The organism is Bacillus sp. FSL M8-0049 (assembly GCF_038593355.1).
Lineage (GTDB): Bacteria > Bacillota > Bacilli > Bacillales > Bacillaceae > Bacillus > Bacillus safensis.
The window spans coordinates 2,701,930-2,816,248 of sequence record NZ_CP151986.1; the positions used below are offsets into that span (position 1 = coordinate 2,701,930).

The 114,319-nt window shown below is 41.9% G+C and carries 123 protein-coding genes, 22 tRNA genes, 3 rRNA genes, 1 pseudogene and 1 riboswitch (2 of these 150 running past the window's edge); of the genes and pseudogenes, 40 read left to right on the forward strand and 109 right to left on the reverse strand.

Annotation, left to right across the window (positions count from 1 at the left end; genetic code table 11):
• On the forward strand, positions 1-715 hold the 3' portion of the coding sequence (locus NSU13_RS13890) for an ABC transporter permease (RefSeq protein WP_024424919.1). It extends 80 nt beyond the left edge of the window; only the last 715 of its 795 coding nucleotides appear in the window; its start codon lies beyond the left edge, outside the window; its stop codon occupies positions 713-715.
• Positions 716-746: 31 nt separating this feature from the next.
• On the opposite strand, the gene ytkD is transcribed toward NSU13_RS13890, so the two are convergent.
• Positions 747-1,223: an RNA deprotection pyrophosphohydrolase gene (ytkD, locus tag NSU13_RS13895; protein WP_034279403.1), complete on the reverse strand. Its 477-nt coding sequence runs from the start codon at positions 1,221-1,223 to the stop codon at positions 747-749.
• 248 nt (positions 1,224-1,471) lie between these two features.
• Here ytkD and NSU13_RS13900 point away from each other — a divergent pair, with 248 nt between their 5' ends.
• Both NSU13_RS13900 and NSU13_RS13905 read left to right on the forward strand, forming a co-directional pair.
• Positions 1,472-2,083 (forward strand): TerD family protein, encoded by a 612-nt coding sequence (locus NSU13_RS13900; protein ID WP_046312174.1) that lies wholly within the window; start codon positions 1,472-1,474, stop codon positions 2,081-2,083.
• A gap of 22 nt (positions 2,084-2,105) precedes the next feature.
• Entirely contained in the window at positions 2,106-2,891 is a 786-nt protein-coding gene (locus tag NSU13_RS13905) for an AIM24 family protein (RefSeq protein WP_024424922.1), read from the forward strand.
• Positions 2,892-2,919: 28 nt separating this feature from the next.
• Here the strand turns inward: NSU13_RS13905 and NSU13_RS13910 are convergent, their stop codons facing one another.
• The 4 genes from NSU13_RS13910 to NSU13_RS13925 all read right to left on the reverse strand — a co-directional run bounded on the left by NSU13_RS13910 (position 2,920) and on the right by NSU13_RS13925 (position 4,587).
• Positions 2,920-3,228, reverse strand: coding sequence for a hypothetical protein (locus tag NSU13_RS13910; protein ID WP_024425787.1), 309 nt, complete (start codon positions 3,226-3,228; stop codon positions 2,920-2,922).
• A gap of 43 nt (positions 3,229-3,271) precedes the next feature.
• Positions 3,272-3,676: a phage holin family protein gene (locus tag NSU13_RS13915; protein WP_034279395.1), complete on the reverse strand. Its 405-nt coding sequence runs from the start codon at positions 3,674-3,676 to the stop codon at positions 3,272-3,274.
• Between the two features lie 155 nt (positions 3,677-3,831).
• The gene (locus NSU13_RS13920; RefSeq protein WP_024424925.1) at positions 3,832-4,023 is read right to left on the reverse strand and encodes a hypothetical protein; all 192 of its coding nucleotides are present in this window, start codon (positions 4,021-4,023) and stop codon (positions 3,832-3,834) included.
• A gap of 126 nt (positions 4,024-4,149) precedes the next feature.
• Positions 4,150-4,587 carry a Dps family protein gene (locus NSU13_RS13925; RefSeq protein WP_024424926.1) on the reverse strand — a complete coding sequence of 146 codons (438 nt, stop codon included), beginning with the start codon at positions 4,585-4,587 and terminating at the stop codon, positions 4,150-4,152.
• Positions 4,588-4,718: 131 nt separating this feature from the next.
• On the opposite strand from NSU13_RS13925, the gene ytzI reads away from it, so the two are divergent.
• Complete coding sequence (gene ytzI / locus NSU13_RS13930) at positions 4,719-4,865, forward strand: YtzI protein (protein ID WP_003217544.1); 147 nt, start codon at positions 4,719-4,721, stop codon at positions 4,863-4,865.
• Positions 4,866-4,873: 8 nt separating this feature from the next.
• On the opposite strand, the gene NSU13_RS13935 is transcribed toward ytzI, so the two are convergent.
• Together NSU13_RS13935 and NSU13_RS13940 are read right to left on the reverse strand one after the other, a co-directional pair.
• A complete protein-coding gene (locus NSU13_RS13935; RefSeq protein ID WP_061109515.1) occupies positions 4,874-5,311 on the reverse strand; it encodes a FixH family protein in 438 nt (145 codons plus the stop codon).
• 118 nt (positions 5,312-5,429) lie between these two features.
• A complete protein-coding gene (locus NSU13_RS13940; protein ID WP_003217624.1) occupies positions 5,430-5,903 on the reverse strand; it encodes an S-ribosylhomocysteine lyase in 474 nt (157 codons plus the stop codon).
• A 126-nt stretch (positions 5,904-6,029) separates the two neighbouring features.
• Here NSU13_RS13940 and yidD point away from each other — a divergent pair, with 126 nt between their 5' ends.
• On the forward strand, positions 6,030-6,254 hold the full coding sequence (gene yidD, locus NSU13_RS13945; protein ID WP_024425785.1) for a membrane protein insertion efficiency factor YidD: 225 nt from the start codon (positions 6,030-6,032) through the stop codon (positions 6,252-6,254).
• Between the two features lies 1 nt (position 6,255).
• Here yidD and NSU13_RS13950 read toward each other — a convergent pair whose 3' ends face one another.
• A complete protein-coding gene (locus NSU13_RS13950) occupies positions 6,256-6,822 on the reverse strand; it encodes a carbonic anhydrase (protein WP_024424929.1) in 567 nt (188 codons plus the stop codon).
• 214 nt (positions 6,823-7,036) lie between these two features.
• Between NSU13_RS13950 and NSU13_RS13955 the strand changes: the two genes are divergently transcribed.
• Entirely contained in the window at positions 7,037-8,020 is a 984-nt protein-coding gene (locus NSU13_RS13955; protein ID WP_254001415.1) for a zinc ABC transporter substrate-binding protein, read from the forward strand.
• A 77-nt stretch (positions 8,021-8,097) separates the two neighbouring features.
• Here NSU13_RS13955 and NSU13_RS13960 read toward each other — a convergent pair whose 3' ends face one another.
• Positions 8,098-8,340, reverse strand: coding sequence for a type B 50S ribosomal protein L31 (locus NSU13_RS13960; protein WP_024424931.1), 243 nt, complete (start codon positions 8,338-8,340; stop codon positions 8,098-8,100).
• Positions 8,341-8,516: 176 nt separating this feature from the next.
• Between NSU13_RS13960 and NSU13_RS13965 the strand changes: the two genes are divergently transcribed.
• From NSU13_RS13965 to NSU13_RS13980, 4 genes are all read left to right on the forward strand, one after another.
• Entirely contained in the window at positions 8,517-9,848 is a 1,332-nt protein-coding gene (locus NSU13_RS13965) for a cytochrome ubiquinol oxidase subunit I (RefSeq protein WP_041116879.1), read from the forward strand.
• 22 nt (positions 9,849-9,870) lie between these two features.
• Positions 9,871-10,917, forward strand: coding sequence for a cytochrome d ubiquinol oxidase subunit II (locus NSU13_RS13970; RefSeq protein WP_176967069.1), 1,047 nt, complete (start codon positions 9,871-9,873; stop codon positions 10,915-10,917).
• Between the two features lie 68 nt (positions 10,918-10,985).
• Positions 10,986-11,144, forward strand: coding sequence for a DUF1540 domain-containing protein (locus NSU13_RS13975; RefSeq protein ID WP_008360682.1), 159 nt, complete (start codon positions 10,986-10,988; stop codon positions 11,142-11,144).
• Positions 11,145-11,169: 25 nt separating this feature from the next.
• Complete coding sequence (locus tag NSU13_RS13980) at positions 11,170-11,361, forward strand: hypothetical protein (protein ID WP_034279382.1); 192 nt, start codon at positions 11,170-11,172, stop codon at positions 11,359-11,361.
• A 105-nt stretch (positions 11,362-11,466) separates the two neighbouring features.
• Here NSU13_RS13980 and menC read toward each other — a convergent pair whose 3' ends face one another.
• From menC to NSU13_RS14010, 6 genes are all read right to left on the reverse strand, one after another.
• A complete protein-coding gene (gene menC, locus NSU13_RS13985; RefSeq protein ID WP_342489576.1) occupies positions 11,467-12,591 on the reverse strand; it encodes an o-succinylbenzoate synthase in 1,125 nt (374 codons plus the stop codon).
• Positions 12,578-14,038, reverse strand: coding sequence for an o-succinylbenzoate--CoA ligase (locus NSU13_RS13990; RefSeq protein WP_342489577.1), 1,461 nt, complete (start codon positions 14,036-14,038; stop codon positions 12,578-12,580). The genes menC and NSU13_RS13990 overlap by 14 nt, the downstream gene beginning before the upstream one ends.
• 71 nt (positions 14,039-14,109) lie before the next feature.
• A complete protein-coding gene (menB, locus tag NSU13_RS13995) occupies positions 14,110-14,928 on the reverse strand; it encodes a 1,4-dihydroxy-2-naphthoyl-CoA synthase (protein ID WP_024424937.1) in 819 nt (272 codons plus the stop codon).
• A 14-nt stretch (positions 14,929-14,942) separates the two neighbouring features.
• On the reverse strand, positions 14,943-15,770 hold the full coding sequence (menH, locus tag NSU13_RS14000) for a 2-succinyl-6-hydroxy-2,4-cyclohexadiene-1-carboxylate synthase (RefSeq protein WP_342489578.1): 828 nt from the start codon (positions 15,768-15,770) through the stop codon (positions 14,943-14,945).
• Positions 15,752-17,497, reverse strand: coding sequence for a 2-succinyl-5-enolpyruvyl-6-hydroxy-3-cyclohexene-1-carboxylic-acid synthase (gene menD, locus NSU13_RS14005; RefSeq protein ID WP_342489579.1), 1,746 nt, complete (start codon positions 17,495-17,497; stop codon positions 15,752-15,754). The genes menH and menD overlap by 19 nt, the downstream gene beginning before the upstream one ends.
• Complete coding sequence (locus NSU13_RS14010) at positions 17,490-18,908, reverse strand: isochorismate synthase (protein ID WP_041116869.1); 1,419 nt, start codon at positions 18,906-18,908, stop codon at positions 17,490-17,492. Before NSU13_RS14010 ends, menD begins: the two co-directional genes overlap by 8 nt.
• Before the next feature lie 382 nt (positions 18,909-19,290).
• Between NSU13_RS14010 and NSU13_RS14015 the strand changes: the two genes are divergently transcribed.
• The 3 genes from NSU13_RS14015 to NSU13_RS14025 all read left to right on the forward strand — a co-directional run bounded on the left by NSU13_RS14015 (position 19,291) and on the right by NSU13_RS14025 (position 21,645).
• Positions 19,291-20,229 carry a 1,4-dihydroxy-2-naphthoate polyprenyltransferase gene (locus NSU13_RS14015; protein WP_342489580.1) on the forward strand — a complete coding sequence of 313 codons (939 nt, stop codon included), beginning with the start codon at positions 19,291-19,293 and terminating at the stop codon, positions 20,227-20,229.
• Between the two features lie 118 nt (positions 20,230-20,347).
• Positions 20,348-21,082 carry a TraR/DksA C4-type zinc finger protein gene (locus NSU13_RS14020; protein WP_041107397.1) on the forward strand — a complete coding sequence of 245 codons (735 nt, stop codon included), beginning with the start codon at positions 20,348-20,350 and terminating at the stop codon, positions 21,080-21,082.
• Positions 21,083-21,168: 86 nt separating this feature from the next.
• Positions 21,169-21,645 (forward strand): tryptophan-rich sensory protein, encoded by a 477-nt coding sequence (locus tag NSU13_RS14025; RefSeq protein ID WP_061109521.1) that lies wholly within the window; start codon positions 21,169-21,171, stop codon positions 21,643-21,645.
• 77 nt (positions 21,646-21,722) lie between these two features.
• On the opposite strand, the gene NSU13_RS14030 is transcribed toward NSU13_RS14025, so the two are convergent.
• The 24 genes from NSU13_RS14030 to NSU13_RS14145 all read right to left on the reverse strand — a co-directional run bounded on the left by NSU13_RS14030 (position 21,723) and on the right by NSU13_RS14145 (position 29,003).
• A tRNA-Glu gene (locus NSU13_RS14030) sits at positions 21,723-21,794 on the reverse strand.
• A 7-nt stretch (positions 21,795-21,801) separates the two neighbouring features.
• Positions 21,802-21,892, reverse strand: a tRNA-Ser gene (locus NSU13_RS14035).
• 3 nt (positions 21,893-21,895) lie between these two features.
• Positions 21,896-21,970, reverse strand: a tRNA-Asn gene (locus NSU13_RS14040).
• A 6-nt stretch (positions 21,971-21,976) separates the two neighbouring features.
• Positions 21,977-22,053 (reverse strand) — tRNA-Ile (locus tag NSU13_RS14045).
• A gap of 17 nt (positions 22,054-22,070) precedes the next feature.
• Positions 22,071-22,144: transfer RNA gene (locus tag NSU13_RS14050), tRNA-Gly, on the reverse strand.
• Between the two features lie 11 nt (positions 22,145-22,155).
• Positions 22,156-22,231 (reverse strand) — tRNA-His (locus NSU13_RS14055).
• Between the two features lie 25 nt (positions 22,232-22,256).
• Positions 22,257-22,329 (reverse strand) — tRNA-Phe (locus NSU13_RS14060).
• Between the two features lie 17 nt (positions 22,330-22,346).
• Positions 22,347-22,423: transfer RNA gene (locus NSU13_RS14065), tRNA-Asp, on the reverse strand.
• 4 nt (positions 22,424-22,427) lie between these two features.
• Positions 22,428-22,504, reverse strand: a tRNA-Met gene (locus tag NSU13_RS14070).
• Between the two features lie 22 nt (positions 22,505-22,526).
• Positions 22,527-22,619, reverse strand: a tRNA-Ser gene (locus tag NSU13_RS14075).
• A 7-nt stretch (positions 22,620-22,626) separates the two neighbouring features.
• Positions 22,627-22,703: transfer RNA gene (locus tag NSU13_RS14080), tRNA-Ile, on the reverse strand.
• Positions 22,704-22,707: 4 nt separating this feature from the next.
• Positions 22,708-22,781, reverse strand: a tRNA-Met gene (locus tag NSU13_RS14085).
• A 25-nt stretch (positions 22,782-22,806) separates the two neighbouring features.
• Positions 22,807-22,879, reverse strand: a tRNA-Ala gene (locus NSU13_RS14090).
• 8 nt (positions 22,880-22,887) lie between these two features.
• Positions 22,888-22,964, reverse strand: a tRNA-Pro gene (locus NSU13_RS14095).
• Between the two features lie 7 nt (positions 22,965-22,971).
• Positions 22,972-23,048 (reverse strand) — tRNA-Arg (locus NSU13_RS14100).
• A 10-nt stretch (positions 23,049-23,058) separates the two neighbouring features.
• Positions 23,059-23,144, reverse strand: a tRNA-Leu gene (locus NSU13_RS14105).
• Between the two features lie 12 nt (positions 23,145-23,156).
• Positions 23,157-23,228: transfer RNA gene (locus tag NSU13_RS14110), tRNA-Gly, on the reverse strand.
• 30 nt (positions 23,229-23,258) lie between these two features.
• Positions 23,259-23,341, reverse strand: a tRNA-Leu gene (locus NSU13_RS14115).
• Between the two features lie 8 nt (positions 23,342-23,349).
• Positions 23,350-23,425: transfer RNA gene (locus NSU13_RS14120), tRNA-Lys, on the reverse strand.
• 37 nt (positions 23,426-23,462) lie between these two features.
• Positions 23,463-23,538: transfer RNA gene (locus NSU13_RS14125), tRNA-Thr, on the reverse strand.
• Between the two features lie 33 nt (positions 23,539-23,571).
• Positions 23,572-23,647: transfer RNA gene (locus tag NSU13_RS14130), tRNA-Val, on the reverse strand.
• A gap of 517 nt (positions 23,648-24,164) precedes the next feature.
• Positions 24,165-24,280 (reverse strand): 5S ribosomal RNA (gene rrf, locus NSU13_RS14135).
• Positions 24,281-24,341: 61 nt separating this feature from the next.
• A 23S ribosomal RNA gene (locus NSU13_RS14140) occupies positions 24,342-27,272 on the reverse strand.
• A 182-nt stretch (positions 27,273-27,454) separates the two neighbouring features.
• Positions 27,455-29,003 (reverse strand): 16S ribosomal RNA (locus NSU13_RS14145).
• Together the 16S, 23S and 5S rRNA genes form the textbook arrangement of a ribosomal RNA operon.
• 390 nt (positions 29,004-29,393) lie before the next feature.
• Positions 29,394-29,495, forward strand: a riboswitch (TPP riboswitch).
• Positions 29,496-29,593: 98 nt separating this feature from the next.
• On the opposite strand from NSU13_RS14145, the gene thiT reads away from it, so the two are divergent.
• Together thiT and NSU13_RS14155 are read left to right on the forward strand one after the other, a co-directional pair.
• Positions 29,594-30,169: an energy-coupled thiamine transporter ThiT gene (thiT, locus tag NSU13_RS14150; protein WP_034284310.1), complete on the forward strand. Its 576-nt coding sequence runs from the start codon at positions 29,594-29,596 to the stop codon at positions 30,167-30,169.
• A 92-nt stretch (positions 30,170-30,261) separates the two neighbouring features.
• On the forward strand, positions 30,262-30,450 hold the full coding sequence (locus NSU13_RS14155) for a hypothetical protein (protein ID WP_024423229.1): 189 nt from the start codon (positions 30,262-30,264) through the stop codon (positions 30,448-30,450).
• Here NSU13_RS14155 and NSU13_RS14160 read toward each other — a convergent pair.
• The 3 genes from NSU13_RS14160 to NSU13_RS14170 form a co-directional block, all read right to left on the reverse strand.
• Entirely contained in the window at positions 30,410-30,964 is a 555-nt protein-coding gene (locus tag NSU13_RS14160; RefSeq protein ID WP_034284309.1) for a GNAT family N-acetyltransferase, read from the reverse strand. The genes NSU13_RS14155 and NSU13_RS14160 overlap by 41 nt on opposite strands.
• Positions 30,965-31,106: 142 nt before the next feature.
• Entirely contained in the window at positions 31,107-32,654 is a 1,548-nt protein-coding gene (locus NSU13_RS14165) for a flotillin family protein (protein WP_034284308.1), read from the reverse strand.
• 11 nt (positions 32,655-32,665) lie between these two features.
• Entirely contained in the window at positions 32,666-33,196 is a 531-nt protein-coding gene (locus NSU13_RS14170; protein WP_034284306.1) for a hypothetical protein, read from the reverse strand.
• Positions 33,197-33,402: 206 nt separating this feature from the next.
• Between NSU13_RS14170 and NSU13_RS14175 the strand changes: the two genes are divergently transcribed.
• Positions 33,403-33,882: a DinB family protein gene (locus tag NSU13_RS14175; protein ID WP_024425883.1), complete on the forward strand. Its 480-nt coding sequence runs from the start codon at positions 33,403-33,405 to the stop codon at positions 33,880-33,882.
• 39 nt (positions 33,883-33,921) lie between these two features.
• Here NSU13_RS14175 and NSU13_RS14180 read toward each other — a convergent pair whose 3' ends face one another.
• The gene (locus tag NSU13_RS14180) at positions 33,922-35,130 is read right to left on the reverse strand and encodes an iron-containing alcohol dehydrogenase (protein ID WP_025094230.1); all 1,209 of its coding nucleotides are present in this window, start codon (positions 35,128-35,130) and stop codon (positions 33,922-33,924) included.
• A gap of 27 nt (positions 35,131-35,157) precedes the next feature.
• On the reverse strand, positions 35,158-36,627 hold the full coding sequence (gene betB, locus NSU13_RS14185) for a betaine-aldehyde dehydrogenase (RefSeq protein WP_342489581.1): 1,470 nt from the start codon (positions 36,625-36,627) through the stop codon (positions 35,158-35,160).
• 206 nt (positions 36,628-36,833) lie between these two features.
• Here betB and NSU13_RS14190 point away from each other — a divergent pair, with 206 nt between their 5' ends.
• Both NSU13_RS14190 and NSU13_RS14195 read left to right on the forward strand, forming a co-directional pair.
• Positions 36,834-37,391, forward strand: coding sequence for a GbsR/MarR family transcriptional regulator (locus NSU13_RS14190; protein WP_034284303.1), 558 nt, complete (start codon positions 36,834-36,836; stop codon positions 37,389-37,391).
• Positions 37,392-37,463: 72 nt separating this feature from the next.
• Positions 37,464-37,536, forward strand: a tRNA-Ala gene (locus tag NSU13_RS14195).
• A gap of 83 nt (positions 37,537-37,619) precedes the next feature.
• On the opposite strand, the gene NSU13_RS14200 is transcribed toward NSU13_RS14195, so the two are convergent.
• The 37 genes and pseudogenes from NSU13_RS14200 to NSU13_RS14380 form a co-directional block, all read right to left on the reverse strand.
• Positions 37,620-37,772, reverse strand: coding sequence for a hypothetical protein (locus NSU13_RS14200; RefSeq protein WP_252049749.1), 153 nt, complete (start codon positions 37,770-37,772; stop codon positions 37,620-37,622).
• Positions 37,773-37,877: 105 nt separating this feature from the next.
• The gene (locus tag NSU13_RS14205) at positions 37,878-38,681 is read right to left on the reverse strand and encodes an N-acetylmuramoyl-L-alanine amidase (RefSeq protein ID WP_252049750.1); all 804 of its coding nucleotides are present in this window, start codon (positions 38,679-38,681) and stop codon (positions 37,878-37,880) included.
• A 19-nt stretch (positions 38,682-38,700) separates the two neighbouring features.
• Complete coding sequence (locus tag NSU13_RS14210; protein ID WP_046313431.1) at positions 38,701-38,964, reverse strand: phage holin; 264 nt, start codon at positions 38,962-38,964, stop codon at positions 38,701-38,703.
• Between the two features lie 12 nt (positions 38,965-38,976).
• Complete coding sequence (locus NSU13_RS14215; RefSeq protein WP_017367922.1) at positions 38,977-39,189, reverse strand: BhlA/UviB family holin-like peptide; 213 nt, start codon at positions 39,187-39,189, stop codon at positions 38,977-38,979.
• A 36-nt stretch (positions 39,190-39,225) separates the two neighbouring features.
• A complete protein-coding gene (locus NSU13_RS14220) occupies positions 39,226-39,369 on the reverse strand; it encodes an XkdX family protein (RefSeq protein ID WP_180951396.1) in 144 nt (47 codons plus the stop codon).
• Positions 39,366-39,686: a hypothetical protein gene (locus tag NSU13_RS14225; RefSeq protein ID WP_101676415.1), complete on the reverse strand. Its 321-nt coding sequence runs from the start codon at positions 39,684-39,686 to the stop codon at positions 39,366-39,368. Before NSU13_RS14225 ends, NSU13_RS14220 begins: the two co-directional genes overlap by 4 nt.
• 15 nt (positions 39,687-39,701) lie before the next feature.
• The gene (locus NSU13_RS14230; RefSeq protein ID WP_252049752.1) at positions 39,702-41,018 is read right to left on the reverse strand and encodes a hypothetical protein; all 1,317 of its coding nucleotides are present in this window, start codon (positions 41,016-41,018) and stop codon (positions 39,702-39,704) included.
• A 123-nt stretch (positions 41,019-41,141) separates the two neighbouring features.
• Positions 41,142-41,252, reverse strand: a pseudogene (locus tag NSU13_RS14235) (BhlA/UviB family holin-like peptide); the annotation flags it as partial.
• Between the two features lie 22 nt (positions 41,253-41,274).
• Positions 41,275-42,486 (reverse strand): hypothetical protein, encoded by a 1,212-nt coding sequence (locus NSU13_RS14240; RefSeq protein WP_252049753.1) that lies wholly within the window; start codon positions 42,484-42,486, stop codon positions 41,275-41,277.
• Between the two features lie 13 nt (positions 42,487-42,499).
• The gene (locus NSU13_RS14245; RefSeq protein WP_024423249.1) at positions 42,500-42,883 is read right to left on the reverse strand and encodes a phage tail protein; all 384 of its coding nucleotides are present in this window, start codon (positions 42,881-42,883) and stop codon (positions 42,500-42,502) included.
• Positions 42,884-42,894: 11 nt separating this feature from the next.
• The gene (locus tag NSU13_RS14250) at positions 42,895-43,818 is read right to left on the reverse strand and encodes a YmfQ family protein (RefSeq protein WP_268412772.1); all 924 of its coding nucleotides are present in this window, start codon (positions 43,816-43,818) and stop codon (positions 42,895-42,897) included.
• Positions 43,802-44,851 (reverse strand): baseplate J/gp47 family protein, encoded by a 1,050-nt coding sequence (locus NSU13_RS14255; protein ID WP_144496348.1) that lies wholly within the window; start codon positions 44,849-44,851, stop codon positions 43,802-43,804. The genes NSU13_RS14250 and NSU13_RS14255 overlap by 17 nt, the downstream gene beginning before the upstream one ends.
• Positions 44,844-45,266, reverse strand: a complete 423-nt coding sequence (locus NSU13_RS14260; protein ID WP_041115871.1) for a DUF2634 domain-containing protein — start codon at positions 45,264-45,266, stop codon at positions 44,844-44,846. Before NSU13_RS14260 ends, NSU13_RS14255 begins: the two co-directional genes overlap by 8 nt.
• Positions 45,267-45,280: 14 nt before the next feature.
• Positions 45,281-45,547 carry a DUF2577 family protein gene (locus NSU13_RS14265; protein WP_024423253.1) on the reverse strand — a complete coding sequence of 89 codons (267 nt, stop codon included), beginning with the start codon at positions 45,545-45,547 and terminating at the stop codon, positions 45,281-45,283.
• Positions 45,544-46,554 carry a phage portal protein gene (locus tag NSU13_RS14270; protein ID WP_101676420.1) on the reverse strand — a complete coding sequence of 337 codons (1,011 nt, stop codon included), beginning with the start codon at positions 46,552-46,554 and terminating at the stop codon, positions 45,544-45,546. The genes NSU13_RS14265 and NSU13_RS14270 overlap by 4 nt, the downstream gene beginning before the upstream one ends.
• An 11-nt stretch (positions 46,555-46,565) precedes the next feature.
• Positions 46,566-47,234: a LysM peptidoglycan-binding domain-containing protein gene (locus tag NSU13_RS14275; RefSeq protein WP_034282467.1), complete on the reverse strand. Its 669-nt coding sequence runs from the start codon at positions 47,232-47,234 to the stop codon at positions 46,566-46,568.
• Entirely contained in the window at positions 47,227-51,495 is a 4,269-nt protein-coding gene (locus NSU13_RS14280) for a transglycosylase SLT domain-containing protein (protein WP_342489583.1), read from the reverse strand. Before NSU13_RS14280 ends, NSU13_RS14275 begins: the two co-directional genes overlap by 8 nt.
• A complete protein-coding gene (locus NSU13_RS14285) occupies positions 51,496-51,633 on the reverse strand; it encodes a hypothetical protein (protein WP_095357030.1) in 138 nt (45 codons plus the stop codon).
• Between the two features lie 41 nt (positions 51,634-51,674).
• Positions 51,675-52,115, reverse strand: a complete 441-nt coding sequence (locus NSU13_RS14290; protein ID WP_012011040.1) for a phage portal protein — start codon at positions 52,113-52,115, stop codon at positions 51,675-51,677.
• A gap of 525 nt (positions 52,116-52,640) precedes the next feature.
• A complete protein-coding gene (locus tag NSU13_RS14295) occupies positions 52,641-53,084 on the reverse strand; it encodes a phage tail tube protein (protein ID WP_024423257.1) in 444 nt (147 codons plus the stop codon).
• 1 nt (position 53,085) lies between these two features.
• A complete protein-coding gene (locus NSU13_RS14300) occupies positions 53,086-54,432 on the reverse strand; it encodes a phage tail sheath family protein (RefSeq protein ID WP_034282473.1) in 1,347 nt (448 codons plus the stop codon).
• Positions 54,433-54,435: 3 nt separating this feature from the next.
• On the reverse strand, positions 54,436-54,648 hold the full coding sequence (locus NSU13_RS14305; protein ID WP_034282476.1) for a hypothetical protein: 213 nt from the start codon (positions 54,646-54,648) through the stop codon (positions 54,436-54,438).
• Positions 54,635-55,090: a hypothetical protein gene (locus NSU13_RS14310; protein ID WP_034282479.1), complete on the reverse strand. Its 456-nt coding sequence runs from the start codon at positions 55,088-55,090 to the stop codon at positions 54,635-54,637. Before NSU13_RS14310 ends, NSU13_RS14305 begins: the two co-directional genes overlap by 14 nt.
• Before the next feature lie 4 nt (positions 55,091-55,094).
• Complete coding sequence (locus tag NSU13_RS14315) at positions 55,095-55,592, reverse strand: HK97 gp10 family phage protein (protein WP_081124727.1); 498 nt, start codon at positions 55,590-55,592, stop codon at positions 55,095-55,097.
• Positions 55,589-55,945, reverse strand: a complete 357-nt coding sequence (locus NSU13_RS14320) for a YqbH/XkdH family protein (protein ID WP_081124728.1) — start codon at positions 55,943-55,945, stop codon at positions 55,589-55,591. Before NSU13_RS14320 ends, NSU13_RS14315 begins: the two co-directional genes overlap by 4 nt.
• A complete protein-coding gene (locus NSU13_RS14325) occupies positions 55,942-56,325 on the reverse strand; it encodes a DUF3199 family protein (protein ID WP_024423261.1) in 384 nt (127 codons plus the stop codon). Before NSU13_RS14325 ends, NSU13_RS14320 begins: the two co-directional genes overlap by 4 nt.
• 13 nt (positions 56,326-56,338) lie before the next feature.
• On the reverse strand, positions 56,339-57,262 hold the full coding sequence (locus NSU13_RS14330; RefSeq protein WP_340719335.1) for a phage major capsid protein: 924 nt from the start codon (positions 57,260-57,262) through the stop codon (positions 56,339-56,341).
• 22 nt (positions 57,263-57,284) lie between these two features.
• Positions 57,285-58,373, reverse strand: a complete 1,089-nt coding sequence (locus NSU13_RS14335; RefSeq protein WP_081124730.1) for an XkdF-like putative serine protease domain-containing protein — start codon at positions 58,371-58,373, stop codon at positions 57,285-57,287.
• Between the two features lie 38 nt (positions 58,374-58,411).
• Positions 58,412-59,869, reverse strand: coding sequence for a phage portal protein (locus tag NSU13_RS14340; RefSeq protein WP_081124731.1), 1,458 nt, complete (start codon positions 59,867-59,869; stop codon positions 58,412-58,414).
• Positions 59,866-61,167 carry a PBSX family phage terminase large subunit gene (locus tag NSU13_RS14345; RefSeq protein ID WP_162176180.1) on the reverse strand — a complete coding sequence of 434 codons (1,302 nt, stop codon included), beginning with the start codon at positions 61,165-61,167 and terminating at the stop codon, positions 59,866-59,868. Before NSU13_RS14345 ends, NSU13_RS14340 begins: the two co-directional genes overlap by 4 nt.
• Before the next feature lie 8 nt (positions 61,168-61,175).
• Entirely contained in the window at positions 61,176-61,820 is a 645-nt protein-coding gene (gene terS / locus NSU13_RS14350) for a phage terminase small subunit (protein WP_252049759.1), read from the reverse strand.
• Positions 61,821-61,972: 152 nt separating this feature from the next.
• Positions 61,973-62,491: a sigma-70 family RNA polymerase sigma factor gene (locus tag NSU13_RS14355; protein ID WP_034282498.1), complete on the reverse strand. Its 519-nt coding sequence runs from the start codon at positions 62,489-62,491 to the stop codon at positions 61,973-61,975.
• A 126-nt stretch (positions 62,492-62,617) separates the two neighbouring features.
• On the reverse strand, positions 62,618-62,824 hold the full coding sequence (locus tag NSU13_RS14360) for an XtrA/YqaO family protein (protein WP_024423268.1): 207 nt from the start codon (positions 62,822-62,824) through the stop codon (positions 62,618-62,620).
• Positions 62,821-63,222, reverse strand: coding sequence for a hypothetical protein (locus NSU13_RS14365; RefSeq protein ID WP_034282500.1), 402 nt, complete (start codon positions 63,220-63,222; stop codon positions 62,821-62,823). Before NSU13_RS14365 ends, NSU13_RS14360 begins: the two co-directional genes overlap by 4 nt.
• Positions 63,223-63,272: 50 nt before the next feature.
• A complete protein-coding gene (locus NSU13_RS14370) occupies positions 63,273-63,515 on the reverse strand; it encodes a hypothetical protein (protein ID WP_342489584.1) in 243 nt (80 codons plus the stop codon).
• Positions 63,493-63,645, reverse strand: coding sequence for a hypothetical protein (locus tag NSU13_RS14375; RefSeq protein ID WP_162860191.1), 153 nt, complete (start codon positions 63,643-63,645; stop codon positions 63,493-63,495). Before NSU13_RS14375 ends, NSU13_RS14370 begins: the two co-directional genes overlap by 23 nt.
• 37 nt (positions 63,646-63,682) lie before the next feature.
• Positions 63,683-63,904: a helix-turn-helix transcriptional regulator gene (locus NSU13_RS14380; protein WP_342489585.1), complete on the reverse strand. Its 222-nt coding sequence runs from the start codon at positions 63,902-63,904 to the stop codon at positions 63,683-63,685.
• A 159-nt stretch (positions 63,905-64,063) separates the two neighbouring features.
• Between NSU13_RS14380 and NSU13_RS14385 the strand changes: the two genes are divergently transcribed.
• From NSU13_RS14385 to bioB, 3 genes are all read left to right on the forward strand, one after another.
• Positions 64,064-64,441 (forward strand): helix-turn-helix transcriptional regulator, encoded by a 378-nt coding sequence (locus tag NSU13_RS14385; protein WP_065215243.1) that lies wholly within the window; start codon positions 64,064-64,066, stop codon positions 64,439-64,441.
• Positions 64,442-64,658: 217 nt separating this feature from the next.
• A complete protein-coding gene (locus tag NSU13_RS14390; protein ID WP_024425911.1) occupies positions 64,659-65,009 on the forward strand; it encodes a hypothetical protein in 351 nt (116 codons plus the stop codon).
• A gap of 151 nt (positions 65,010-65,160) precedes the next feature.
• Positions 65,161-66,156 carry a biotin synthase BioB gene (gene bioB / locus NSU13_RS14395; protein ID WP_024425912.1) on the forward strand — a complete coding sequence of 332 codons (996 nt, stop codon included), beginning with the start codon at positions 65,161-65,163 and terminating at the stop codon, positions 66,154-66,156.
• A 35-nt stretch (positions 66,157-66,191) separates the two neighbouring features.
• On the opposite strand, the gene NSU13_RS14400 is transcribed toward bioB, so the two are convergent.
• From NSU13_RS14400 to NSU13_RS14415, 4 genes are all read right to left on the reverse strand, one after another.
• Positions 66,192-66,665, reverse strand: coding sequence for a hypothetical protein (locus tag NSU13_RS14400; protein WP_024423274.1), 474 nt, complete (start codon positions 66,663-66,665; stop codon positions 66,192-66,194).
• 170 nt (positions 66,666-66,835) lie between these two features.
• A complete protein-coding gene (locus tag NSU13_RS14405; protein WP_025094210.1) occupies positions 66,836-67,669 on the reverse strand; it encodes an undecaprenyl-diphosphate phosphatase in 834 nt (277 codons plus the stop codon).
• A gap of 127 nt (positions 67,670-67,796) precedes the next feature.
• Positions 67,797-68,939, reverse strand: coding sequence for an AI-2E family transporter (locus tag NSU13_RS14410; protein ID WP_024423275.1), 1,143 nt, complete (start codon positions 68,937-68,939; stop codon positions 67,797-67,799).
• A 66-nt stretch (positions 68,940-69,005) separates the two neighbouring features.
• Positions 69,006-69,398 (reverse strand): DoxX family protein, encoded by a 393-nt coding sequence (locus NSU13_RS14415; protein WP_034282508.1) that lies wholly within the window; start codon positions 69,396-69,398, stop codon positions 69,006-69,008.
• Positions 69,399-69,595: 197 nt separating this feature from the next.
• Between NSU13_RS14415 and NSU13_RS14420 the strand changes: the two genes are divergently transcribed.
• Positions 69,596-70,588 (forward strand): Gfo/Idh/MocA family oxidoreductase, encoded by a 993-nt coding sequence (locus NSU13_RS14420; RefSeq protein ID WP_034282511.1) that lies wholly within the window; start codon positions 69,596-69,598, stop codon positions 70,586-70,588.
• Positions 70,589-70,650: 62 nt separating this feature from the next.
• Here the strand turns inward: NSU13_RS14420 and NSU13_RS14425 are convergent, their stop codons facing one another.
• From NSU13_RS14425 to NSU13_RS14445, 5 genes are all read right to left on the reverse strand, one after another.
• Positions 70,651-71,175, reverse strand: a complete 525-nt coding sequence (locus NSU13_RS14425) for a type 1 glutamine amidotransferase domain-containing protein (protein ID WP_024423278.1) — start codon at positions 71,173-71,175, stop codon at positions 70,651-70,653.
• A 90-nt stretch (positions 71,176-71,265) separates the two neighbouring features.
• Positions 71,266-73,254 (reverse strand): methyl-accepting chemotaxis protein, encoded by a 1,989-nt coding sequence (locus tag NSU13_RS14430; RefSeq protein WP_081124732.1) that lies wholly within the window; start codon positions 73,252-73,254, stop codon positions 71,266-71,268.
• 365 nt (positions 73,255-73,619) lie between these two features.
• On the reverse strand, positions 73,620-75,596 hold the full coding sequence (locus tag NSU13_RS14435; RefSeq protein WP_034282518.1) for a methyl-accepting chemotaxis protein: 1,977 nt from the start codon (positions 75,594-75,596) through the stop codon (positions 73,620-73,622).
• A 173-nt stretch (positions 75,597-75,769) separates the two neighbouring features.
• Complete coding sequence (locus NSU13_RS14440) at positions 75,770-77,761, reverse strand: methyl-accepting chemotaxis protein (RefSeq protein WP_041115843.1); 1,992 nt, start codon at positions 77,759-77,761, stop codon at positions 75,770-75,772.
• Between the two features lie 125 nt (positions 77,762-77,886).
• On the reverse strand, positions 77,887-79,878 hold the full coding sequence (locus NSU13_RS14445) for a methyl-accepting chemotaxis protein (protein WP_041115841.1): 1,992 nt from the start codon (positions 79,876-79,878) through the stop codon (positions 77,887-77,889).
• 156 nt (positions 79,879-80,034) lie between these two features.
• Between NSU13_RS14445 and NSU13_RS14450 the strand changes: the two genes are divergently transcribed.
• Positions 80,035-80,775 (forward strand): protein-glutamine gamma-glutamyltransferase, encoded by a 741-nt coding sequence (locus NSU13_RS14450; protein ID WP_041115839.1) that lies wholly within the window; start codon positions 80,035-80,037, stop codon positions 80,773-80,775.
• Between the two features lie 21 nt (positions 80,776-80,796).
• Here the strand turns inward: NSU13_RS14450 and NSU13_RS14455 are convergent, their stop codons facing one another.
• The 6 genes from NSU13_RS14455 to NSU13_RS14480 form a co-directional block, all read right to left on the reverse strand.
• Positions 80,797-81,045: a hypothetical protein gene (locus tag NSU13_RS14455; RefSeq protein ID WP_065215238.1), complete on the reverse strand. Its 249-nt coding sequence runs from the start codon at positions 81,043-81,045 to the stop codon at positions 80,797-80,799.
• 24 nt (positions 81,046-81,069) lie between these two features.
• Positions 81,070-82,101: a nitronate monooxygenase gene (locus NSU13_RS14460; RefSeq protein WP_070325957.1), complete on the reverse strand. Its 1,032-nt coding sequence runs from the start codon at positions 82,099-82,101 to the stop codon at positions 81,070-81,072.
• A 16-nt stretch (positions 82,102-82,117) separates the two neighbouring features.
• On the reverse strand, positions 82,118-82,519 hold the full coding sequence (locus tag NSU13_RS14465; RefSeq protein ID WP_070325958.1) for a secondary thiamine-phosphate synthase enzyme YjbQ: 402 nt from the start codon (positions 82,517-82,519) through the stop codon (positions 82,118-82,120).
• A gap of 113 nt (positions 82,520-82,632) precedes the next feature.
• The gene (locus tag NSU13_RS14470; RefSeq protein ID WP_024423287.1) at positions 82,633-83,925 is read right to left on the reverse strand and encodes a hemolysin family protein; all 1,293 of its coding nucleotides are present in this window, start codon (positions 83,923-83,925) and stop codon (positions 82,633-82,635) included.
• A gap of 48 nt (positions 83,926-83,973) precedes the next feature.
• Positions 83,974-84,648: a zinc metallopeptidase gene (locus tag NSU13_RS14475; RefSeq protein WP_024423288.1), complete on the reverse strand. Its 675-nt coding sequence runs from the start codon at positions 84,646-84,648 to the stop codon at positions 83,974-83,976.
• Between the two features lie 80 nt (positions 84,649-84,728).
• Entirely contained in the window at positions 84,729-84,953 is a 225-nt protein-coding gene (locus tag NSU13_RS14480; protein WP_070325959.1) for a hypothetical protein, read from the reverse strand.
• Positions 84,954-85,079: 126 nt separating this feature from the next.
• On the opposite strand from NSU13_RS14480, the gene NSU13_RS14485 reads away from it, so the two are divergent.
• Positions 85,080-86,066 carry a potassium channel family protein gene (locus tag NSU13_RS14485; protein WP_046313373.1) on the forward strand — a complete coding sequence of 329 codons (987 nt, stop codon included), beginning with the start codon at positions 85,080-85,082 and terminating at the stop codon, positions 86,064-86,066.
• On the opposite strand, the gene NSU13_RS14490 is transcribed toward NSU13_RS14485, so the two are convergent.
• From NSU13_RS14490 to NSU13_RS14510, 5 genes are all read right to left on the reverse strand, one after another.
• Positions 86,063-86,464, reverse strand: a complete 402-nt coding sequence (locus tag NSU13_RS14490; protein ID WP_024423291.1) for a YugN-like family protein — start codon at positions 86,462-86,464, stop codon at positions 86,063-86,065. The two genes, NSU13_RS14485 and NSU13_RS14490, sit on opposite strands and share 4 nt — an antisense overlap.
• A 29-nt stretch (positions 86,465-86,493) precedes the next feature.
• Positions 86,494-86,712 (reverse strand): spore germination protein, encoded by a 219-nt coding sequence (locus NSU13_RS14495; protein WP_046313371.1) that lies wholly within the window; start codon positions 86,710-86,712, stop codon positions 86,494-86,496.
• Between the two features lie 111 nt (positions 86,713-86,823).
• Positions 86,824-88,179: a glucose-6-phosphate isomerase gene (locus NSU13_RS14500; protein WP_081124733.1), complete on the reverse strand. Its 1,356-nt coding sequence runs from the start codon at positions 88,177-88,179 to the stop codon at positions 86,824-86,826.
• 126 nt (positions 88,180-88,305) lie between these two features.
• Positions 88,306-89,478 (reverse strand): iron-containing alcohol dehydrogenase, encoded by a 1,173-nt coding sequence (locus tag NSU13_RS14505; RefSeq protein ID WP_034282532.1) that lies wholly within the window; start codon positions 89,476-89,478, stop codon positions 88,306-88,308.
• Between the two features lie 121 nt (positions 89,479-89,599).
• Entirely contained in the window at positions 89,600-90,763 is a 1,164-nt protein-coding gene (locus NSU13_RS14510) for an iron-containing alcohol dehydrogenase (protein WP_328699237.1), read from the reverse strand.
• A 144-nt stretch (positions 90,764-90,907) separates the two neighbouring features.
• Here NSU13_RS14510 and NSU13_RS14515 point away from each other — a divergent pair, with 144 nt between their 5' ends.
• Entirely contained in the window at positions 90,908-91,144 is a 237-nt protein-coding gene (locus NSU13_RS14515; protein WP_003212952.1) for a DUF378 domain-containing protein, read from the forward strand.
• A gap of 234 nt (positions 91,145-91,378) precedes the next feature.
• Here the strand turns inward: NSU13_RS14515 and yugI are convergent, their stop codons facing one another.
• The 3 genes from yugI to NSU13_RS14530 all read right to left on the reverse strand — a co-directional run bounded on the left by yugI (position 91,379) and on the right by NSU13_RS14530 (position 93,664).
• Positions 91,379-91,771, reverse strand: a complete 393-nt coding sequence (gene yugI, locus NSU13_RS14520) for a S1 domain-containing post-transcriptional regulator GSP13 (protein ID WP_007500519.1) — start codon at positions 91,769-91,771, stop codon at positions 91,379-91,381.
• A 198-nt stretch (positions 91,772-91,969) separates the two neighbouring features.
• Positions 91,970-93,163 (reverse strand): aminotransferase, encoded by a 1,194-nt coding sequence (locus NSU13_RS14525; protein ID WP_034282537.1) that lies wholly within the window; start codon positions 93,161-93,163, stop codon positions 91,970-91,972.
• Entirely contained in the window at positions 93,164-93,664 is a 501-nt protein-coding gene (locus NSU13_RS14530; RefSeq protein WP_003213765.1) for an Lrp/AsnC family transcriptional regulator, read from the reverse strand.
• A 175-nt stretch (positions 93,665-93,839) separates the two neighbouring features.
• Here NSU13_RS14530 and NSU13_RS14535 point away from each other — a divergent pair, with 175 nt between their 5' ends.
• Positions 93,840-94,664, forward strand: a complete 825-nt coding sequence (locus NSU13_RS14535) for an alpha/beta hydrolase (protein WP_041107616.1) — start codon at positions 93,840-93,842, stop codon at positions 94,662-94,664.
• Here NSU13_RS14535 and NSU13_RS14540 read toward each other — a convergent pair.
• Complete coding sequence (locus NSU13_RS14540) at positions 94,661-94,921, reverse strand: DUF1871 family protein (protein WP_034282542.1); 261 nt, start codon at positions 94,919-94,921, stop codon at positions 94,661-94,663. The two genes, NSU13_RS14535 and NSU13_RS14540, sit on opposite strands and share 4 nt — an antisense overlap.
• A gap of 83 nt (positions 94,922-95,004) precedes the next feature.
• On the opposite strand from NSU13_RS14540, the gene NSU13_RS14545 reads away from it, so the two are divergent.
• Both NSU13_RS14545 and NSU13_RS14550 read left to right on the forward strand, forming a co-directional pair.
• The gene (locus NSU13_RS14545; RefSeq protein WP_342489586.1) at positions 95,005-96,180 is read left to right on the forward strand and encodes a MalY/PatB family protein; all 1,176 of its coding nucleotides are present in this window, start codon (positions 95,005-95,007) and stop codon (positions 96,178-96,180) included.
• Positions 96,181-96,313: 133 nt separating this feature from the next.
• The gene (locus NSU13_RS14550) at positions 96,314-97,606 is read left to right on the forward strand and encodes a HAMP domain-containing sensor histidine kinase (protein ID WP_034282546.1); all 1,293 of its coding nucleotides are present in this window, start codon (positions 96,314-96,316) and stop codon (positions 97,604-97,606) included.
• On the opposite strand, the gene NSU13_RS14555 is transcribed toward NSU13_RS14550, so the two are convergent.
• The gene (locus tag NSU13_RS14555) at positions 97,607-97,786 is read right to left on the reverse strand and encodes a hypothetical protein (protein WP_034282549.1); all 180 of its coding nucleotides are present in this window, start codon (positions 97,784-97,786) and stop codon (positions 97,607-97,609) included.
• Positions 97,787-97,877: 91 nt separating this feature from the next.
• On the opposite strand from NSU13_RS14555, the gene NSU13_RS14560 reads away from it, so the two are divergent.
• Positions 97,878-98,270, forward strand: a complete 393-nt coding sequence (locus NSU13_RS14560; RefSeq protein WP_061110010.1) for a kinase-associated lipoprotein B — start codon at positions 97,878-97,880, stop codon at positions 98,268-98,270.
• Here NSU13_RS14560 and kapD read toward each other — a convergent pair.
• Positions 98,267-98,884: a 3'-5' exonuclease KapD gene (kapD, locus tag NSU13_RS14565; RefSeq protein WP_061110011.1), complete on the reverse strand. Its 618-nt coding sequence runs from the start codon at positions 98,882-98,884 to the stop codon at positions 98,267-98,269. The genes NSU13_RS14560 and kapD overlap by 4 nt on opposite strands.
• A gap of 218 nt (positions 98,885-99,102) precedes the next feature.
• Between kapD and NSU13_RS14570 the strand changes: the two genes are divergently transcribed.
• The 3 genes from NSU13_RS14570 (at position 99,103) to NSU13_RS14580 (ending at position 102,719) form a co-directional block, all read left to right on the forward strand.
• Entirely contained in the window at positions 99,103-100,281 is a 1,179-nt protein-coding gene (locus tag NSU13_RS14570; protein ID WP_251027195.1) for an MFS transporter, read from the forward strand.
• A 107-nt stretch (positions 100,282-100,388) separates the two neighbouring features.
• Positions 100,389-102,290 carry a transglycosylase domain-containing protein gene (locus tag NSU13_RS14575; RefSeq protein WP_046313357.1) on the forward strand — a complete coding sequence of 634 codons (1,902 nt, stop codon included), beginning with the start codon at positions 100,389-100,391 and terminating at the stop codon, positions 102,288-102,290.
• Between the two features lie 18 nt (positions 102,291-102,308).
• Positions 102,309-102,719, forward strand: a complete 411-nt coding sequence (locus tag NSU13_RS14580; protein ID WP_024425932.1) for a thiol-disulfide oxidoreductase DCC family protein — start codon at positions 102,309-102,311, stop codon at positions 102,717-102,719.
• A gap of 42 nt (positions 102,720-102,761) precedes the next feature.
• Here NSU13_RS14580 and NSU13_RS14585 read toward each other — a convergent pair whose 3' ends face one another.
• Positions 102,762-103,319, reverse strand: a complete 558-nt coding sequence (locus tag NSU13_RS14585) for a YufK family protein (protein WP_024423305.1) — start codon at positions 103,317-103,319, stop codon at positions 102,762-102,764.
• Between the two features lie 186 nt (positions 103,320-103,505).
• Here NSU13_RS14585 and malK point away from each other — a divergent pair, with 186 nt between their 5' ends.
• From malK to NSU13_RS14620, 7 genes are all read left to right on the forward strand, one after another.
• Positions 103,506-105,104 carry a malate sensor histidine kinase MalK gene (gene malK / locus NSU13_RS14590; protein ID WP_024425933.1) on the forward strand — a complete coding sequence of 533 codons (1,599 nt, stop codon included), beginning with the start codon at positions 103,506-103,508 and terminating at the stop codon, positions 105,102-105,104.
• On the forward strand, positions 105,097-105,804 hold the full coding sequence (locus tag NSU13_RS14595; protein ID WP_024423307.1) for a response regulator: 708 nt from the start codon (positions 105,097-105,099) through the stop codon (positions 105,802-105,804). The genes malK and NSU13_RS14595 overlap by 8 nt, the downstream gene beginning before the upstream one ends.
• A 394-nt stretch (positions 105,805-106,198) precedes the next feature.
• Positions 106,199-107,281, forward strand: coding sequence for a BMP family protein (locus NSU13_RS14600; protein WP_342489587.1), 1,083 nt, complete (start codon positions 106,199-106,201; stop codon positions 107,279-107,281).
• Between the two features lie 159 nt (positions 107,282-107,440).
• Positions 107,441-108,976: an ABC transporter ATP-binding protein gene (locus tag NSU13_RS14605; protein WP_024425936.1), complete on the forward strand. Its 1,536-nt coding sequence runs from the start codon at positions 107,441-107,443 to the stop codon at positions 108,974-108,976.
• Positions 108,969-110,015, forward strand: coding sequence for an ABC transporter permease (locus NSU13_RS14610; RefSeq protein ID WP_061110016.1), 1,047 nt, complete (start codon positions 108,969-108,971; stop codon positions 110,013-110,015). Before NSU13_RS14605 ends, NSU13_RS14610 begins: the two co-directional genes overlap by 8 nt.
• On the forward strand, positions 110,016-110,975 hold the full coding sequence (locus NSU13_RS14615) for an ABC transporter permease (RefSeq protein WP_024423311.1): 960 nt from the start codon (positions 110,016-110,018) through the stop codon (positions 110,973-110,975).
• Positions 110,976-111,151: 176 nt separating this feature from the next.
• Positions 111,152-112,489, forward strand: a complete 1,338-nt coding sequence (locus NSU13_RS14620; protein ID WP_046313348.1) for a 2-hydroxycarboxylate transporter family protein — start codon at positions 111,152-111,154, stop codon at positions 112,487-112,489.
• A gap of 74 nt (positions 112,490-112,563) precedes the next feature.
• Here the strand turns inward: NSU13_RS14620 and NSU13_RS14625 are convergent, their stop codons facing one another.
• Complete coding sequence (locus NSU13_RS14625) at positions 112,564-112,773, reverse strand: hypothetical protein (protein ID WP_024423313.1); 210 nt, start codon at positions 112,771-112,773, stop codon at positions 112,564-112,566.
• A gap of 218 nt (positions 112,774-112,991) precedes the next feature.
• Between NSU13_RS14625 and NSU13_RS14630 the strand changes: the two genes are divergently transcribed.
• Positions 112,992-114,319 carry the 5' portion of a Na+/H+ antiporter subunit A gene (locus NSU13_RS14630; RefSeq protein ID WP_034282561.1) on the forward strand. It continues 1,078 nt past the right edge of the window, so the window shows 1,328 of its 2,406 coding nt (coding positions 1-1,328); its start codon is at positions 112,992-112,994; its stop codon lies off the right edge, out of view.

The window sequence follows — 114,319 nt, forward strand, 5'->3', positions numbered from 1 at the left end:
CATTATTTTCGCCAGCTTCTTTTCGCTTTGGGAGCTTGCCAGTCATTTTCGTCTTATCGATCCACTGATATTTAGTTCACCATCAGCAGTCTGCCAATTGTTTGTACAAAAAATATCCGATGGATCTTTAATGAATCATATGAGTATTACATTATTTGAAACGGTGCTCGGATTTCTACTCGGTACCTTTTGCGGCATTTTGCTCGCTGCCGCCTTATGGTGGTCCACCCGCCTGGCAAACGTTCTTGATCCTTATTTAGTCATTTTAAATGCCATGCCAAAAGTTGCCCTCGCCCCGATTTTAATTGTTGCCCTTGGGCCTGGCATGATCAGCATCGTTGCCATGGGCGCAATCATTAGTGTAATCATTACGACGATCGTCATATATACAGCCTTTCAAGAGGTCGATGAGAATTATTTAAAGGTGATGAAAACCTTTGGTGCGAAAAAAAGCGTCGTCTTTCGCGAGGTCATTTTGCCAGCTAGTATTCCAACGATGATTTCTGCGATCAAAGTCAATGTCGGCCTTTCTTGGGTTGGGGTTATCGTAGGGGAATTTCTTGTTTCCTCAAAAGGGCTCGGCTACATGATCATTTACGGTTTTCAAGTCTTCAACTTTACACTCGTGTTCTTAAGTCTTTTCATTATTGCCGTATTTGCGACCATCATGTACCAGCTTGTGGAATGGCTCGAACGCCGTTTTCTTCAAAAATAAAAAGCACAGGGATTGTCACCCTGCGCTTTTTTTAACGAATCAAACCGTTCTTTTCTAAATAAGCAAGACTTCGTCTTAACACATCATCTTTCATAATAAAACTGAAATTCTTATTTTTTGCGATGGATCTTGGCAAGTCTGCGAAAAGAACGGGTCCTTTCGTTTCAAAATACGTGTCTTGCTTCACTAGCTTTTCAATATCAGCGAAATAAATATTCTTGACAATGACCTTTTCTCTGCCCAGCACCTGATATTGACCAATATACGTTAATTCACGAACAACAGCACCCGTCTCTTCTTGAATCTCCCGTATAGCGGCTTGGTCTGCTTCTTCATCCGGCTCAACTTTCCCTCCTGGAAACTCATAGCCCCGATCCTCATGTTCAGTGAGCAGCCATTTCCCTTGGTAGCGGCAGATGGCCCAAACATGCTTAGGATGACTTGAAAAAGGCTTCTCCTCAAAAGAGAGCTTGACCGTATTATGATAATAGTCTTTAAATACATGCATGTGAAATCCCTCATATCCTGTCCTTGCTTCTTGTAAAACATCATACCACAGATCACATTTATCTGAAGAATTTTTATCAAAAGTGAAACAAACGAGTGGTTCCAACTCGTCTTTATCTAAAATGAGGTATTGTTTCTAAAACCTTTTTATCATCTCCAACTTCACCCAATTTTAATCATGAAACCTTTTATCCCTATATGACGTAAATGAATCAGTGTTTGTCCTATGACAACGAGGAGGAAATCAGCATGAGTATAAAAAATGGGTCAAAACAAAACGCACCCCATGAGGTGATCAAGAAACACCTCGTGAAAGGGCAAAAGTTAGATTTAACAAAAGACAATCCAGCGGTCGACCAAATTCATATCGGGCTTGGCTGGGACCTTGCTGGTCAGCCAATTGATTTAGATACGCAAGTGTTTCTTTTAAATGAAGAGGACAAGCTGTTGTCTCCTAAGCATCTGATCTATTATCACCAGCAGCAAAGCTTAGATGGAGCTGTGCGTCATCTTGGTGATCATCAATTTGGCGGAGGGTATCGAGACAATGAAATGATTATTATGCAATTAAGCAGAGTCTCACCTGATATTCATAAAATTGTCGTCACAGCCACGATACATGATGCACACGAACGCCAGCATCATTTTGGACAAGTCACCAATGCCTACGTGCGACTTACGGATCAAATCTCGCAGCAAGAGATTTGTACCTTTCAGTTAACAGAGGATTATTCGTATTGTACATCCATTATATGCGCTGAACTCACAAGAGATCAGGAGGAATGGAAAATCACCGCGACCGGGCAAGGGACTACTCTAGATTTAAATGATTTATGCCGCATCTACGGATTTACATCTTGACGCAGGAAAGGAGCCGGCACCTATGGGATTTCATTTCAACACAATAGAAGAACTTACCTTACAAGCAGAAGGCAGCGGAATCTTTTTTGCCAAAAAAGGCGCCATGATTGCGGATCAAGGAAGTTTCCAATACCGCAAGCGATTACTTGGAACGAATAAAGGAAATATGGTCAGCCAAGTATTTAACCATATCAGCAGGAAATTCACAGGGGAGAACCTTGAGATGATGGAAGTGAGTGGACAAGGTACTTGCTACTTGGCGGATGCAAGCGAGCATGTAACAGTGATTAACCTTGAGCCAAGCGGTCCTTGGCAGCATGTAAGTGTAGAAAGTGAAGATTTACTTGCCTTTACTGAGGAATGCCATTACGGCGTCACACCAGTAGGCGTTGGTATTTTATCACAGAAAGGACTGTTTACATCAAAACTCTCTTATCAAGGGCACGGAGCGCAAGTCGCCATCAAAACGAATGGAAATCCGCTCATTTTAAAAGCCCCCTGCCGTGTAGACCCTGACGCAATTGTTGCTTGGACAGGCAAAGCACCGAAGGTCAAACTAGATGTGAACTGGAAGACTTTCATTGGACAAACATCTGGCGAATCCTACTTATTTGAGTTCCAGGAACAAGATCAAATCGTCATTATCCAGCCATCTGAGCGCACATCTGGGTTACGGGTGGGCTTAGATGATAATCGCTACAAACCTCAGAGCCAGAGCTCCTCTCATGAGTTCACCAATTCACAGCAAGAAAATAGAGGCGGCGGGATCAGCGATTTGATCGGAGGCATTTTACAACCGCGAAAATAAAGCATGTAGAGAATCTCTACATGCTTTTTCAATTCATCAAACCATTTGTCTCAATAAAGCTCCTTGTCTCTTCATTGCCGAGCTCATAAATCATTGTGTAAATCTCTTTTCTTTTTCTATCCATTTCATCATTTGGACTATCATAATGATATTCAAGAAACGGAACATGCGCCCGAAAGAAGCCTTTCCAATCTGTCATATACTGTTCATCGAAATAGTCTCTCAGCTGCAAAATTTGATCATCATCTGCTTCTATTTGAAATTGCCAAGCCGCTGCATCTCTATGCTGCGATATCGATCCATCTTGTACGGATACATAGTACGTGTGTCTCGCCATCTGAATCATCCTTTTTCCTTTAGTATGACCAGATATGAGGAAATTACGGCTTTTTGCGCAATTTATTTTTCAACATGTCCAATACATCAATAAACAACTGTGGAATGGGAACTCCAAGGGCTCTGGCTGTCGAGACGATTTGGTAAGATTCATAAATAATATAAAAGATGATCGCTAAATCCTTAATCGTCCCATTTGTCTTCAGCATGACATCGAAGAAATGCGCCATCGATATTAAGGAGACTGTCACGATCTTTCGAACAAGCCGCGTAAAAAACCGCTTCATTGTGAGCTGCCCAGTCAAAGATTCTCTTAGGCTTGAACAAATTAATTCAATAGCCATCAACGTCACTAAAATCATCAGTAAATATCCTGCTCCACCAAACAGAAAGCCCATCGCCGACAAACTCACTGTAACCAACGAAAAGATGCCTAAATCCTTGCTCACTTGGCATCAACATCCTTTCAAAGTGGAACTCCTTACCTCAATAGTATATGCCGAATTCTCGCAATAGCTTGGACGACAAAAAATAAAGGCGCTGTTATGTCCTCAGGGAGACGAATGAAACCAAAAAAAGCCGCCCCATGAGGCGGCTTCTCTTTTTAGACTCTGACATCAATAAATGAAGCATCTGAATCCTTTGGCTGAACAGCTTGAGGCTGCTGCTGCACTTGATCCAGCATCACCATAGCTTGTGCTGTATTCGTAGCAAGCTGTGAATTCAACAAACTAATATTGAGTGTCTTTTGAATGCTCGCTACTTGCTGACTCATCATTCCTGCAATAGAAGACATCTTCTTCCCTCCCTTCTCTTTTCTCTTCGGCTGAAAGCCCTATGATTTCAATGGGCTGTCTGTCCCGATTCCAATAAAAAAGAATGTCGGTCTATTTATGACCGACATTCTTTTCACATACGTGTATTATCCTAAATATGCTTTAAGCATCCAGTTGTGTTTTTCAATGGATTGATGAATCGCAAGCAGCATATCACCTGTAGTTTCATCGCCAACCTCTGCAGCCAGCTCCATTCCTTGCTTTAATTCCTCAGCGATATTGGAGAAATCATCATATAGATTTTTCACCATTTGCTCCGCTGATTCTTTGCCCTCTGCTTCTTGAATGCTGGAAATTTCTAAGCACTCTTTCATTGTCGCAACAGGCTGTCCATTTAAAGCAAGCATACGCTCAGCCAAATCATCAATATATGTAGCTGTTTCTGTATATAGTTCCTCAAATTTCTCATGGAGTGTAAAGAAATCTTTCCCCTTTACATACCAATGATAGTTATGTAATTTCACGTAAAGCACAGTCCAATCAGCTACTTGTTTATTGACGACGTTTAATAATTGTTCAGACATATTTATTCCTCCTTATGTAATTGCGTTTAGTATGAGAATACCCTTTTCTTATTATACTGAAACCTGCCGTCAATTTCTTCTATTTTGACTGCATGAAATATATGTTAATATGGAAATAAGGAGGGAGTTAGATGCTGTTACTTGGGATTATCAGCTTTATCATTATCTCAATCGTTGTCTTTTTATCATTGTGGACGACATCGAAGGCTTATGAATATAAGCATAAAGTCGATTCACCACAGGATGCAGAACCAAATCAACGTCCTAATCCAAAATAAATCCGCTTTTAATGATGTGAGGTTTCTTCTTCTTCAGTAGATGAACTCTCTTTTTTCACCTCACCTACGTGGATGTTCGTTTTCGGCATATTATGCTGCTGTTTAGCTGTCACATGGACTTGTATGATATAAAGGCCATCTTTTTTGAAGGCTGTGTGCAATTCGTATACACCCTTGTTTTCTTTCTTTGGCTGAATCATCTTGCTGTTATCCTTGTCGCCATCTTTCCACACTTCAAATTGAACATCATCTGCATCATCAACAGGCGTATCACCGTATGTGACAGCTGCTTTTACTATAACGCTTTCATTTTTCTCCACTTGCTCAGGTCCTGTGAGCTTTACTTTTAATAACTCAGGCACTTCCCCTTTGCCGCTATTTGCTGCAGAGTTTCCACATGCACTTAATAACGTGAGCATCAGAATCATTCCCAACATTTTTCGCATCCTGCGTTTCCCCCTTCTTTTACTGACATGTCCATTTTAACAAATATCCCCTATTTTGACATCTCTGTTTAAATTCAAATAAAAAACCGGACATCTAAATGTCCGGTTCATCCTTTTATTAACCAAATACTTTTAAAAGCTCTTCTTGATCCTGAGAAAGCCAGAAACGCATTAAACGTTTTGCCCCTTCAAGATCATGAAGCTTCGCTTGTCCGCATTGCTCTTCGTTTGCAGCAGGAATTTCTGTTACTTCAACCGCATCCTTGAATGTTGCATCAAGAAGTTCAACGATCTCTTTTGGAGTTGGTGCACCACTGACAACTAAATAGTAGCCTGTCTGGCAGCCCATTGGAGAAATATCAATGATATCAAAATGATCATATTTCTCTGAGTGTGTTCTAATATTAAACGCAAGCAAATGCTCTAATGTATGAATCGTATCAGGTTTCATCGCCTGCTTGTTGGGCTGACAAAAACGAATATCGAATTTATTTACTTCCCCATCTGATCCCACTTTATGAACGCCGCAATGACGAACATATGGCGCTTTTACAGCATTATGATCAAGTTCAAAGCTTTCGACTGAAGGCATAATCACCACTCCTATAATTGCAATTTCCTATATTATAACATATTTCTCCGACCAGTTTAGTTTATAAAACTTTCCTTCCTTGTTCTTTTTTCTTATACTGTGGAAGACAGACAAGGAGGAACCTCTATGAAACAAATTTTTATCGGCATAATACGCTTTTATCAAAAATGTATTTCCCCTCTTACACCGCCAAGCTGCCGGTTTTATCCAACATGCTCAAACTATGGACTAGAGGCGATCAAAACGCATGGCGCGGTCAAGGGCGGCTGGCTCACCATAAAACGGATTTTGAAATGTCATCCGCTTCATCCTGGCGGCATCGATCCTGTTCCGCCTAAAAAGGAAAAATAACTTACTTTTCTTCATATCCGTTGACAACTAAGTCAAGCTTCCCTGTTCCAGGGTCAATGACAAGCCCGTGTACAGGTACATCTGATGGAAGAAGCGGGTGATTTTTCACTACGGACACACTGTCCTTCACGCTCTCTTCGACTGAACTAAAGCTTTTGAGCCACTGTTTAAAATCAATTCCTGAGTATTCCAGTACTTCAATACGTTTTTCTGGAATACCGCGCTCAACGGCTTTATTTAAAAGTGTCTGGCTGTCTATTTTGCTCATCCCGCAATCATGGTGCCCAATGACATATACCTCGTCAGCATTTAATTCGTAAACAGCAACTAAAATGCTTCGCATAATACTTCCAAATGGATGAGAAACAAGCGCCCCAGCACTTTTGACAATCTTAATATCACCATTTTTCATGTTCATGGCACGCGGAAGCAGTTCAACAAGTCTTGTATCCATACACGATAGAATGACAGCTTTTTTCTGTGGAAACTTTGTTGTTGTAAATTCTTCGTATTTCTTTTCTTCAATAAATTGTTGATTATATTCGATGATTTCATCTAAAAGTTTCATACGTTTGTCCATTCCTTTATCTTTTTTTAAAAATAAATATAGCACAATGTAAGAAATTTCGTCACGTTTTGCAGCTTATTTTTTTAGAGGAAACATCTGCTGACGAAATTTTTTTATTTTCCTCTTTTCAAATCGTAATTATTACGATACAATAACTCAGGACATTAAATCGTAATCATTTCTATCTATTAGATTGAGAGGAGACATTTTCTACATGAAAAAAATCTTTTTTATTTTAACAGCTGCTTTATTCGCGATCGGTCTTGCCGCTTGCTCAAGCAGTGCGGGCACTAATGCTTCAAAAGGTAAGGCAGACGGGAAACTAATCATTTACACCACGATCTTCCCAATCCAAGATTTTACTGAAAAAATTGGCGGCTCTCACGTTCATGCTCAAAGCGTGTATCCTGCAAATGCAGATGCACACAGCTTTGAACCAAGTTCAAAAACAATGGTTGAAATGGCTGAAGGTGATGCCTTTATCTACAGCGGCACAGGAGCTGAAGCATTCGCAGACAAAACTGCTGCCACTTTAAAAGACCAAGGTGTGAAAACAGTCAAAGCAGCCGAAGGCATCAAATTGTTATCGACAAATGAAGAACATGCACATGAAGAAGGCGAAGATCATGACCATGAAGGTGAAGACCATGATCATGACGGGCACGATCACGGAGATAAAGACCCTCATGCATGGTTAGACCCGGTTTATGCACAGCAAATGGCGAAAAACATTAAAGACACACTCGTCTCTTTAGATCCAGATCATAAAGACGAATACACAAAAAACTATGAACATCTAAAAAAAGATTTGCAATCGTTAAATCAAGAATTTAAAACAACGTTATCTAAAGCGAAACATAAAGAAATTCTTGTTTCTCACGCAGCTTATGGTTATTGGGAAAAGCGCTATGGCATTGAGCAAATCAGTGTTTTAGGGTTATCCGCTTCTGAAGAGCCATCACAAAAACAGCTCGAAAACATTGTACAAAAAGCGGAAAAGCATCACATTCAATACGTTATTTTTGAAAACAACGTCAGCAGCAAAGTATCAGATACAATCCGTAGTGAAATTGGGGCAAAAAGCTTGACCCTTAAAAATCTGGAATCCATTACTGAAGATGATGCCAAAAACGGCGAAAGCTACGTCAGCTTAATGAAACAAAACTTAAAGACCTTAAACACCGCTTTAAATGATTAATGCTTTGAACCCCGGCTGATCACCCGGGGTTTTTTACTGTCAAAAAAAGCACACCTTTATCAGGCGTGCTTTTTTGATTACATTTGATATTTTTTCTTAAACTGCTCGGCTCTTCCGCCTTTTTCTCCGAATTTTTGGCGCCCTGTATAAAAAGGATGCGTATCAGAGCTTGTTTCTACTTTAATGACAGGATACGTTTTCCCATCTTCCCACTCTACTGTCTCGTTTGATGTCTTTGTTGATCTACTCAAGAAACGGTAACCGCTGTTTACGTCCATAAATACAACTTCATGTGAGGTTGGATGAATATCTCTTTTCAATGTCAAAACTCCTTTCGTTAATAAAACGTAACGATTACGTTTTATATTTATATTCTACTCCCTCTTTTACAACTTGTCAAAAAACAAGCTTTCTTAGTCAGGAAGAATAATCTAAAAATGGTGGAGAATAATAAGCATCATGAAAAAGAGAAGCGATAAGAAAGGCGGAGAAAAAATTGACTGATCTCGTTTTAGCTAGAAGCCTGTTCGGCACAACCATGGGCTTTCATATTATTTATGCCTCGCTTGGCGTTGGCATCCCGCTAATGATTTTGTTAGCCGAACTCATCTTTCAAAAAACGAAGGACCCTCATTATGCCATCATGGCCAAGCGGTGGACAAAAGCACAGGCTGTTCTGTTAGGGGTCGCCATTCCAACAGGTACAATTGCTGGTACGCAGCTTGCCCTTTTATGGCCAGGTTTTATGGAGGTCATCGGAAAGGTCATGTCACTGCCATTCCAGATTGAAATTTATGCGTTCTTTATAGAAGCATTATTTATGTCTATTTATGTGTACGCAGCGGATCGCCTATCAAATGCAATGCGCATCATTACCGTTATTTTTATCGTTATTGGTGCAGCTGCATCAGCGATTCTAATTACAAACGTACATGCTTTTGAAGGGACACCTGCTGGCTTTCAGATGGTGAATGGAGAAATCACAAATATCGAGCCTTGGAAGGCCTTTTTCAATCCAAGCTTTGCTGTAACTGCTACACATGTTGTGCTGTCTGCTTTTACAACAGGTGCTTTTGTGATTGCTTCAGTTGCAGCCTTTAAAATGCTCAAAACGAGAAAAAATGAGAAGCTCTATACATTTCATCGAAAAGCCCTTTTTCTTGGACTCATTGTAGGAGGACTTTTCTCCTTTCTAACAGCCTTAAATGGCCACGAATCCGCTCAGCTTCTGTATGAATATCAGCCTGAAAAGCTGGCTGGAGCTGAAGGTTTATTTGAAACGCAATCACATGCGCCTCTTGCAATAGGTGGTTTTACGGATGCTGATTCGCAGGAAATTAAAGGTGCGATCGAAATTCCTTGGGCGCTCAGTTTTCTGGCAGGAAATAGCTTTGATACAGTGGTCAAAGGCTTAAATGATTTTCCTCGTGACGAGTGGCCGCCTTTATTTATACACACATTATTTAACGGCATGGTCATTATTGGATCGGTGCTCATTCTATTTGCGGTATTAGCCCTGCTTTACCGTAAAATTTTAAAACGGGACAAATTTCCGAAGTGGCTTCTTTTTCTTTACTTATTCGGCGGGCCTCTTAGTCTTTTGGCTATTGAATTTGGCTGGATCTTTGCTTGTACAGGCCGCCAGCCATGGGTCATTTATCGAATGCTCAAAACCTCCGAGGTTGTCACATCATCTGGCTCGATCGGGACACTTTTTATCCTTTTTGCCATTGTCTATCTCATCTTAGGCATAGCAACCGTTATTGTGCTGACGTACTACTTTAGGAAAAATACGATTGAAGAAGACCTACGGTTAACAGAATCTTAAAAAAGGAGCGATCTTGATGCAAATGGATGTTACAACTGATGCGCTCATTGCAATCACCATCTTATGGGGATTCGTTTTTATCTATGCAGTGATGGCATCAATGGATTTCGGCGCAGGATTTTGGTCGATGATTTATATGAATAAAGAACAAACAAAAGCCGCTAATATCGCAAATAAGTACCTTTCTCCAACATGGGAAGTGACAAACGTCTTTATTGTCGCCATCGTTGTCGCATTGTTCAGCCTGTTTCCAGGTGCGACCTTTGTACTTGGCACCGTTTTATTAATACCCGGCAGCATCATATTATTACTTCTTGCACTGCGAAGCGGGTTTCTCGTGTTTTCTCATTCACTGCCTAAGAAATATCGAAAAGCGGTGACGTATATTTCAGGGATCAGCGGCTTTATCATTCCGTCCATCCTGATCATGGTTCTCCCAATCACCCATGGTGGCTTTATCTTTCAGGAGAACAACGTCTACTCATTAGATCTTGGACTGGTCTTTACAAGTGCAAATGTCTATTCTTTTGTCGGCTTTGCCATTTTCAGCACCCTTTTTCTTTCGTCCTTGCTTTTAGCTGATTTCTCTAATGTAGCTGATGAAGATGAAGCTTACAGCATTTATAGAAGAGGAGCGCTCATTACGGGTCCACTTTCACTTATGATGGCCTTTTTTATCATGCTGACATTACGAAGCGAGGCCAATTGGCTGTTCACAAAAATGATGCAGAACATCCCTATTCTTCTTGTATCTCTCCTAATGTTTCTGCTCGCAGGACTGGCTCTATTTTTACCAAACAGCCGGTTTAAGCACCGGAAAGGAAGACCACGCCTTGCCGTCATTGCGATTACCATTCAATATTTCTTAGCAAGCTATGTGTATGGACGTGCCCATTTGCCTTACATGGCTTATCCAGATATTACAATCATGTCTGGATTTACAGACCCTGTCACATTTAGGGCATTATTTATCACCTATATTGTAGGTTTTATCATCTTGTTTCCCGGATTTTATTTCTTCTGGAAATTATTTATGAAGGATAAGCGCTATATTCGTCAGGAAGATTAACATGAATGGACGAGCTTCATTTCGGTTACATTATAGATGAAAGACATACTCAAAAGGAGGTCATTTGTATGAGTCAAAAAATCCTTTGTGAAGTCAATAACTGTTCCTATTGGAATGCTGGAAACCGCTGTGGTGCAGATGCAATCTATGTCGTCAGCCACACAGGAAATACGGCTGAGAAAAGCGAAGAAACGGATTGTAAAACGTTTAAACCACAAGACCTTTAAGTCTCATTAAAGGAGGCGCTTCATTTTGAAACATGATCGGCTGCTTCAAACGTTTTTTGACGAAATTCATGACGCGGATGAAGACGCATTCCACCAAGCCGCTCACTCCTTTTTAAATCTTTGGGATTATGAATATGGACATGCATCAAACATGCCAAATGAAATTCATCAGTATATCGGACAGCTTGCTTATGACAGCGAGCTGGTTGAAGAGTAGAAAGAGCGGATCACCGCTCTTTCTTTTTTGTTCAGACAGGAAGGAAAAACTTTCTCTCACTATACCTAGATTCTATTGTAGATGCAAAAGGTGATTCCTTCGTTTTTATCTAACAAAATCATGTTTTGTAAACACGTCGATTTTATCTGAAAACGAACGGAGCGCTTGGTAATCTACTTCCACGCCCATTCCTGGGGAGCGAGGCACCTCAATAAACCCATTTTCAACCTTAATTTCAGGAAAAATGATATCCTGCTCCCAAAATTTTGACGAAGCTGAAATATCACCGGGAATCGTAAATTGAGGAAGCGAAGCAAGTGCCACGTTCTGCGCTCGGGAAATACCTGTTTCAATCATCCCTCCGCACCATAACGGAATTTGATTCTCCTTACTGAACGTATGAATTTTAAGAGCCTCTGTCAGTCCCCCAACTCGTGAAGGCTTCACATTAATAATTTGACAGCTGCCAAGCTCTACAGCTTTTCTAGCATCATCTAAAGAACAAATACTTTCATCTAAACAAATCGGCGTTTTTAAATGCTTTTGCAAATGGCGGTGGTCCACAATATCATCTGCAGCTAGAGGCTGTTCAATCATTAATAAACGAATATCATCGAGCTGCTTAAGCTTGCTAATATCTTTTAATTCATAAGCAGAGTTTGCATCTGCCATTAATGGCAGATCAGGAAAAGACTCTCTGATCTTTTGAAGAAGTCCAATATCTTGTCCCGGTTTAATTTTCACCTTCACCCGCTGATAGCCTTGGTCAACAAATTGCTGAATTTGCTCAAGCATATCGTCAATAGGGCCTAACCCCGCCACAACACCAGATGGTATTCTATCTTTTGTACCGCCTAATACATCGCGTAAAGACTTATTCTCACGCTTCGCATAAATATCCCAAACAGCCGCTTCAATGCCTGCTTTCGCCATCCTATTGCCTTTAAAATGATACAGACTGTCAGGGATTTCTGAAGGATGTGTAAAGGTGCGTGTCAGCACGTTCGGGATAAAGAAAGCCCTCAGCATATGATAGCAAGTCTCAATTGTTTCTTCTGTATACCACGGAGAAGAAAAAGCAGATACTTCTCCCCATCCAGTCAATCCTGTCTGATCTTTGACTTCAACAATAATAAACTCACGCTCTGAAATGGTTCCAAGACTTGTTGTAAATGGCTGTTTAAGCTTCATCGTGACATGATATAAAATTACTCGTTCAATTTGAATCATTTGAAAACCCCTTTGATCTGAGTCTGTGCCTTTGCAATTTATTCGACGCATTTCTTGGCAGCTCGTCCACAAAGTGAAAAGCGGCGGGCCATTTATATTTGGCTAAATGCGACCCACATAAAGCATAGAGCTCATTCTCCGGTATCTTAACATCTGTTACAAGGAAAGCAGCAGGTACCTCTCCCCATCTATCATCATACATACCCGATACTCCGGCTTCCTTTACATGCGGATGTGTTAGCAGAACCGCTTCAATTTCCGCAGGATAAATATTTTCTCCGCCAGAAATAATTAAATCTGAACGGCGGTCAAGCACAAATAAGAACCCTTCCTCATCCACATAGCCAATATCACCCGTTTTCAGCCAGCCCTCATCAAAGGCAGCCGCGGTCGCTTCTTCACGGTAAAGGTATCCTTTCATCACATTTGCACCTTTCACCATAATTTCGCCATGCTCAAAAGGACGGCAAATGCGATCACCATCTTGAATTTTCAGCTCACACCCAAAAAGAGGTTTTCCCGCTGAACCAAGCTTCTCTACACTAAATTCGGGCGCAAGGGTCACAATTTGTGAACAGGTTTCCGTCATCCCGTACGATTGAAAGACAGGAAAGCCCTTCTCTTTGCTTTCTTGGAGCATCGCATAAGGCGCAGGGCCTCCTCCTAATAAAAGACAGCGCAAAGAAGATGGACATTCTGCCAATCTGCTTAATAAACGAGATAACATCGTCTGCACAACGGAAATCATCGTCACACGATGTTGTTCAATAGAATCCTTTACTTCATCGACGTCAAACTTCTGATGAAGCACGACTGTCATTCCATATATCACAGACTTAAATAAAGCAGATAAGCCGCTAATATGAAAAAGAGGCAGGGCAATGAGCCAGCGGTCATCCTCTCTGAGACCCAGATTCAGTGCAGAAGAAACAGCACTATGAAAATGATTGCCATACGTTTGCTCTACCCCTTTTGGACGTCCTGTTGTCCCAGATGTATACATGATGGTCGCTGTTTCATTCAAATCAAATTCACTCTCGATCTTGTTGATATGGCCTTGCCCTGGTTCAGGTAAAGTTTCCATTGTATAAACGGGTAAATCACCCTCATGATCGCTTGCATAACTAGATTCTGTTAATAACGCCGCGGCTTTTGCATCTTCTAGCTGATAGCGCCTTTCAGCTTTTGTCAGCTTATTATTCAATAGCACAATTTTTAACCCTAATAAAAAACAGGCATGTACAAGCATCACCATATGAGGATGATTGTTCATCAAAAGCGCAACCGTTTCCCCTTTTTTCAATGATGCCTGAGCAAGTCTATTTGAGAGCACTTCCGCTTCTTGAGCTAATTCGTGAAATGTCCACTCCTTCTCTTGATAAATGAGTGCGACTCGATCTGGCGTTAAATAGGCACGGTGCAGCAGCCAATTAGGTTGCTTCATCATGACACCTCCTTTTTGTAAAAGAAAACAGCTTAGTCTGATGCACTAAGCTGTTGTTCATTGATATCATTGAATCAAGGGAAACGCGGGAACTGGCCGAAGTCCGGCTTGCGTTTTTCCTTAAAGGAATCGCGTCCTTCTTTTGCTTCATCTGTTGTGTAATAAAGAAGTGTCGCATCTCCTGCAAATTGTTGAATTCCAGCTAATCCATCCGTATCTGCGTTAAATGCAGCCTTCAAGAATCGTAAAGCAGTCGGGCTCTTTTCTAGCATCTCCTCACACCACTTCACCGTTTCCTCTTCAAGCTGATCTAATGGGACAACTGTGTTAACAAGTCCCATATCAAGCGCTTCTTGTGCATTGTATTGACGGCATAAGTACCAGATTTCTCTTGCTTTCTTATGACCAACAATACGTGCAAGGTAGCCTGAACCATAACCAGCATCAAAGCTGCCTACTTTTGGACCTGTTTGTCCAAAAATCGCATTATCTGCTGCAATCGTCAGGTCACACACAACGTGAAGAACGTGTCCTCCGCCAATCGCGTAACCTGCTACCATTGCGATAACTGGTTTTGGAATGACACGAATCAAACGCTGCAAGTCTAATACATTTAGACGTGGAATTTGATCGTCTCCTACATAACCGCCATGGCCGCGAACTTTTTGGTCTCCACCAGAACAGAATGCTTTTCCGCCAGCACCTGCAAGAACAATTACACCAACTTCTGAATTATCACGAGCCCGTGAAAATGCATCAATTAATTCACTAACAGTCTTTGGGGTAAACGCGTTATGTACGTGTGGACGATTAATCGTAATCTTTGCGATCCCATTGTACGTTTCATATAAAATTTCGTCATACTGACGCTCTGTTTGCCATTCAATAGCCATCAATATTTCCTCCTCTAATCTTGCTCTAAAATAAACTCACTTACTATTTTACCAAAAAAATGTGGTTGTTCCACATGAACTGTATGCCCGGCATGCTCAGCCAAAATGAATTGACTTCCTTTCAGCTCCTGCTGCATACGTTTGCCGATATGGCAGAACTTTTCATCAAACGTTCCGCAAATGAACAAAGCAGGCAAATGAATATGCTTTAACGCCTTCCAAACAGACGGCTGTGAACCTGTTCCAATTCCTTCTAAGCTGCGAGCCAGTCCAAGAGGATTGGCTTTGAGTCTTCCCTCTCTCAGCTCAGTCTGCCTTTCAGCTGATAAAGTTTTCTGAGATGCAAACAAAGGAATGCTTTCCCAAAAATCCACAAACTTCACTAAGCCTTCATGTCTAATCTTTTGAGCAAGCTGATGATCATGCTTTAGTCTTGCCATCCGCTCTTTAAAAGTGCGAAGCCCAGGAGACGTACTCTCAAGGATCAATTTATTGACACGATCTGGATAACGAGCGGCAAATGATAAAGCAATACGTCCTCCCATAGAATATCCGAGAATATTCACTTTGTGAAGCTTTAATTGGTTTAAAATCTCTACAAGATCTGCCAGCTGCTGAGACATTGCATATCTTCTCACACTTTCTGGCGAGTCCGTACGCCCATGTCCGAGCAAGCTGACCTGAATCAGTCTTGTATTCTCCAAATAAGCATTCAAGAACGTCCAAGACGCTGCACTTCCAGTGAATCCGTGTAAGCATAGTGTAGCATTTGCTGCCGAAGGGTTCTGGTCCACCACTTCGTACGCTACCCCATCACGCATTCTTATGATGAGAGAAGGCATTCTTTTTTCACTTCTTCCAATATGTCATCCATCATTTGACGATGCTTGTCTACACGGGAATGACGATCTGTTTCAATTTCAATTAAATGAAGACCAGGTTCATCGATATGCGCCATGTACACATCATGTAACTCTTGTTTCGTTGCCGGTTTCGAATAGGTTCCCCCATATAACTTCGATGCATACTCAAAATTCAGTCCTGTCGGCGTACCGAAGAGCTTTTCATAATACGGTTCATCAGACGCCTGCGGAAGGAAAGAAAAGATACCTCCCCCATCATTGTTTATCAAAACAACTGTCAGCGGAATGTCCATCAGCTTAGCTGCAAGCAGACCGTTCATATCATGGTAAAATGATAAATCTCCAATGACTAAAGTGACTGGCTGCTTCAATGCTGCATACGTGCCAAGTGCTGTGGACACAACGCCGTCAATGCCATTTGCTCCGCGATTGGCCATCATTCGAAAAGGCTTGGACTGAGTTTCAAAAAATGTATCTACATCACGTATCGGCATACTATTTCCGATAAAAAGGATACTCTCCTTTGGCAAGAGGTGCTGAAGCTGACGGTACACATTCCCTTCGAAGGACAAATCCTCATCTGAATAGCGGGCTGCATGCGTTCTGAATGAAGAATTAGCATTCTGCCAGCAGTTTAAGAAGCTTGTCTCTTTACGTTGCACTGCTTGAGTTAATGCTGCTTCTACAAAAGCAGACACAGTACTTTCAATGACGTATGAAGCACTTAACCCAGGATCACGAAAACCTCCGGCTGCATCTACAACAATCTGCTTCACTTCCGCATGTTTTTCCAGCCACTTGAATAAGGGCTTAGATACAGGCATCGGTCCAAAACGAATGACCATTTCCGGCAATAGGTGCTGCTGTAATGCTTCATCTTTTAATAAAGAATCATACGCATCGATAATCAGATCTTCATTTACATGTCCGTTGCGCAAAAGAGACAGCGGGTCAGCTAAAATAGGTAAATGAAGAGCTTTCGAAAGGCGTAAAACTGCCTCTTTTTCTTCCTGTGTATGAAGTTCACCAGCCACAATCAGTCCCTTTTTGGAATGGTTCATGACGGTTACGATTTCAGACATCACTCGATCATTTGGGAATGTCTGACCTGATGCTAATACCTTTTTCGTGTCTGATTCTTCTCTCGCGAAAGGATCAATAGACAGATCAGGAAGCAATGGTTCTCTCAGAGGTACATTAATCTGAACAGGCCCCTTTGGCTCCTGCATCGACATGTGATTTGCTCTCGCAGCTGCTGTCTGAACATATCGTAGCATTGTTTGACTTTCCTCTGGCAATGCTAAGTCTGTGAACCATTTAACAAACTTACCGAATAAGAATTGCTGATCAATCGCTTGAGGTGCTCCAACTTCCCTCAATTCGTGCGGCCGATCAGCAGTTAAAACAATAAGAGGTACACGAGAATAATGCGCCTCTACAATGGCTGGATAAAAGTTAACAGCTGCTGTACCTGATGTACAAATAAGCAGCACTGGTGATTGACTTGCTTTTGCAAGACCAAGCGCATAAAAAGCAGCAGACCGTTCGTCCACTAAAACATGGACATGGATGTCTTGATGAGCAAGAGCCAGCATCGCAAGCGGAGTTGAACGAGAACCTGGACAGACAACTGCCTCTTTCACACCACCTTGGACGAATTCATCCATCAATCTGCCTATATATGTTGTCATGATGTGATTATTCAATAGGATGACCTCCAAGAGCAGACAGCATTGGTCTTAACTTCACTTGTGTTTCCTCATACTCCTGCTTTGCAAGGGAATCCTCTACAATTCCGCAGCCAGCGAATAAACGAACATGATCTTCCTCAATAAGACCTGACCGAATGGCTACAGCAAATTCTCCATTATCCTGAGAATCAATCCAGCCTACCGGCGCTGCATACCAGCCGCGCTTAAGCGGTTCGATTTCACGAATCACTTCTATAGCCTTTTCCTTCGGATATCCGCCTAGTGCCGGCGTCGGATGAAGCTGCTCAATTAATGAAAAAAGGGAACAGCTGCTTTTAATTTCTCCCACAATCGGTGTAAACAAATGCTGAATGTTTTTTGTTTTATAAAGACTTGGTTGATTTGGTTTATGCACATGAAGGCAATTCGCTTTAAATGCTTGCTCAATCATATTGACGACAATTTGATGTTCAATCAAATTCTTCTCATCATGCAGCAGTTCCTCGCCTAATGCGTGATCCTCCGCTTCATCTTTTCCGCGAACAATGGAACCTGCTAAACAGGATGAAAAGACCTCTCCGCCGCTTTTTTTCACTAAGCGTTCCGGCGTTGCTCCGACAAATGCTTGTCTTCCCTGTTCAACTGCAAATACATAACTCGTTGTTTGATGCTTTAATAATTCTGCTAATAGTGGAGCAAGTTCAATTTGATTTTTATAGTGAAGCAAGACTTCTCTTGCTAAAACAACCTTTTCATATTCGTTTGCACGAATGTGGTCTGTCGCTTCTTGGATCGCCTTCATCCATTCGTTCACATCCAGCTCTTCCATATGAACAAGTTCAGCTTGTCCACCAGTCCGTACTGGTAATGTCTCGAAACGAGAGGCCTTTTGTTCTAATTCTTGAATAAGCTGATGAACATTCCCGTCCACCTGCTTCCACTCATTGATCGTAAGAAAGCTACCTTCTTTTGAAACAGTCAGCATGATCGATGGCACAAAAAAATGAGCCTCGCCAAATGCTTCCCAATGACGCGCCTTCTCTTCGTGCGGATCAAACGAGAATCCTCCAAATAAAAGCGGACCAACAGCCGCTTGCTTTAACTCCTTCTCATCATGAAAATGGAACATGTGCTGCTTTAGCTGTTCCCATTCTTGATGGACTATATCGAATCGTTCCTTGCCTTGCTCAGATGATTTAATGACGGCCGCTCTGCCAAGTCCAGAAAATATCATTTGGCTTTCTGGATCAGACCAAAAAAACCGCTCGCCTAAAAAATCCGCTTCGCCGCTTTGGAAAAAGGCAAGAGGATCCAGATCGTCAACTCTTCTGGAGTAGCTTATCAAAACAGCATGGTTGACGTTATTCGCTTCTTCTAATGTCGCGAGCGCTTCCTGCCGGAAAGTACTTTGCACTGTTGTCACCATGATACATTCCTCCAAAATCCATGAAATAACATAAAAAAATAAAACCCATAATGAAAAAATACATGAACATTCGAATATGTCGAATGACCTGCTTTTCTATTATAAACCTTAACAGATGAACTTAGTAAAGAAAACAGCTTTTAAAACCTCGAATCCTTATTATATCACGCTTTCAAGATTTTTTCGCTCCTGCTTATTGAAACGAGAGCATCAAAGGTAAAATGGCAGAACCTGTTCTAAAATCAAGCTTTCCTTCGATATGGCAACGATTAGCAAACATCTTTTTCCCGATTCATCGCATCAATATATTGACACCTTTTTGAACTTTGCTAAACTGGAATTTGGACGTGTACGTATTTTTTTATTTAAAGGAGTATATTTTATGCAGCATCAATCGATATCAGATCAGCTTTCACCAATAAAGCCTGATAAAAACTGGCGAATTTGGTGGAATTTACTACGACCGCATACACTAACAGCGGCATTTATTCCCGTTACTTTAGGAACTGTTTTAGCACTTCCAAGTGGTCAAATACATGGTGGACTATTTTTAGCCATGCTGTTCGCATCTATGTTTATCCAAATCGCAACAAACATGTTTAATGAGTACTTTGATTATGTTCGCGGGCTGGACAACGAGAAATCTGTCGGCATCGGCGGAGCCATTGTAAGAAACGGTGTGAAGCCAAAGACAGTCCTCACCCTCGCTTATGCACTATTTGCGGTTTCTTTATTACTTGGGGTATATATTTGCATGATGTCTAGCTGGTGGATTGCACTAATAGGTCTTATTTGTATGGCAGCAGGCTATTTCTATACTGGCGGCCCTGTACCAATTGCATATACACCGTTTGGAGAACTTGTTTCAGGTGCTTTTATGGGATTAGGAATCATCCTGATTAGTTTCTATATCCAAACAGGCACACTGACGTCTAAAGCTGTTCTCGTCTCACTACCAATTTCTATTTTAGTTGGTGCCATCTTACTGTCGAACAATATCCGTGATTTAGACGGGGACATGGAAAATGGACGAAAAACACTTGCCATTCTTGCTGGACGCAAAGCTGCAGTGAACATTTTACTTTCCATGTTTTTGGTATCATATGTACTCATTTTTGTTTATATCTTCACAGATATCGTCGGTCTTTGGAGTCTTCTTGTTTTACTGAGTGTGCCAAAAGCCTATACAGCCATTAAAGAGTTTAAACAAAAAGAAAAACCGATTGAATTAATGAATGCCATGAAATCTACAGCTCAAACCAATACATTTTTTGGTTTTCTGCTGACGATCGCTTTGATCTTACAATACTATATCGCGTAACAAAAAACGCCTGCAGCCGCAGGCGTTTTTTTAATAAGGAATTGCTTCAAATTGGAACTAGTCTTACATACAAAATTGCTCATACTAACAATATGTTTGATATGAAAGGATGATCGCTTTGTTGTCTAAAGACGAATTACATCATTTGAAGCAGCGCCTTCTCGATGAAAAGAAAGAACTTGAAGCCAAAAGCCATGACGATGAACAGAAAGTATCCTTTCCTTACGATTCGATCGGTGAATTGTCTGCCTATGATAACCACCCGGGTGATCAAGGGACAGAGCTGTTCGAGCGGGGGAAAGATATTGCTTTAAACAGCTTGGAACATGAACATATGTTAGACATCAATGAAGCACTCCAAGCCATTGCTGACGGCTCTTATGGTCTGTGCAAGGTCTGTAAAGCCCCTATTCCAAAGGAACGCTTAGAAGCCCTGCCTACTGCCGTCACTTGCACAGAGCATTCAAAAGAACAGACCGTTTCACAAAACCGTCCGATTGAAGAGGATTTATTAAGTCCTCCCGCGGGACAATTTGAAAATGAAGAAAGTGCTGCGTACGATGGAGAGGATGCCTACCAAGACGTAGAACGCTACGGAAACTCTGAGACCCCGTCTGATATGGAATTCCCTCCTCTAACGTACGATGATGTGTATACACAATCAGAAGATGAAGATTATGTGGAGGATTACGAAGGATTCGCAGCTGCTGATATTGAAGGAAAAGCCAGCAAGGTGTATCCGAACAAAGCACACGAGGCCTATGAAGAAGCATTAGACGAAGAAGGTGTCATGACGGTATTTGGTGACTTGAAACCGTACGAGGAAGAACCTTATACAGAAGAAAATCATTAGTCCCCTCATATTGGGGGCTTTATGTTTATATCATGTAATTATTGGGAAATCATTTTAAGAGTGAATTTGATTGGAGGAGATTCTTGATGGCTAGAAAAAGTATCATTTGGGCAATTGTCGTCTTCTTTATTACATACGCACTATTCTCTATTGCCGGATTCTTGTTCCCCATCGACAGAGAATGGTATGACGCATTGAATAAACCAGAATGGACGCCTGGTGGCGGTGTCATTGCTGCTGTGTGGGCTGTCTTATTTGCACTCATCTCATTGTCCGCAGCGATCATTTATGGAAAATATGGGTTCCAAAAAATCACTTTACCATTTTGGATTCTTTTCCTTTTAAATTATGTTTTCAATCAAGCCTTTAGCTTTTTTCAATTTACACAAAAGGATTTGTTTGCAGCTACAATCGACTGCCTGCTCGTCGCACTGACAGCACTTGCACTTGTCATCGTCTCACGTAAACTAAGCAAAGTCGTTCCAATTTTACTGATTCCTTATGTCTTATGGGGCTTCTTTGCCACATACTTGTCTTATACGATCTATTCCATGAATATGTAAAAAAAAGACCGCCATGATGCGGTCTTTCGTTTTGGAGAAAATAAAAAAGAGATCTTTGACAAGATCTCTTTTAAAAATGACCCGTACGGGATTCGAACCCGTGTTACCGCCGTGAAAGGGCGGTGTCTTAACCGCTTGACCAACGGGCCAGATCAATGGCGGAGAAGGAGGGATTTGAACCCTCGCGCCGCTTACGCGACCTACACCCTTAGCAGGGGCGCCTCTTCAGCCACTTGAGTACTTCTCCATTTGGCTCCGCAGGTAGGATTCGAACCTACGACCGATCGGTTAACAGCCGATAGCTCTACCACTGAGCTACTGCGGAAGATCATGGTGGGCCTGAGTGGACTCGAACCACCGACCTCACGCTTATCAGGCGTGCGCTCTAACCAGCTGAGCTACAGGCCCATGAACAGATATACAAATGGAGCGGGTGATGGGAATCGAACCCACGACATCAGCTTGGAAGGCTGAGGTTTTACCACTAAACTACACCCGCAAAAATATGTATGGGGCGATTGATGGGAATCGAACCCACGAGTGCCAGAGCCACAATCTGGTGCGTTAACCACTTCGCCACAACCGCCATACTATGAATATTTTTATAAAAGTGGCTCGGGACGGAATCGAACCGCCGACACACGGATTTTCAGTCCGTTGCTCTACCAACTGAGCTACCGAGCCAAGTATCTATTGAAAAATGGCGGTCCGGACGGGACTCGAACCCGCGACCTCCTGCGTGACAGGCAGGCATTCTAACCAACTGAACTACCGGACCATTTTGGTTGCGGGGGCAGGATTTGAACCTGCGACCTTCGGGTTATGAGCCCGACGAGCTACCGAACTGCTCCACCCCGCGATGATATGGGTTTTAAAAAATATGGCGGAGGAAGAGGGATTCGAACCCCCGCGGGCTTTGACACCCCTGTCGGTTTTCAAGACCGATCCCTTCAGCCGGACTTGGGTATTCCTCCGTATAGATGGTGGACCTTGTAGGACTCGAACCTACGACCGGACGGTTATGAGCCGTCTGCTCTAACCAACTGAGCTAAAGGTCCTTTATAGCGGCGGAGGGGATCGAACCCCCGACCTCACGGGTATGAACCGTACGCTCTAGCCAGCTGAGCTACACCGCCATGATCAAAATAATCTTTTAAAAAGTGGAGCCTAGCGGGATCGAACCGCTGACCTCCTGCGTGCAAGGCAGGCGCTCTCCCAGCTGAGCTAAGGCCCCATAAAAGATGGTCGGGAAGACAGGATTCGAACCTGCGACCCCTTGGTCCCAAACCAAGTGCTCTACCAAGCTGAGCTACTTCCCGATCTTAATGGCGCGCCCGAGAGGAGTCGAACCCCTAACCTTTTGATCCGTAGTCAAACGCTCTATCCAATTGAGCTACGGGCGCTTATTTATAATGCCGAGGGCCGGACTTGAACCGGCACGGTAGTCACCTACCGCAGGATTTTAAGTCCTGTGTGTCTGCCAATTCCACCACCCCGGCGTGGATGGTATAAGCGGAAGACGGGATTCGAACCCGCGACCCCCACCTTGGCAAGGTGGTGTTCTACCACTGAACTACTTCCGCATTACAGGATTTCTTTATTTTATTTGGCAATGCGGGTGAAGGGACTTGAACCCCCACGTCATAAAGACACTAGATCCTAAGTCTAGCGCGTCTGCCAATTCCGCCACACCCGCATGAAACATGGTGAGCCATGAAGGACTCGAACCTTCGACCCTCTGATTAAAAGTCAGATGCTCTACCAACTGAGCTAATGGCTCGCTTTAAAAGCGACTTGTCTATCTTACCATATGAAAGTGGTGCCGGCAAGAGGACTTGAACCCCCAACCTACTGATTACAAGTCAGTTGCTCTACCAGTTGAGCTACACCGGCTTTATCTATCCTAACATTATGTAAGAATAAATATGGTGGAGGATGACGGGCTCGAACCGCCGACCCTCTGCTTGTAAGGCAGATGCTCTCCCAGCTGAGCTAATCCTCCACTATGTAGGAATCTCTCGATCCGACAAAGATTATTATATACAGGTTTTAATCATTTGTAAAGGCTATATTAAAAAAATTTTATTTCAATTTTCATTGCGTATTTCTTTTAACAAATGATCGTCATTTCTCCTATTCAAACAGCTGCTGTTCCACGTTCTGCAGCTGAACTTCTCTCTTCTATATTCTCTTTTAAAACGTTCGATTCCTTCAGAAATATTAGCAGTCCCTCATTTTTATACTTTAATGATATATGTATCTCTTTAGCCGTAAGCATTTATAAAAAATCATAGACGCTTACACATCTTTAATTTCCCTATATAAGCTGATACTCTGTCTCTCTATTGTTTTTTTATAGATAATGGTTTATGCGATAGACTCTTTTTCTCTTTATATCCAAGTATTTCACACGCTGCTTGTGGACATAAAATGAAGCCACGATCTTTTATCAAACAAGTGAATGTACCCTCAACTTGCACAAAAAAGACCAGTTCCGACTGGAACTGATCCTTATAGAAGCTTGGCGGCGTCCTACTCTCACAGGGGGAAACCCCCAACTACCATCGGCGCTGAAGAGCTTAACTTCCGTGTTCGGTATGGGAACGGGTGTGACCTCTTCGCTATCGCCACCAAACCTGATGGAGAGAATGTTCTCTCAAAACTAGATAACAATGTTCAAACTTCACATTAGAATATAGGTTAAGTCCTCGATCTATTAGTATCTGTCAGCTCCACGTGTCACCACGCTTCCACCTCAGACCTATCAACCTGATCATCTTTCAGGGATCTTACTTCCTTGCGGAATGGGAAATCTCATCTTGAGGGGGGCTTCATGCTTAGATGCTTTCAGCACTTATCCCGTCCGCACATAGCTACCCAGCGATGCCCTTGGCAGAACAACTGGTACACCAGCGGTGCGTCCATCCCGGTCCTCTCGTACTAAGGACAGCTCCTCTCAAATTTCCTGCGCCCGCGACGGATAGGGACCGAACTGTCTCACGACGTTCTGAACCCAGCTCGCGTACCGCTTTAATGGGCGAACAGCCCAACCCTTGGGACCGACTACAGCCCCAGGATGCGATGAGCCGACATCGAGGTGCCAAACCTCCCCGTCGATGTGGACTCTTGGGGGAGATAAGCCTGTTATCCCCGGGGTAGCTTTTATCCGTTGAGCGATGGCCCTTCCATGCGGAACCACCGGATCACTAAGCCCGACTTTCGTCCCTGCTCGACTTGTAGGTCTCGCAGTCAAGCTCCCTTGTGCCTTTACACTCTGCGAATGATTTCCAACCATTCTGAGGGAACCTTTGGGCGCCTCCGTTACATTTTAGGAGGCGACCGCCCCAGTCAAACTGCCCACCTGACACTGTCTCCCTGCCCGATAAGGGCAGCGGGTTAGAAGGTCAATACAGCCAGGGTAGTATCCCACCGATGCCTCCACCGAAGCTAGCGCTCCGGTTTCCAAGGCTCCTACCTATCCTGTACAAGCTGTACCAACATTCAATATCAGGCTGCAGTAAAGCTCCACGGGGTCTTTCCGTCCTGTCGCGGGTAACCTGCATCTTCACAGGTACTATAATTTCACCGAGTCTCTCGTTGAGACAGTGCCCAGATCGTTGCGCCTTTCGTGCGGGTCGGAACTTACCCGACAAGGAATTTCGCTACCTTAGGACCGTTATAGTTACGGCCGCCGTTTACTGGGGCTTCAATTCGCACCTTCGCTTACGCTAAGCGCTCCTCTTAACCTTCCAGCACCGGGCAGGCGTCAGCCCCTATACTTCGCCTTACGGCTTCGCAGAGACCTGTGTTTTTGCTAAACAGTCGCCTGGGCCTATTCACTGCGGCTTCTCGGGGCTTTAACACCCTAAGAAGCACCCCTTCTCCCGAAGTTACGGGGTCATTTTGCCGAGTTCCTTAACGAGAGTTCTCTCGATCACCTTAGGATTCTCTCCTCGCCTACCTGTGTCGGTTTGCGGTACGGGCACCTCTCACCTCGCTAGAGGCTTTTCTTGGCAGTGTGGAATCAGGAACTTCGCTACTAAATTTCGCTCGCCATCACAGCTCAGCCTTTACGGGAAACGGATTTGCCTATTTCCCAGCCTAACTGCTTGGACGCGGATATCCAATACCGCGCTTACCCTATCCTCCTGCGTCCCCCCATTGCTCAAATGGTGAGGAGGTGGTACAGGAATATCAACCTGTTGTCCATCGCCTACGCCTTTCGGCCTCGGCTTAGGTCCCGACTAACCCTGAGCGGACGAGCCTTCCTCAGGAAACCTTAGGCATTCGGTGGACGGGATTCTCACCCGTCTTTCGCTACTCATACCGGCATTCTCACTTCTAAGCGCTCCACCAGTCCTTCCGGTCTGGCTTCACAGCCCTTAGAACGCTCTCCTACCACTGTTCGTAAGAACAGTCCGCAGCTTCGGTGATACGTTTAGCCCCGGTACATTTTCGGCGCAGAGTCACTCGACCAGTGAGCTATTACGCACTCTTTAAATGGTGGCTGCTTCTAAGCCAACATCCTGGTTGTCTAAGCAACTCCACATCCTTTTCCACTTAACGTATACTTTGGGACCTTAGCTGGCGGTCTGGGCTGTTTCCCTTTCGACTACGGATCTTATCACTCGCAGTCTGACTCCCAAGGATAAGTCATCGGCATTCGGAGTTTGACTGAATTCGGTAACCCGGTAGGGGCCCCTAGTCCAATCAGTGCTCTACCTCCGAGACTCTTACCTTGAGGCTAGCCCTAAAGCTATTTCGGAGAGAACCAGCTATCTCCAGGTTCGATTGGCATTTCACCCCTACCCACACCTCATCCCCGCACTTTTCAACGTGCGTGGGTTCGGGCCTCCATTCAGTGTTACCTGAACTTCACCCTGGACATGGGTAGATCACCTGGTTTCGGGTCTACGACCACGTACTCATGCGCCCTATTCAGACTCGCTTTCGCTGCGGCTCCGCATCTTCTGCTTAACCTTGCACGGGATCGTAACTCGCCGGTTCATTCTACAAAAGGCACGCCATCACCCGTTAACGGGCTCTGACTACTTGTAGGCACACGGTTTCAGGATCTATTTCACTCCCCTTCCGGGGTGCTTTTCACCTTTCCCTCACGGTACTGGTTCACTATCGGTCACTAGGGAGTATTTAGCCTTGGGAGATGGTCCTCCCGGATTCCGACGGAATTTCACGTGTTCCGCCGTACTCAGGATCCACTCTGGAGAGAACGACATTTCAGTTACAGGGCTGTTACCTTCTTTGGCGGGCCTTTCCAGACCTCTTCGCTTATATCGTTCCTTTGTAACTCCGTATAGAGTGTCCTACAACCCCAAGAGGCAAGCCTCTTGGTTTGGGCTGTTCCCGTTTCGCTCGCCGCTACTCAGGGAATCGCATTTGCTTTCTCTTCCTCCGGGTACTTAGATGTTTCAGTTCCCCGGGTATGCCTTCTCATACTCTATGTATTCAAGTATGGATACTACTCCATTACGAGCAGTGGGTTTCCCCATTCGGAAATCTCCGGATCAAAGCTTGCTTACAGCTCCCCGAAGCATATCGGTGTTCGTCCCGTCCTTCATCGGCTCCTAGTGCCAAGGCATCCACCGTGCGCCCTTTCTAACTTAACCATTTCTTACTTTAGAAAGAATCACTATGTGTGATGAACTTTGCATTGCATTCAATGTGAATGTATTACTTATTGTTATCTAGTTTTCAAAGAACAATCCTGTCTCGCTAGAGACATGTTTTGAAGGAATGATCCTTCAAAACTAAACAAGACGAAAACGTACGCTGCTCCATATATCCTTAGAAAGGAGGTGATCCAGCCGCACCTTCCGATACGGCTACCTTGTTACGACTTCACCCCAATCATCTGCCCCACCTTCGGCGGCTGGCTCCATAAAGGTTACCTCACCGACTTCGGGTGTTGCAAACTCTCGTGGTGTGACGGGCGGTGTGTACAAGGCCCGGGAACGTATTCACCGCGGCATGCTGATCCGCGATTACTAGCGATTCCAGCTTCACGCAGTCGAGTTGCAGACTGCGATCCGAACTGAGAACAGATTTATGGGATTGGCTAAACCTTGCGGTCTTGCAGCCCTTTGTTCTGTCCATTGTAGCACGTGTGTAGCCCAGGTCATAAGGGGCATGATGATTTGACGTCATCCCCACCTTCCTCCGGTTTGTCACCGGCAGTCACCTTAGAGTGCCCAACTGAATGCTGGCAACTAAGATCAAGGGTTGCGCTCGTTGCGGGACTTAACCCAACATCTCACGACACGAGCTGACGACAACCATGCACCACCTGTCACTCTGTCCCCGAAGGGAAAGCCCTATCTCTAGGGTTGTCAGAGGATGTCAAGACCTGGTAAGGTTCTTCGCGTTGCTTCGAATTAAACCACATGCTCCACCGCTTGTGCGGGCCCCCGTCAATTCCTTTGAGTTTCAGTCTTGCGACCGTACTCCCCAGGCGGAGTGCTTAATGCGTTAGCTGCAGCACTAAGGGGCGGAAACCCCCTAACACTTAGCACTCATCGTTTACGGCGTGGACTACCAGGGTATCTAATCCTGTTCGCTCCCCACGCTTTCGCTCCTCAGCGTCAGTTACAGACCAGAGAGTCGCCTTCGCCACTGGTGTTCCTCCACATCTCTACGCATTTCACCGCTACACGTGGAATTCCACTCTCCTCTTCTGCACTCAAGTTTCCCAGTTTCCAATGACCCTCCCCGGTTGAGCCGGGGGCTTTCACATCAGACTTAAGAAACCGCCTGCGAGCCCTTTACGCCCAATAATTCCGGACAACGCTTGCCACCTACGTATTACCGCGGCTGCTGGCACGTAGTTAGCCGTGGCTTTCTGGTTAGGTACCGTCAAGGTGCGAGCAGTTACTCTCGCACTTGTTCTTCCCTAACAACAGAGCTTTACGATCCGAAAACCTTCATCACTCACGCGGCGTTGCTCCGTCAGACTTTCGTCCATTGCGGAAGATTCCCTACTGCTGCCTCCCGTAGGAGTCTGGGCCGTGTCTCAGTCCCAGTGTGGCCGATCACCCTCTCAGGTCGGCTACGCATCGTCGCCTTGGTGAGCCATTACCCCACCAACTAGCTAATGCGCCGCGGGTCCATCTGTAAGTGACAGCCGAAACCGTCTTTCATCCTTGAACCATGCGGTTCAAGGAACTATCCGGTATTAGCTCCGGTTTCCCGGAGTTATCCCAGTCTTACAGGCAGGTTACCCACGTGTTACTCACCCGTCCGCCGCTAACATCCGGGAGCAAGCTCCCTTCTGTCCGCTCGACTTGCATGTATTAGGCACGCCGCCAGCGTTCGTCCTGAGCCAGGATCAAACTCTCCGAAAAAGTACAAAACCGAAGTTTTGCTTTTCGCCAGTTTGACTGACTACCTATGAAGTATCATAGGATTTTTTTATAAAAACTCGAATTAACAGGTACGTTTTGTCTTGTTTAGTTTTCAAAGATCATCTTCGTCGTCTCTCAGAGGCGACTTTATTAATATAACATTCTATCAAGATAAAGTCAACAACTTTTTTCTTAATGTTATTTATCAACCGCGCTGTTTCAGCGGCGAATACAAATATAACACCTTTTGAAAGAAGAAACAAGTATTTTTTCTAAATAATTTATTTTTCCTTATCTCTTCCTATATATTGATACAAATGCTGCTTATCTCGGGAATTGTCTATTGTTGATCCTGCAGGTCTTTAGTATATTTATAATAGATTGAAACTAAATAACCGCAGGGGGAGCTTTGTGCTGAGAGTGAACATTCGTTGTTCTGACCCTTTGAACCTGTCAGTTAATACTGAAGTAGGAATGTGGCATCACTTGAATACATACGGTGTATTCAAATCGATATGTTTTTCTATGAATAACATACTCATCCTTACACGGTCTCTCCTTGCTCAATTCATGAAAAAGGAGATTTTTTTATGCAGCAATCAAATCAATTGGTACGACTGATGGAAATCGCGATTATGACTTCACTTGCTCTTGTATTAGATTACTTATCAGGTCTCTTTTTAAGAATGCCCAATGGCGGTTCTCTTGCGCTGATTATGATTCCCGTTATTCTCATGTCTATTAGATGGGGAATATCTACCGGATTTATCATCGGTGTGTTAATCGCAGGTCTTCAGCTGATGAATAGCCCGATCATCGCTACACCTGTTCAAGGATTCCTCGATTACTTCGTTGCATCTGTTGTCATTTCTTTAAGCGGCCTGTTTTCTGGACTGATCAAAAAAGCCATTCAGGATCAAAAGCGAAAACAGCAATTCTTCTATATTACCTTAGCTGTTTTTGTTGCTAGTTTATTCAGACTGCTGACGTTCTTTATTTCTGGCGTCGTTTTCTTCTCTCAATATGCACCGAAAGGAACACCAGGATGGGTCTACTCTTTAATTTATAACAGCACATATATGGTTCCTTCATTTATTATTTGCAGTATCGTTCTTTGTATACTCATCCCAAGTGCATCTCGTTTGGTTTTTCCTCATCAAAAATAACCGGCTGATTTCAGCTGGTTATTTTTTTATGCATAATTTGCTGCTCTATGGAATCTATTAATAATAGAAGATTTCATGCTGGAGGTACGACAATGAGCCCTTACTCCATTATGCTGTGCTGCTATATTCTCAGTCTTGCTTATTTTTTGGCAGGTTTCTATGAAGCTTTAAAAATAGCAGGCGTGAAAGGAAAAGTAGAAGCTTCACCGTTTATTTCTTACATGCTGCTTGCTGTGCTCTTCACTTTTTTCTCTCATTATTACTGGAAGCTGACGATTTAATCCGCTGTACATGGTTATTCAATATAGAGAGCTCCCATCCATACCCTATTTCATTATGGTTCTCGCCAGCCAGCTCGAACTGGCTGGTAACGACAAAACTAGGTTGAAGTTTTTGATAAAATTGTTTTGCCGAATTTTGCTCAAACACCCATAGCATCAACCTCTGATACCCTTTTTCTATTAAATAATCGACACCTTTAGCAATTAAAGCAATACCCGCACCTGATTTCTGTTTCTGTTGTAATAAATAGATGGCATACAGCTCTCCATCATATGTAGAATAACGTTCGTCACGTTGTTTTCCGAAAGAAGCAAAACCAAATACGCCATCCGCATCTTCTGCGACAAACGTGCCTTCAAGCGATCTTTTTCTCCAGCTCTCTTTCCGATCTTTTATATTTAAACCATCCAAATAATCCTGATTAATAATGCCTTGATAAGTCGTTTGCCAGCTCTTCACATGTATTTCGGCGATTTTAGGAATATCTTGATGTACAGCATGTCTCACCTTCATCCGCACCACTCCTTTTAGTTTTTTACACCCTATCTTCATTATCATAAATTCCTATTACGTAGAATTCAATGGTCTGTATTTCAATGGTTAAAACTTCTTCTATAACAAATAGACACCTTCTGCTGGAAGGTGTCTATTGATTTTATTCTTCTATTTGAGTATCAGCGATCTCTTTTTTTCTTGGCTGTTTGATTTCGTTTGTCAGCTCTTGAATGCTTTGCTTCACATTTCCTTTGCCGGAAAAGTTCTCAATTATTTCTTTCACATCTATTCCAGAGGATGCTTTCAGACTTTCTTGCAGACTGGACATGAGGTTTGTGGCATAGCCTGTAACTTTATTGGCACCGCTGCCTTCCCCGTTACCGCCCGTATCCACAACAGTAATTTTATCAATGTTAGAAAGTGGTGCAGATACTTGCTTCGCATATTCAGGTAGCATTTTCACAATCATATCAAGGATCGCTGCCTGACCATACTGTTCGAATGCTTCAGCGATTTTCTCTTTCGCTTCCGCTTCTGCAAGTCCTTTTAGTCTAATGACTTCCGCTTCTGTTTCCCCTTTTGCACGATCCGCTTCCGCTTTGGCAAGTCCGTCAATACGAACTTTCTCAGCTTCTGCTTTGGCCATTGCTTCAATGCTGTATTTCTTCGCATCTGCTTCAGCAAGGCGTTTCGCTTTTTCCGCAGCAGCCGACTGCTCAACAGCATAACGGTCCGCATCTGCTTTCTTTTTCACTTCAGAATCGTATTGACGTTCACGACGCTGAATCTCTTTTTCTTCTAATTCAATTTGTTTCTGACGCTCAATGATTTTGACTTGCATTTCTTGTTCAGTTACGTGCTGACGGTTACGAGCTGTTTCTAGATCGTACGCTTGGTCAGCACTTGCTTTCGCCGTATCCTGTTCACGTCTAAATTCTGCTCTTTTCAGCTCATTGATCTTTTCTGCTTCAGCGATTTCAGTAGCACGCTCAAGCTCAGATTTCTTCGCATCTTTATCTGCTTCGGCACGTTTGATACGTGTTTCTTTATCTGCTTCAGCTGTTGCAATATCTGCATCGCGTTTTACTTGGGCAATTCTTGGTTTACCTAGAGATTCTAAATAGCCATTTTTATCACGAACATCTTTAATCGTAAACGATACAATGACAAGACCCATTTTCGCTAAATCTTGAGAAGCGACACGTTGTACTTCTTGAGAAAATTTCTCTCTGTTTTTATAAATCTCTTCAACTGTCATTGATCCTAAGATGGAACGAAGGTGACCTTCTAATACTTCTCTCGCTTCGTTTTCGCGGTCTTCTTTTGTTTTCCCTAAAAATTGCTCTGCAGCAGTCGCGATTTCTTCAATCGATCCGCCAATTTTTATGATGGCCGTTCCATCCGCCATGACTGGTACACCTTGTTCGGTATAGACTTCAGGTGTTGAAACATCTAGCTTGCTAGATAGTAAGCTGAGCGGCTCTGCTTGTTGAAAGACTGGAAGTACAAAGGTACCGCCGCCTCTTACAATCTTAATCTTGTTTCCACCTTCATCCACGTGGACATTTTTACTTCCTAGGTAACTTCCTGTAACGATTAATGCTTCATCTGGACCTGCTGTCCGGTATTTAGAAACAAATACACCAATAAGTGCAATAAGAATCACAAGCACAATTCCAATGATCACTAAAATAGTTGTTCCTGGCATAGCATTCCCTCCTAGATTTCTTCATTTGGTATAACAGATAAGACGCCTTTGTTCACTTCGACAACTAGCACACGGGTTCCATATGGAATCTCCTCTTGGTCGAAACTGACAGCTGGCTTTGAGATTTTCCCGCTATTACTGATTAACAGCACTTCTCCAAATCCGTCTTTTGGAACAGATACAATGATCTCCCCAGTTCTTCCTTTTAAATCGGCCTCCGTATAAGAGAGAGATTCTTCAGCAGAGGAAAGCGGGACTAATACAAATACATTTAAACAGGTCACAAGAATCACTGCGAGGATGGCAGATAATACTGCGCCAAGCCCACTTCCTACAATTGCTGTTTTTTCAGAGATAAACCCTCCAGCCGAGAAAAAGGTAAGAAATGCGAGGATCAATGTTGGTTGAAGGAATGGAACAGGGATCGCTTCAAATAATCCATCAAATACATCGCCGAAAAAGACGAAAACAAGTGTCAGGATTCCTGATATCATTAATATGTATAAATACAGCGTCTGAAGAGGCAGCCCGAACACATCCATCTTCCTCATCCTTTCTTCATGAAATGAACATCTTTTGTTTCATTTAGACCACACCCACCTCCAATGTATTCCTTCTAACAGGTAATACGAACCACTTTTGTAAAGGTTTCATATTTCATCACAATTCTTCAAAGGGATTTTCGGATAGCTCAAGAATGATTGTCATGTACCATTATGTTAAAATTTGATCTTGAGGTGATGAGAAAATGAGTATATTACATGAAGCGAGACAAGAATTGTGGCACGAGCTGCAAGGTTTGAGCGAAGAGCAATTGAACCAAAAATTATCTGATGATACTTGGAGTATTCAAGAGGTAGCAGATCATTTAAAGAAAATGGACTTAGTTGCAGCAAAACATCTAGCTGCTGAGGGTAAAAAAGCACCGATTAAAGAATATGAACCAAAGCCGGTAGAAATGGCAGAGGACCGTTCGAAAAAAGCCACTGCGCCTAGTATTGTTGAGCCTGAACGCAAGCATGTAACACCTACACATTTAAAGGATGAGCTCGATACTGCACGTGAGCAGCTCAATCAAATTTTATCAACATTTACTGAGGAAGATTTCAAACGCGTCATTGCACACCCTGTGTTTAAAGAGCTATCCCTTAAGCAATACCTTGATTTTATCGGCGCACACGAAAAACGCCATATTCATCAAATCAAAGAAATTAAAGAACAACTATAGGCATAAAAAAGACTCCCTTTTGGGAGCCTTTTTTCATTGCTACACCGTTTTAGGTGTTAACTCAAAGCAGCGAGCATAAATCCATTTGTACGCTTTTTCGTTTAAATCTCTTGGGTTTCCAACTGTTTGCGGATCTTTCATTGCTTCTTTAGATAAACGATCAATCATATCTTTTGATACACCTTGTTCTTCTAATGAAGGAACTTCTAAATCCTCTACTAAATCATACATCCAGTTCACAGCTGCTTTGGCTGCTTCCTCTGTTGTCATTCTGCTTGTATCAATCCCAAACGCTTGCGCAATTCGAGCGAATTTTTCCGGATACCCTTTCCAGTTATACTCCATCACTGGTCCCATCATCGCTGCAACACACTGACCGTGAGCGACAGGAATAATACCTCCGAGTGTTTGACTCATCGCATGTGCAGCTCCAGCTGATTCACTTCCATAAGAAAGCCCGGCAAGCATCGCAGCTTGTGCCATTCCATATCTGGCTTCTAAGTCCTCGCCATCAGCAAAGGCACGGCGAATATAATGAGCTGCATATTCAATTGCCATGAGCGCTACCGCATCTGTAATCGGCTGAGCAAATTTCATCGTATAGCATTCAATCGCGTGAGCAAGCGCGTCAATTCCAGTCATTGCTGTCACATGAGGCGGCATGGACACATGAAGCTCTGGATCAATTACTGTTAGATGAGCTGCAATGAGAGGTCCACCAGTATTGAATTTGAATTCTCTTTCTTCATCAGTAATGACCGCCCACTGCGTTACCTCTGAACCTGTACCAGCTGTTGTCGGAATAGTGGTTAAAGGAGGGATTCTGTTTTCTAGCGGTTTTTTTCCCTCTGCCGCTTCGTAATCAAGGACTGAGCCTTCATGAGTCGCCTCTACTCCGATTGCCTTTGCTGTATCCATTGAACTGCCGCCGCCTACTGCGACTAATCCATTACAGCCTTCTTTTTCATATAAAGCAGATCCTTCGTTCACTAGACGGACTGGCGGATTTGGCTCTACTTTATCAAATAGAACGACATCGATTTGTGCTTCTTTTAATGAAGCAATTACTGGGTCCACCACGCCGGCTTGATAAATACCAGGGTCTGTTACAAGCAATACCTTTGAAACGCCGTATGCTTTTACTTCTTCCCCAACATGTTTCACTGCACCAATGCCGTGTTTGATAACAGTTGGAATTTCAAATGTGTGGAATTTCTGCATGCTTTCAATTTTCATATTTAGTGTCATAAAGAATCTCCTCCAAATGCTTAATTTTTATTTAAACCAATGAACCGCTTCAGGTTTTGTATTTCGATATAAATGCTTCAGTTCGGTATATTCTTCAAGCCCCGTGCGTCCTAATTCGCGCCCAATGCCTGATTGCTTGTAGCCACCCCAAGGTGCTTGAGCGAAATAAGGATGGAAGTCATTGATCCAAACCGTGCCCAATCTTAATTGTCGAGCCACTCTTTCGGCCTTGCTGATATCAGAAGACCACACAGCTCCTGCTAATCCATAAATCGTATCATTTGCCAGCTTGATGACTTCTTCCTCTGTACGGAAGGATTCGACTGTCAGGACAGGTCCAAAGACTTCTTCCTGTACAATCCGCATATCTGACGTGCAGCCTGAGAAAATGGTCGGCAAGTAGAAGAACCCATTTTGCAGCTCCTCTGCGTCAGGTCTTTTTCCGCCTGTCTCTAACTTAGCGCCTTCTTCTAAACCGATGCTGACGTATTTTTCTACTTTTTCTCGATGCTCAGCTGAGATGAGCGGCCCGCTCTGGGTATCTTCATCAAAGCCGTTGCCTAGCTTGATTTTTTTCGTACGCTTCACCAGTTCTTCTAAAAATTCATCATGAATGGATTCTTCCACCAGCAAACGTGAACCTGCTGAACACACTTGCCCTGCATGGAAAAACACAGCATTCATTGCCTGGTCAACCGCTACGTCTAAATCAGCATCTTGAAACACAATATTCGGATTCTTTCCGCCAAGCTCAAGGGCTATTTTTTTCACATTCCCGCTGGCTCCCTGCATAATTTTCTTCCCTGTTTCAATACCGCCTGTAAATGAAATCAGATCTACTTGATCATTTACAGCAAGCTCATCCCCAACGGTTGCCCCAGGTCCAAGCACTAGGTTTGCAACGCCTGCTGGAACGCCCGCTTCTTCCATGAGTTTAAATACTTTTATTGTGGTGAGTGGTGTGATTTCACTTGGCTTTAGAACAATTGTATTTCCCGCTGCAAGAGCAGGTGCGATTTTCCAGCTTGCTTGAAGCAATGGATAGTTCCAAGGAGTGATTTGTCCGCATACACCGACAGGCTCTCTGACTAATTCACTTTTCGAGTTTGGAATTGGCGATGCAATGATTTCCCCGCCATCTTTATCAGCCAGACCTGCGTAATATTGGAACACGTTCGCAATATCGTCCATATCTGCTTTGCTTTCCTCTAATGTTTTGCCTGTATCAAGCGATTCCAATTTGGCTAGTTCATCAAGATCACGTCTAATCAATTCAGCTATCTTAAACACAATATTTCCTCTTTCAAGTCCAGGCAGGTTTGCCCAGTCCCCTTGATCGAAGGCTTTTCTCGCTGCTTTAATGGCTAGCTGCGCGTCATTTCTAGATCCTTCGCTGACTGTCGCGATCACTTCTTGATTGAACGGATTGATGATATCCCGTGTGTCGCTACTTTTAGCGCCAACCCATTGTCCGTCTATAAATAGTGTTTGACTCATAGAAGGGACCTCCTCTGATTCTCTTTGGTAAGTTTGTTAAATAAAAATTTAACGTTTTGAACATAATTAACTTATCATGTTCAAATTTTTCTGTCAAAGGGAGATATGCTTCATTTATTTTGACATTTTGTATTCTTTCGTTAACATATAGTCCATAAAGATTTTTTTGAACGGATTGAATTTTCTTAATAGAAAGCAGGGACAAAATGAAAAAGCAGGAAAAACCGCAAGCAGAAGATCGTATTTTAGCTGCTAAAGATCTAGTCATTGATTCCATAGCTGAAACGATGGATCTCTATGGCATTACACGAAGTGCAGGTATTCTATATGGAACGATGTATTTAAATGAGGAAATGACACTGGATGAAATGCGTGAAGAGCTGCAAATGAGTAAACCGAGTATGAGCACGGGTGTGAAAAAGCTGCAAGACATGAATATTGTCAAAAAGACGTTTCACCGTGGCCGAAGAAAACACAGCTTTGTTGCGGAAAAAGACTTTTTTAAGTTTTTCACGAACTTCTTTCCGCAAAAATGGGAACGTGAGGTCGAGGTCAATTTAGCGGCAATTGAAGAAGCGCAAGAGCGGCTTCAAGAGGTGTCGCGTGATGATCAGCTGGAGGAACATGTAAGAGAAGAAGCGCAGCAGCTCATTGAGCAGCTTGAAAGCTCAAAGGCCTATTATGACTGGCTGAGACGATTAGCGCATTCTGTTCATTCTGGCGAAATTTTTGACTATATTCCGATTGAGCAGAAGGAAAAATAGACGATGTGTTTACGTTTTACAGCTTGAATTTCAGAGGAGGATTGATTATAATAAATTATGTCGTCATACCTCGGGGCATTAGCTCAGCTGGGAGAGCGCTACGCTGGCAGCGTAGAGGTCAGCGGTTCGATCCCGCTATGCTCCATACGAAAAACCATTCTTGTAAAATCAAGGATGGTTTTTTTATGTACATATCTCTTACAGTTCTGTTTGTTCTTTGTTTTTTCTTCATAACTTTATGATGCGGTATGTGATCACAGAAAGATAAGTTAGGATGAGAATGATTGTATAGGACACAGGGAAGTCGCTCGTCATTCCGTGATAAATGAAATAGATGAGCAGCACTGACAGCAAAATGATCTGGAGCAGTTCTTTTTTCATTTTTCTCTCCTCTCATGGCCAATTATATCACAAATGATGTCATTTTTTGTTAGCAATCAGCAAGGAAGCATTTCCTCACTTGCTGATAGCTTTTTTTATAGATCATCATTTCTTCTGTAATTGTTCGATTTTGTTCTTCGTCTTCGGTCCGTAAATTCCGTCTGCAGCTAAGCCGTTCATGAGCTGGAACCGCTTGACCGCATTCGCCGTTTTCGGTCCATAATAGCCGTCAATCCCGTTGTTTTTTGCCCCTTTGTCTGGGTAAAAATAGAGAGAAGATAAGGCTTTTTGCACGGCAGTGACTTGAGGGCCTTTTGTTAAGGGCTTGGTGACTTTTAAAATGCCAGATGGCAGATTTGACGATTTCTTTTTGGAAATGGGTGCTTTTTGGCTCAAGCTTTCTGCCTGAACAGGTTTTCTTGTGCTTTTGCTGCCGGTATGTGCTGTGGCTATTCCAGCTTTAAACTGATCCCATCGTCCGAGAAGTTTCCTTGGACACTCTTTCCCGCTCCAATGTTTATGAGGCACTACATTTGATAAAGGAATTCCGAAATCTCCCATCAGCTTTCGAATGAGCCATTGGGCATTTTCGACTGCTTGTTCAAAGCTGCCGTCTGCATTTTCACAAATTTCAATACCAATTGATTTCATATTGCCGGTGCCTCTGCCATCCCCTGCGTGCCAGCCGTTTTCGTTTAACGGTAAATGCTGATAAATCACCTGATCATCAACGGTGTAATGCCAGCTCACCCCGGTACTTGAACGTGCAACAAATGCTGCATGACTGGCCGCATTGGCACCTTTTGCACTGTTTGACGTATTATGCACCGTAATATAGAGCGGCTTCATCGTGTTTCCTGGTCTGTTGCGATGTTGTTTTGGGATCAATGCTTGAATGATTTTCACCATGTTGTTTCTCCTTCAAGTATTATTTTGTTAGCCCTCTTTGTTTCAGAGCATCTTTTTGTAATTTGCCTTTGTAGGTCACATAATTGTTTTTAAACCAAGCTGTTACCGCTGTGACCATAGTGAAAATTGTAGAACCTGCCACATATAGTGCCTCACCTGCGGTTTGTACTTGCTCCTCACTAATCGGCAGCACCGTCTGTCCAAACATGACAAGCGTTTGATTGATCAGAGCAATAAAAAGAAGCACTGTGCGAATCACAGTGCCTTTGTCGAATGTTTTCATGATATTTACCTCCTATTTTAAATTCCGTTCAATTTTGTCAAGCTTGTCGATCACGACATCATACTTCTCACTAAACTTTGCTAACACATCATTTTGCGCCTCGATTTGCTCATTGAGCTTGTTTTCTCTTTCCTTTGTTGTGTTGAGAACATAGAACAGAATCCAGCAAAAAAGAACGGCAAATGGGCCTTGTGTCATTAAGTTTTGAACAACATCTACTTCCATTGGAATCACCTTCTTTCCGACAAAAAAATAAAGCCATTAGGCTTCGTATTTGTCTCCTGTTATGTCTCGATAGTCATCTGCCGAGATCCAGCCGATGCTTACATAAAATGCAATGTCCTCTGGGCCGTAACACTGCCAATCCCAAAATTGTTTGATATCTGCTACAGTTGGAAACATCATTTTGAAGTCCCCCCTTCTTGCATAGCCAATAACTGCGTTAATTGTTTAGATAACAAGGCATTTTGTTTCTTTAAAATATCTATAACACTTGGCGGGAGTGGGGCTGGTTTTAAGCTATCTATATATTCCTGTGTCGCTGATTCATACCATTGTTGTTTTTCCACATCAAAAGCTGCTTTATAAAAAGAAGGATTATTGGGTGGAGCAATTGTTGTGCATTGATCTGGAATGATATAATTTCCTTCATCATCCCTCTCAAACACTTCGATAGGTCTGACCAATTCATTTTGATGGTTGTACTCATAAACTTGTATCATACTATCACTTCTTCCTTAATTTAATGGGACGACCGTGTCTAAATAGTAGCCAGTTACTGCACTTTCATTCGCTGCCAGTAAACCAGTTAGCTTTAGCTCTCCTGTCTTATATATAAGTAATTTACTATGACCCGTTGTACCTGATACGGGAACTGACACCACAAGACCTTTCTCTGGTAAGCCCGTACTTGGAATACTTCCACAGATAACTTCTCTATTTGCTTTTAGGTGACCTCTCAACAATAATAAATTTCCCCATCTAGTATATTCAACTGGTCTATCTCCAATAGAAGAACCGCTGCCCAAGGTAACATTTAGCCACTTAACATTTTCAAAATCAGCATCAGTGACTAATTTTTTCCATCCTTTAAAGACTCCATCAGTATGAACAGTCCCGAACCAATGAGTGTTGTCGAAACTTCTGATGACATGAATGGTCTTTCTACCATTTACAGTTTCTAAGATATCGATATTAAACCAAGAAGAATCATTATCGACAGGCATATTTAAAACATTAGATCCAACAGCAAAGTAAAATCCGGATGGTAGCGTTAAGATATCAGTACCTATTGGCATTGAAAGTCTTAATCCCTTTGAGTTTAATAGGTGATGGTCATTGAGACGCTTCCAACCGCTCCACTCTTGTTGGGTGCCTGTTACATCAGTTGTTGAACGGTTAATATAGACATCTCCTGTATTGTTTGCACCGATGACCCAGCCGTAGGTATTTTCACTAAAAACAGACAAAGCCCTCATGGAACTTCTTGTCGGAAGATCTGGATGTGCTTCATGGATGTACCATGAGTGAACTCCCGGCAATTTTAACAGCTTATCTAAAATGCTAGGATCATCTGCATTAATTCTTTCAAAAGCTTTTCCATCATCAGCAGTGATTTTAGATAATTGTCCTGCATCCCATTTGTTTTTTTCATTTTGAGTCGGCATCTGCACCCAGTTAATTCCAATGTCTTTCACATGATAAGAAAAACAAAATGAATTGCCTGATGTGTCAATTGCAATTCCTACTCCAATATTATTTTGTCCTACAAATTGAAAGCCTCTTAATGCAGCATTTCCAACAGCAGGAGAATCAACTACTCCAGAACCTCCTGGGGCATAGAATGAGCAGGCACCTAGCGCTTTAATTTCCTCATAGATACTGCCACCAGCAGGGATATTAATCAATTGGGACCCGTTATCATTTGTCATTTTATATAGCTGCGATTTATTCCATTTCTTCTTTTCTGAATCAGAGACGTGAGGATTTGTATCTCCTGTATGAAGATTGAATTGTTCTAATAGTTCTTGGTCATTTTCAATCAAAATCTTCACTAGATTGTTAAAAAGATCTGCATGAGCCTTATCGCTCGTACTAAAAGGTTGAGGTGTTTTTATGATCTTTTTCTCCTTTCAAAAAACCATTATTATTAGGCGATGTTATGCATTGAACTTATGTTCTCGTTCCTTTGTTGTATTAAGCACATAAAACAGAATCCAGCAAAAGTGAACGGCAAATAGACCTTGTGTCACTAAATCTTGAACGACAGCTACCTCCGATTTGTTCACACACTTTCTTTTTCAAATAATCCTATCTTAGCTGTGACAAGGTAACATAAGCTCTATTTACCGTAATGGTTCTCCCAGTGTTTTTGGGTGTAATATAAAATGTTAATTTGTCTCCTGCTTTAAACTTTTGTTGAAGGTATAATACACATACACTTGATGAGACCACAGGATTCCAGTTACCTAATCGTTGAAATTCTGTACCATTCACATAACATGACAAAATACTATCTGATCCAACAGGAATGTTATTGCTATTAAGATAAAGCCTAATTAAATACAGACCATTGTTTTTCAGTGTAATTTCAGCGCGCGAACGATTATACTCTCCTAGATCGTCTGATCTTGTATCACCAAAATTCAGTTTTGTTGGAACGTTTTCAACGGCTGATACAGAAGAATTATCGAGATCATACGTATCAACAAAAGAAGTATTATCCATATCCTCCTTTGTTAAAACACGTTTCCAGCCTTGCCACCCCAAATTTAAATCAAGATAGTTTGTATACATGTAATTGTTATAATCTATTGCTATGACCCATCCAAATGTACCTTTTCCATTACTATCTTGAGAAGTAAAATGATACATACCACGACACGATCTTGTTGTTGGGCTGTTTAATGCTTTACCTGTAACATAAAATGTTCCATGCCTTGGACCTAAAGAAACTACCTTTTCGAGTAAATCTTCACCATCAGAAACAGATAGAATCACCCCTCCATTATCCGCAGTTATCTTAGATAGTTGCCCTTCATTCCATTTATTTAAATCGTTTATACTCGGAAGAGGTGTCCAAGTAATAGTCGTATGCCCATGATTGTAATAAAAGCTGTATGCCTTCCCTGCTATATCTACCGCAAAGCCTGCCCCTATGTTATTTTGGCCTACTATTTGCATGCCTCTCAGTGATATATTTGACGATGATGGAGAATCTTCTACTCCAGGAGCTGCGTAAAATGTACATGTTCCTTTATCCTTAATCGCATCAAATATTTTTGAATCTGCTGAGACATTGATAAGCTGCATACCGTTGTCTGCAGTTATTTTATAAATTTGTGAGTCATTCCATTTTTTCTTTTCTTCTTCAGATGCATGGAGGTTCATATCCTGAGTGTGACTCGTAAGCTGTTCTAACAGTCCATTGTCGTTTTCAAGCAAGGTTTGGACCATTTCATTGAATAAATCAGCATGAGCTTTGTCACTAGTTTCAAATGTTTTTGGTGAATTTATTTCCATTTAAATCCCTCCATTAATAAATATCATCAATCTCAAAAACAAATTCGATGTCGCCGTCTTTTTGTTTGTCTGTCATGGTGCGAATGGCGGTGAATTTGCCGTCTTCGTCGACAAGTGCTAGTTCGTTGATCACTTCTCCTGCCAGTTCTCCTTCGGCGATCGTGCAGGTGTAGCGGATTTTAGCTGGTTCCATGAAGGTAAACGAATCAATATTTTTTTGGACTAGTTCTTTTTTGAGTTTTTGTTCAGTGCCGTCTAGTGAGATCGGTTTTCCATCCTTCGTTCCCCCATTTCCAAAGGCCATTTTGACGACTTTTGTGAGTTTTGTTCCTTCAGCTCTTGCCTTTGCCATTTGTTGACGTGCATACAGTGTTGTTACGGTTAATTGATCAGCCATTGTGATCCTCCTTATAAATCTATTTTTTTAGAAGTTGCTGCTAGCATTTTTGATCCATCCAGCGGAACAGATCCATCGAGAATCCAGTAATGATCTTTGATCAGTAAGCTTCCACCCTGCTCAGTTTGGACATGTACTGGCAGACGGAACGTCATCTTCTTCTTGGTTTGATGCTGGAGCTGATTTTTTGTGCGTAAAGTCAATGCCGCTCCTTGCTTCGTTTCATGTACCGCTCCAGTCATGACATAGTTCATGCGATATGCTGTTTCTGACTGATGTTGAAGCCGCATTCTCATGTTTAATGAATGCCGAAAACGAGCAGGCACATCCGTTGTACCTCGTGTTCCGCTGAGATAAAACGTACCATTTAAGACAAATTCACCATTGAGTAAAATCGGGATATGATCGAAAAAACCCACTCTGCTGCGCAGTGTGAGCCTCCCGTGATGATCATTTTTTTCATGTACGTCGGTATGATGAAAAGCTGTGAACGTATAAGCCAAGTGTGCAGGTTTTAACGTTTCAAGTATTTCTACAATATATCTCGTGTTTTGCAGATCATCTAAGTTCACACGTAAGGCGAAATGATACCGATTGGTTGTGAGACGGATGACAGCACTTGGATTCTTGAGAAAGCGATTGACTGATTTCTCTAATGAAAGATACGTGATTGGCGGAATATTTGACATCATATTGAGTAAGCGTGCCCTTCGCAGTTCAATTGAATCATCTGATTCCCGCTGCACCTTCAGCATTCTTTCCCATCTGTTTAATCCCCATGTCGCAGTTAAAGGAAAGAACTGATCCGTTAAGTCGAAAATGGATTCGTCCAATTGCTCAAATTCCGGTGCCTCTGTCTTGAGCAGGTGATCCACTTCATAAATCTTTGTAAAATATGGCGGCAAGTAGTTTTTCATTTCATCCTGTTTGCTCAATAACCTTCACCTGCCTAAGACGCGGAATCTCAATGTCCTGTAATACTAAGTTTTTCGACTCCCCATTCAATAACACATCTGCATAATCTGACACACTTTCTGAATGGTACAGAATATCATTTAAGGCAGACATTCGAATGGTACTCTTTTCAAATGCGATTGATTTTAACAGCGTCTTGACCTTTTCTTCTATTTCTTTCTGAGCTCCTTCAAGGGTCCAGTCCATTTGAAGTTCGACAGCCACTTCTATGTCGATATCCAGCCATTTGGCGCTTTCAACGATTGCTTTTGAGCCTATAGGCGCTTGTCCTTCTCCTTCACCTGGCACTGGGTCGATATATTCCTGTACTCTTTTGACAAGAAGGTCTGATGCAACATCTAGATTGCCATCTGTGATGACAATTTTGACCGTCCCTTCTCCGTTCCAAAGCGGGAACACTTTCGCTCTGCCAACACCGGGCACTTCTTCAGCCCATTTTTTATAATGCGCCCTGTTGGCACTGACAGCCTCCCGCCTCGCACGTATTAAATATCGATCATATAAAGAAGCGTCATCTTCCTCCTCTTGACCTGGTATCACCAGTTCTTTCATCTTAATCGATTCAAGTCCTGGAATTGTATCAAGTGACAGCAGCGGCTGATCTGTTAACTGAACATTGCCGGCTTTACCAGGTGTCTCGCATTCTAGCGTGCCATCCTTCGAATACTGGAAATAAACGTCTTCAATAAAAAAACGTGAACCAGCTGGAATGTTGATATTTTCTGGCTGAATGGCCGCTGACCAAACTGCTTTAGTGGCTGGTTTTCTTTCAATTCCTACTTCAGCAGCCCGCCGATCTAGAAACTCTCCTTGTGCTGTATCTGCAAAGACCAGCTCAAACACTTGATCAAGCCAAATATAGGACTGGGCCAATTCAGCGGCAGCAGGTGCCAAGGCATTCCAAATGACGCTGTTTTCTCTTTTATCTATATCATCTGGCAGTCTATCCAGCATTCTTTCCATTAATGCTTCGTACGTTTGTTCCTCAAACATCGCCCTCCATCACCTCCTCTATTTCTAATGTGCCCTCATCTGTGACAATTGCTAGTTTGACATGAAATGAGTCATTTTGCTTTGTGACCTCTAACTCTTCAATATGGTCAATCCGCTCGTCAACGAGCAGTGCTTCCTCTAGCAGCCTTGGAATTTCCATTTCTTTGTATTCATCCGTGGCTTCTGTATCCGTCAACAGCTCCTGAATTTCAGTACCAATGTCGTGGCTGTAGATAGGATGTGCATACCGCTCTGTCCTAAGTGTCATATAAACGAATTGCCGAATTGCCTCGATGCCTGAAATGGTTTCGCCTGTCAGCCTGCCAGTTTCAAAATCTATTCGATACGTCGTCGAGGTTTCGACTTCTTCATCTTCTTCTGTTTCCTCGATTTCTTCCTCTGGTGAAAGTGCCACGTTCATCACCTCCCTTACAATTTGTCGATGATGTAAAAGGACTGGCCTCCTGCCATTGCAAGCACCATAATACTGTCTCCCCTTTTCAGCTCATCATCCTCACCCTTATTTAAGCGCTTCGGCCAAATCAGTAATTCTTCTGGAATGATCAGCTTATGATTTTCATTTAATCGGATGCTCAGAGGGGAAACTGCCGTGACTTCTCCGATGACAAGATCAATTGGAGATTCTGCGTCTACTGCATTCACTGCCAATCGTTTAATCGCTTCACTTAATCTCACGCTTGATCACCCTTTGGCATGGAATTTTTCTCAACAACATCAATGGTCATGGTGTGTTTCACCCCACTGAATTCATGTTTGTCTTGATCGATCCAGTAAGTTTTTTTCACGTTGATTTCAGGAATTTTCAAATAGATTGGGAGACCGCTTTGCAGCTCTGGAATTCCTAACGCTTGTATGCTTTTGACTTCTTGTTTGACGCCTTTTTTCTCTGCCAGCCGTACTTTGGCTCTTTTTTGCAGCTGCGGCTGGTTGATTTGCCCTGTGACTGTCTCAACATGCTGTAAAATACCGTATTTATTCTGACCGGCTTTATCCTGTTCAATCACCACAATCTCGGATTTACTGCCTTTTTTCTTATTCTTCCCCTGTTCATCAGCAGACGTACGCATCTTGACTCGAGTGGCTGTCTCTTCAATCGAGGTGCTGTATTGATAACTGATGAGATTGACGCCTGATTCAATGACCCAGACGTCCTCTGGATCAGGCCAGGCTCTCAGCCCCATCTTGCCTTTAGCAGAAAAGATTTGATAGTTTCTTCCTGTTTGCCGCTTCGTTTCTTTCAATGCTTTCAATATCATGTCATACAGGCTCGTGTCATTTTTAAAGACTAGTGATTTTATGACATGTCCTGTATTGGAGATAGAAGTCATTGGAATTTGAAAGTCGGCTCCAATCCGCCTTAAGATTTGATCTGCTCTTTGATTTGAAAAAACATAGACATCTTGGTTTTTCACCAAATATTGGAGCATATCGTATGCAGTAAACGTCAGCTTTCCTTCAACCGGCGTCCGCGAAAAAACAATGCCTCTAAACAGCTCTTTTCCTTTCCATTTAAAAAGAACCGTGTCCCCTTCCGAGACACGGTAATATGTTTGACTGCCTTGTTTTGTGATAATATTTGCCTGAATTGAGCGAGGGGCTTGATACCTTTGCCCCTGAAGTGTCACACTCTCTGTGACAAGCTCATACATGGTGCCGCTTCTGATGGCAAAAAGCTCGATCAATGCCAGCCCCCCTATTGTGGTATTTTCAACCTTTGTCCAGGGAAAATCCAATGCCCCGGCTGCTTAATATTGCGTCTGCTACGTTTAATCATCGCTAATTTATTGGCATTCCAAATACGCCGCCATTTTGTACTGTCGCCATAAAACCTGCCAGAAATGGCCCATAGCGTATCCCCTTTTTTGACGGTGTACATTTTTGGTGGTGTTTTTGAAGGTCGTTTCTTTTTCGTTTGTTTTGCTTTTTTCTTACGTTTTATTTTCCTAGGAGATGCAGTTTTGTATTCCTTTAACTCGATCGTAAATTCACGATCTCCAATATCATATGACCCTTCCTTGTGGGTGAAGCTTTCAATGCTGCACGTCATATTGATTTTTGTTCCAGTTACAATCAACCGCACGGATTTCTTTGAACGCATCATTCGTTCAATTTTCGCGATAGCATTCTCTGGTGATGGAATGCTTTTATATTCAGCAATCGGCGAATATTTCTTAGGAAATAATGAGGTGAATGATACTTGTTTAGCCGATGGTACGTCAATAAAGGTCAGTTCTCCAAAAGAGGCGACCTTTACCGTTTCATTTTGTACGTTATTTGTGATTTCGAGTTCGGATGGAAGGACAGGGAATCGCAACTTGTCCTTTCCTTGGGAAATCCACAATTGATACACTGATTTACCCATCAATTACGACCCCCTTCGTTCCTGTATGAATCTCTACTTCTAGTTCATCTACAAGCATTTGTTTAATTTTTTCGACTAGCGATTGCTGATCTTGTCCATTATGGAAATGCTGATCTCCATTGAATTGAATCGTAATCTGTTTATTACCTGGCGAAGTTGTACTGCCAGTAGACTGAGCTGAGGTAACTTGCTGCATCTGTGCTTCCGGTAAAGGAGCAGATGCATTTGATGGATCATATACTTGCATCCCAAGTGCCTTGGCTGCCTGCGTCAATAAATACCTTCCGCGAATGCCTCTTTCCTCTGGAATGATCCATTCGCGTTTATTTCCTTCACCGACTCTAGCCACCTGCTCTTGAGTAATCAATCCGCCATTTGCATAGCCTTTATAAGGTCCGCCTCTTCTCATACTTCGTAATCCCGGCGTGTTGAAGACTGTTCCATATCTTCCCTTAATGTAGTTAATAGCTGCTACGGCATTATGAATTGGGTTCCAAATGTCATTCATGCCTTTGCCTTTATTGGCGTTAAACGTCGTTCCAATGGTTTGCATTAAGCCTTTAGAAGGGGTTCCCTTTTTGGCGTTGGAATCCCATAAGTTGATCGCTCTCGGATTTCCACGTGACTCATGCTGCGCGATGGTCATCAGACCTGGAAGCCAGCTCATTGATGTACCAGTTGCCATGATAGCCGCCATGAGCCATTGTTTAATATTAAGCCCTGAAGCTCCCATACCGCTGAAGGCACCGATTAATGAACCAGCCTGATTTTCAGCAAATTTTTTCACATCAACTGAGTCAAGCCCTTTGACAACACCGATTGACGCAAATTTCCCAAGACTCATCATGACGCGTGAAGGGGAATGAATGTCTAATTCCTCTCTAAACGCCTGCTCTACTTTCTTCGCCATTTCTTTGGCTGCTTGCGTGACTTCGCTTCCTTTGGAACGAATGCCGCTGTTAAAGGCGTCAATCATTCCAGAACCCCAGCCTGGTGATTCTTGTTTTGCTTGCAGGAATGGTTGTTTGATGTGCTGATCTACGTATTGGCTAGTACCAACTGATGTGGCATTTTGCCCTGCCGCAAAACCACTAACCGTTCCAGAACCCCAAGTTGGTGATGCCGTCATCACTTGTTGGTATGGTGCTTTTACACGACTTTGCAAGAAGCTATCTGTTCCTGTTGGTGTCATCTGCTGACCATTTGCAAAGGCAGAAACCGTTTGCTGACCATACTTACCTGAGTCTGATGTCAATTGACCAAAAGGCTGCTGAATATTCTTTTGTTTCCATTGATCAAGAGAGATGACTTTACGGTTTAACCCTTGTTCAAAATCGTTATTAAATTGCTCGCCAATGCTAGAGGCTTGAATGTTCGCATTCATCGAGACTGATCCGCCTCCGCTCATTGAACCTACAGAAGATGTTAGAGTTGTAGGTGCTGGGGAGCTTGACACTGGATTTCCTGCCGCTCCGCTCGGGACAACAGACATTCCAAGTTGAGAAGCAGCCTGTGCAAGCAGCATCTTACCGCGCCCTCGGTTATTTTGAGTTGGAATGACAAATTCGTTACCAGCTTCACCGACCCATGATAAGGTTGGCTGGGTGATATAGCCGCCTGTGGCGTTATTTGCTGCTTTCTCAGACGGTTTCAAACCTGTTTTTTCTTCACCTTTTTTAATAAAGATATTAAGAAATTTCCCACCAATTTTTTTAGCCGTATCAAATACATTTCCTACAACGCCAAAGATACCTTCCCATGTTTTCTTTAAAGTTTCAGCATGCTCTTTCAAAGGATTAAATACTTTCTCTTCGAACCATGAACTCACTTTTTTCCAGATACCCTTGATCGTTTCCCATGCTTCATTAAATTTTTCCCACACGAATTCAATTGCTGGCTTGGCATATTTTTGATAGGGTTGCCATACATTTTCATCAAACCAAGTTGAAACTTTCTCCCAGGTAGTTTTAATCCAGCTCCATGTATTTTGAAACAAATTCCACACAAAAGTAATGGCTGGCAGGGCATAAGTTTTAAACGGTGTCCAAACGTATTCATTAAACCACTCAGAGAATGCACCCCATTTTTCTTGAATCCAGTTCCATGTATTTTGAAACAGATTCCATATAAACATAATTGCAGGTATTGCATATGTTTTAAAAGGCGTCCAAACGTATTCATTAAACCATTCAGAGAATACACTCCATGTCTCCTGAATCCAGTTCCACGTTTCAACAAGTTTATTCCATACCCAGCCAATTGCTTCTATCGCATATTGACCAAATGGGTCCCAAACATTTGTTAAAAACCATTCAGAGAATACACCCCATGTTTCCTGAATCCAATTCCATGTGTCAACAAGTTTATTCCATACCCAGCCAATTGCTTCTATCGCATATTGGCCAAATGGTTCCCAAACATAATCCATGAACCATTTAGATGCTACTGCCCAAATATTTTTGATAATTGTCCAAGCAACATCAAATACACCAACTACAAAATTGATAATCGGGACTGAAAAATTATAAATAGGCAGCCAAACTTTTTCCATGAACCAAGAAGAAAGCTGTCCCCATTTTTCAGTGATCCAATTCCATGTCTCACCGAAGAACGTTGTAATAGGAATTAAAACATTATTATTGATCCAGCTCGAAACTTTGTTCCAGATTTCTTTAATCCACTTAACTGCATTTTCAGCACCTTTGACAATGTCATCCCATTTTTTCTTCAAGGTTCCATCATCAAACATTTTACCGATCCATTTTCCTAAGCTTTCGCCTAAAATACTACCTAAGATTCCGCCAATTGCTGTGCCAATACCTGGTGCAATCATTGTTCCTATCGCGGCACCACCCATACCACCAGCGACGCCCCCGCCGAATCCTCCTACTTTTTCGCCTACATTTTCTTTTGTTGTGCCGATTAATTCTGTTGCACTAAGCAAGGGCCCAAGAATTGGTACCTTTTTTAATAGCTTACCTGCTCCTTTACCTAAATTTTTAAATGTATCTCCTAAGCCTTTTAGCTTATCGGTATCTTTGAGCATCCCAGCGAGCCCTGCGATAGCCATAACACCTGGTATTTTTTTGGTTAGACCACCTAATTTAGTTGGGAGCTTTCTATTCTTTTCCACCCTTGAAGTTCCCGTTGGATTATTCGGTTGGTTTTTGGGTCCATTTCTATTATCTGTTCGGGCAGTTCCCGTTGGATTTAAACCTTTTGCACAACAAGAACAGCAGCTTACTCTAAATAAACCTTTTTCATTTTGCGTTTGGTCTGAGTTCTGGTTACCCGGTTGCCCTGATGAAGCATTATTATTAGATCCACCCGAGTCATTCGTTTGATTTTTCGGACCAAGGATCCAATCTAATCCTTTGTTAACCCATTTATCTAAATAATCCTCAGGATTGATTTTAATCTTCTCACTAATTCGTCCGATCACTTCTTGCTTGTATTCGTCGATTTTTGTTTCAATCCAAGGTAGCGCCTTCTCATCCCAAAATTTTCTAGGACTCAATTTTTCCTTCAGCTTATCGGTAACGTCACCTGCATATTTTTCAATTTCTTTTAGTGCCTTATTTCCCAAATTCCCCAACCAGTTCTGTTTGTTTTCATTCGTTTTTGTAGCAGCAGTTGCATTAGGTTGCTTTTTTACTTTCTTTTCTTTCACAACAGACTCTGCCTGATCTCGTTTTTTCAGCTTACTTTTTGCATTGTCTTGAACAGACACTCTGATTTCGTGTTTGGACATCGTCAAGCTTTTGAGTGTCTTTTTGATTCGTTGAATTGCAGCGGTGGCTTGGTCAACCATGTTTAATCTCATATAGTACGTTCTGTTGATGAGCTGAAGAATTGATTTTTTGATCGATGACATTTTCGCTGACAATTGATCGTTTAGTTTAAACGTCAGCATAATGGGACTTGTCCCCATTTGTTTCAAACGATCTATGCTGGATTTAATGACATCCAGCCCCTTCGCTTGAAAGGATATGACCAGATGATCCGGTATTAGGTTTAACTGATTTTTTAATGCTTTTAGATCCCGATAGATTCCCTGATCCAGCCTCATAGAAAATACTGAAACTTTCCGCAATGATAACGTGAGGTTTCTTAATTTCTTTTCATCCATTTCCAGACTTATTTTCACTGGTTTTCTGAATGGTTTGAGCTGCTTCTCAAACGTTTGAAATCGTTTTTGAATGCGTAATAACTTCTTCGACACCCGGTCTTCTAATTCAAATCGTGCTGTAAGTTTCGCCAATTATTTACCTCCTTTCTTTGCTTCTTTTTCTAGCATGTCTAGCTTGTAGCTGATGAGTCCGAAAAGGAATGCTTTGAACGGTCTTGGGGATTCGTATAATTCCAGGAGTTCAGATGGGGAGTAGTGAAGCTCGTGCATTGCGTAATATAAAAACACCGCTTCTTTATCCCCATCTTTTATTAGTTTTTTGCTGCTTCTTCTAAATCTTCAATTTCATCTTCGAATCCGTTGATTTCGATCGCTTTGTTTAACCAGTTCGCATATTCACCGCCGACTGACAGGACCCGTTTTGCTACTTCAACTGGATCTTGTGTGCTGTAGGCTTCTCTTAATTCCTTTGAGCGGAAATCTGGGTAAATCGTCGATTCAATCGCAATACGTGCGTAGAAGCGCTGGCTGTCTAAGTCTTTCACACGTCCTCTGCCTTTGACATTTTTGAAGGTTGTGTTTTCTTTTTCCAATTCATCAATACGTTCAGTTGTAATGGCTTTAAAGACAAAAGGAATGACATTCCCTTTTTTATCAACAAAACGCTTAGAAATCGGTACTTTGACTTCTTCCGCTTCTACTGTTTGTCCTGGCATAAAAAATGAAAGATCAAATGTTTGTTTTTCACTCATGTTTAAAAACTCCCTTTGTTATGTTTTTTTGAATGCAAAAAAGCACATCCATTTTTTGAATGTGCTTTCCAATCTTTTCATGTATAATTTAAATTGTACAATTGAACGGCTTGCTCAAGGGCGTCTGGCTCATCCCCGATAGGAAGGGGGTGATGCATATGTCAACATTTGAAGCGATTTCCCTTATGCTTTTATTCGGGATGTTTATCTTTACTTTGTTGACGTATATAGACAAAAAATAGACTCCCCTTGAGCTGTGGAAGGTTAAAGGGAAGTCTACCTAAAGAACCTATTCGAAAAGCCAGCCCCTTGAAGGGCCTCATTGTACATTGCCGGGATGTTAGAGCATCCTGGCTTCTTTTTATTTTATGCAAATCGCTTTGCATGTAAACATATTTTAATGAATCGAATACAAGACGTCACCAGAAGAAATGAAGACGACTTCAAGACGGTTGTATTACAACTGCATTATAGCATATTCAGTTATTATTTTGCTAATTAATTAGCTAATTTCCTCCACTTTTCTTAGAATGTATTCTTCAGCTTTTCAGGCAGATCAAAGTCCTCGAATGTGAAAGGAACTTCTTCTTCAAGCGCCTCTGAATCAACATCCAATCCAGCGATTTTAGCAGAATCAAAGTTGACATCAAATAATGTCACACGCTCAGTGCCACGGCCTGATGATTTATCGTCAATGACAGCTTGAAGAGTGAAATATGGATCTTCTCCTTTTTTCACATAATTGAGCATTAATTGAACGAAACGGGACGTAACTTTATAGAATGTTGCCGTTCCTGTTCCGTTTGCTCCAGTTGTTTTATGTCCAGTCATTCGGCGGCCCATGACGTTGACTTCTGATTTGTTTTTCTCCACGTTTGCTTCGAAGGTTTTAATAAATGCAAGCTCCTCACCTTCTAAGAAAAGACGACCTTCTTTACCTGAAATTGTATTTTGCGCTTTAAAAGCCATCTTACTTCACCTCCACATTGAAATAGAATTTTTCTGCTGCATCTACTGGTTGAACCGCTAAATCGATGATAAATCCATCACGATCTTCATTGAGACCGATCACGATATCTGTTTCTGAATTAAAGCCTGTAATGCCGCTGCCATCTTGAAGCTGTGTAAGATACTGAGTAATCAGTGTTTTCACAAGCTGCACACCATCATCTGATGCTGGAATGTCATTGCCATTGGCTTTACGTAATTTAATCAGATTTTTTAATTCGAATGTTAAATCATTGTTGATCGCATCAAGCACACGAATGATTTTATTTTTCGCCAATTGCTGGTTCTTTTCAGCTGTAAAGCTAGTCAAGGAGTTAATATCTTTTTCAACACTCACGGTACGATCTCTCGCATCAAAGGTGAAAAGGAACTCCCCTTGTGATAATCGGTATTCTACTTGATCATTGTCAAGGCGTTCTAATGTATCGACTGCTCCTTCGTATTCAACAAAGGTCAATGACTGATTGAAATTTGCTCCGGCACTTGCACCTGCGACCCATGCTGTTGTTTGGGCAGGTGTTAGTTCTGTTCCATCTTCGAGGACAACGCCGCTTGTCACATTGATGATTCCTTCTTGGTCCGCTGCATAATTCGCCACAACCCCTTGCACCTTACGTCCTTGCTTATCACGTAGACGCTCGATAAATGAAGCGAAGGTTGCTTTTAATTGCTCACTATTATCGACTGGAAGGGCAATGACATCGAAGTATTCTGTTTCTGCTGCTTCTAGGAAAGCTGTATAATCTGCGACACTTGCCACGCCGTTTTTCCCGCCGCTTAGTGCCACACCTGCTGTGATGACGGCTTCACCTTCACCAGAAAATTGAACGTATTTGTTTTTCACAAGGTCTTTGACATCAGTGACGACCTGTTTATCCACAATATCTGTTCCAAGATAAGTGATCACATCGCGTTTTGTGCTATCAAGTACATTTTCTGCGACTTGTACTGTGATCTCATTTCCTTTTAGGCCGCCATAATTTGCTGTGACGACAAAATTTTCAGCAATTTCGGCTTTGGCCGGCTCTCCTTCATTTAGGCGGTAAAGCAAGACCGTTTGGGCTTTTTTCTTTGCTTCACGGAAAAGAAGAAGTGACTTATCATCAATGTTGAGTCCAACCTTTTTATTTAAATCTTCCATGTTTGAAACGGAAATAAAGGTTTTGGGTTCTCCCCAGCTCATCACAAGGGGAAGTGCCACTGTACCTCGATCGCCTAAAGTAATTCGCTGCTCTGCTGTTGTTTTAAAATTAAAGTAAATACCAGGACGCTTTTTCTCTGTACCTGGTGTAAAAGTGCCTCCGTTCATCCTTTAAACCTCCTTGGACAAAAAAGCATCAATGTGCTTTTTCGCTTCTGTTTTTGTAATTGGTTGATGTTTGATATAAAAAAGAGCCCCTTCAAGGATTTCTGGTTTGACCCCAAAAAGATCCTTACTGTGCTCCTTTAAGGCTTCAAATGAAAAGCCAAATTCTTTTTCTTCGCCGGCTGTTTGAGCGGGCTGAGCATGTTTAGTCTTGCTCACGTTTGATCACCCCATCTGAAAAGTTGATATCTTCAAGGCTTGCCTGTTTGTCACGGTTATACCAATAGCTGCTATCCCACGTCAGGACAATCGCTGCTACGCCTTGATCTATCATTCTTGTTTCCACTCTTTTTATGCGGACATAATCATCAAGCACCTCTCCGTCTTCACTCATCATCTGAATGATTTGACGATCAGCAAGCAATGCATCAACGATTGATTCTGCCGCATCATGTGCTTTTTCTGTATCAATATGAAAGACTTTCACTTGCAGCGAATAAGATTTCATAAAGGTAGAGACCGTATCTGGACCACTGATCACTGTCACAGGCGGCACGTAAACGGATGGCACTTGAAAGCGTTCTGGCAAAAGACGATCATACATTGTCACAGGAAAGTGTGTGTAGATATAATGCATGATTGCCCCGACTTCTTGATTCATTCCATCACCTCCCAAAATGTCGATCGAACCAGCTTTGCAGCTTTCGATCCAGCGACTGGTCAAACATTTGCTCATAGAGCATGACAGCATGATCCCAGTAGCCATTGCCATCAATCCATTGAGAGGCAAGCATCATTCCTGTACTTGCATTCGGATCATATTCAAAGCGGCTGCCAGTCCATCTGCCAGGCACCCATCTTCGCTCTCCACTTGAAGAAGTGGCATGTCCATCATTGACATAGGAGGCATATTCAAGCTGCGTTCCCACTTCAAGTGTGAGACCGCCTTTTGAAATGAGAAAATGATTCTCCTTATCGCCTTGTGTAAAGGATCTAAGAAGCCAGCCTGTATCAACAGCATTCTCCTTGATTAATTCATCCTGAATGATGTCTAAAAACTGCAGGCCCATGTCCTTCAGCCAATCTTGATATTCTGCCTTTAAGCCGCCATCACCCGCTGTCTGCAGCTGTGAAATCAGCCGGTCAAGTCCATCAATTTTCATAGATTTTCCTTCCTGACTGCCATCACTTCGAAGTGATGATTTTTCACTTTTTTAGGCTGCTGTAATTTGAGTGACACGCCATTCCACACCATTTTGTCATGCAAACGAATATCAGTTGCTAAAGGAAAATGGACAAGATAGGATTGATAAATGACTGTATTCGGCTCTTCTTGCACAAGTGACTGGTTTTTTTCTATGACATAACAAGCAAGATCGGTCAGGCTGGGAGCATCGGGATAGGAAAGTGTTATTTGTAAATCATCAGCTGGAATTCCAAATTTCCCGCGGGCAGACTCCTTATGCTCAAGGTGAAAAAGATCACAGCGATCTGTTAATAGAGATTGATAGCTCATAATGACCTCACCTTTAACTTGGCACTACCGCCGGTCAATGTTGGTTCAATGTAATCTACAAGCAGGGCATATACATAGGGTCTGCCTTTCACTTGATCAGCTGCCTTCGCATATGAATAATCGCCCATTTTCTCTGACGTAAAGCCTTTCATCATAGATTCGTCATCATTCAGCATGGCAAAATATTGGGCCATTTTTAATAATGCGATTCTTGCTTTTTCAGGGAGGGGCTGATATTTTTCGCTTGAGAAATCGTGACCTACGATCTGAAATACCGCAGCTTCTGCTTCGATAATATCTGCTGTCAGTCTTTCCACAGATCGATTTTTCACACGATCAAAGACAGAATAGGCTTGCAGTTCTTCAGCAGAAATGATCATGGCCTGCCGTCACCTACTCTTTCACTTTCATCACTTTTGCTACAGCATCCTCTTCCTCAAATTTGCTGTCTAGCTTCGCTGTGAGGACAATAATAAATTTACGGCTGCGAATATCTTTTTCTACTTCAATTCGAATATTACGAGAGAAACCTACGATAATATTTTTAGGGTGTGTCAGCAAAATATCTGATACGTCTGTTCCCGCTTCGTCATATGCCTGCATATTGGCAAGACCTTTGACCGGCACACCAAATGCAGAAGAAAGTCCGCCTTGAATGGCCGCATCTCCAAGGCCTGTCTGACGGTTTGCTACTTGATCCTTCCACTCAACCTCTAAGCTTGGGGATGTGTAGAAACGGAAATCCTGAGGTACACGTAAATATTTTGACGGCATCGCTTTATAGGCTTGCTTAAACATTTGGCGGCTGATTTCCGCTCCGTTTGCATCTACGATATGAGAAACTGCTTGTTTTCTCACGCCATCCATTTGAGCTAAAAATGGATCTGCTGAAGTCGTATCGCCATTGACGATGAGCTCTTCAATGTCAACGGCTGCTCGTTCAGCTAGCATTTGCATAATCGTCTGCTGAATTCCGTCTTTCTCAATATTGTTTTCAATGCTGTCGTAGGTCATATGAATCTCTGCGATGACCTCTTTCGCATTTAGCTGGACAGTGCTTGTCGCTGGGACAACACGGTCTTTCGCATCAAGTGCTTTGCCTTCTTCTGCTGGGCGCAAAATACGCTGGCCAAAGCCGATTTTTTCGATTTTTTGTGAATCACTTTCCATTGGAATGATACGTGCATCATTTAAAACGGTTGGTGTATTTTGCATCATTCTAATGAATGTGTTGGATTGGGTTGCGTTCATGAGACCGCCGGTTTTTAAGCTGGCAAGTGTCATTTCGGCCTTGCGAATCAACTCTTGATTTCTCACACTGGTTCCTCCTTATTTAGGCTTATAGTAAGCCATCCCATATGGGCTTTGTACTGTCATTTTGTGTATCGTGGATTGTTTGTTTTGACATACCGCGCGCTTTTTCAAGCATGTGAATCCGCTCTGAAATAGGCAAAAGCTGCTGCTGAAGCACTTGCTCAAGCGCTGCTTTTTCTCTGCTGGCTGATTTCTCTAAGGAAGAAAGCTGATGACGAATCGGTGCAACGACTTGCTCAAGCACCTTTTGGACAGGTTCTTCCTCTGTTTGATCTGTTTCCTGCTGTTCTGCCTGCTGTAAGACGTTTTCAATGGCCATTTTTGCTTTTTCAAGCTCTTGTACTTGCTCCGTTGTCAGAGCGGCATCTTGTTTTTGTACGGAGGCTGGCCTTTCACCAATCGTTTGAAGCACATCCTCTGTCTTCAAAATGTCCTGCACGATTGGCAGCAATTGCTCAAGCGCTGATCTTACACCCGCCTCATCACCATCACTTGACTGTAAGGCTTCCAGCAGATGGTCTAAAACGCTCCAAAATTGTTGTGACATGTTTGCACCTTCCTCTTTCAAAAAGAAATTTTTCAGCAAAGAAAAAAGCCCTCTCTCATTTGTGCTTTGAGATAGGAGCTGATCTTGTTCTTCTATTGCTACGATGTCCGCCGTTCCAGCCATTGAATACCCTGTAATGTGGCCTTTCTGGATTTGATCCCAAATCTCTTGGGAAGCCTTTGTTACAAGTACCCAAGATCCTTTTCGAATCAGCTCACCGCCTACCTCAAAATCAGCGGGGGCAATGTATGATTCAACAACCTCGCCCACACCATGTTGAAAATCATGCTGCTTGTCAATGTGGCGGGCATCCTTCATAAAACCATGTGCCGCTCTTTCAATTTCTTTGGCAGACATAAAGTCTTGGTGTGCATCAGGTGTATTCGGTTCATACACGACACCATACACAAGACGATGAGCATCTTCTGCCTTTGTCAGCACACTAACCTCCTTTTGAAAGTCAGGCTGGCTTTTCTTTGCCTTCATCAAAAAGAATTTCTTTTTGTTTGCGGCTCTGTCCACATAGGAAACATGCGTAATTTTTGCGTTTTTTAATTCTCTTGGCATATGTTCACCCCCTTTCAAAAAAGCGCATGCGCTTCGGTTTATTTCTTCAGCTGATTCGCCTCTCGTTGAGGCTCTTGTTCGGCTGATGTCATGCGGCTTTCTAAAGGTCTGTGATAGAGATCCTCCGGCCATTCCTCTAACGTTTTCCCAAGGATACGTCCTGCTAGATCTCGCAAATCGTTTGGTGACACTGCCCCAGCCTGAATAAACGGTGTCAGAACCTTGGCAATCTCTAATGGATCTCTAAAGTCAGGACCATTTAATAGGAAACGAACATGCCAAATATCAAGATCCGGCAGGAAAAGGGTATTGAGCTTTCCTGTGATGAGATGCCGTTCAGGCTGAAATACCTGTTCTTCTGTTGTTTTTCGCGCCGTATCGGCTGTCGCTTTGTTATAGTCTTGAGACTCACCTGTGTAAATAGGCGGCAGGCGAAAAGCAGAGCGGATTTTGTTTCTTGTTTTTTCATCGTATTCTAAAAAGAGTGCATCTTCTTGCAAGATCTCTGCTAGAGATTTGAAGTTCACTTTGACATTTGAGACATCTTCTTCTCCAGTTAACCCTTTTTCCGTCGGGAGACCTTCGACTTCAAGCAATAGAAATTTATGTGCATGATCAGAGCCTTCGATATCGTCCATATAATCCTGAAGCTGCTGATAGGAAGACTCAGACAGCATTCCATTTTCGACAATGATGGCACCAGGTACATGCCGCCCTTGTTTAAAATAAAGATAGTTCAACTCTTCTGCCTTGCGTGCCCCATACATATTGACGATGTTGCCAATCCAGCGGGGAATCCCATACGTTCCACTGCCGATTTTAAAATGAATCACTTCTGTTGCGCGCAGCGGCTCTGGGGTGGTGTCATCGTATTTGCCTGTTTCACAATGTAAAATGCGCGGATCACCATACTCCTTGAAGAAGACTTTCTTTTCATTGATCACCTGCACATATTTACGGAATCGTTTCTTTCGATTCATTGTTTTCAATTCGCCGTTTTCTGTATACCGGAATTCAACATCAACTGGCTCACTAAGCTTGCAAATACGGATATGGAGCGAATCTAAATACTCGATTCCTGCCGGCTTTCCCTGACCATCTCGGAGAACCTCTAAAAAACCATTCCCCGTTTTCTCCCGGTCTTCGATGACATAGCCAAGCACCACATCAGCAGACTCATCATAGTTCATGTATTTCGTAAACTCTTCAAGTCTTGTCCATTCCTTCTCTGCTGCTTTCTTTTTTGCCGGTTTCACACCTTCTGCATTAAAGTCAAAGGCATATTCTACACCAAAACCAAAGCCTAAAATATTGGTCTTATACGCATCAATACATTGCTGAAGAATGGTTGAATATTCTGCCATGCTTTTTAATTCATTGATATTGTAAGGCGGGGGAACAATATCATCTTTTTCGTAGGAAAATTCATCTGCATACATTTGTTTTGTATGATCAGACATGTTTGCCTTCATAATGGTTGCTTTCAATTGTTTCATTGTATGGACCTCCTCTCTCTGTTTGGACGGACACGCTCTGAGGCGGTCTGTTTCAAATCTGTCACTTCATAATCATCCAGCGCATACCAGATGGCTGATAAAGTGTGCGGATCGATTTGAAATTCATCTTCCTCTAGACGTCCATCCTTATCTGCCTTATAGGTTAGTGATTGAAGTTCATAGATGGTATATGGACAAGCATCAGAACAAATAATTTTCTTAAACCGTTTGATTTTTTTTGTATACTGCAAACGTGAGCCTTGGAACTTATGTGCCGCTACCATTTGAAAGCCGCGCTGCCGAAAATAGTGAATGGTTTTAGGTTCGGCTGCGTCAGCTTTAATCAGTTCCTGGGATTCAATGAACTCTTGCAGGTCAGTGGCTGTTTCATCATCTGTTTTCCCGCGGTCGTAATATTCCCAATAAATATATAAGTACTTTTTTTCATGATCGACAGCTAACCGAATGAGCGCATTGTATGATTCAACAAATCCAAAATCCATGCCTGCTCGTTTCAGCGGTCTGTCAATCTGCTGAATGGCTTCTAATACATCAGAATGGCTTCTCACCTCAAATTGAGGAAAAACCTTTGTGCCATTAATGCCGAAATACCCCTTCCTCGCAATGCGATAGAGATCTGGGTCATACTCTTTCAGCTCATCCAGCTGCTTCACGTAGCTTTTAGGAAGGAATAGGTTATCTTCCGCCGTGGAGTGATGGTAATACGTATCCTTGATGACAACGGTTCGCTTTTTGTATAATGTTTCGTCATCTAAAACAAATCGCTTCAGCTGTTCATCTCGAAAAAAATGTCTGTACGTCCAATTATCCTGACCAACAGGATTGGTCGATAACATCATATAAAGCGGTAAGGACGGATGCCTCAGCCTTCCAAGCAGCTCTTTAAAACCTTCATAAGAAACCTCTGAACATTCCTCAATCCAAATGATCGAGATGTTGTTGATCGATTTCAATTTTTCAGGCTTGTCCAGTCCTTTAAATAAGATGCTGCTGCCGTTTCGAAACGTTAGTGCAAGCGGCGAACTTCGGCACTTCACCACGTGGTCGATGCCGAGGTCGCTAACGATTTCTTGTAATAAAGAAAAGGTTGATTCGCGGTGCGTATCATACACCTCTCGAATGACAAGTGCTGTCCGCTTTTCTTCCAGCAGTTTTAAGACAAGCTTTAAAGCAATGTGATAGCTTTTGGAGGAGCCATAGCCTCCGACTAAAAATTGAAACTTTTGATTCCAATCGAATAGAAAGTGTTCAAAGTGAGGATTGACTTCTTTTTCAATCAATGGCGTCATGAGTCTTCCTCTTTTCGCTTGATCATGATTTGAAGATCTTCCTCTTTTTCTTCACGCACTGCTTTTTTCGTTTTTTCGATCGTCAGTTCAATTTGCTTCAGCCTTAATCTTCGTTCATCCTTCGCATGTGCGAGCTCTTCAAACTGTTTTATTAAACGCCTGAGTTCACCCATTGCACGGGATTGTGCATTTAAAAACGTCGCATGCCGATCCCATGAAAATTGAAACGAGTATTCTTCTGAGGTCATGTCTAGTTCTGTCTGAATGCCTTCGCCTGTTTCTTCTAATGAAGAAGGCATGTATGCCGCCTTTTTCAGCTCTTTGATCATGTCCTCTTGATCTGCTACATACATGATTCGCTGCGCCCGAATAATGGCTGCATATTGAATTTGAATTTGGTCCCAGATTAAATCAAGCGATGTGCGTCCATCCATTTTCTCCATGATTTCAATCGTTTCATCTGAAAGAAATTGATTGAAAATCGAGTGTGCTTGCTTTGACGAAGTTTTGTGTCTTTGCCATCCGTATCGTCTTTTCCACGATTTGACGGTATGGATCGAGACATTGTAATGATCAGCAATTTGCTGGTACGTCATCCCCTTCATATAATCCTGCTTGGCCTCTATCCGTTTATCTTTCATTTACATTCACCTGCCGCCTCCTTTTAATTCGAATGATTCCCTCTGAAGGAATCATTTGTGTAGGGCTAGCAAACATTCGTTTGGTCTTTCTAACTATAGGTGGCAACTGTAAGACAAGCTTTAGCTGATTTATTTTTGAACAGAAAAAACACCTATTCAGCAGCTCTGAATAGGCGTTCTTGTACTTTTTTGGACATTTTCGTCCGCGCTCTTTCCATATGTTTTTGCACAGTTCCTTTTTTGACATCCAGCATGTCCGCAATCTCGCTAAACGATAACCCTTGTGTTGTGTGCATAAAGAATACGTCCTTTTCTCGATCTGTTAAAACAGACAAAGCGTCATCAATTCTTTTTTTGTCTCTCTCACTGACTTCTCTTTCTTTCTCTTGAATAAGGGTATATTCATGTGATAAAGCCTCTAACACTTCTGGATTTGCGAGAATGGTACGCTGATAGACTGAACGTCTGTCTAATCCTCTGCGCGCGCCTGGCTCTCTTCCGATTTGAAGCCATTCTACTACGTATTCCAGATCGCTTACCATACTGGCAATCATTTTTTTATCATGCTTGTCTTGAACGGACAGCTGATGTTCTTCTTTTTCTTTAAATGGTTCATATTGTTTTCTAGCATTCTTTAAAGCTCTTTTATATTCAATGAGTAAATCTTGCATATTGGCTCTCTCCCTTTTTAAGAAAATAAAAAACGGACACCAATCAAGTCCCCTTTTAGCAGGGTCTTGATCAGTGTCCGCAGGCTTTCCGTCTTGGACATATTGTGCTTTGATGTGTTCAGTCAGTTAGCTGATTTTAAAACCAATCTCGTGATCTACTCTTGCAAAATGACCTTTTGCCGTTTGAATAATGGTTTTTCCATGTTCAGGTACATCCATTTTATAAGCCGTTCCTACATTCCCATCTAACACGATGACTTGAATTTTTCCTTTTTCCATCTCACCGACAAATGTTTGGTTTTCTTGAATGAATAGTTGTTTTGGCTCGTTCATCTGCTTGTCTCCTTTTTTGGTGTTGGCCTCGTGCCACCACCTACCGTATTGATAATGATTTCAACTCTTGGACACATACTATAAAACTGAGAAACTCTTAAATCGACCATCTGCAGAGGGACTTCATCGGCTATAGAATGAAGTGCTTCTTGAATATGCTGTAGATTCGGCTGAAAGATGCTGACGTGTACTGGGCGTATCAACCCTTTTTCTGCGTATGTACGCTTTTTTTGGCAGTCAGCTATATCAAACGGCATGTGATCAAATAAACGAATTTCAAGTGATAGTGCGCCTTTTAATTTTTGCGGGCATTGCCCTTTTGCAGCTGATCGTATTCTTTTCATCAATGTCTCTTTTGTTAACAAATGCTCATGTTCAATGATTAAATGGATGACCATGTTATGATCTCCCGTCATCCTTTGCCCACTGGCGGATGTCTTGTTCGTTTTTACTCGCTTTGAGCAAGCATTTCAAAAATGTCATGATTTGCTTCCATCGTTTCACGTTGAGCTGATTCCTCCTTTTTTGTATCATCAACCTTAGCTTCCAGGAGGGTCATATATGTCTCTTTCTCTTCTGATGTGGCAAAAACAAACATCGGTTTCTGATGATGAAAGGCGATCCAGCCGCCAGCTTGGTCTAAACAAAGCTGCGCTTCTTTTCTAGCATCAAACGTCAGCTGATGTCTCATCTTCTTCAGCTCCCTCCAAGCTGTCCTCAATTTCTGTTTGGTATCCATATCGTTTCATGTCATATAACCAATAACTTTTTGGATAACCAAAGTCACTCATCTGAGTCACCATTGGATGTTCAATATTCATTCTGTTCGTCTCCCCTTTTCTAAGAACCGATCTCCTCTTAAACAATTACTCTTTTCGTGTAACTTTTGGCCAAAAAAAGCTCTTGAACCCCGGTATTCAGCAGATCTGCAATATGCTTTGCTATTTCTAAGCTAGGCTTCGTTCTGCCCATTTCGATATTCGCATAGCCGCTTGTGTACTTATATCCCAATTTTTTCGCCATATAGGTTTGTGTTTTTCCTTGCAATATGCGCTCTTCTCGTAAATTTTCAAGTTTCATCTTTCCACCTCTTACTCAATATGTGTAAGTTATATTCATTATGATAATATACACAAAACGAGTAAGTCAACCACATTTTTATTCTTTTTGTGTATTTATTTATCTTTTCCGTGTAATTCATGATAAAATTTACTCATAACATGAAAAAAGGTGTTTCTGATGGATAATTTGACTGGGAAGATTCTAACTGAATTAAGAGAGAAGAATGGATGGAGCAAGTCAACAGTTGCTAAAAAACTCGGATTAAAGGCGATGTCGACTTATGCAAACTGGGAATACGGCTTGAGAAAACCCGACGGTGAAATGATTGTGAAAATTGCCGAATTATATGGGGTCTCAACCGATTATCTTCTCACAGGTAAGGACAAAGGCAGGCCCGATGACGATCTTGCAGACGATCCTGATTTGCAAATTGCGTTTAAAGCAGCATCAGATTTTTCCGAAGAAGCACGAAGACAAACCATCGATTTTATTAACTACATTAGAGAGAAAGAGAAGCAAAAAGGTCGTCAGCCAAAAAAGCGAGACGACAATTGATCATCTCTTTTCATCTGCTTTACGCTGGGACGAACCCAGCTTTTTTTTATACCTCTTTCCCTTAAAAAAGAAATAGCATATGAATAAAAAATCATGTCTTTTCCAACATAATATGTGACAATTTTCGCCATAATTACTCTTTTTTTCACATATTTTAATTGACAAATAATTCTATTATTATTAATATATGTATATACCAATAAAAGGAGTGTTACCGATGAAAAAATTCATGAAAATCTGTACATTGTCTTTAGCTGCTGTAGGTGCTCTTACGTTCTCTCAAACTGAAGGTGCTCATGCAGCTGCACAGCCAAAAGAACCAGTCATAGCAAAAGCTCCTATTATGAATAAAGTAATTACGGTGAACCGTACGCTTTCTGTAGGTTCTTCAATCGCCGTCTCTCTTCCAGCAAGCCAAATTTCTGTGTCGGGTGCAACGTATGCGATTCAATTAGATCAAACGGCTCCAAACTTCACATGGATTCGCGCTGTACAACGCGGTTCTGTGACAGTTTCCTACTATAATTCACTAGGCGAGCTTGTGATTAACTATATTACTGTTCGATAAGCAATCTAGCTTTACATATCTAAAGGCGATGACATGAAGTCATCGCCTTTTGGTGTTTAGTGTTGGTTTCATCTGAATCATGATTGCCAACATCCGTACAATATGTTAACTTTTAATTAAAATAAGTTAACATATTAAGGGGGCATTCATGATGAGAGAGCAGCTGTCTTTGTCTTGGGAAGCAATAGCGGAGAAGGCGATGAAAAATGAACCGATCACGGCGCAAGAGGGGCTAGACATTCTTGAAGCTGACGATAGAGAATTGTTACCTATTATGCATGCAGCCTATCAAGTGCGATTTCATTTTTTTCAAAAAAAGGTGAAATTAAATATGATTTTTAACGCAAAAAGTGGATATTGCCCTGAGAACTGTGGATATTGTTCACAGTCGATGATTTCAAAAGCACCGGTTGAAAGATATACAATGCTTGATCAAAAGACCATTGTAGCTGGTGCGCGTGAGGCTCTCAAAAGAAAAGCCGGAACTTATTGTATTGTGGCAAGCGGGAGAGCGCCTTCTCATAGGGAATTAGATGAAGTCACAGCAGCAGTCAAGGAGATCACTGAAACGATGCCTTTGAAAGTGTGTGCCTGTCTTGGGTTATTAAATGAAGAAAAAGCGAAGCGGCTGAAGGAAGCGGGTGTTCATCGGTATAATCACAATATCAATACACATCATGATCATCATGCTCACATTACGACAACTCATACATACGATGACCGCGTGTCGACCATTGAGCAGGTCAAACAATCTGGCATGTCACCTTGCTCAGGGGTCATTATTGGAATGGGTGAAACCAATCAGCAAATTGTTGAAATGGCTTTTGCGCTCAGAGCACTTGATGCGGATTCAATTCCAGTCAACTTTCTTCATGCCATCGAAGGAACACCGCTTGAGCATCAAAAACGAACACACCCGATCAAAGCATTGAAAGTGCTGGCAATGATGAGATTTGTCAACCCAACAAAAGAAATTCGGGTATCCGGAGGCAGAGAGTTTAATTTACGGACACTCCAGCCGCTCGCACTGTATGCCGCAAATTCCATTTTTGTTGGTGATTATTTAACAACAAAAGGCCAGCAAGTCCAAACGGATCATCACATCATTGAGGATTTAGGGTTTGAAATAGAAGAATGTGCGTTATAAAAAAAGTCTGCCGATTCACCGGCAGACTTTTAAGATTAGAATCTTTTATGAAAATCGACAGTTCCGCTTCCATCTTCTCGGTCAAAGCTGCCAACAAACGTCCAGTTAATATATCCACCGTCACCATTGTTGACAAACGTACCATCTTCAAATACCCAAATACCAAACGTAATACCGTCATATTCAACACTATCATAGTAGACAACATTGTTCAGACCGCTAAAGTCGTGGTCTTGGCTTAAGTTTTGGACAACTACGTTGTAGTTTTGACCTGCTTCATAGAACGCACTGTATGCCGCATTTTTTACGAATCCATCACGATTTTGAGATGATTTTACTGCTTGTTCAATTTTATCGGCAATGGCTACTGGATCAATTGAGACACTTCCATCAACACCTGTTGTTGTAGCAGCTTCAGCCGTTTGACCAAAAGTCGTAAGAGATAGAGGGGCAGCAATCATTGACGTAGCGATGACAGAACCAACAAACATTTTGCTTGTTTTTCTCATTATTTCTAACTCCTCCTTTAATTGGTATGTTTATGTACTACCCCTTCATCTGTCTCTTAAACACTAATTTATGAAAAAAATCCTTGTTCTACCAATTAAGAGGGTATTTTTACTGTCTAATTAGGCGAAATAACAAAAAAACTACTCTTATAAAAGAGTAGTTTACAGTATTACATGAACAGGATAAATAAAATCACACCTAGGATAATTCGGTATATCGCAAAAGGCACCAGTTTGATTTTATTGATCAGTTTTAGGAAGAATCGAACAACAAAGAGAGCCACAACAAACGCACTCACAAAGCCGACGATAAAGAATGGCAGCATATCCGGTGTTAAATATTCGGCATTTTTCACAAGGGTTAACAAGCTTGCTCCTGCCATAATCGGCATCGCCATGATAAATGTAAAGTCTGCCGCAGCACGGTGATTCAAACCAAGAATAACCCCGCCTGCGATCGTTGAACCTGAGCGCGAAAATCCTGGCCATAATGCTAAACATTGAAACAGTCCAATATAAAGCGCCTGTCTGTAAGTCATGTTATCGACAGAGCTTGTTTCTGTTTTCCGTTTATTGATCCAGTCAGCGACAAGCATCAGAACTGCCCCTAAAATCAAACCGACAGCGACTGTTCTGACGTCAAATAAGTATTTATCAATATAATCTTCAAATAAGAATCCTAAAATGACGGCTGGAACAAGTCCAACTGCAATTTGGGCGATGGTCAGTTTATGCCCGCTGCGCTTTTGCTCTTCGGTGATATTTTTCTTTAAGCCCAATAAGTTTAAAATACGATCTTTAAACACGATCATGACAGCTAAAATTGAGCCTAACTGAATCACGACTTTAAATGTGTTGGCCGCTTCTGGCGTAATAATTTCCTTTGATTTTAACCAAAGATCATCGACAATGATCATGTGACCTGTAGATGAAACAGGTGCGTACTCTGTTAATCCTTCGACAATTCCTAAAACCAGTGCCACGAATAAATCCCATAGATTCATGATTTTCTTTCCTTTCAATTCTGATCTTTTGAACACGCTAAACATCTATGTCCACATAAAGACAAGCTTCCTCCATCGAAAGCTCGTCTTTATGATACTATATTTTTTTCAAAAAAAGATTATGACATCAAACCTTTTCTTCTTTATACAAATTGGACCGCATTTTGAACCAATCAAATAAGTGAGTCGTGATGACCTTCAGAACGGCATACGTCGGAATAGCGACAATGATGCCGACCACGTTGAACAATTTACCAGCTGTTAATATAACAAAAATAATCGTAATGGGATGAATATGAAGGTTTTTCCCCATCACCTGAGGAGAAATGAATTTCCCTTCAACGAGCTGAACCACTGTCCAGACTATAATAAGTTTTAGCAGCATTACTGGTGACGTCACAAGTGCAATCACAATCGCTGGTGTAATCGCAATTGTTGGACCAAGGTAAGGCACTATGCTTGTACATGCAGCAATGATAGCGAGCAGCAGCGCATAGTCAAGTCCAATGATCATATAACCGATTAACAGAAGAACACCGATACAGAAGCTGACAATGATCTGTCCGCGAATATACGAGCTTAGACGGTGGTTCATTTCGTGAAGCATGATATGTGTATGTTCCCTCATTTTACTTGGGAAAAATTTCAATAGATAGTCAGGCAGCTTTTTGCCGTCTTTTAATAGATAAAACAGAATAAACGGCACAGTCACGATCGAGATAATGACTTCTGTGAGCGCCCCTAAGAATGTTCCTACACCGGTAAAGGTGCTTTCCAAAATCTTCGTCGCTTGACTGGATGCTTTACTTACCAATTCAGACACGTTAAAGTTCATCGAGTTTTGCACTTGATTAATAAAGTTACTTCCTGTTAATTGTCTAATTTGATCTTCTACCGTATCGACGTATTTCGGAAGATTATGAAATAGACTCATGGTTTGAGCTTGTAAAAAAGGAATAATGGACACGATGGTCACTGTAATAATCCCAATAATGACAATATATAAAAGCAAAATGGAATAGATCCGCTTGATTCTTGCTTTCTCTAACAAGTTAACAATTGGATTTAATAAATAATACACGACTCCCGTTAAAATAATCGGTAAGGCAATGGTTTTGACGAGTACAATGAGCGGTGTGAAAATAAATGATGTTTTCATGAAAACTAGGATATTCAATCCAATTAATAACAGGACGAGTAAAAAGAGAACAAACTTGTTATCAAGAAAAAATTTTCTAAATCGACTGCTCCACATTTGCATAGAATTCATATTGTTCCTCCAAACACGGGCTATTTTATGAGTAAATTGTACACTACTTGATCATGATTATGGTCGTCATTGTTTGAGCTTTTTTTCCCATTTTGCAATGGACATTGCCCATACAATGAGAATCGGCTGTCCAATAAGCCTTATCCATAGCAAGGCTTGTTCTGTATTTTCTTGACCTGGAAATGGTATTCCCTCACGAGCAGCAAATAAGTTTGCAGGGAAAATGAGTACAAGATAGACAGCAATGGATTTTGCCGCTGCAATCCTGACATTTGGCAAAAGCAGCAGCACGGCCAGCAGCCATTCAAGACATGCAGTCGCATAGACCATTACATATGGAAATGGCCAGCCTGGCATCATGCGGGCAAAGCCGCTCGGCTCTATCACATGAAAAATACCAGCCGCTATGAATAAAAGCGCAAAGATGTATGTACTTCCTATATGCAGGACGCGCTTCATGTTTCCTCCTCTCCCTTCTATCCTGAGTATTACCCGAAGAAGGAAGAAACTACCCACTTTTCGTACATTTATATCCTTTATGTAAGACGTTTCAGCCTATATAAAGGTTTCATCCGCTTTGCAATAAAAAGAATATTCTTTCATACAAACGCTTTCAAAGCATGTATAATCAGAGAAAAGCAGAAGGAGGGAATCACATGATTCGATTTGCTGTCATCGGAACGAACTGGATTACAGATCGGTTCTTACAAGCTGGTGAAGAACTAGCTGATTTTACATGTACAGCCGTCTATTCACGGTCCGCTGAAAAAGGACAGGCCTTTGCCGAAAAATATGGGATTGATACGGTTTTTACGAACTTACAACAAATGGCGGAAAGTGATACGTTTGATGCCGTGTATATTGCGAGTCCAAATGCCCTTCATAAAGAGCAGGCCATGTTGATGATGGGGCATCAAAAGCATGTTTTATGCGAAAAACCATTCGCCTCTCATCGAAAAGAAGTGGAAGAAATGATTGCCGCAGCGAAAAAACATCAAGTGTGTTTGATGGAAGCGATGAAAACGACATTTCTGCCTAATTTCCTTCAAATCAAACAGCATCTTGATCAGCTTGGACCTATCAGGCAAGTGGTCGCGCATTACTGTAAATATTCTTCAAGATACGATGCCTATCGAAGCGGCGAGCTTCCAAATGCCTTTAAGCCTGAGCTATCCAACGGTTCTTTAATGGATATCGGGGTGTACCTCGTTTACCCAGTCATATACTTATTTGGTCTGCCGAATCAAATCACCGCAAGAGGCTATAAGCTTTCTTCTGGTGTGGATGGGAACGGTTCAGTCCTTTTACAGTATGACGGGCATCAAGCACTTCTTTTTCATTCTAAAATTTCAACGTCTCATTTATCGGCTGAAATTCAAGGCGAGGATGCCACCATGGTGATTGATCAATTCCACCGTCCTTCACGAATCACGATACACGACCGTGACGGACATCAAACTGACATCTCTCTCAAAGATGATCAGCCAGCTATGTCTTATGAAATCAATCATTTTATTGAGTGTATTCAGCAGGGAATGGGGCAGTCTCCTGTCAATACATTTGCCCTATCTGTTCAAACCATGTCCGTCATGGACGAAGCGAGAAGACAAATGGGCGTGTTGTATCCTGCCGACAGACAAAATGTATAGGGCATGAAATGATGAACAAAGGGCGAAATTTTTTTGTTCGCCCTTTGTTTCGTGTCAGTCGTTTATTTTGCGGCTAACACATCCGCAAATGCTTTCACATACGGCGGAAGGTCCGGCGGGCGTCTGCTGGAGATGAGGTGGCCATCTGTGACGACTGCCTCATCGAACCAATCCGCACCAGCATTTGTCATATCGTCTTTAATACCTGGTGTACTTGTCACTTGTCTGCCTTTCAGGATTCCTGCTGATATCAGCACCCAGCCGGCATGACAAATCTGACCGATTGGTTTTGCCTTCGCATCAAATGTACGGACGATGTCTAATACTTCTGGATAACGGCGCAGTTTATCAGGCGCCCATCCGCCAGGGACTAGCACAGCATCATAATCATCAGCTTGTATGGAATAAAAATCTGCATCAGATACCGCCGGCACACCATACTTCCCGATGTACTCATGATTTGCTTTTTCACCTACAAGATGGACAGTCGCCCCTTCTTCTCTTAAACGCAGAACCGGATACCATAGCTCTAAATCTTCAAAATCATCGCTGACAAACGCAATGACCTTCTTATCTGATAAACGCATACTATCTCTCCTCTTCTTTCGATTTCCTCTATTGTACGAGATGTCCTCTTAAAAAGAAAAGCGGTTCCCCTTGAGGAGAACCACTTGACCTTATTCGCTGATCTTGAATTTTTTAATTAAATCACGTAATTCTTCCGCCATTTGGGAAAGAGTTGTGGATGAAGAACTAATCTCTTCCATAGAAGCAAGCTGCTCTTCAGCAGATGCTGCGATATCTTGGATGCTTGCTGAACTCTCTCTTGATACATCTGCAATTTCATTTACTGCTTTAGAAATTTGCTCAGATCCTTTCGACAGCTCGCGCACCGTTGTATTCATTTCATTCATTCTTGCTGCGATTTCCGCTGTTTGCTCATTTATTTGTGAGAAACTTTCTTTCGTTTGATCTGTAATAGTAAGACCACTTTTCACTTCTTCATTCACTGCTTTGAACATATTTTGAGATGTTTCGATTTCAGTAACGATTTCATTCACAAGCTTTTCAATCTCTTTTGCTGAATCCGATGATTGAACCGCTAGTTTACGCACTTCTTCCGCAACAACAGAGAAGCCTCTGCCTGATTCACCTGCACGTGCTGCTTCAATGGCAGCATTTAGTGCAAGTAAATTCGTTTGATCCGCAATGCCGTTAATCACGCCGAGGATGTTTGTGATATCTTTTGATTTATGCTCTAGCCCGTTGATCACACTTTCAGCTTCTTTCACTGAATGGTCAATCGTCTTCATTTGGCCAACAGTCTGCTCCACAAGCTGTCCGCCTGTTTCTGCGACTGTTTTTGATTGAACAGATGACGCTGTGATGACATCAGACGTTTCGGCAACTTCGTTCAGTCCTTCATTCATTTGTTTTAAATGAACCGCGCTTTGTTCCACCATTTCGCTTTGATTTTCGTTGCCGTTTGAGAATGTTTCAATAGATGATGTAATATGTTCGGTTGCTTTAGTTGTTTGACCTGCGCTTGCCGTCAGTTCTTCAGATGATGAAGCAACATTCTCAACAGATGTTTGTACTGCTTGAATGACATCTCTTAGGGACTCACTCATTTCATTAAAGCTTGTGCCAAGCTGTCCAATTTCATCTTTTGAGCGGACATCAATTTTTTCTGTTAAATCTCCCTGACTGATCTTCTTCGAAGAAGAGACAAGAGTGGAAAGTGGTTTTGTAATGGAACGGATGATAAAGAAGATCAGAATCCCGCCAATGATCAGCGCGCCGGCTAAAATGATGGCGGCCATGTTAAAGACTGGCTGTGCAGCTTCTTCTACTTCACTGACAAACATCGTCCCGACAATTTTCCAGCCAGTCGCCTTGTTTGTGGTGAACTCCATTTGCTTTTCTTTTCCTTCAAACATATAGCTCATAGATCCGTTATCTTGTGAATACATTTTTTCTAACCATTCACCAGATAATTTTGTTCCTGCTTTTTTCGTTGGATGTGCCACATATGTACGGTCTGGACTTCCAATAAAGGCATAGCCTTGTTTCCCAATGTTAATGCTATTGGACTCTTTAACTAGATTCGCAATGTCTAGGTTCATCGCGATGACGCCTGATCCATCCTCTAGTTTTTTAGAAATGGTTACCACAAGTGTACCGGTTGAAGCCGTTGCATATGGGGCTGAAACAGACAGCTCACCGTTTTTCGCCCAGCCGTCTTTGTACCAATCCCGCTCAGTTGCGACATAACCTGCAGGCATTTTTTGATTAGGATATCTTGAAAACACTTTGCCGTCACTTGAAGCGACAAAAATGCCTTCTGTGTCATCATTCATACTCATGAACTGCTCAAAGCGTCCTTGAATATCGGTCGTTCCTTTTTGCTTGAGCTTTTTCTCCGTGATCCATTTGCTAAAGAAATCGGCTGCGTCTGTTTTCACTTTGACAACCTTCGTAATATTTTTATCTAGCTGCTCTACGTTTTCCTTTGCACTTTGCATAATTTGATCATTTAAAGAGGTGCTTGCCGTATGGTATGAAGAGAATGCCAATACAATGATTGGACATAAAAGAATAAATAAGAAAGAGAATACGAGCTTTTTTGAAATAGATGGCTTTCTGAAATACTGTATGAATTTCATAAAAAAGAAAACTCCTTTTAGTAAGATAGTATATATATCGGAAGTACTACTAGGTTCTTTACTTTTTTAACTTATTAAAGTCTAAATAAGTCCAAATTACCCAATTTATATGCATCGAATGGAAAAACACCAGACGTTTTGGCGTCAGGTGCTTAAGATTGTTGACAAAGGGCTAAAATGTTCTTGATTTTAGCCCTTTGTCTTCTTTTTCAGTGTGATAGAAAACCTTTGCAGTCTAGGAAGAACGAGTACCAGAGCGAATAAAAGATTCGTGAGCACCGGCGCGCAGACCTGACACCAAATTTGAAGGTTTGTCTACACGCTGAAACACCTGACGTTTTGCCGTCAGGTGTTTCGCTACTCTCTTACATTTTAAATTGTTTAATAAGCTCCCTTAGTTCTTCTGCCATCTGAGATAAAGTGGCAGAGGATGAGCTGATCTCTTCCATAGATGCAAGCTGTTCTTCTGCTGATGCCGCGATATCTTGGAAGCCTGCTGAGCTTTCTCTTGAGAGCTCTTTGATTTGATTCACCGCATGAGAAATATCATTTGAGCCATGCGATAGCTCTTCGGCTGATCTGTTCATTTGTTTCATTTGTTCTGTCATTTCTGATGTTTTATCAGTGATTTTCTCAAAACTCACTTTCGTTTCATCTGTAATGTTTAATCCAGATTGTACTTCACCTGCTACTTGTTTAAACATTTTCTGCGATTTTTCTATTTCCTCCACAATTTCGTTCGTCAGGCTTTCAATTTCTTTTGAAGAGCTTCCTGACTGCTCTGCCAGCTTGCGGACTTCTTCTGCGACAACAGAGAAGCCTCTGCCTGCTTCACCTGCTCGTGCGGCTTCGATCGCAGCGTTTAAAGCAAGGAGATTCGTTTGATCCGCAATACCGTTGATGACCCCAAGAATGTTTGTAATATCCTTTGATTTCTGCTCCAAGCCTGCAATGACAAGCTCTGCTTCTTTTACTGCCTGCTCAATCGTTTGCATTTGACCTGCTGTTTTTTGAACGAGTTCTCCTCCAGCCTGAGCAGTTTTGCTCGATTCGATCGACGATTCCATCATATGAGAGGTTGTATCGACCATATGCGATAAGCTCCGATCCATTTCGTTTAACTGAACTGAGCTTTTTTCGATCATATCATTTTGATGTTCAGTGCTGTTTGAGAACTGTTCAATAGATGATGTGATATGCTCGGTCGCTTGAGCTGTCTGTCCTGCACTTGCCGTTAACTCTTCAGACGAAGCAGCCACATTTTCAATGGAATTTTGGACAGCTTGAATGACTTGCTTCAGCTTTGCTGACATGTCGTTAAAGCTTTGCGCAAGCTTACCAATTTCATCGTGCGTACGAACTTCAATATACTGGGTCAAATCACCTTGACTGATTTTTTCAGCCGATTCAGAGAGCTCTATCAGTGGCTTTCGAATCGATTTAATAATAAAATAAATCGCGATTCCGCCAATGGCAATCGCAGCCGCAAGAATGATCATTGTTAAGTCGAGCACTGGCTGTGCGGCTTCTTTTACTTCATTCACATACATCGTTCCAGCAAGCTTCCAGCCGGTTGCTTCATTTGTGTCAAAAAACATTTGCTTCGGCTGGCCATTGTATTCATATTCAAAGCTGCCTTCTTTTTTATCATATAGTTTTGAGATGAAGTCACCAGTCAGCTTTGTCCCAGCCTTATCGGTTTTATGGGCCACATAACGCTGATCTGATGTGGCGATAAACGCATAGCCTTCTTGGCCAATTTTGATGCTGTTTGTATCTTTTACAACCGTATTTAAGCGTACATTCACCCCGATCACACCAGATCCATCTGCTAGCTGTTCTGATATTGTGATGAGCAGGTCATCTGATGACTTATCGGCAAAAGGATCTGAAATGATGAGTTTCTTCTCTCCCATCGATTTCTGAAACCAAGTTTCATTTTTTGCGCTCTTTGCATTACCTTTGTGAATCTCCGAATATTCAGTTAGTTTACCATTTTGATCTGCAACAAATACTTCTACTACATCGTCATCTGTTTCCGATAATTGCTCTAATTTCACTTTGAGTAAATCTTTGTTTTTAGCAGTCAATTCACCCTTTTTGATCGATTTAGATAAGTATGAAACCATGTCAATTTTAGGCTGTATATCTTTATTAATGAGTTCGTTTAATTGTTGAACACCATTTGCAGCACTAGACATAATCTCATCATTAAGAGACTTTGATGCCACTTCATAAGAAAATGCAGCCAATACGAGAATTGGCACTAGGAGAATCGCTAAGAATGCAGTAATTAATTTCTTCGACATCGTAAAGTGCTTAAAAAAGTTGATTTTTTTCATGACTCTACTCCTTTTGATTTATGATTTGTGGTCTTCCTCTTCTATTCTTAGGTAATATGAATTATTTTTCAAGGAATAATGTTCAAAAAATCCAAAAAATAAGTATAATTACCCATTTCTTTTGATTTACTCAATGAAAAAGAGCCTCTATCTGGAGGCTCTTTTCTTCCTGTCTATTCAACCTTAAATTTGCTAATTAAATCGCGTAATTCTTCTGCCATCGAAGAGAGTGTGGCAGAGGACGAGCTGATTTCTTCCATTGATGCCAGCTGTTCTTCTGCTGAAGCAGCAATGTCTTGAATATTTGCCGAGCTTTCACGTGATACGTCTGCGATCTCACGAACAGCCTCTGACACATGTGCCGAGCCTTTTGAAAGCTGAACAACGGTTTGATTCATTGTTTGAAGCTGGTCAGAAATTTCTTTTGTCATTTCGAAAATATTGTGGAAGCTTACTTTCGTTTGTTCAGTGAAGCTTAGGCCTGATTGAACTTCTCGATTCACTGCAGTGAATACTTCCTGTGATACGTCAATATCTTGCACGATTTCTTTAATCAAATTCTCAATTTCTTTTGCCGAGTTGGCAGATTGAACCGCCAGTTTTCTTACTTCTTCTGCTACAACGGAGAAGCCTCTGCCAGATTCACCAGCTCTTGCTGCCTCAATCGCTGCATTTAGCGCAAGTAAATTCGTTTGATCGGCAATTCCATTGATGACACCGAGAATTTGGGTAATGTCTTTCGATTTACTTTCAAGTGCACTGATGACATTCTCTGCTTTTTTCACGGACTGATCAATGACATTCATTTGAGAAGCGGTTTTTTCAACAAGCTGGCCGCCTTCCCCTGCGATATCTGTTGATTTGATCGATGAAGCAGTAATGGATTCAGCCGATTCATTCATATTCTGAAGACCGCGGTTCATTTCCTCTAACTCTTCTGAGCTCAATTCGACTTTATCATTTTGGCTTTCATTTCCGCTGGAGAATTGTTCAATGGCTAGTGTAATATGCTCTGTTGCTTTACTTGTTTGTCCTGCGCTGGCAGTCAGTTCTTCTGATGAAGATGCGACATTCTCGACTGAAGTTTGAACGGCTCCAATGAGAGATCGCAATGAGTCAATCATCGTATTAAAGCCTTTACCAACTTGTCCAATTTCGTCATCTGACTGGATCTGAAGCTTATCGCGTAAATCACCTTCGCTGACTTTTTTCGAGAAGCGGGCAAGATTGGATAATCTTTTTGAAATAGAGCGGACGATAAAGAAAATGAGGGTTCCTGCAACAATGAGTGTGACACTGAATACGATAATGGCTGTATTGAAAACGGGCTTTGCCGCTTCTTCTACTTCAGATACGAGCATCGTTCCACCAATTTTCCAGCCGGTTAATTCATTGGTGACATATGCAACCTTTTTATCTGTTCCTTTGAGGGTATAGCTGCCGCTTCCTTCTTTATTTTTAAAAATAATACTGGCCAGATTTTCATTGACTTGACTTCCTGGCTTTTGGGTTGGATCTGCTAAAACTGTTTTATCTTTCTCCATGATGAAAGCATAGCCTTTTTGCCCAATTTTGATTTCTTTTAGTTTTTGGAGCAGGCTGTCAATTTCCATGTCAAGACCAATGACACCTGAACCATCTTTCATTTTTTGGGCAATTGTGATAACCATTTTGCCTGTGGATGCTGCTACATATGGTTTTGTGATGACTTGTTTGCCGTTTTCTGCTTTCAATGCCTCTTGATACCATGGACGTTCTCTTGGATCGTAGCCATCTGGCATCTTTTGAACTGGATATTGCATAAACAATCCCTTTTCAGAGCCTGCATAGATTGCGGATACATCTTTTTCATTAATTTTTCCAAATTGCTGTAATTCTTTAATGGTCGCATTTCTATTTTTTTCTTGAAGATTAGACGCTTTGAGCGAGTCTGAAAACAGTGTCACAGCATCTGATTTGTTTCCAATATTCTCATTGATTAAGGTATCAAATGCATTGACCTGACTCATCGCACTGCCCATAATCTGTTTGTCTAGCTCTGTCTTTGATGTAAAAAACGCACTAATTGTCAGTGCCACAGTTGGCAGAATAAGGACGACCAAAAAGGCAATGATTAATTTCTTTGAAATGGATGGTTTTTTGAACCATTGGATCATTTTTCCCATTTTAACTTTCCCCCTTTACTTCTCTAAAGTTATTATCGGATGAAAGGTGTATTTTTAGAGGCTGGAAATGACGTTTAAAAATAAAAAAAATACCCAGACAATTCTGGATACTTTTTCATCATTATTTAATTAATTTTAAATTGACTTGTGAGCTCTTTTAGTTCCTCTGCCATGTTGGCAAGTGTCACAGATGAAGATGTGATTTCCTCCATAGATGCTAGCTGCTCTTCTGCGGAAGCCGCAATGTCCTGAATGTTTGCTGCGCTTTCTCTCGAGACTTGGCGCATCTCCTGCATCGCTTGTGAAACAAGCTTTGAACCGCTTGATAGGTCAATGGCTGTATCGTTTAATTGCGACAGTTTTTTCGACATTCCTTCTGCTGCCTCATAAATGTGCTGGAAGCTTTCTTTTGCTTCCTCTGTCATACCGAGTCCTGCGTTTACTTCTCGATTGACTGCTTTGAACATATCTTGAGATTTAGCAATTTCTAGTACAATTTCTTGGATGAGCTTCTCAATTTCTTTCGCTGAATCTGCGGATTGGACTGCTAGTTTTCTCACTTCTTCTGCAACGACGGAGAATCCGCGTCCTGATTCACCTGCTCTTGCTGCTTCAATTGCTGCATTAAGCGCAAGTAAATTCGTTTGATCCGCGATGCCATTAATGACATTTAAAATACTCGTAATATCTTTAGACTTGTATTCTAATTCTTTCATGACCTGCTCTGCTTCTTGTACAGATGTATCAATATGTTTCATTTGGCTTGCTGTGCTTTCAACAATTCGGCCGCCTTGACCAGCAGCTTCTGTTGATTGAATAGAGACAGCAGCCACTTCAGATGAGGTTTGTGACATATCTTGTAATCCTTCGTTCATTGCCACAAGCTGATTCGTACTAGATTCGACTTTCTCGTTTTGTGCTTCATTTCCATTTGAAAATTGTTCAATTGACATCGTGATATGCTCTGTTGCTTGACTTGTTTGGCTGGCACTTGCCGTCAGCTCCTCTGAAGCCGAAGCCACGTTGTCGACAGATTGCTGTACAGCGCGAATGACGTCACGAAGAGATTCACTCATCTTGCTGAAGCTTCTTGTGAGATCTCCTATTTCATCCTTCGATTTGGTTTCGAGGGTTTCTGTTAAATCCCCTTCACTCACCTTTTCTGAGAAATCAACAAGCCTTCTCAGTCCAATGGTAATCGAGCGAACAATGAAGAAGATAGCGACACCGCCAAGGATAAATGAAGAAATTAAAAGAATAATGGCAGAATTCCAAACTGGCTGTGCTGCTTCTTCTGTTTCTGATACAAACATCGTTCCAGCAATTTTCCAACCTGTTAAATCATTTGTGACAAAAACGATACGTTTTTGTTCTCCTTTATTCTCATAAGTTGATGTTCCTTCTTTGCCGCTATAAAGGATTGATGAAATATTTCCTGTGACCTCAGATCCTGACTTTTCTTCTGGATGGGCTACAATTTGTTTGCTTTTATTTGCAATAATTGGATATCCTTCTCGTCCAATTTTAATTTCTTTGATTTTATCAACAATGTCTTGCACATCAATGTCGATTCCGATCGCTCCCGACCCGTCCTTCAGGCGCTGGGCAATCGTGACCACCATGCCGTTTGTTGTAGCAGAAATGTATGGATTGGTGACAACTGGCTCACCTTTTTCATCCTGCATCGCTTGCTGATACCAATCGCGTGTTGTTGGGTCATAGCCTTTTGGCATGTCTACTTTAGGAAACTGAATGAAATCACGATTTTTACTTGCTGCATAAAATCCAACTACATCATCTTCGTTGATTTTGCTGTATATTTCAAAATGCTCATACAGTTCGTCCTGGTTTTTCTTTTTAAAGTCTGCAGCAGTTGTTGTTTGAGTAAAAAGTTTCACCGCGTTTTCTTTATTCAAAAGCTTTTGCTCGATCATGTCATTCATATCATTGACTCTTGCTTTTGCTCCGTACATGATTTCATGATCTAATTCTTCTTTGGCAATCTGATATGAAATCGTACTGAGTGTAATGATTGGCAAGACGAGAACAAGTGTGAATGAAATAATCAGTCTTTTGGAAATCGATGGTTTTTTCAACCATTTTATTGCACTTTTCATGTTTTTCCTCCTTTTAAACGATATGTTTTATATCGGACATCTTCATAGTATTTTCATGTTTTTCAAATAAAAAGGATGCTATTTTGTTTATTTTCACAAATTGATTCCTTGCCCAAGCACCCTGCATACGCTAATACAAAAGGGGGCGCTTTTCATATGATTATCCTTTCAGGACAGCCAGTGACAAATGAGCAGCTGGCATCGTTTCAGCTAGAGGGACAAAAGCGGATCATTTTGATGCAGTTACAGGCCTCGAATGATACGTTCCGCTATAGGCAAGCATCTGATTTGTTATTTGAGGTCACTTTAAGATCGAACATTATGAATGCTGCAAGAGATTTGAATAAAAGCGGTGCCTCATTCGCCATCTTTCAAAGGTCGCGTGCAAATGATGCGTTTTGGCGTGTGTCGGAAGCAGGAGCACTAGAGCTGCGCTATCAAGTGGAGCCATCAAGAGGCATTCAAGACATTTTTGAAAATGGTTCAAAATATGCATTTGAATGCGCAACAGCGATTGTCATTGTGTTTTATATGGGGGTTTTGCAAACAGTAGGAGAGGAGAAGTTTAATCGAAGACTTCGCAGTTTAACACTGTATGACTGGCACTATGATACTTTGTCGATTTATACAGAGCGCGGGAATGATTTTATCTATGGGGATTGTTTATATTTCGAAAATCCAGAGTTTAGCTATCAGCAGTCGCAATGGCGCGGGGAAAATGTGATTTACTTAGGAGAAGATCAATATTACGGTCATGGACTTGGAATTTTAACAGCAGCAGAAATTATCGACAAACTGAATAAGAGAAGACGGCCAGGTGCGGTTCAATCCGCTTATTTATTACCGCAGACTACCCGGATGGATGTAATTTATCTCAGGCAAATGTTTGGCAGCTAAAAAAAGCCTCTTGTCTATTGGTTATGACAAGGGGCTTCTGTATGCCTTGCGTTTACGATAATTTTGGAGTGTGCCAAGCATCGTGTTCGCAAGGATCTCCATTTCTTCTAAATCTTTTCTTGTGACCGGCGAGTCGTGCCGGCTCCATTTCACGTATCGAACAAAATAGTAATGACGAATGGGCGTAAGGACAGCAGGAGAATGAGGGAAATCATCAAACCAAAATTCAATCTGGCCTTTTTTTCGGTAGGAATGTTTTAAGATGTCCATCCTGTCACACCACCCATCATGATTTTATGTCTGCGTCAGTTCGTGCATGATGTCTTCAACGCTTAAAATCGAGTGAATACGTCCAACGCCCTGTCCTGCCCACAGAGCCATTTGATCAGGGTTACCTCCGGCAGCAGCTGCTTTTCGCATCGGTGTTGTGCATAGATGCTGAACTGGGTAAGGAAGAACCCTATCTTCATGCAGACTTTCATCCTCCATCCACTGATTCACAATACCTCTCGCTCTTTTCCCAGAAAAAAGCCTTGTCACCCTCGTTTCACTGCCTTCTGCCTGTAAAATGGCTTTCTTGTATACCTCTGCCGCAGCACTTTCCTGGCTGGCTAAAAATCGTGTGCCGATTTGAACCGCATCCGCTCCAAGCGCTAGCGCTGCTTTCATACCTAATCGGTCCGTGATGCCTCCTGCTGCTATCAAAGGCACACGGCAGAGCGGTTTGACGTCAGAGATCAGACTGATCAGCCCCACCAAGGCGTCTCCTTTTGCACGTAAAAATGTGCCGCGATGTCCCCCTGCTTCACTTCCTTGCAGCACAATGGCATCCATTCCTTTTTCCTCTAGAAGCAGTGCTTCCTCTTTTGTTGTCGCCGTTCCGATTAAAAAGATTCCCTTTTGTTTTAGGTGGTGAATCGTTTGTTCATTTGGACAGGCGAATGTAAAGGAAACGATCGGAACGTCTTCTTCCAGAAGAATGTTGATTTTCCGTTCAAAATCATCCCACAACTCTTCTTCGCTTGGCATCCTATGAGCTTCGGGCCATACAGGCAGTCTCTTCTCCCAAAACGCCACATCCTCTTTTTTCACATCTGGAATTGGCTCTGGTACAAACACATTGACCTGAAACAGGCGAGATGTCAGCTGTTTGACCTGTCTAATCTGCTGTCTCAAATCGTCAGGCTGCACATATCCACTTGCCAAGCTGCCAAGCCCTCCGTAATTTGAAACAGCGGCTGCCAGCTGCGGTGTCACAGCTCCTCCTGCCATTGGTGCTTGAATGATTCCATGTTCGATTTGCAGTAACTTTTTGATGTCCCCCATTTATTTCCCCCATCTCTTACTCGTTTGACGACACTTGTACATAAAAATGACGATGCCTCGGCCCGTCAAACTCACAGAAATAGATTCCCTGCCACGTGCCAAGCACAAGATCTCCATCATGAATGAGAACATGCTGAGACGCCCCCATATAACTCGCTTTCATATGTGCAGCCGTATTTCCTTCCATATGGCGATCCTTTGGGTGTTCCCACGGAAAAACATCATCAAGCCGGCGAAGCATATCTCGTTTCACATCTGGATCCGCATTTTCATTAATGGTGATCCCTGCTGTCGTATGTGGACAATAGACGATGACAGTTCCGTTTTGTATGCCTGTTTCCCTGACATATTGGAGAACCTCATGTGTGACGTCGATCATATCATCGCGTCTGTCTGTTTGTAGATTGATTTTTTTCATATGAGCTGCTCCTTTTTCACGTTTCTATAAAAACCATACCCTTTTTATGTGAAACAAATCTTCTTATCTAAAGTTTACCAAGCAAAAAAACCTCGTCAAGCAATGCGAGGTTTTTAAGAAAAGTGAACCTTTTTGACTTCAATGGTTCGAATATGGTGGTCTTCAGCATCAATGATCGTAAATTCACAGCCTTCTGCTTCAATCGTATCCCCAATGTCAAAATCAAATTTATGCGTCATCATCCAGCCAGCAATTGTATCAACATCATCATTCTCAATGGCTAAATCCAATAAATCATTTACTTCATCAATCAATGCTTTCCCATCCATCACATAATGAAAATCACCTTTTTTAACGATGTGAGGTGTTTCATCCTGATCATATTCATCTCGAATCTCCCCGACAATTTCCTCTAATATGTCCTCCACTGTGACAAGTCCCGCTGTACCTCCGTATTCGTCTACGAGCACTGACATATGAATCCGTTCCTTTTGCATCAAAATGAGCAATTCTTGAACAGGGGTGCTTTCAATCACTCGGATCACCGGACGCATTAAGTCTTCAATCGATACATCTTGATTTAGAAAGCTGGCCTTAAATACATCTTTGCTGTTAATAACACCAATCACATGATCTTTGTCTTCTTTAATAACAGGGTAGCGTGTGTACCTTTCGTTCAGCATATAATGGGTCACGTCTTCTAAGGTCTGTTCAATCTCTATAGCTGAAATTTCTGTACGCGGAATCATGATCTCTCTTGCCACTCGGTTATCAAATTCAAAGATTTTATTCACATATTTGTACTCAGATTGGTTAATCTCACCCTTCTCATAGCTTTCAGATAAAATGAGACGCAATTCTTCCTCACTGATCGCCACTTCATGTTCTTTGACAGAATGATAACCAAATAATTTCACGATGCTTCGTGCAGCCCCATTTAATGCCTTAATAAACGGGTACATGACTTTATAGAAAAAGATGAGTGGTTTTGCTGTCACAAGGCTGACCGCCTCTGCCTTTTGAATGGCAATTGTTTTAGGCGCGAGTTCTCCCACAACGACATGTAAAAATGTAATGATCACAAATGCGATGATAAACGAAAGGATGTCAGTCAATGCAGAATGAAGCCCGATTTTTTCAAACAGCGGATGCAGAAAATGCTCCACCGTCGGCTCACCCAGCCATCCTAGACCTAAAGCCGTGATGGTAATGCCAAGTTGGCAGGCGGATAAATACTCGTCAAGATTTGATATCAGCTTTTGAACATGAATGGCTCTCTTATCCCCGCTTTCGATCAGCTGGTTGATTTTAGAGCCTCTAATTTTCACAATCGCAAATTCAGTGACAACAAAAAATGCTGTCGCAGCAATGAGTAATATGACTAAAAATACGTTTAAAATGTACAAAAAAACCCTTACCTAACAATGGTAAGGGCTCACCTCCTCTGGCATCAATTAATCATTACGGCCATTTAGGAAGATCATTACAAAACGGAGCAATTCAAACAGGGAGACAAGGGCCGCTGCTACGTACGTCAGAGCTGCAGCATTTAACACCTTGTTCACGCCTCTTTCTTCACTGCTTCTAATGATTCCTTCTGAAACAATGATATCTTTTGCACGAGAACTTGCATTAAACTCGACAGGCAATGTCACAAGCTGAAAGAATACAGCTGCTGAGAACAAAATGATCCCAAGCCCGATTAAGTTAAGGCTGCTGAGCAAAATTCCACCAAGGAAAAGAAGCGGAGCAACACCAGATGCAAAGTTCACGACAGGAAAGATCTTATGTCTCAAAACAAGCGCACCATAGGATTCCTGATGCTGCAAGGCATGTCCAACCTCGTGTGATGCGACTGAAATGGCCGAAATGGAGTGGCCGTAGTACACAGGTTCAGATAAACGAACCACACGCTGCGTCGGGTCGTAATGATCAGTCAAAGTTCCTCTTACCGGTTCAACAGGCACGTCGTATAACCCGTTGCGATCTAAAATATATCGAGCGGTTTCAGCACCTGTTTTCATACTGGATGCTTCCACCTTTGAATACTTTTCAAAATTATTCTTCACTTTAAATTGTGCCCAAAATGATAATCCCAATGCGGCAAATGTTAAAAAATAAAAAAACAGCATGCTCATCAGCTTCCTTTTATTTTATATATTTATTTACAATTTTAATGACTTTTATGTACCATGTACAGCAAAAAGCACTAGGTCTTTTTTAGGGGGATAACCGCACCAACGAAAAAGAAGAACACACCTAAGCAAGCTGTATAAAAGGTTCCCGTACCATAAAGGTCTTGAAAAAAGTGCAGCCATGAAAAATCATTCATAAAATGATTCACAGCATTTAAATCAAACACGAGTAAGATGACAGCTGATGATAAAAAGTGCACACCAATAAAAAGAAGTACGGTCTTTTGAACAAACGACATTCGAATTCCCTCCTTCTTCTCCCTTATTTTAAGATATGGGTTCTATTTCAATACATGACGAAGATGAAAAAATGTTTCCTCAATCGGGCATACTGACATTAGCAGTCTCCTGAAAGGAAGAGTCCGATGAAATCAAACCGTATCTTTATCGCTTGGCTAAGGTGGCCACTTTATCTTCGAATTGCCATTATCATCTGTTTCTTGCTTCTCTTTTTTGGACAATTAATCGTTTTACTTGAACCGAAGCAGTATCATACGATCTTTGATGGGATATGGTGGGCACTCATTACAGTCTCTACGGTTGGCTACGGTGATTTTGTGCCGCAAACCATGCCAGGGCAGGTGGCAGGTATGGCGCTCATTTTTATCGGAGCCAGCTTTGTCACCGCTTATTTCGCCACACTTGCCGCCGCTGTGTTCAGCAAGCAGCACCATTATGTTGAGGGCAAGGTAGCCTTTAAGGGGAAAGGACACCTCATTATCGTCGGCTGGAATGAGAAAACGAACAAACTGCTTCAGTCGTTTCAAACGATTGATCCAGCCATGCCGATTGTGCTGATTGATGACTCCTTGAAAGAAGGGCCTCTTTTGGAAAATGTTCATTTTATTAAAGGACATGGGACCGAAGATGTCACACTGCGTAAAGCCAACATTACCGGTGCAGATGCAATCATGATTACCGCGGATCAGCATGAAAATGAAGTGACAGCCGATATGCAGAGTGTTTTAACCTTACTTGCAGCAAAAGGATTAAACCCTTCTCTATATTGTTTAATTGAAATCTTAACAGATCGTTACGTGAAGAATGCCGAGCGTGCTGGCGCCAACCAAGTCATTCATACCTCTGATGCTGTCAATCATTTAATGGTTGAACATTTTCTGATAAAGGAACAGCTTACGGCGTTTAAGAAAAAACGACATATGACGCTGCATAAACACGTCACCATCATACCTGTACCAGCTTCATTGGCTGGAGAAACATTCTTAACGGCGCTCCATCACTTTCTAGAGCATCATGTAATTATCGTTGGCGTACAAAAAAAAGAAGGACCCATGATGAATCCTCCCTTTGGCTATGAGCTTCATCCAGAGGATGAATTGATCAGCCTTTAAAGCAGTGCGTCTTCTAATTCCTTGACGAGCGAAAAGCCAATCTCAGCATAAGCCTTTGATACATCCCCATCTTTCTCTTTTGGTTCTTGGAATTGATTAAAGGATGCACCCACATTTCCAACCATCGCATGATCATCTAACTTATCTTGATAGACATGCTTTAAGAGAAATGGATGTCCCATTTTCACCACAACACCTGGCTGATCGAGCTGGCCTTTCTCGGCTGTAAAAGGAACTCTGAGAAAGGTATAGCCATCACGGTTATCAATTTTATAATCAAAATACCCGTGATCATAATCCCAGTTGCCATTAATGACATAACCGAGCGGCTTCATCGTTTCTTCTAAATGGTAAAGTGAAAAGCTTTCACCAGGCAGCCTGGATGGTACATGAATCATACGAAACCCTCCTTTTTGTATAGGGTTCGTTAAAGAGAGGAATTCATACATTTCCCCCTCGTGATTTGTACATTGTTTGTAAACGCGGCATCGAACAGGCTTTGATTGGATGATTGATTCGTCTCGTTATCACTGCCGGAACCTGCTGTTTCCTTCGTAGCACTCTTAGAACAAATGCGTCCGACATTGCCAAAGTTAACGATCGCCTGCCCAGAAATATCATGAATATATATATGATTCGTCCTCATTTTTCACCCTCCTCCATTCATTATTCTATGTACAGCACACAGGAAAGCTTGCACAGGAACCTGAAGAAAACAAAAAAGGCACACCTTTATGAAAAGGTGTGCTTTTTGTTCTTATGATTGTTTTAAACGGCTTTCAAGCTCAGCTTTTTTCTCTTCGAAGCCTGGTTTTCCTAGTAAAGCAAACATATTCACTTTATAAGCTTCTACTCCAGGCTGATCAAATGGATTGACGCCTAGTAAATATCCTGACATCGCACATGCTTTCTCAAAGAAGTACACGAGGTATCCGAATGTATAAGCATCCATCTCAGGAATTGTCACGATAAGGTTCGGTACTTTTCCATCTGTATGGGCAAGCATCGTTCCTTCAAATGCTTTTTTATTGACGAAATCAACCGTTTTTCCTGACAGATAGTTCAAGCCATCAAGGTCTTGTTCTTCTGCTTCAATTACAAGCTCATGTCGAGGCTTGTCTACACTCACGATTGTTTCAAACAAGTCTCTTCTTCCTTCTTGAACATATTGGCCAAGTGAATGAAGATCTGTTGAGAAGTTAGCAGATGAAGGATAGATTCCTTTTTCATCTTTCCCTTCGCTTTCACCGAATAATTGCTTCCACCATTCTGCGAAATATTGCAGACCTGGCTCATAGTTAATCAGCATTTCAATCGTTCTGCCTTTATTGTAAAGGACATTGCGGACGACAGCATATTGGTAAGCCGCATTTTCAGAAAGCTCCGATGAAGCGAAGTCTTCGCTTGCTTTTGCTGCACCTTCCATCATCTGATCAATATCTGCACCGCTCACAGCGATTGGCAAAAGACCGACTGCTGTTAATACTGAATAGCGTCCACCAACATCATCCGGGATGATAAATGATTCGTAGCCTTCTTCAGTTGCTAATGTTTTAAGTGCACCGCGTGCCTTGTCAGTTGTCGCATAAATACGTTTTTTCGCTTCTTCAGCACCGTATTTTTCAATGAGGAGCTTTTTAAAGATGCGGAACGCAATGGCTGGCTCTGTTGTTGTACCAGATTTTGAAATCACGTTAATGGAGAAATCTGCATCTTCCAATAGATCCATTACATCTGTTAAATAAGAAGAACTGATGTTGTTTCCAATAAAAATGATTTGCGGTGTCTTGCGCTTGCCTTTTGGCAAAGTGTTATAGAAAGAATGGTTCAAAAATTCAATCGCGGCACGTGCCCCTAGATATGACCCGCCGATTCCGACAACGAGCAGGACGTCAGAGTCAGATTTAATTTTGTCTGCACTTTTTTTAATGCGGGCAAATTCTTCGCGGTCATATTGCTTCGGCAAGTCCACCCAGCCTAAATAGTCACTGCCTGCACCCGTTTGTTCATGAATATTATGATGGGCTACCTTCACAAAATCTTTTAAATATGTAAGCTCATGTTCTTGAAAGAAAGGTAACGCTTTCGAGTAGTCAAATTGAATATGTGTCATCGCTTGTAAGCCCTCCATTACGTTAGTTCTGTCCCTTTCACTTTAGCGGAACTAGCTTTTGAAATCAAGTGATCGTCACTGGCATGGCAAAAAGCCGCTTCTCTTGATGAGAAGCGGCAATCTGGATTATAAAGAAGCTTTCAAAATGGATAGAATATCATCACGGTTAAGTTTCATAAAGTTACCAAAACCACCGTATTCCATTTCTTTTGCTGCAATGTCGGCAATTTTGTCCAGCTGATCTTCACCAATATCATAATCCGCTAAACGGCTTGGTGCACCGAGACTTGTCCAGAACGCTGACAGTTTGTCGATCCCTTCTAATGCGATGTCACGATCTGACTTTCCGTCTGTTTCGATGTCAAACATGTTCAGCATAAGGTTTTTAAAACGTTCTACATTATGATCGAGCGTGTGGCGCATCCAGTTTGGGAAGAGGATAGCAAGCCCGCCTGCATGCGGAATGTCATAGACAGCCGATACAGCATGCTCAATCGTATGGGACGCCCAGTCGCCAAAGTAACCCATTTGCAGCGTGCCATTTAAAGCAATCGTTCCTGCATATAGAATCGTTTCACGATGCTCATAGTTTTGTAAGTCTTCCAGCAGTTTTGGTGCTGTCTCGATGACTGTTTGAAGAACAGCAAAACACATCCGGTCCTGTAAAGGCGTGTTTTTCACATTATGGAAGTATTGCTCAAAAACGTGACTCATCATATCGACCATACCATACACCGTCTGGTTTTCTGGCACAGAATACGTATGCTCAGGGTCTAGAATTGAAAAAGCAGGGTGAGTGACAGAGCTGCCCCACACATATTTTTCATTCGTTTCCCAGTTTGTGATGACAGAGTCTGGATTCATTTCCGAACCAGTTGCTGCAAGTGTCAGCACTGTGCCAAACGGCAGTGCTTTTTGAGCGGTTGTTTTTTTTGAAATAATATCCCACACATCACCGTCATACTCTGCTCCGGCTGCAATTGCTTTTGTACAGTCGATCACACTTCCGCCGCCAACGGCTAATAAGAAATCAATGTTCTCCTTTTGGCAGATATCGATTCCCTTTTTCACTGTTGTGAGGCGCGGGTTTGGTTCAACGCCAGACAGCTCAAACACTTCTGCATCTGCTTCATTTAACGCACTGATGACATTGTCATAAAGACCATTTTTCTTAATGCTGCCTCCGCCATATACAAGTAACACTCGTTTTCCATAACGAGCGAGTTCGCTTTTGAGTCCTTCTAGCTGTCCTTTTCCAAACATCAATTTTGTTGGATTATAGTAAATAAAATTCTCCATCTGTTAAAACATCTCCTTACAACGAATATATCCAAAAACATGAAAGACTACTGTAACATATGTACACGACGAACTCAAAAAAAGATAACTGCCCGCGAGCAGCTATCCCTTTATTGTTCAATTATAAAGAAGCGTTCAAAATGGCTAAAACATCTTCTTTGTTCAGCTTTTTAAATTGACCAAATTCACCGCGTGCCATTGCACGGTCTGCAATTAAATCAATTTTCTCATCGTTGATGTCATAATTCGCTAAACGACTTGGTGCACCAAGACTTGTCCAGAAAGCTGACAGCTTGTCAATTCCTTCTAAGCCGACTTCTTCATCTGTTTTGCCCGCAGGATCTACATCGAATACACGGACCGCTAATTGTTTAAAACGGCCTGGGTTTTCTTGAATCACATGTTTCATCCAGTTCGGGAACAAGATTGCAAGACCGCCTGCATGGGGGATATCATAAACAGCTGATACTGCATGCTCAATGTTATGAGAAGCCCAGTCACCACGTGCCCCCATTGAAAGCATGCCATTAAGCGCAATTGTGCCAGTGAATAAAATCGTTTCACGGAGCTCATAGTTCTCTAGATCGTTGATCAACTTCGGTGCCGTTTCAATGACAGTGCGAAGAAGTCCTTCACACATACGATCTTGGTAAGGTGTATTTTCTGTGTGATGGAAATATTGTTCGAACACATGTGACATCATGTCAACCATGCCATAAATCGTATGGTTTTTAGGCACAGTGAATGTGTTGACTGGATCAAGAATAGAGAATTTCGGGAAAACTGCTGGACTTCCCCAGCCATACTTCTCATTTGTTTCCCAGTTTGTGATGACTGATCCAGAGTTCATTTCAGAGCCTGTTGCGGCAAGTGTTAACACAGTACCGAACGGAATAGCTTCCATTGGGACGTGCTTGCGTGTCACGATATCCCAAGCATCTCCATCGTACTTCGCACCAGCTGCGATTGCTTTCGTCGCATCAATGACACTGCCGCCGCCAACTGCCAAAATAAAATCAATGTCGTTCTCTTTGCAAAGTTCGACCCCTTTTCTTACTGTTGTTAAGCGCGGGTTAGGCTCCACACCAGCAAGTTCAGTGATTGCAGCTCCTGATTCTTTTAGGATGCTGACAACTTGGTCATAAAGGCCGTTTCGTTTAATACTGCCTCCACCATATACAAGTAATACGTTTTTTCCGTAGTGTTTGAGTTCATCTGAAAGGGCTGATACTTCTCCCTTTCCAAAAATTAATTTCGTTGGGTTCCAATAAGTAAATCGATCCATGTGATCTCCTCCTCGCGCTACATTATGCGCCTCATTCATTCCAAAAGTAAAGTAATTTGCTTTCATCCATTTTCTTACGCATAGTTTGGCTAAAAATCTGCAAAATATAAATGTATTGATGCTGTAGCGAAAGGAGGAATCACGATGAGTGCTATTCAGCGTATTGCCCTCGTGCTCACGATTATCGGTGCTATTAACTGGGGACTAATCGGCTTTTTTCAATTTGACTTAGTAGCAGCGATCTTTGGCGGACAAGGTTCTGCATTATCACGTATTATTTATGGTCTTGTTGGAATTGCAGGTCTTGTCAACCTTGGTCTGTTGTTCAAACCAAGCGAAGAAGCTGTTCGCCGTGACGAGCCGAACCCAGAAGTTCGTTAAATAAAAAGACATAAAAAAGGCTGCCTACATGAGGCAGCCTCAGCATGTAGACAAACCCTCGCATTCTTTGTCAGGTCTGCGCGCTGGTGCTCACGAATTCTAAATTCGTCCGCAAAAGTAGCCGCTCTTCCTTGACTTCAAAGGTTTTCTATCACGCTGAAAAAGAAGACAAAGGGCTAAAATTTTAGCCCTTTGTCAACAATCTAAGGCACCGTTTGAAGCGGTGCTTTTTTATTATTTCTTGATAAGGTCTTTACGGTTTGATTGCTCAATCCACTCTTCAAGTTTATCTTTAAGCGTATTGAAACCTTGTGGTGCAGCAGCTTCTTCTTTCACTTGCTGTGGTCTTTGTTTCTTTGGTTTGCTTTCTTTTCTTTCAGGTGCATCTTGTGTCGCACGGATAGAAAGGCTGATTTTACCTGCATTTTCATCAACAGAAAGAACTTTTACTTGTACTTCGTCACCAATTGAAAGGTGCTCGTTGATGTCTTTTACAAAGCCATGTGTTACTTCAGAAATATGCACAAGTCCTTGAGTTTCTTCATCTAATGCAACAAACGCACCATACGCTTGTAATCCTGTTACTTTACCAGTGTAAACACTGCCTACTTCAAACTTTGTCGCCATGATAACAACTCCTAAATAAATGTTTTAATATTCGTTTATACGCAATTAAAAACTATATCACAGAACAGGCAGTTACGCAAAATATTTTTTAAATGGGTTTAGATGAGATCAAAAGGGGGAATACCTGAAAACAAGAATGCTTTCTAGTATTCCCCCCTAATTTGTGAGGCATGAGTCCATTTGGATTGATGCCTTTTTTTATTTTAAGATGGCTGATGCTTCTTCCTTCACTTGTCGAGCCTGCAAAAAGCGCTGAATTCTTGAAAGTGATTCCTGAAGATGATCAAGTGACGAAGCATATGAACAGCGAATATGACCTTCACCGCTCGGTCCGAAAACATTCCCAGGAACAACGGCCACTTTTTCGCTTAGGAGCAGCTCCTCAGCAAATTGTTCTGACGTCATGCCTGTGCTTTTAATCGATGGGAACGCGTAAAACGCTCCATTTGGCTGATGGCATGTAAGTCCTAGTTCATTAAGGGAGCCGACAAACAAATTACGGCGTCTTCTATAGCTTTTCTTCATTTTCTCTACATCTTCAAGTCCATTTTTTAATGCTTCTTCTGCCGCATATTGTGCCATCGCCGGCGCGCACATCATAGAATATTGATGTATTTTCAGCATGGCATCGCGCAGTACAGGTGGTGCTGCCACATATCCTAAACGCCAGCCCGTCATGGCAAACCCTTTAGAAAAGCCTGAAATCAAGATCGTTCTTTCCTTCATATCTTGAATAGCCGCCACGCTTGTAAAAGCTTCATCGTATGTCAGCTCCGCATAAATCTCATCCGTAATAATGAGCAGGTCATGCTCTTTCGCAAATTGAGCAATATCTTCAAGCTCTTCCTTTGAATAAACAGACCCAGTCGGATTTGATGGCGAGCAAAGCAAAATGGCTTTTGTCTTCGGCGTCAGCTTTGTGCGAAGATCAGCAGAATCTGCTTTGAAATCTTTTTCAGCGGTTGTACTTAAATAGACAGGCACGCCGCCTGCAAGTGTCGTAAGTGCCCCGTATGCTACGAAACAAGGCTCTGGAATGATCACTTCATCCCCGCTGTTTAAAATCGCACGAAAGGCCAAATCAAGTGCCTGGCTTCCGCCAACTGTGATAATGAGTTCTTCTTCTGGACTGTAGTTAATGTGAAACCGCTTATATAAATAGTGGCTCAGTTCTTTTCGCAAAGAAATTAAACCTGCATTCGCCGTATAAGAGGTCAGCCCTTGTTCTAATGACATAATACTTGCCTCTCTGACATTCCAAGCTGTCACGAAATCTGGCTCGCCGACACCAAGGGAGATTACCCCCTCCATTGTGGCAGCCAAATCAAAGAATTTCCGAATACCTGACGGCTGAATGCTTTGTACCGTTTCAGATAAATAAGACTTTTTCATTTAAGGAGACACCACGATTCTTTTGTCATCGTCTCCTGTTTCAAACACTTTCCCATCATGTTTATATCTTTTCAAAATAAAGTGGGTAGTTGTTGAAACAACGGAATCAAGTGTCGATAATTTTTCAGATACGAAGCGGGCAATATCAGACATTGATCTTCCGCGGATCACAACGGAAAGATCATAAACACCTGACATGAGATAGACAGACTCCACTTCCTGAAACCGATAAATCCGTTCAGCAATTTCATCAAATCCGACGCCTCTTTTTGGTGTCACTTTTACATCAATCATTGCTGTAACGCCTTCATGACCATCCACTTTTCGCCAGTCAATCATGGTTGAATAATCAATAATGACTTTTTGATCTTCAAGTTTTTGAATGATGGCTTCGGCTTCTTCTGTTGTCACGCCTGCCATTTTTGCAATTGTATTTAAATCGGCGCGGCTGTTTTCATCTAAAATCTCTAATATTTCAGTTTCTTTTTCTGTTAGTTTCATTTGATTTCACACCTCAGATTATAAAAGCTAGTTTTAAAAAATCTTCTGAACATTATAGCACGTTTTTCCCATTATGCTAAGCAGGGAAAAGATTCTAATAATAGCTTAAAATCCACTTTTTAGGGTACAATACAGTCACCTAACAGAGAGAGTATCAAGTATCGGAGTGAAGAATGTGGACATTGTTCAGCCAGCTTATATGAAAAGTACATTCGGTTTAGATATCTATTACGAGCACTATCCAAATGAAGGCAAAAAGACATTGATCTTAATTCACGGTCTCTTCTCTTCTACCTTCAGCTATCGAAAGCTCATCCCGCTTCTGAAACAGGACTTCAATTTAATTGCAATTGATCTGCCGCCATTTGGACAGTCCGAGAAGTCGAATACGTTTATTTACAGCTATCGCAACATGGGAAAAATTATTATAGAGCTAGCTGGTTATTTACAGATTCAGCATGCGATTCTTGTGGGTCATTCAATGGGTGGACAAATCGCCTTATACGCTGCATCTGAACGGCCGGACCTATTTGAAAAGGCGGTTCTATTGTGCAGCTCTGGCTATTTGAATAAGTCAAAAAGATCACTTGTTTACAGCACATATATTCCTTATTTTTATCTGTATCTAAAAAGAAAGCTTTTAAAACAGGGCATTATGAAAAATTTAACGGCTGTTGTGCATGATCATTCCATCATTGATCAAGAGATGGTCGACGGCTATTTAAAGCCGTTTTCAGATGATCAAATCTTTCGGGGGATATTTCGTTTGATTCGGCACCGGGAAGGAGATTTGACCTCGGACGTTTTAAAGAAAATGGAAACACCCGTGCTGCTCATTTGGGGCGAGGAAGATCGAATCGTTCCCATTCAAATAGGCGAAAGACTGCACAAAGATCTGCCAAATTCAACCTTGCATGCATTAAAAAAAACCGGGCACCTCATTCCTGAGGAAAATCCGGTCTTTGTGTCTGATCAAATCGGACATTTCAGCCTGTCTTAGCGTGAACAGGAGCTGCTGTCTCTTATGGCAAAAAGCTGATTCGCTGTATGCTGACAGCTCTCTAGCGGAAGAAGCTGTTCAAATGAGTGATGGTAGATGGCTTGAATCTCTTTTGCTAAAGATAACGGGTCTTCTGCGTCGTATAATGCACTGATGACGTCAGCAGGCTCCGTTTCATAAAAATCCTCTCCATAATGAAAAGGGTCCCATGCCTTAATGAATTGAATCATCTCTTCTACAGCTTGACTATCTTTCATCGGTATCACCGCTTATAATAAATTTTGTGATGTTTATTTTAGCACAACCAAGAATGGTTGAAAAACAGCTAGAGGTGGGTTTCATGAATTTCGACGAACAGATCATACGTAAAGGTTCAAAATCAGTGAAATGGGATCAAGCAGAGTCTTTGTTCCTGACAACAGATGCCCTCCCGATGTGGGTGGCTGATATGGATTTTAAAGCGCCGCAGGTCGTCCTTGATGCATTGAAAGAGCGATTAGACCACGGTGTATTTGGCTATGCATTTCAAGATCAGGATACGCAGCAGGCAGTCGCTGGCTGGCTCAAAAGAAGACATGGATGGACAATTCAAACAGATGCCGTCACCTTCACACCAGGAATCGTAACGGCACTTAGTTTTGCTGTTCAAGCCTTTACAGCACCGCACGACGAAGTAGTTATACAGTCACCAGTGTATACACCTTTTTATCAAATGATTGAACGAAATGGACGTACTGTCTCAACCAATCCTTTAAAAATAGAAAACAACCGCTATATGATGGATTTTGATGATTTAGAGAAAAAACTGAGCAGACCACAAGCAAAGCTCATGCTCCTTTGCCATCCGCATAATCCGTCCGGAAGAGCATGGTCAAAAGAGGAATTAAAGCGAGTCGGAGACCTATGTGTGAAGCATGGAGTCACAGTCGTTTCAGATGAGATTCACTCGGATTTGATGCTTTACGGGAATCAGCATGTGCCCTTCGCCAGCCTTTCTGACGACATTGCACATATCACGGTAACGTGTATTGCGCCGAGTAAAACCTTTAATCTAGCAGGGCTCCAGGCATCTGCTATTATCATTTCAGATGAAGAAAAAAGAACCCTTTTCACGAATGAAGTGCAAAGAAACGGACTGTCCAAACTGAATGCCTTTGCGATTCCAGCAATGGAAGCAGCATACCGCCACGGGGATGAGTGGCTTGATGCCCTTGTTCTTTATCTCGAAGGCAATATGAAAACGGCGATGGACTATATCGACGGAAATCTTCCAAATATGCGTTATATGAAACCAGATGCTTCTTATTTATTGTGGCTGGACATTCGGGATTATCAATTCAGTCAAGCGGAATTGAAACGGAATCTGCTGAAAAAAGGGAAAGTGATCTTAGAGCTTGGCCACGTGTACGGACACGAAGGAGACGGCTTTATTCGGATGAATCTCGGCTGTCCTGCTGAAACAGTCAAAGAAGGACTGAAACGTCTCCACCAAGCGTTCACGCTATCAGCTGAATAAGACCTATACGATAGAAAGAACATCCTAACGGGTGTTCTTTTTAAAGAAAAAAACCCTCCTTTTATCATATCTACTTTGTACATGAAATGATATAATGAGAGGAATTACAATTATTTACGAGGAGAGCATTTAAATGGAAATGTTCAAGGATTTTCTGCTCCATGTATCTTTTATTCTATTTCCAATCTTTTTATATCATGCGCTATGGCTAAGCCGGACCCCTGCTCATTTCCCAAAAACGAATAAACTGCTCATCACAGTATTCGCATCCATCTCTTCAGCACTATGTATTATGTATCCAGTTGGTTCGATTTTAGATTTGCAGACTGGGCTTCAATCCATTCCCCTTGTGCTTGCTATTTTATACGGAGGATACATGGCGGGGATCGTTGCCATCTTAATAAGCATCATTGTCAAATTCGTGATGTACGGCTCTTTCTTATGGATTGGGCTCATCGTTGTCCCAATTTACTTTTTCATCCCATTCCTGTTCTACCGAAAATGGCATCAATATTCGAAGCCAAATAAGCTGTTTTACGGAGTGCTTATCGGTTTATCCAAAGGATTCTTTATTTACATTGGCCTGCTTGCCGTCAGCTTAATGGCATACAGCCCAGCTTTTATTATGCAGCAAAAGCTCCTTGAGTTATTTTTCTCAACTCTTTACTACATATTCTTTCTTGTGCTCAGTATCTATTCCATTGAATTCGTGAAAGAAAATGCGGAAATGAGATCACAGCTTGTCCAGTCAGAAAAACTGACCATTGTAAGTGAACTTGCTGCAAGCGTTGCCCATGAAGTACGCAATCCGCTGACAGTTGTGAGAGGCTTTATTCAATTGCTCTTTTCGAGTGATAATACAAAAGAACCACCTGCCAATAAAGATTATAAGAATCTCGTTCTGTCCGAGTTAGACCGTGCGCAGGACATTATCACGAGCTATCTTGACATTGCAAAACAAAACTATTATCAAATTGAATCTCTTAATCTCTCTAAATTACTTGAGGAATGTGCATCACTGATGACATCCTATGCGAATTTTAAATCGGTCACAATTCATCAATCCATTGAACCTGACTTATACATTCAAGGGGATGTAACGAAGATCAAGCAAGTCATGATTAATTTAATCAAAAATGCGATAGAAGCGGCTCCTGAACATGAAGGGAAAATAGAACTTTTTGCTTCAAAAGAAAATCATAAGATCTGCCTTTATTTCGTTGATAACGGTGTAGGTATGACAGAAAGCCAAATGAAAAAGCTTGGCGAACCCTATTACACCTTGAAAAATAAAGGGACTGGGCTTGGGCTGACAGTGACTTTTTCTATTATTGAAAATCACCATGGAACCATTCGTTTCAAAAGCTCGCTGCAATCTGGAACAACCGTCACCGTGAAATTTCCTGAAGATACAAGAAGAAAATGATTAATCCATTTTTTTTGTTCTTTTTTCATCTATGCGCTCCTGCTTCTTAGATGCACGAACGATGAGCCGAAAACAAATAAACGCAGCAATAAAGAAAATCACCGTGGTGATAGCCGCTGGGATGTACTCCCTTTTATCTTCAGGAAAATATAGTAGAAAAAGTACGATGAACGACATCATTCGCCATTCCCCCCTTTTGCTCGTTTACTTCACTATATTGGCTAAAAGAAATGAAATACCTTCCGATGAGAAGGAATTGGAGGAATTTCACATGACAGACATTCAAATTGGACAAGTTGTGAAAGGTTTTTATAAAACAGGTGTATACGTTGGGGAAGTGACAGCAGTGAAACCATCGACCTATCTCGTTCAAGTAAAAGCCGTTCTGACACATCCCACTCAAGGCGACCTGCATCATCCGAAAGAAGCAGACGTGCCTTTTTTCCAAGAGAGGCGGGCTTTGGCCTATAGAGAACAGACAAATATCCCTCATCATATGGTGAAGCCTTATGATGGCGATATACCTGATTATGAAGAGTCACTGAAAGAAGCTGTAGATAAATTGAAACAAGCACTCCGTGCGGATGATTCTAAATGGGCTGAAAAATCAAGAGCGTGCCTATCTTCTCTTGAAAAAGATTATTTTCCAGAAGACATCCGCTAATCAGCCGAATCAAAAAAATGTGAGAAATCGATCAGCTCACCAATTTTGGTTGTTTGCGGATTTTCCACATAGGCTCTGTCTTTTTCAAAAAGGGTGAACAGCTGATAAGTCGTCATGGCATCATCGAGTGCTTTATGATGCTTACCAGCTCCTTCACTGCCGTATTCCTTTGCCGCTTTTCGAAGCCCTGTCAGTGTGCGGTCACCAAAAAAGGTTTTATATTCAAAAGCCAGATCCCTCAGCTTCCCCTTAAAAGGAAAGGTAATATGATTGAGCATACAATTTTGCTTCAGTACCTTCATGTCCATGTTGCCCCACGTAATAATCTCACAATTCTCTCCCCCATCAAGTGACACGAGCTTCTCGATAAACGCCTCAAATGAAATCCCGCTCTCTACATCCTCCTGCGTAATTCCGAGGAAAGATTTACAGCGCTTCGTCAGCTTCGGGAACTTTTTCGGTTTGACGTAGCTAGAGAATGTGTCTATGATCGTTTCATCTGCTGCTTTCACTGCCCCAGCTTCAATAATTTCAGGAAAAAAGTTTTGTGGATGATATTTTCCATCAGGCATCGTAAATTCAAAATCGACCACAAGCACCGTCTTCTGTTCCACCAGTTTCACCTCACTTTTTCGTCAGCTTTTCATTCTCATACCATTATATTAAGACGGACCTTGAAATCACTTCATTTTCGTGAAAATAATGCAGATTCACTATGCCCAACCTATTCATCTGATGAAAGATCGTTTATTTTCCTTTATAATTATTAAGGAACACGAAATAAATAAAGAAGGTGGTCTCTATCACAAACAGGAAGAAAAACTTGTACATCATGTGGTTTGTGAACTTTTTTGTATCTGCGAGTATTACAATGATCGTCCCTTTTTTATCACTTTACATAGAATCTCTTGATAGCAGCTATTCAAATGAATTTGTTCAAAGATGGAGCGGATATGTCTTTGGGGTCACGTTTTTAACAGCCTTCCTGATTTCTCCGATTTGGGGGCGGATTGGCGACCGGCATGGCTATAAAAAGATATTATTAATTAACGGTATTGGCATCGCCACAAGTATTCTATTAATGGGGCTTGTGCACACCGTGTATCAGCTATTTGCACTAAGGCTCTTCATGGGGCTTGTCACAGGCTTTATCTCGACTTCAATGGCACTGATTTCTGCACAGACTGAAAAGGCAACTGCTGGTAAAACCCTTGGAACGATGCAGATGAGTAATGTCGCCGGAGGATTGTTTGGTCCGTTAATGGGCGGATTCATGGCAGACAGCGTCGGATTTATTTATACGTTTTTCCTCACAGCGGCTGTCATTTATGTGTCAGCTATTGTGATTGTCTTCGGAGTAAAGGAACAGCCGATCCGGTCAAAAGAAGCAAAGCGAGTTTCTTACTCACGGAAGGATGTACTCATTCACATTTTCAAACAGCCTTTGCTTGTGGTCACGATGCTTTTAACGTTTATTACGCAGGTAGGGAACTTTAGCATACAGCCGCTTTTGGCTTTATACATTCATGATTTACATGGTCCTGTCAATCTCGCTTTTTATGCGGGGCTTGCTTTTTCTGCAACTGGACTTGGCAATTTGCTGTTCACGCGAAAATGGGGGGATCTCGGAGATCGAATTGGTCACGACAAGGTGCTGCTTGCCCTTCTCATCCTCTCCTCTATTTTATTCATCCCGCAAGCGATGGCGGATTCATACGTCATGTTAGTCATTTTCCGTTTCCTATACGGGATGGCACTTGGCGGAATTATTCCGTGTACGACGGCGTATATCCGGATCAAAGCACCTGCTTCTATGCAAGGGGAAGTGCTCGGATACAATGTCAGCTTCCGTTTTCTTGGGAATGTCGTCGGTCCGGTGATCGGCGGCATTGTGGCGAGTCATTACGGGATTCCAGCTGTCTTTTATGTCACTGCCGGCATTTTTCTGTTTGGTGCGTTATTTTTATGGGCGGTCCGCTCGCATGCGAAGACGAATGAAAGGAGTGTCTGATCATCTTCAGATACTCTTTTTTCTTGCGTAAAAGCCTTATTCACTAGACTTCACGCCCATTCTTTTCTAAAAATAACCTTCTCGTATTCGCAAAAGAATGGTACGATATGGCTAGAAAATTGAAGAAAGTGAGTGACCTCATGTTTCGTGCAATTATTGGTTGGTTATTACTTGCTGCCCTCATCCCATTATTTGTTCTGACTTTTTATCTATCAAAGGAAGAAGCTGCAAGTGTAAAGCCTGTTAACGAAGTGCTTGATCAAAAAATCAAGCTGGAAAAGATAGATTTTTCCCAAAACAGTTATATGTATGACCGGGATGGTTCTCTTATCTCCGAGATCGTCTCAAATGATGAGAACCGGGTGTTCGTGAAATACGATAAAATCCCTGAACCTGTGAAGGAGCTGTTCCTTCGTTCAGAGGACCGCAACTTTTATGACCATAAGGGAATTGACTTTATGGGGGTTGTTCGTGCCCTTGCTGCAAATGTCAAAAACCATGGCATCAGCCAAGGAGCGAGTACGATCACACAGCAGCTGTCCCGCAACTTATATTTAAGCCATGAACGTTCATTCAGCCGAAAGTTTACAGAGCTGCTCTATTCCTATGAACTTGAGCGGAAATTCTCGAAGGATGAAATTCTCGAAAGCTATTTAAATACGATTTATTTCAGTAATGGTGTTTACGGTGTCGGTTCTGCGGCTAATTACTATTTTGATAAGCCGCTTAGTTCTTTAACACTTGCACAAATGGCATTTATCTCTGCTATTCCAAACAACCCAACACTGTATGACCCATTAAAGCAGTTCAAGCACACAAAGAAACGCCAAGAACGACTGCTTGGTATTTTGAAGAAAGATGGCGTCATCACCAAAAAGCAATACAAAAAAGCCGTCAAAGAAAAAATCAGCCTTTCTTTAAGTGAAAAGAAAAACCTATACCCTGACTATGTGACATATGCCAATGAAGAGTTTACCGATCTTGTGTCTGATCAGGAGGGCTTTACAAAACGATTGAAGAAAGCCAAAACAACTGAAGCGAAAAAGGCGATTCAAAAAGAATTATCCGAAAAGGTCAGTGCCCTGCTCCAGGATGGTGTGAAAATTTATACGGCGCTTGATCCTTCCTTACAGCAAAGAGCCGTCTATCAGCTCAATGCTCAATTGCCTTACCAAGGTGTGGAAGGCGGATCAGCCGTCATTAATCATGAAACGCATCAAATTGTTGCACTTGCTGGCGGGAAAAACTATAAGAAATTTGATTTTAACTACGCTTATCAAGCGCAAAGACAGCCTGGTTCTGCAATTAAACCGCTTTTAGACTATGCACCTTATATTGATCAAACCGGCGCAACGGCTTCAAGCACCATCAGTGCCGGCAAGTTTTGCAGCAGCGGATACTGTCCGCAGAACTATAATCATAAAACGTATGGTACAGTCACACTTGAAACAGCCTTTAAACATTCTTACAATACCCCTGCGATCCGAATGCTGGATACAGTAGGTGTCAAAAAAGGCTTCAGCTATTTAGAGAAGTTCTCATTTGAGCATATTGTAGCGGATGATTACCGCCTTCCTTCTGCACTTGGCGGATTTACGAAAGGCTTCTCACCGCTAGAAATAACAGATGCATATACCGTCTTTGGCAACCAAGGAGCCTACACACAAAGTCATTCGATCACAAAAGTGACAGACTTAAACGGTAAGACCCTTTACAAGTGGAAAGAGTCGCCAAAGCAAGTATATTCTCAGCGTACAAATGAAACGATGCGTAAGCTGCTTACCTCCGTTGTGAAAAGTGGGACAGGGAAAAAAGCGAATTTCAATGCCCCTTACATCGGTGGTAAAACAGGGACATCCAATGACTACAAAGATATTTGGTTTGTGGGACTGACAGATCAGTACACAATGGGTGTCTGGGTCGGAAGAGATAGAGGAACGGTCGAATCGATTTACAATTCAAGCCCGCACTTACGTATTTGGAAAAATACGATGCAATACGCCAGATAAACAGGAGGTTTGATTGCGATGCATTCAACACATCCACCCCATTTAATTTTATTTGACGGTGTCTGCAACGTGTGCAGCGGCGCTGTTCAGTTTGTGATTAAGCGCGATCCGAATGAACGGATGATGTTCGCTTCATTACAATCAGATACAGGGCAGCGTATTTTAAAGGAAAACGGTTTGCCTTTAGATGAGTTCAATTCATTCATTTATATCGAAAAAGGGACCCTTTATACGAAATCGACAGGCATCTTAAAAGCCGCGCGGCATTTAAAAGGAATCTACAGATGGAGCTTTTTACTCCTTGCCATACCTCGCCCAATCCGTGATTGGTTTTATCAGCTGATGGCAAAAAATCGCTATAAATGGTTTGGTCAAAAAACATCTTGTATGATGCCTACACCCGATATTCAAAAGCGGTTTCTTTCATAAAAAAAGCATCCTCCATCGTTGGAGGATGCTTTCTTTGTCTGCTTATGAAGGCAGACTTGCCATCACACTGTTATAAAGCTTAATAAATAAGTACAAAATACCGATCAAAAACGTCGCCCAAAACAGCAGAATAAACATCATAAATCCAATCAAATTCAGCATAGAAAGCGATTGATAAATGCGAACCACAACCCAGATAAAATAGACAAGACTTGCTAATGCAAAAAGTCCAACAAGCAGAATGAGCTGCTGCGTCAACAGAAATGCTAGCAAGCTGGCAAATAAATAAACAACGGATGCAATCCGAATTTTCTTTAAGTTCTCCCCTTCAGGGTCCTTAGCGAAAAAGAGCAGCGCCAGCTCTAATACCGTATCTGCAATCAGTTTTAAGGCAGATAAGATCATAAAATAAACAAGTGCAAAAGCAGCAAAGAGAGCAAGACGAATGCCCTGTTCAGAGAAAAATTCAAGCATTCCTTTTAAAATGCCTGCTTGAGTCAAGAAATCAGTCGTGATACCTACTGTGAAAATCGAAAAAGCAGAGCTGAATAGTAAAATTGAAATCAGCGGAAAATATCCAGTCAAATATGTATTTTTCATAAATAGATCCTTTCTCATAAGCTCACATTTATTATGGCTCACTTAAAACGGATTGACAAGATGCTTTCAAAGTAAACTGACAGCAAAATCAAATTTATGATTTTGCACGTACATTCCTTCACAAACTTACATTTTCCCGTTAAAGTATTACTGTTACGAAAAAAATCGTGCGTTAGGGGTATACTCGTGAAAAAAACTTTAAGACTGCAAACACGGCTGACGATCTTTGTGTGCATCGTTGTCCTGATCTCCCTTTGTATCACATTCTTTACGATATGGTCGGAAACAGCCAAGAACATCCATCAGCAGGAACGTGACATTGCTCTCTCTACTGCCAAAATGGTCGCAGAGGCACCGATCACCGCACAATCATTAGAAAATCATTCATATTCCGCATTACGAAAATATACAACAAGTGTTCAGCAAATCACCAAAACCGAATTCGTTGTCGTCATGGATATGAACGGTATCCGCAAAACACACCCGAATCCGCAGAAGATTGGAAAGCGGTTTGCCGGCGGTGATGAAAAAGCAGCATTACAGGGAAAAGAACATATTAGTACGGCTTCTGGAACACTCGGCAGATCCATGCGTGCTTTTGTTCCTGTTTATGATCAAAATGGAAAGCAGCTTGGGGCTGTGGCCGTCGGGATTACGTTAAAGGAAATTGACTTGATTATTCATCAAAGCTTACTTCCACTCTACTTCGTCACATCACTCAGCCTTCTATCTGGCATCATTGGAGCACTCATTGTGGCAAGAAAAGTGAAGAAGATTATGTTTGGACTTGAGCCAGATGAGATCGCCACATTGTTAAAAGAACGAAGCGCCATGCTAGAATCAACAAAAGAAGGGATTCTTGCCGTCGATCAGCACGGTAAAATCAAACTGGCCAATGCAGAGGCAAAACGGCTCTTTCATAATATGGGCATTATGGTTGATCCTAGAGAACAAGATGTTCAAACTCTCCTCCCTTCAAGCGGCTTAAAACAGGTCATTGAAACACGCAAGCCGCTGCTTGATCGTGACGTGAGAATGAATGGACTGGAGCTCGTCTTTAATGAAGTGCCAATTACGGTAAAAGGTGAAATTGTCGGAGCCATCGCCACCTTCCGTGACAAAACAGAAGTGAAACATCTGGCTGAACAGCTTAGCGGGGTCAAAATGTATGCGAATGCGCTCCGTGCCCAGTCACATGAATTTATGAACAAGCTGCATGTCATTTTAGGATTGGTTCAGCTCAAAAACTACGATGATCTTGGCACCTATATCAAAGATATTGCGATCTATCAGCAAACGGAAACAAATGAAATCATCAACCATGTGAAAAACTCTGTTTTAGCAGGATTTTTACTAGGAAAACAAAGCTATATCAGGGAACAAGGCGCTGCCTTGGAGGTTATTTGCAGCACACAAGTGCCAAATACGGAGGACCCGGCAGTGACGCATGATCTCATTACCGTGATTGGCAACTTATTAAATAACGCACTCGATGCTGTTTCACATACTGACACGAAAAACATCTCGATCTCCTTCAGATACGTCCATGAGCAGCTTCACATTGAAATCACGGACACAGGTGTTGGTCTCACGAAAGAAGAACAAGACATCATGTTTGATCAAGGCTTTTCAACTAAAGGAGAAGACCGAGGGTTCGGACTCTACTTCGTTGACCAAAGCATCAAGAAATTGAACGGACATATGATTGTCACGAGTGAAAAAGGAGAAGGAACGACCTTTAGTCTCCGCATTCCATATAAACAAAAGGAGGATTCACATGATTAATGTGTTAATAGTAGAAGATGATCCAATGGTTGGGGAGCTGAACAAACGCTACCTGACCCAAATCGACGGTTTTGAGTTAAAGGGGATTGCCACCTCCTTTCAGCAGGCACTTGAAGTGTTAAAAACAGAAGTCATACACCTCGTCCTGCTCGATATTTATATGCCTGGTCAAAATGGACTGGCATTACTAACAGAAATTCGCCAGCAAAATCATGCCGTTGATGTCATTGTCATTTCGGCTGCAAATGAAGTCGATGTTGTACAGCAAACGATGCGAAACGGAGCAGTTGATTATTTAATTAAGCCTTTTGAGTTCGAACGATTCCAATCAGCACTGGCAGAGTACAAACGGAAACACGCCCTGTATCAATCCATGAACAGCATTTCGCAAAATGATTTAGATGCGAAGCTTTTTCATAAAAAAGCAGAGGCGGAAAAAGTCCTCTTGCCAAAAGGACTGACCAAAAGCACACTTAAACTCATCTGGACAAGCATTCAATCATTTGGCCAGCAGGCTTTCACAACTGAAGACCTAGCCAATCATACAGAAATCTCTCAAGTCTCCATTAGAAAATACTTGAAGTTCCTTGAGGATATCGAAGTGGTGGATGTTGAAATGGCATATGGGACAATTGGACGTCCTGTTTTCCAATATAAACTGAACACGAGCAATATGAATTTGATTCAGCAATATCTTTAAAATACTACATCTGACCTTTCACAAAGGCCAGATGTTTTTTTATGGCATACGATGTAACAAACCCCTTGATATCAGTAGTTCTGCTGTAGCGGAGCACATCACAAAAGCGGCATTATATCATATTTCAGCAGATAAAAAGACATCAAATAAAGCCATTTAACATTTTTTTAAAAATAAAACAAATTTCTATTTATTTATTCGATCGGAAATGATAAATTATGATTGATTAGTTCAACGAGATATAAGTCTGATGTCTTACATCTTCTCTCCTGCCCTCCATAAGTTTCATGAGAAAGCAGGATAAAATACCCTCTTCAGAAGGGTGAGAAGAGATAGAACGGTCTTTTTTCGCGAGACTTTTCTGAAACTTTTAAATTTTATAGGGGGTTATGTTTTGAAGAAGCGCAAAATTGGACTAGCATTGTCCTTAGTCGTAGCAGCAGGAACCATCCTTGGAGCATGCGGCAACTCTGGCTCAAACAGCGGTGAAAGCAAAAAAGATAAAGATCAATTCACTGTTGCAATGGTAACTGATGTCGGTGGTGTCGATGACAAATCGTTTAACCAATCAGCTTGGGAAGGTTTACAAGCATTTGGGAAAGACAACAATCTAAAAAAAGGTAAAAACGGCTTTGATTATCTACTGTCCAAAACCGATGCGGATTATCCAACAAATTTAAATACACTTGTTAGGCAAAAATTTAACCTCATTTATGGTATCGGTTATAAAATGGAGAGCGCCATTTCAAAAATAGCCGATCAACGTAACAAAAACCACTTTGCTATCGTTGATGCAGTCGTGAAAAAAGACAATGTAGCAAGCATTATGTTTAACGAAAACGAAGGATCATTCCTTGTGGGTGTTGCGGCTGCTCTTACAACAAAATCGAACAAAATTGGTTTTGTTGGCGGAGTTGATTCTGAATTAGTCAGAAAATTCGAAGTTGGTTTCCGCGCAGGCGTTGAAGCAACTAATCCGAAAGCAAAAGTTGAAGTCAAATATGCTGGAGCATTCGATAAGGCTGACATCGGAAAAGCAACAGCTGAAAGTATGTACAAATCCGGCGTCGACATCATCTATCATGCTGCTGGGGGCACTGGAAATGGCGTCTTCACAGAAGCAACTAATTTAAAAAAGGCAGATCCAAATCGAAATGTCTGGGTCATCGGTGTTGATAAAGATCAGTATGACGAAGGAAAAGTATCTGGAACAAAACAAAGTGTCACCCTTACCTCTATGATTAAGAAAGTTGACACAGCAGTACAAGACTTAACAACGAAAGCAAAAGAAGGTAAATTCCCTGGCGGTGAAGTGATCACATACGGTCTGAAAGAAGGCGGCGTTGACATCTCTCCATCTCAGGACAACCTTAATAAAGATGTATTAAAGAAAGTTGAAGAATGGAAACAAAAAATCATCAAGGGTGAAGTGAAAATCCCTGCAACACGTGATGAACTAAAAGATTTTAAAGCTTAATTTGAGCAGCGGGATAAGCGCGCCTTATCCCCTTGCCTCTCCTTTACCTCCTCTTTATTCGTAAAAGGTGGTAAAAGAAAAGCTGCAGCCTCGTTTTGCAGCTTTTCTTTTGCTAGTTTTTATCTTCATCAGCACCCTAAAAAAGGAGCGGTTAAACCTGTGGATTATGTCATTGAAATGTTGAATATACGCAAAGAATTCCCTGGCATTGTAGCAAACGACAACATTACGCTGCAGCTAAAAAAGGGCGAAATTCATGCGCTGCTTGGTGAAAACGGCGCTGGAAAATCAACGCTCATGAACGTGCTTTTCGGACTGTACCAGCCTGAAAAAGGTGAAATCAAGGTACACGGAAAACCTGTGACCATCTCTAGTCCAAATGATGCTAGTGATTTAGGCATCGGAATGGTGCATCAGCACTTTATGCTTGTCGATACCTTCACTGTCGCTGAAAACATCATTTTAGGTAAAGAGCCCAAGAAGTTTGGAAAGATTGACAAAGAACAAGCCATACAGCAAGTACAAGAGCTTTCTGACCGCTATGGTTTGAAAATAGATCCTGCCGCAAAAGTATCTGACATCTCTGTCGGCATGCAGCAGCGTGCAGAAATCTTAAAAACACTTTACCGCGGCGCTGACATTTTGATCTTCGACGAACCAACGGCCGTTTTAACACCTCAAGAAATCAAAGAACTCATACAAATTATGAAAAACTTAATCAATGAAGGCAAATCCATTATTTTAATCACCCATAAGCTGAAAGAAATTATGGATGCCTGTCATCGCGTGACCATTATCCGAAAAGGCCAAGGCATTCGTACACTTGATGTGGCAAGTACAAATAAAGACGAACTTGCAAGCCTCATGGTTGGCCGTGAAGTGTCATTTAAAACAGATAAAAAAGCGGCTTCTCCTGCTGAGGAGGTACTTCAAATTCAAGACCTCACAGTAAAAGACGCCAGAGGAATTGAAGCGGTCAAACAGTTGAACCTCTCAGTGAAGGCTGGCGAAATTGTCGGAATTGCTGGGGTAGATGGCAATGGCCAGTCTGAATTAATTGAAGCCATTACCGGTCTAAAGAAATCAGAATCTGGCACGATCATGCTAAACGGGAAAGCCATTCAAAATCTCCCGCCTCGTAAAGTGACCGAATCCGGGATTGGACATATTCCTCAGGATCGTCATAAACATGGACTTGTACTCGATTTTTCAATTGGAGAAAACATTTCCTTACAAACGTATTATCAGCGTCCGTATTCAAAATTCGGCTTATTGAATATGAAAAATATTTATCAAAAAGCAAAACGAATCATTGCGGAATATGACGTCAGAACACCGAGTGAATATACAGAAGCGCGCGCTCTGTCAGGCGGTAACCAGCAAAAAGCCATTATCGGCCGTGAAGTTGACCGCAATCCTGATTTATTAATTGCCGCTCAGCCGACACGTGGACTTGATGTTGGTGCGATTGAATTTGTTCATAAACGTCTAATCGAGCAAAGAGACGCAGGCAAAGCCGTTTTGCTCATCTCCTTTGAGCTTGATGAAATTATCAATGTCAGTGATAAAATCGCTGTTATTTTCGAAGGCAGCATTGTGGCCATTGTTGATCCAAAAGAAACAACAGAGCAAGAGCTTGGTCTATTAATGGCTGGAAGTACGCAACAGGAAGTGGGGAAAGAAGCAAATGTCTAATCGCTTAACAAATCTGCTGATTCCGCTTATAGCCATTGTACTTGGTCTTTTGGTTGGGGCCATTATTATGCTGGCAAGCGGTTATAGTGTCATCGAAGGCTATAGCGCCCTTTGGAATGGCGTTTTCGGTGAAACTTATTATATGGGAGAAACCATCAGGCAAGTGACACCTTATATATTATCAGGTCTTGCTGTTGCCTTTGCATTTCGGACAGGCCTGTTTAATATCGGTGTAGAAGGTCAAATGCTTGTTGGCTGGGTAGCTGCTGTATGGATTGGAACAACTGTCCATGCACCTCTATATATTCATCTGCCGCTTGCACTCATCACCGCAGCTGCTGCTGGTGCATTATGGGGCTTTATTCCTGGTTTTTTAAAAGCTCGTTTTTATGTTCATGAAGTAATTGTCACCATTATGATGAACTATATTGCCCTTCATGTGACAAATTTTATTATTACAAATGTTCTTACAGATCATAAAGATAAAACAGATAATATCAAATCCACAGCCTCTTTGCACTCTGACTTCTTTGAAAAAATAACGGATTTTTCAAGCATGCATAACGGCATTATTGTAGCCATTATATCTGCCGTTATTATGTGGATCATTATTCAAAAAACTTCTAAAGGTTTTGAATTGCGAGCTGTTGGTATGAATCAACACGCCTCCCATTATGCAGGAATGAATGTGAGAAAAAATATTATATATTCAATGCTAATTTCTGGTGCTTTTGCAGGTTTAGCAGGGGCAATGGAGGGATTAGGAACCTTCGAATATGCTTCAATAAAAGATGCCTTCACAGGCGTAGGTTTTGATGGAATTGCCGTCGCTTTATTAGGTGGAAATACGGCTGTTGGTGTTGTCCTTGCTGCATTATTGCTTGGTGGATTGAAGGTCGGTGCATTAAATATGCCGCTTGAATCAGGCGTACCGACTGAGGTTGTTGATATTGTCATTGCGATCATCATTCTTTTCGTCGCCTCAAGCTATATTATCCGTCTTGTGATTCAACAAATGAAGAAAAAGGGGGGAAAATAAGTGGGATTTCTGCAAATACTTGAAATCATCGTCCCAGCTACACTTGTTTATGCTGCACCACTTATTTTAACCGCTCTTGGAGGCGTCTTTTCAGAAAGATCAGGTGTTGTCAATATCGGTCTTGAAGGGTTGATGGTCGTCGGAGCATTTTCCAGTATTATCTTTAACTTATTTTTTGCTGATACGTTTGGAGCCTTGACCCCGTGGCTTGGGCTTCTCGTCGGAATGGCCGTTGGCGGTTTGTTCTCACTGATTCATGCAGTGGCGACCATTACCTTCCGAGCTGATCAAACGGTCAGTGGTGTGGCGATTAACATGCTGGCACTTGGCGCAACATTGTTTGTCGTCAAACTGATTTATGGGAAAGCACAAACTGATAAAATTACAGAGCCTTTCTATAAAGGAGATATCCCCCTTTTAAGTGACATTCCGATCATTGGTGATATTTTCTTTAAAGATGTTTATTATACGTCTATACTCGCCTTAGCTCTTGCGGTTGTTGCTTGGTTTGTTTTATTTAAAATGCCGTTTGGTCTTCGTCTTCGTGCAGTCGGAGAGCACCCAATGGCAGCTGATACAATGGGTATCAAAGTGTATCGGATGCGTTATATCGCTGTTTTCATTAGTGGACTGTTTGGCGGTCTTGGCGGAGCTGTTTATGCCTCAACGATCGCGCTTGATTTCTCACATGCCACCATTACTGGACAAGGCTTCATCGCACTAGCTGCGCTTGTATTCGGTAAATGGCATCCATTTGGCGCAATGGGCGCCGCTTTATTCTTTGGATTTGCTCAAAGTTTAAGCATCATTGGCTCTCTCCTGCCGCTGTTCCAAGATATACCGAATGTGTATATGCTCATAGCACCATATGTGCTCACCATTTTAGCACTTACTGGCTTCATCGGACGTGCCGATGCACCGAAAGCACTTGGTACGCCTTATCTAAAAGGAAAACGATAAATACGATGTATGATCAATCCCCTGAAGGACAAACTACCTTCAGGGGATTTTTGTATGATAAAAAACTCAAAAACCCCTGTTTATTTTACTTTTATTACACTTATTTTAGTTTAATAAATAGAAGAGTGTCATTGAATCTTCTACAATTGAGACAAATAGCATTTGGGGGTGTTTATGTGGCTAATGCACAACAATTGAAATCGATTACAGACGATTCTGACAATAATAAAAGCGTTTTCCGTAAGATCATGTCTTGGAAAATTGGTGTTATTGATCTACCTGTGTATTTAGTACTTGCAGCGATTATTTTAACTGCCGCTTATTTTAATAAAATTCCAGCAAATATGCTTGGTGGTTTCGCTGTTATTATGATTTTGGGGATTTTCCTTGGAGATGTAGGACAACGTATTCCAATCTTAAAAGATATTGGTGGACCGGCGATTCTTTCTTTATTCGTACCATCGTTCCTGGTCTTTTTTAATGTTCTGAATCCGAACTCATTGGAAGCGGTTACGTCTCTTATGAAAACGTCGAACTTCCTTTACTTCTATATTTCTGCTCTTGTAGTAGGTAGTATTCTTGGGATGCAGCGAACTGTTTTAGTACAAGGCCTTATTCGTATGTTTGTTCCTCTAGTTGCAGGTACAATTGCAGCTGTGAGTGCTGGTATCCTTGTTGGCCTTTTAGTTGGTTACACACCGCATCATTCATTCTTCTTTATTATTGTACCGATTATTGCCGGTGGTGTTGGTGAAGGGATTTTGCCATTATCTATCGCTTATTCACAAATTCTTGATGTGTCAGCAGAGTCATTAATTTCTCAATTAATTCCTGCAGCTGTCATTGGGAACGTCATTGCCATTATCTGTGCTGGCGCAATGAAGAAGCTTGGTGAGAAACGTCCTGAACTAAACGGAAATGGCCGTCTTGTGAAATCAAAAGAAGCAAACGAAATATTTGAACAGCCAGATCTGGATGCAAAAGTTGATTTCGGGTTAATGGGTGCTGGTGTACTCGTTGCTTGTACAACCTTCATCTTTGGTGGTTTGTTAGAAAGCTTTGTTCATATTCCAGGTCCAATCTTGATGATTGTTCTTGCCGCTTTAATCAAATACTTAAACGTGATGCCTCAGCATCTTCAAAATGGCTCACAGCAGTTCTACAAGTTTGTATCAAGAAGCTTTACATGGCCGCTAATGGTTGGTCTTGGTATTCTGTACATTCCACTTGATGATGTAGCAACTGTCATCTCCATTCCATTCGTATGCGTATGTATCGCTGTTGTACTCGCAATGGTTGGTTCTGGTTACTTCGTTGGAAAACTAATGAACATGTATCCAGTAGAATCAGCTATTGTCACTGGCTGTCACAGCGGACTTGGCGGTACTGGTGACGTTGCCATTCTTTCAGCTTCTGGAAGAATGGGTCTTATGCCTTTCGCACAAGTATCTACACGACTTGGCGGAGCAGCAACAGTCATCTGTGCAACGATCTTACTCAGAATGTTTAGTTAAACATTCACACATAAAAAGCATGGGCTCTCACATGGACCCATGCTTTTTTTATATTTCTTTTATCCTATAGGATCTTATTCATCAGCTAATACAATTCGTAAATATTCCCTGGGCTGAAAAGGATACAGCTTGGTTTCTTGATAGCTCATGTGAAGAAGATGCTCAGAAAACAGCGGCCATTCACTCCCGGCCTGCCACCTTTTTTGATCATTTCGGTCGATCAAGAATGCTCCTCCTAAAATCGTGCAGAATAGGCTTAAGCTGATGGCGATCTTTCGTTTCATTTGATCAGCTCCTTTAAGAAAAGCATGTACGAAAAACAAAACAATATACAATGAGTATCATTTTTGATAAAATTATTTTGTGGTCAAAAGAACCTAAAACAAATACAGTTTGCTTGAAATCGTTTCAAACCAATGCACTATGGCTGTATTTACGCTATAATTTTAATTACCAGTTCTTTAGAACGTGAATTTATATTGATCAAAGGAGGTTCATTTTCTTGCAGCTTATTCACTTCGCCATCCTATCACCTTTTTTACTCGCTTTTGTTGTACCTTTCCTTTACAAATATGTGAGACGTATACATACAGGATGGTTTGTTCTCATCTTGCCGATTCTTTTATTTACCTATTTCATCCAAATGTTACACATCACTTCGAATGGACGAACGCTTTTCTCACAGGCTGAATGGATTCCATCTTTAGGGATGAATTTCACTGTGTATGTCGATGGTCTCAGCCTGTTATTTGCTTTATTAATTACAGGTATCGGCTCACTAGTGGTGCTGTACAGTATTTTCTACTTATCAAAGGAAAAAGAACAGCTTGGCTCTTTCTACACGTATTTGCTCATGTTTATGACCGCGATGCTGGGTGTCGTTCTTTCTGACAACATGGTCGTTCTATACTTGTTTTGGGAGTTAACGAGTATCTCTTCCTTCCTCTTAATTGGGTATTGGTATAAGCGGGACCGCTCTAGGTATGGAGCAACAAAATCACTGCTTATTACTGTTTTTGGCGGATTAGCTATGCTTGGCGGCTTCATCCTCATTTACCTGATTACTGATTCATTCAGTATTCGTGAAGCAGTGAATCAGCTTCAGCTCATTATGGCATCACCTTACTTTATCCCTGCCATGATCCTAATCTTACTAGGTGCCTTTACGAAATCAGCGCAGTTCCCATTCTATATCTGGCTGCCTGATGCAATGGAAGCACCGACCCCTGTGAGCAGTTATCTGCATTCTGCTACGATGGTGAAAGCCGGTATTTATCTTGTTGCCCGCTTCAGTCCAATCTTTGCTATATCAGAGGTATGGTTCTGGACCATTTCCATCGTGGGACTTGTCACATTATTCTGGGGATCATTCCACGCCGTCCGGCAAAACGATTTGAAAGCCATTCTGGCCTATTCGACAGTGAGTCAGCTCGGCATGATTATGCTCATGCTTGGCGTCGGCGCAGCTGCGATTCATGAAAACAATCCTGCCTTTTTTGGCGCAGCCGTTCTTGCAGCTATTTTTCACCTCATTAACCATGCTACGTTTAAAGGCAGTCTCTTTATGGCAGCTGGTATTATCGATCATGAAACAGGAACTCGTGACATTCGGAAATTAGGCGGATTAATGACGATCATGCCGATTACCTTCACCATTACGTTAATCGGTACATTTTCAATGGCCGGATTACCGCCATTTAACGGTTTCTTAAGTAAAGAGCTATTTTTCACAAGTATGATACGGATTTCCGATATCAGCTTTACGGACGTTTCAACATGGGGTGCCATCTTCCCAGCACTCGCTTGGCTCGCTAGTGTCTTTACGTTCAT

Coding starts and splice junctions, on each gene's coding strand:
- ytkD (WP_034279403.1), bottom strand. CDS start 1,223: ATGCATGTATTTAAAGACTATTATCATAATACGGTCAAGCTCTCTTTT.
- NSU13_RS13900 (WP_046312174.1), top strand. CDS start 1,472: ATGAGTATAAAAAATGGGTCAAAACAAAACGCACCCCATGAGGTGATC.
- NSU13_RS13905 (WP_024424922.1), top strand. CDS start 2,106: ATGGGATTTCATTTCAACACAATAGAAGAACTTACCTTACAAGCAGAA.
- NSU13_RS13910 (WP_024425787.1), bottom strand. CDS start 3,228: ATGGCGAGACACACGTACTATGTATCCGTACAAGATGGATCGATATCG.
- NSU13_RS13920 (WP_024424925.1), bottom strand. CDS start 4,023: ATGTCTTCTATTGCAGGAATGATGAGTCAGCAAGTAGCGAGCATTCAA.
- NSU13_RS13925 (WP_024424926.1), bottom strand. CDS start 4,587: ATGTCTGAACAATTATTAAACGTCGTCAATAAACAAGTAGCTGATTGG.
- ytzI (WP_003217544.1), top strand. CDS start 4,719: ATGCTGTTACTTGGGATTATCAGCTTTATCATTATCTCAATCGTTGTC.
- NSU13_RS13935 (WP_061109515.1), bottom strand. CDS start 5,311: ATGCGAAAAATGTTGGGAATGATTCTGATGCTCACGTTATTAAGTGCA.
- NSU13_RS13940 (WP_003217624.1), bottom strand. CDS start 5,903: ATGCCTTCAGTCGAAAGCTTTGAACTTGATCATAATGCTGTAAAAGCG.
- yidD (WP_024425785.1), top strand. CDS start 6,030: ATGAAACAAATTTTTATCGGCATAATACGCTTTTATCAAAAATGTATT.
- NSU13_RS13950 (WP_024424929.1), bottom strand. CDS start 6,822: ATGAAACTTTTAGATGAAATCATCGAATATAATCAACAATTTATTGAA.
- NSU13_RS13955 (WP_254001415.1), top strand. CDS start 7,037: ATGAAAAAAATCTTTTTTATTTTAACAGCTGCTTTATTCGCGATCGGT.
- NSU13_RS13970 (WP_176967069.1), top strand. CDS start 9,871: ATGGATGTTACAACTGATGCGCTCATTGCAATCACCATCTTATGGGGA.
- NSU13_RS13975 (WP_008360682.1), top strand. CDS start 10,986: ATGAGTCAAAAAATCCTTTGTGAAGTCAATAACTGTTCCTATTGGAAT.
- menC (WP_342489576.1), bottom strand. CDS start 12,591: ATGATTCAAATTGAACGAGTAATTTTATATCATGTCACGATGAAGCTT.
- NSU13_RS13990 (WP_342489577.1), bottom strand. CDS start 14,038: ATGATGAAGCAACCTAATTGGCTGCTGCACCGTGCCTATTTAACGCCA.
- menB (WP_024424937.1), bottom strand. CDS start 14,928: ATGGCTATTGAATGGCAAACAGAGCGTCAGTATGACGAAATTTTATAT.
- menH (WP_342489578.1), bottom strand. CDS start 15,770: ATGCCTTCTCTCATCATAAGAATGCGTGATGGGGTAGCGTACGAAGTG.
- NSU13_RS14010 (WP_041116869.1), bottom strand. CDS start 18,908: ATGGTGACAACAGTGCAAAGTACTTTCCGGCAGGAAGCGCTCGCGACA.
- NSU13_RS14015 (WP_342489580.1), top strand. CDS start 19,291: ATGCAGCATCAATCGATATCAGATCAGCTTTCACCAATAAAGCCTGAT.
- NSU13_RS14025 (WP_061109521.1), top strand. CDS start 21,169: ATGGCTAGAAAAAGTATCATTTGGGCAATTGTCGTCTTCTTTATTACA.
- thiT (WP_034284310.1), top strand. CDS start 29,594: ATGCAGCAATCAAATCAATTGGTACGACTGATGGAAATCGCGATTATG.
- NSU13_RS14155 (WP_024423229.1), top strand. CDS start 30,262: ATGAGCCCTTACTCCATTATGCTGTGCTGCTATATTCTCAGTCTTGCT.
- NSU13_RS14160 (WP_034284309.1), bottom strand. CDS start 30,964: ATGAAGGTGAGACATGCTGTACATCAAGATATTCCTAAAATCGCCGAA.
- NSU13_RS14165 (WP_034284308.1), bottom strand. CDS start 32,654: ATGCCAGGAACAACTATTTTAGTGATCATTGGAATTGTGCTTGTGATT.
- NSU13_RS14170 (WP_034284306.1), bottom strand. CDS start 33,196: ATGGATGTGTTCGGGCTGCCTCTTCAGACGCTGTATTTATACATATTA.
- NSU13_RS14175 (WP_024425883.1), top strand. CDS start 33,403: ATGAGTATATTACATGAAGCGAGACAAGAATTGTGGCACGAGCTGCAA.
- NSU13_RS14180 (WP_025094230.1), bottom strand. CDS start 35,130: ATGACACTAAATATGAAAATTGAAAGCATGCAGAAATTCCACACATTT.
- betB (WP_342489581.1), bottom strand. CDS start 36,627: ATGAGTCAAACACTATTTATAGACGGACAATGGGTTGGCGCTAAAAGT.
- NSU13_RS14190 (WP_034284303.1), top strand. CDS start 36,834: ATGAAAAAGCAGGAAAAACCGCAAGCAGAAGATCGTATTTTAGCTGCT.
- NSU13_RS14200 (WP_252049749.1), bottom strand. CDS start 37,772: ATGAAAAAAGAACTGCTCCAGATCATTTTGCTGTCAGTGCTGCTCATC.
- NSU13_RS14205 (WP_252049750.1), bottom strand. CDS start 38,681: ATGGTGAAAATCATTCAAGCATTGATCCCAAAACAACATCGCAACAGA.
- NSU13_RS14210 (WP_046313431.1), bottom strand. CDS start 38,964: ATGAAAACATTCGACAAAGGCACTGTGATTCGCACAGTGCTTCTTTTT.
- NSU13_RS14215 (WP_017367922.1), bottom strand. CDS start 39,189: ATGGAAGTAGATGTTGTTCAAAACTTAATGACACAAGGCCCATTTGCC.
- NSU13_RS14220 (WP_180951396.1), bottom strand. CDS start 39,369: ATGATGTTTCCAACTGTAGCAGATATCAAACAATTTTGGGATTGGCAG.
- NSU13_RS14225 (WP_101676415.1), bottom strand. CDS start 39,686: ATGATACAAGTTTATGAGTACAACCATCAAAATGAATTGGTCAGACCT.
- NSU13_RS14240 (WP_252049753.1), bottom strand. CDS start 42,486: ATGGAAATAAATTCACCAAAAACATTTGAAACTAGTGACAAAGCTCAT.
- NSU13_RS14245 (WP_024423249.1), bottom strand. CDS start 42,883: ATGGCTGATCAATTAACCGTAACAACACTGTATGCACGTCAACAAATG.
- NSU13_RS14255 (WP_144496348.1), bottom strand. CDS start 44,851: ATGTTTGAGGAACAAACGTACGAAGCATTAATGGAAAGAATGCTGGAT.
- NSU13_RS14275 (WP_034282467.1), bottom strand. CDS start 47,234: ATGGGTAAATCAGTGTATCAATTGTGGATTTCCCAAGGAAAGGACAAG.
- NSU13_RS14285 (WP_095357030.1), bottom strand. CDS start 51,633: ATGCACGAGCTTCACTACTCCCCATCTGAACTCCTGGAATTATACGAA.
- NSU13_RS14290 (WP_012011040.1), bottom strand. CDS start 52,115: ATGAGTGAAAAACAAACATTTGATCTTTCATTTTTTATGCCAGGACAA.
- NSU13_RS14295 (WP_024423257.1), bottom strand. CDS start 53,084: ATGGCTTTTAAAGCGCAAAATACAATTTCAGGTAAAGAAGGTCGTCTT.
- NSU13_RS14300 (WP_034282473.1), bottom strand. CDS start 54,432: ATGAACGGAGGCACTTTTACACCAGGTACAGAGAAAAAGCGTCCTGGT.
- NSU13_RS14310 (WP_034282479.1), bottom strand. CDS start 55,090: ATGAATCAAGAAGTCGGGGCAATCATGCATTATATCTACACACACTTT.
- NSU13_RS14315 (WP_081124727.1), bottom strand. CDS start 55,592: ATGAAAATTGATGGACTTGACCGGCTGATTTCACAGCTGCAGACAGCG.
- NSU13_RS14320 (WP_081124728.1), bottom strand. CDS start 55,945: ATGAGCTATCAATCTCTATTAACAGATCGCTGTGATCTTTTTCACCTT.
- NSU13_RS14325 (WP_024423261.1), bottom strand. CDS start 56,325: ATGATCATTTCTGCTGAAGAACTGCAAGCCTATTCTGTCTTTGATCGT.
- NSU13_RS14335 (WP_081124730.1), bottom strand. CDS start 58,373: ATGCCAAGAGAATTAAAAAACGCAAAAATTACGCATGTTTCCTATGTG.
- NSU13_RS14340 (WP_081124731.1), bottom strand. CDS start 59,869: ATGAAACAATTGAAAGCAACCATTATGAAGGCAAACATGTCTGATCAT.
- terS (WP_252049759.1), bottom strand. CDS start 61,820: ATGAAAGATAAACGGATAGAGGCCAAGCAGGATTATATGAAGGGGATG.
- NSU13_RS14355 (WP_034282498.1), bottom strand. CDS start 62,491: ATGCAAGATTTACTCATTGAATATAAAAGAGCTTTAAAGAATGCTAGA.
- NSU13_RS14360 (WP_024423268.1), bottom strand. CDS start 62,824: ATGAACGAGCCAAAACAACTATTCATTCAAGAAAACCAAACATTTGTC.
- NSU13_RS14365 (WP_034282500.1), bottom strand. CDS start 63,222: ATGGTCATCCATTTAATCATTGAACATGAGCATTTGTTAACAAAAGAG.
- NSU13_RS14370 (WP_342489584.1), bottom strand. CDS start 63,515: ATGAGACATCAGCTGACGTTTGATGCTAGAAAAGAAGCGCAGCTTTGT.
- NSU13_RS14375 (WP_162860191.1), bottom strand. CDS start 63,645: ATGAATATTGAACATCCAATGGTGACTCAGATGAGTGACTTTGGTTAT.
- NSU13_RS14380 (WP_342489585.1), bottom strand. CDS start 63,904: ATGAAACTTGAAAATTTACGAGAAGAGCGCATATTGCAAGGAAAAACA.
- NSU13_RS14385 (WP_065215243.1), top strand. CDS start 64,064: ATGGATAATTTGACTGGGAAGATTCTAACTGAATTAAGAGAGAAGAAT.
- NSU13_RS14390 (WP_024425911.1), top strand. CDS start 64,659: ATGAAAAAATTCATGAAAATCTGTACATTGTCTTTAGCTGCTGTAGGT.
- bioB (WP_024425912.1), top strand. CDS start 65,161: ATGAGAGAGCAGCTGTCTTTGTCTTGGGAAGCAATAGCGGAGAAGGCG.
- NSU13_RS14400 (WP_024423274.1), bottom strand. CDS start 66,665: ATGAGAAAAACAAGCAAAATGTTTGTTGGTTCTGTCATCGCTACGTCA.
- NSU13_RS14405 (WP_025094210.1), bottom strand. CDS start 67,669: ATGAATCTATGGGATTTATTCGTGGCACTGGTTTTAGGAATTGTCGAA.
- NSU13_RS14410 (WP_024423275.1), bottom strand. CDS start 68,939: ATGAATTCTATGCAAATGTGGAGCAGTCGATTTAGAAAATTTTTTCTT.
- NSU13_RS14415 (WP_034282508.1), bottom strand. CDS start 69,398: ATGAAGCGCGTCCTGCATATAGGAAGTACATACATCTTTGCGCTTTTA.
- NSU13_RS14420 (WP_034282511.1), top strand. CDS start 69,596: ATGATTCGATTTGCTGTCATCGGAACGAACTGGATTACAGATCGGTTC.
- NSU13_RS14425 (WP_024423278.1), bottom strand. CDS start 71,175: ATGCGTTTATCAGATAAGAAGGTCATTGCGTTTGTCAGCGATGATTTT.
- NSU13_RS14430 (WP_081124732.1), bottom strand. CDS start 73,254: ATGAAATTCATACAGTATTTCAGAAAGCCATCTATTTCAAAAAAGCTC.
- NSU13_RS14435 (WP_034282518.1), bottom strand. CDS start 75,596: ATGAAAAAAATCAACTTTTTTAAGCACTTTACGATGTCGAAGAAATTA.
- NSU13_RS14440 (WP_041115843.1), bottom strand. CDS start 77,761: ATGGGAAAAATGATCCAATGGTTCAAAAAACCATCCATTTCAAAGAAA.
- NSU13_RS14445 (WP_041115841.1), bottom strand. CDS start 79,878: ATGAAAAGTGCAATAAAATGGTTGAAAAAACCATCGATTTCCAAAAGA.
- NSU13_RS14450 (WP_041115839.1), top strand. CDS start 80,035: ATGATTATCCTTTCAGGACAGCCAGTGACAAATGAGCAGCTGGCATCG.
- NSU13_RS14455 (WP_065215238.1), bottom strand. CDS start 81,045: ATGGACATCTTAAAACATTCCTACCGAAAAAAAGGCCAGATTGAATTT.
- NSU13_RS14460 (WP_070325957.1), bottom strand. CDS start 82,101: ATGGGGGACATCAAAAAGTTACTGCAAATCGAACATGGAATCATTCAA.
- NSU13_RS14465 (WP_070325958.1), bottom strand. CDS start 82,519: ATGAAAAAAATCAATCTACAAACAGACAGACGCGATGATATGATCGAC.
- NSU13_RS14480 (WP_070325959.1), bottom strand. CDS start 84,953: ATGTCGTTTGTTCAAAAGACCGTACTTCTTTTTATTGGTGTGCACTTT.
- NSU13_RS14485 (WP_046313373.1), top strand. CDS start 85,080: ATGAAATCAAACCGTATCTTTATCGCTTGGCTAAGGTGGCCACTTTAT.
- NSU13_RS14490 (WP_024423291.1), bottom strand. CDS start 86,464: ATGATTCATGTACCATCCAGGCTGCCTGGTGAAAGCTTTTCACTTTAC.
- NSU13_RS14495 (WP_046313371.1), bottom strand. CDS start 86,712: ATGAGGACGAATCATATATATATTCATGATATTTCTGGGCAGGCGATC.
- NSU13_RS14500 (WP_081124733.1), bottom strand. CDS start 88,179: ATGACACATATTCAATTTGACTACTCGAAAGCGTTACCTTTCTTTCAA.
- NSU13_RS14505 (WP_034282532.1), bottom strand. CDS start 89,478: ATGGAGAATTTTATTTACTATAATCCAACAAAATTGATGTTTGGAAAA.
- NSU13_RS14510 (WP_328699237.1), bottom strand. CDS start 90,763: ATGGATCGATTTACTTATTGGAACCCAACGAAATTAATTTTTGGAAAG.
- NSU13_RS14515 (WP_003212952.1), top strand. CDS start 90,908: ATGAGTGCTATTCAGCGTATTGCCCTCGTGCTCACGATTATCGGTGCT.
- yugI (WP_007500519.1), bottom strand. CDS start 91,771: ATGGCGACAAAGTTTGAAGTAGGCAGTGTTTACACTGGTAAAGTAACA.
- NSU13_RS14525 (WP_034282537.1), bottom strand. CDS start 93,163: ATGAAAAAGTCTTATTTATCTGAAACGGTACAAAGCATTCAGCCGTCA.
- NSU13_RS14530 (WP_003213765.1), bottom strand. CDS start 93,664: ATGAAACTAACAGAAAAAGAAACTGAAATATTAGAGATTTTAGATGAA.
- NSU13_RS14540 (WP_034282542.1), bottom strand. CDS start 94,921: ATGAAAGATAGTCAAGCTGTAGAAGAGATGATTCAATTCATTAAGGCA.
- NSU13_RS14545 (WP_342489586.1), top strand. CDS start 95,005: ATGAATTTCGACGAACAGATCATACGTAAAGGTTCAAAATCAGTGAAA.
- NSU13_RS14550 (WP_034282546.1), top strand. CDS start 96,314: ATGGAAATGTTCAAGGATTTTCTGCTCCATGTATCTTTTATTCTATTT.
- NSU13_RS14555 (WP_034282549.1), bottom strand. CDS start 97,786: ATGATGTCGTTCATCGTACTTTTTCTACTATATTTTCCTGAAGATAAA.
- NSU13_RS14560 (WP_061110010.1), top strand. CDS start 97,878: ATGACAGACATTCAAATTGGACAAGTTGTGAAAGGTTTTTATAAAACA.
- NSU13_RS14570 (WP_251027195.1), top strand. CDS start 99,103: ATGTGGTTTGTGAACTTTTTTGTATCTGCGAGTATTACAATGATCGTC.
- NSU13_RS14575 (WP_046313357.1), top strand. CDS start 100,389: ATGGCTAGAAAATTGAAGAAAGTGAGTGACCTCATGTTTCGTGCAATT.
- NSU13_RS14580 (WP_024425932.1), top strand. CDS start 102,309: ATGCATTCAACACATCCACCCCATTTAATTTTATTTGACGGTGTCTGC.
- NSU13_RS14585 (WP_024423305.1), bottom strand. CDS start 103,319: ATGAAAAATACATATTTGACTGGATATTTTCCGCTGATTTCAATTTTA.
- NSU13_RS14595 (WP_024423307.1), top strand. CDS start 105,097: ATGATTAATGTGTTAATAGTAGAAGATGATCCAATGGTTGGGGAGCTG.
- NSU13_RS14610 (WP_061110016.1), top strand. CDS start 108,969: ATGTCTAATCGCTTAACAAATCTGCTGATTCCGCTTATAGCCATTGTA.
- NSU13_RS14625 (WP_024423313.1), bottom strand. CDS start 112,773: ATGAAACGAAAGATCGCCATCAGCTTAAGCCTATTCTGCACGATTTTA.